106 protein-coding genes, 2 tRNA genes and 4 pseudogenes (2 of these 112 cut by a window edge) are annotated in these 111,578 nt (G+C 71.5%); 57 read left to right on the top strand and 55 right to left on the bottom strand.

Going from position 1 to position 111,578, the window contains the following annotated elements:
• A protein-coding gene (dacB, locus tag V2W30_RS21820; RefSeq protein ID WP_338698919.1) for a D-alanyl-D-alanine carboxypeptidase/D-alanyl-D-alanine endopeptidase crosses the window boundary here: on the bottom strand, positions 1-631 show its beginning. The gene continues 860 nt to the left of window position 1, outside the view; only the first 631 of its 1,491 coding nucleotides appear in the window; its start codon is at positions 629-631; its stop codon lies off the left edge, out of view.
• A gap of 86 nt (positions 632-717) precedes the next feature.
• Here dacB and V2W30_RS21815 point away from each other — a divergent pair, with 86 nt between their 5' ends.
• Positions 718-1,209: an inorganic diphosphatase gene (locus tag V2W30_RS21815; protein WP_164303342.1), complete on the top strand. Its 492-nt coding sequence runs from the start codon at positions 718-720 to the stop codon at positions 1,207-1,209.
• Positions 1,210-1,328: 119 nt separating this feature from the next.
• On the top strand, positions 1,329-3,002 hold the full coding sequence (locus V2W30_RS21810) for a threonine/serine ThrE exporter family protein (RefSeq protein ID WP_338698915.1): 1,674 nt from the start codon (positions 1,329-1,331) through the stop codon (positions 3,000-3,002).
• A 42-nt stretch (positions 3,003-3,044) separates the two neighbouring features.
• Here V2W30_RS21810 and V2W30_RS21805 read toward each other — a convergent pair.
• Positions 3,045-3,701, bottom strand: a pseudogene (locus V2W30_RS21805) (DedA family protein); the annotation flags it as partial.
• Positions 3,702-3,836: 135 nt separating this feature from the next.
• Between V2W30_RS21805 and V2W30_RS21800 the strand changes: the two are divergent.
• On the top strand, positions 3,837-4,211 hold the full coding sequence (locus tag V2W30_RS21800; protein ID WP_338698913.1) for a YbjQ family protein: 375 nt from the start codon (positions 3,837-3,839) through the stop codon (positions 4,209-4,211).
• Positions 4,212-4,223: 12 nt separating this feature from the next.
• On the opposite strand, the gene V2W30_RS21795 is transcribed toward V2W30_RS21800, so the two are convergent.
• Positions 4,224-4,988, bottom strand: a complete 765-nt coding sequence (locus V2W30_RS21795) for a MerR family transcriptional regulator (RefSeq protein ID WP_338698911.1) — start codon at positions 4,986-4,988, stop codon at positions 4,224-4,226.
• Positions 4,989-5,076: 88 nt separating this feature from the next.
• Here V2W30_RS21795 and V2W30_RS21790 point away from each other — a divergent pair, with 88 nt between their 5' ends.
• Positions 5,077-6,381 (top strand): ion channel protein, encoded by a 1,305-nt coding sequence (locus V2W30_RS21790; protein WP_338698910.1) that lies wholly within the window; start codon positions 5,077-5,079, stop codon positions 6,379-6,381.
• 40 nt (positions 6,382-6,421) lie between these two features.
• A complete protein-coding gene (locus V2W30_RS21785; protein ID WP_338698908.1) occupies positions 6,422-7,849 on the top strand; it encodes a glutamate decarboxylase in 1,428 nt (475 codons plus the stop codon).
• A gap of 7 nt (positions 7,850-7,856) precedes the next feature.
• Here the strand turns inward: V2W30_RS21785 and V2W30_RS21780 are convergent, their stop codons facing one another.
• The gene (locus V2W30_RS21780; RefSeq protein ID WP_338698907.1) at positions 7,857-8,468 is read right to left on the bottom strand and encodes a PadR family transcriptional regulator; all 612 of its coding nucleotides are present in this window, start codon (positions 8,466-8,468) and stop codon (positions 7,857-7,859) included.
• A 97-nt stretch (positions 8,469-8,565) separates the two neighbouring features.
• Between V2W30_RS21780 and V2W30_RS21775 the strand changes: the two genes are divergently transcribed.
• From V2W30_RS21775 to V2W30_RS21760, 4 genes are all read left to right on the top strand, one after another.
• A complete protein-coding gene (locus V2W30_RS21775; protein ID WP_338698906.1) occupies positions 8,566-8,943 on the top strand; it encodes a VOC family protein in 378 nt (125 codons plus the stop codon).
• A gap of 5 nt (positions 8,944-8,948) precedes the next feature.
• Entirely contained in the window at positions 8,949-9,314 is a 366-nt protein-coding gene (locus V2W30_RS21770; protein WP_338698905.1) for a metalloregulator ArsR/SmtB family transcription factor, read from the top strand.
• Positions 9,315-9,493: 179 nt separating this feature from the next.
• Positions 9,494-9,922: an SRPBCC domain-containing protein gene (locus V2W30_RS21765; protein WP_338703717.1), complete on the top strand. Its 429-nt coding sequence runs from the start codon at positions 9,494-9,496 to the stop codon at positions 9,920-9,922.
• Positions 9,923-10,069: 147 nt separating this feature from the next.
• A complete protein-coding gene (locus V2W30_RS21760; RefSeq protein WP_338698903.1) occupies positions 10,070-10,309 on the top strand; it encodes a DUF397 domain-containing protein in 240 nt (79 codons plus the stop codon).
• Between the two features lie 79 nt (positions 10,310-10,388).
• On the opposite strand, the gene V2W30_RS21755 is transcribed toward V2W30_RS21760, so the two are convergent.
• On the bottom strand, positions 10,389-10,871 hold the full coding sequence (locus V2W30_RS21755) for an ATP-binding protein (RefSeq protein WP_338698901.1): 483 nt from the start codon (positions 10,869-10,871) through the stop codon (positions 10,389-10,391).
• A 258-nt stretch (positions 10,872-11,129) separates the two neighbouring features.
• Between V2W30_RS21755 and V2W30_RS21750 the strand changes: the two genes are divergently transcribed.
• Both V2W30_RS21750 and V2W30_RS21745 read left to right on the top strand, forming a co-directional pair.
• Positions 11,130-11,996, top strand: coding sequence for a helix-turn-helix transcriptional regulator (locus V2W30_RS21750; protein WP_338698899.1), 867 nt, complete (start codon positions 11,130-11,132; stop codon positions 11,994-11,996).
• Between the two features lie 99 nt (positions 11,997-12,095).
• Positions 12,096-13,571, top strand: coding sequence for an aldehyde dehydrogenase family protein (locus V2W30_RS21745; RefSeq protein ID WP_338698897.1), 1,476 nt, complete (start codon positions 12,096-12,098; stop codon positions 13,569-13,571).
• Positions 13,572-13,593: 22 nt separating this feature from the next.
• Here V2W30_RS21745 and V2W30_RS21740 read toward each other — a convergent pair whose 3' ends face one another.
• From V2W30_RS21740 to rpmG, 3 genes are read right to left on the bottom strand one after another with little or no spacing between them, the layout of a single operon-like run.
• Positions 13,594-14,742, bottom strand: a complete 1,149-nt coding sequence (locus tag V2W30_RS21740) for a CobW family GTP-binding protein (RefSeq protein WP_338698895.1) — start codon at positions 14,740-14,742, stop codon at positions 13,594-13,596.
• Positions 14,739-14,993, bottom strand: a complete 255-nt coding sequence (locus tag V2W30_RS21735) for a type B 50S ribosomal protein L31 (protein WP_338698893.1) — start codon at positions 14,991-14,993, stop codon at positions 14,739-14,741. The genes V2W30_RS21740 and V2W30_RS21735 overlap by 4 nt, the downstream gene beginning before the upstream one ends.
• A gap of 5 nt (positions 14,994-14,998) precedes the next feature.
• Entirely contained in the window at positions 14,999-15,163 is a 165-nt protein-coding gene (gene rpmG, locus V2W30_RS21730) for a 50S ribosomal protein L33 (RefSeq protein ID WP_057612397.1), read from the bottom strand.
• A 74-nt stretch (positions 15,164-15,237) separates the two neighbouring features.
• On the opposite strand from rpmG, the gene rpmB reads away from it, so the two are divergent.
• The 3 genes from rpmB (at position 15,238) to V2W30_RS21715 (ending at position 16,387) form a co-directional block, all read left to right on the top strand.
• The gene (gene rpmB, locus V2W30_RS21725; RefSeq protein WP_338698887.1) at positions 15,238-15,474 is read left to right on the top strand and encodes a 50S ribosomal protein L28; all 237 of its coding nucleotides are present in this window, start codon (positions 15,238-15,240) and stop codon (positions 15,472-15,474) included.
• Complete coding sequence (rpsN, locus tag V2W30_RS21720; protein ID WP_338698885.1) at positions 15,474-15,779, top strand: 30S ribosomal protein S14; 306 nt, start codon at positions 15,474-15,476, stop codon at positions 15,777-15,779. The genes rpmB and rpsN overlap by 1 nt, the downstream gene beginning before the upstream one ends.
• A gap of 98 nt (positions 15,780-15,877) precedes the next feature.
• The gene (locus tag V2W30_RS21715; protein WP_338698883.1) at positions 15,878-16,387 is read left to right on the top strand and encodes a hypothetical protein; all 510 of its coding nucleotides are present in this window, start codon (positions 15,878-15,880) and stop codon (positions 16,385-16,387) included.
• Positions 16,388-16,596: 209 nt separating this feature from the next.
• Here V2W30_RS21715 and V2W30_RS21710 read toward each other — a convergent pair.
• Positions 16,597-18,933: pseudogene (locus tag V2W30_RS21710) on the bottom strand (FUSC family protein); the annotation flags it as partial.
• Between the two features lie 38 nt (positions 18,934-18,971).
• Complete coding sequence (locus V2W30_RS21705; protein ID WP_338698881.1) at positions 18,972-19,367, bottom strand: ArsR/SmtB family transcription factor; 396 nt, start codon at positions 19,365-19,367, stop codon at positions 18,972-18,974.
• A 331-nt stretch (positions 19,368-19,698) separates the two neighbouring features.
• Here V2W30_RS21705 and V2W30_RS21700 point away from each other — a divergent pair, with 331 nt between their 5' ends.
• On the top strand, positions 19,699-20,793 hold the full coding sequence (locus V2W30_RS21700; RefSeq protein WP_338698879.1) for a Gfo/Idh/MocA family oxidoreductase: 1,095 nt from the start codon (positions 19,699-19,701) through the stop codon (positions 20,791-20,793).
• A gap of 149 nt (positions 20,794-20,942) precedes the next feature.
• On the opposite strand, the gene V2W30_RS21695 is transcribed toward V2W30_RS21700, so the two are convergent.
• Positions 20,943-22,154, bottom strand: coding sequence for a DUF2786 domain-containing protein (locus tag V2W30_RS21695; RefSeq protein ID WP_338698877.1), 1,212 nt, complete (start codon positions 22,152-22,154; stop codon positions 20,943-20,945).
• Complete coding sequence (locus V2W30_RS21690; protein ID WP_338698876.1) at positions 22,151-22,642, bottom strand: helix-turn-helix domain-containing protein; 492 nt, start codon at positions 22,640-22,642, stop codon at positions 22,151-22,153. The genes V2W30_RS21695 and V2W30_RS21690 overlap by 4 nt, the downstream gene beginning before the upstream one ends.
• Before the next feature lie 82 nt (positions 22,643-22,724).
• Between V2W30_RS21690 and V2W30_RS21685 the strand changes: the two genes are divergently transcribed.
• Entirely contained in the window at positions 22,725-23,642 is a 918-nt protein-coding gene (locus V2W30_RS21685) for an NAD(P)H-binding protein (protein WP_338698874.1), read from the top strand.
• Here the strand turns inward: V2W30_RS21685 and V2W30_RS21680 are convergent.
• On the bottom strand, positions 23,618-23,983 hold the full coding sequence (locus V2W30_RS21680) for a hypothetical protein (RefSeq protein ID WP_338698872.1): 366 nt from the start codon (positions 23,981-23,983) through the stop codon (positions 23,618-23,620). The genes V2W30_RS21685 and V2W30_RS21680 overlap by 25 nt on opposite strands.
• Between V2W30_RS21680 and V2W30_RS21675 the strand changes: the two genes are divergently transcribed.
• Positions 23,982-24,203: an Lrp/AsnC ligand binding domain-containing protein gene (locus V2W30_RS21675; protein ID WP_338698870.1), complete on the top strand. Its 222-nt coding sequence runs from the start codon at positions 23,982-23,984 to the stop codon at positions 24,201-24,203. The genes V2W30_RS21680 and V2W30_RS21675 overlap by 2 nt on opposite strands.
• Here the strand turns inward: V2W30_RS21675 and bla are convergent.
• A complete protein-coding gene (gene bla / locus V2W30_RS21670; RefSeq protein ID WP_338698868.1) occupies positions 24,196-25,179 on the bottom strand; it encodes a class A beta-lactamase in 984 nt (327 codons plus the stop codon). The genes V2W30_RS21675 and bla overlap by 8 nt on opposite strands.
• Before the next feature lie 216 nt (positions 25,180-25,395).
• Between bla and V2W30_RS21665 the strand changes: the two genes are divergently transcribed.
• Positions 25,396-26,241, top strand: a complete 846-nt coding sequence (locus V2W30_RS21665) for a nitrilase-related carbon-nitrogen hydrolase (RefSeq protein ID WP_338698867.1) — start codon at positions 25,396-25,398, stop codon at positions 26,239-26,241.
• A gap of 406 nt (positions 26,242-26,647) precedes the next feature.
• On the top strand, positions 26,648-28,384 hold the full coding sequence (locus V2W30_RS21660; protein WP_338698865.1) for a bifunctional 3'-5' exonuclease/DNA polymerase: 1,737 nt from the start codon (positions 26,648-26,650) through the stop codon (positions 28,382-28,384).
• Between the two features lie 89 nt (positions 28,385-28,473).
• Here the strand turns inward: V2W30_RS21660 and V2W30_RS21655 are convergent, their stop codons facing one another.
• Both V2W30_RS21655 and V2W30_RS21650 read right to left on the bottom strand, forming a co-directional pair.
• Positions 28,474-29,769, bottom strand: coding sequence for a hypothetical protein (locus tag V2W30_RS21655; RefSeq protein ID WP_338698863.1), 1,296 nt, complete (start codon positions 29,767-29,769; stop codon positions 28,474-28,476).
• Between the two features lie 401 nt (positions 29,770-30,170).
• Complete coding sequence (locus V2W30_RS21650; RefSeq protein ID WP_338698862.1) at positions 30,171-30,683, bottom strand: SigE family RNA polymerase sigma factor; 513 nt, start codon at positions 30,681-30,683, stop codon at positions 30,171-30,173.
• Positions 30,684-30,938: 255 nt separating this feature from the next.
• Between V2W30_RS21650 and V2W30_RS21645 the strand changes: the two genes are divergently transcribed.
• The 3 genes from V2W30_RS21645 to V2W30_RS21635 all read left to right on the top strand — a co-directional run bounded on the left by V2W30_RS21645 (position 30,939) and on the right by V2W30_RS21635 (position 33,256).
• Positions 30,939-31,868 carry a phosphorothioated DNA-binding restriction endonuclease gene (locus tag V2W30_RS21645; RefSeq protein WP_338698860.1) on the top strand — a complete coding sequence of 310 codons (930 nt, stop codon included), beginning with the start codon at positions 30,939-30,941 and terminating at the stop codon, positions 31,866-31,868.
• Positions 31,869-32,697: 829 nt separating this feature from the next.
• Positions 32,698-33,018, top strand: coding sequence for a hypothetical protein (locus tag V2W30_RS21640; protein WP_338698859.1), 321 nt, complete (start codon positions 32,698-32,700; stop codon positions 33,016-33,018).
• A gap of 7 nt (positions 33,019-33,025) precedes the next feature.
• On the top strand, positions 33,026-33,256 hold the full coding sequence (locus tag V2W30_RS21635; RefSeq protein WP_338698857.1) for a hypothetical protein: 231 nt from the start codon (positions 33,026-33,028) through the stop codon (positions 33,254-33,256).
• A 363-nt stretch (positions 33,257-33,619) separates the two neighbouring features.
• Here the strand turns inward: V2W30_RS21635 and V2W30_RS21630 are convergent.
• The 3 genes from V2W30_RS21630 to V2W30_RS21620 form a co-directional block, all read right to left on the bottom strand.
• A tRNA-Thr gene (locus V2W30_RS21630) sits at positions 33,620-33,693 on the bottom strand.
• 104 nt (positions 33,694-33,797) lie between these two features.
• Positions 33,798-35,378, bottom strand: a complete 1,581-nt coding sequence (locus V2W30_RS21625; protein WP_338698855.1) for an alpha/beta hydrolase — start codon at positions 35,376-35,378, stop codon at positions 33,798-33,800.
• Positions 35,379-35,445: 67 nt separating this feature from the next.
• The gene (locus V2W30_RS21620) at positions 35,446-36,651 is read right to left on the bottom strand and encodes a DNA polymerase III subunit delta' (RefSeq protein ID WP_338698854.1); all 1,206 of its coding nucleotides are present in this window, start codon (positions 36,649-36,651) and stop codon (positions 35,446-35,448) included.
• A gap of 318 nt (positions 36,652-36,969) precedes the next feature.
• Here V2W30_RS21620 and V2W30_RS21615 point away from each other — a divergent pair, with 318 nt between their 5' ends.
• A complete protein-coding gene (locus V2W30_RS21615; protein WP_338698852.1) occupies positions 36,970-37,422 on the top strand; it encodes a GNAT family N-acetyltransferase in 453 nt (150 codons plus the stop codon).
• Between the two features lie 179 nt (positions 37,423-37,601).
• Here V2W30_RS21615 and tmk read toward each other — a convergent pair whose 3' ends face one another.
• A complete protein-coding gene (gene tmk / locus V2W30_RS21610) occupies positions 37,602-40,745 on the bottom strand; it encodes a dTMP kinase (RefSeq protein ID WP_338698850.1) in 3,144 nt (1,047 codons plus the stop codon).
• A gap of 109 nt (positions 40,746-40,854) precedes the next feature.
• Positions 40,855-43,698, bottom strand: a complete 2,844-nt coding sequence (gene topA / locus V2W30_RS21605; protein WP_338698848.1) for a type I DNA topoisomerase — start codon at positions 43,696-43,698, stop codon at positions 40,855-40,857.
• A gap of 447 nt (positions 43,699-44,145) precedes the next feature.
• Here topA and V2W30_RS21600 point away from each other — a divergent pair, with 447 nt between their 5' ends.
• From V2W30_RS21600 to V2W30_RS21590, 3 genes are all read left to right on the top strand, one after another.
• Positions 44,146-44,619: a TM2 domain-containing protein gene (locus V2W30_RS21600; RefSeq protein ID WP_338698847.1), complete on the top strand. Its 474-nt coding sequence runs from the start codon at positions 44,146-44,148 to the stop codon at positions 44,617-44,619.
• Between the two features lie 176 nt (positions 44,620-44,795).
• Positions 44,796-45,140, top strand: a complete 345-nt coding sequence (locus tag V2W30_RS21595; RefSeq protein ID WP_425244575.1) for a DUF2752 domain-containing protein — start codon at positions 44,796-44,798, stop codon at positions 45,138-45,140.
• A gap of 229 nt (positions 45,141-45,369) precedes the next feature.
• Positions 45,370-45,657 carry a TM2 domain-containing protein gene (locus V2W30_RS21590; RefSeq protein ID WP_338698843.1) on the top strand — a complete coding sequence of 96 codons (288 nt, stop codon included), beginning with the start codon at positions 45,370-45,372 and terminating at the stop codon, positions 45,655-45,657.
• A 270-nt stretch (positions 45,658-45,927) separates the two neighbouring features.
• Here V2W30_RS21590 and V2W30_RS21585 read toward each other — a convergent pair whose 3' ends face one another.
• From V2W30_RS21585 to bldG, 6 genes are all read right to left on the bottom strand, one after another.
• A complete protein-coding gene (locus V2W30_RS21585) occupies positions 45,928-46,125 on the bottom strand; it encodes a hypothetical protein (protein WP_338698841.1) in 198 nt (65 codons plus the stop codon).
• Between the two features lie 117 nt (positions 46,126-46,242).
• Positions 46,243-47,775, bottom strand: coding sequence for a DUF7059 domain-containing protein (locus V2W30_RS21580; protein ID WP_338698839.1), 1,533 nt, complete (start codon positions 47,773-47,775; stop codon positions 46,243-46,245).
• Positions 47,776-48,005: 230 nt separating this feature from the next.
• Positions 48,006-48,593, bottom strand: coding sequence for a small secreted protein (locus V2W30_RS21575; protein ID WP_338698837.1), 588 nt, complete (start codon positions 48,591-48,593; stop codon positions 48,006-48,008).
• Between the two features lie 230 nt (positions 48,594-48,823).
• Positions 48,824-51,238, bottom strand: a complete 2,415-nt coding sequence (locus V2W30_RS21570; protein ID WP_338698835.1) for a sodium-translocating pyrophosphatase — start codon at positions 51,236-51,238, stop codon at positions 48,824-48,826.
• Between the two features lie 450 nt (positions 51,239-51,688).
• Positions 51,689-52,132 carry an ATP-binding protein gene (locus V2W30_RS21565; protein WP_338698833.1) on the bottom strand — a complete coding sequence of 148 codons (444 nt, stop codon included), beginning with the start codon at positions 52,130-52,132 and terminating at the stop codon, positions 51,689-51,691.
• 88 nt (positions 52,133-52,220) lie between these two features.
• Positions 52,221-52,562 carry an anti-sigma factor antagonist BldG gene (bldG, locus tag V2W30_RS21560; protein WP_003975386.1) on the bottom strand — a complete coding sequence of 114 codons (342 nt, stop codon included), beginning with the start codon at positions 52,560-52,562 and terminating at the stop codon, positions 52,221-52,223.
• An 82-nt stretch (positions 52,563-52,644) separates the two neighbouring features.
• Between bldG and V2W30_RS21555 the strand changes: the two genes are divergently transcribed.
• Positions 52,645-55,167 carry a DEAD/DEAH box helicase gene (locus V2W30_RS21555; protein ID WP_338698831.1) on the top strand — a complete coding sequence of 841 codons (2,523 nt, stop codon included), beginning with the start codon at positions 52,645-52,647 and terminating at the stop codon, positions 55,165-55,167.
• Here V2W30_RS21555 and V2W30_RS21550 read toward each other — a convergent pair.
• The 7 genes and pseudogenes from V2W30_RS21550 to ssd all read right to left on the bottom strand — a co-directional run bounded on the left by V2W30_RS21550 (position 55,103) and on the right by ssd (position 60,391).
• Positions 55,103-55,428 (bottom strand): annotated as a pseudogene (locus tag V2W30_RS21550) (Rv3654c family TadE-like protein). The gene V2W30_RS21555 and the pseudogene V2W30_RS21550 overlap by 65 nt on opposite strands.
• Positions 55,429-55,688: 260 nt before the next feature.
• Complete coding sequence (locus V2W30_RS21545) at positions 55,689-56,075, bottom strand: TadE family type IV pilus minor pilin (RefSeq protein ID WP_338698829.1); 387 nt, start codon at positions 56,073-56,075, stop codon at positions 55,689-55,691.
• The gene (locus tag V2W30_RS21540; protein ID WP_338698827.1) at positions 56,062-56,295 is read right to left on the bottom strand and encodes a DUF4244 domain-containing protein; all 234 of its coding nucleotides are present in this window, start codon (positions 56,293-56,295) and stop codon (positions 56,062-56,064) included. The genes V2W30_RS21545 and V2W30_RS21540 overlap by 14 nt, the downstream gene beginning before the upstream one ends.
• Positions 56,296-56,371: 76 nt before the next feature.
• Positions 56,372-57,151 (bottom strand): type II secretion system F family protein, encoded by a 780-nt coding sequence (locus V2W30_RS21535; RefSeq protein WP_338698825.1) that lies wholly within the window; start codon positions 57,149-57,151, stop codon positions 56,372-56,374.
• Positions 57,152-57,227: 76 nt separating this feature from the next.
• Complete coding sequence (locus V2W30_RS21530) at positions 57,228-57,680, bottom strand: type II secretion system F family protein (RefSeq protein WP_425244574.1); 453 nt, start codon at positions 57,678-57,680, stop codon at positions 57,228-57,230.
• A 468-nt stretch (positions 57,681-58,148) separates the two neighbouring features.
• Positions 58,149-59,312 (bottom strand): TadA family conjugal transfer-associated ATPase, encoded by a 1,164-nt coding sequence (locus tag V2W30_RS21525; protein ID WP_338698823.1) that lies wholly within the window; start codon positions 59,310-59,312, stop codon positions 58,149-58,151.
• Positions 59,309-60,391 carry a septum site-determining protein Ssd gene (gene ssd / locus V2W30_RS21520; RefSeq protein ID WP_338703715.1) on the bottom strand — a complete coding sequence of 361 codons (1,083 nt, stop codon included), beginning with the start codon at positions 60,389-60,391 and terminating at the stop codon, positions 59,309-59,311. The genes V2W30_RS21525 and ssd overlap by 4 nt, the downstream gene beginning before the upstream one ends.
• Before the next feature lie 516 nt (positions 60,392-60,907).
• On the opposite strand from ssd, the gene V2W30_RS21515 reads away from it, so the two are divergent.
• Positions 60,908-61,759 carry an HAD-IB family hydrolase gene (locus V2W30_RS21515; RefSeq protein ID WP_338698821.1) on the top strand — a complete coding sequence of 284 codons (852 nt, stop codon included), beginning with the start codon at positions 60,908-60,910 and terminating at the stop codon, positions 61,757-61,759.
• Positions 61,760-62,097: 338 nt separating this feature from the next.
• Here the strand turns inward: V2W30_RS21515 and V2W30_RS21510 are convergent, their stop codons facing one another.
• Positions 62,098-62,922 carry an oxidoreductase gene (locus tag V2W30_RS21510; RefSeq protein ID WP_338698819.1) on the bottom strand — a complete coding sequence of 275 codons (825 nt, stop codon included), beginning with the start codon at positions 62,920-62,922 and terminating at the stop codon, positions 62,098-62,100.
• Positions 62,923-63,023: 101 nt separating this feature from the next.
• Between V2W30_RS21510 and V2W30_RS21505 the strand changes: the two genes are divergently transcribed.
• Entirely contained in the window at positions 63,024-64,004 is a 981-nt protein-coding gene (locus V2W30_RS21505) for an ATP-binding protein (protein WP_338698817.1), read from the top strand.
• 6 nt (positions 64,005-64,010) lie between these two features.
• Here the strand turns inward: V2W30_RS21505 and V2W30_RS21500 are convergent, their stop codons facing one another.
• The gene (locus tag V2W30_RS21500; protein ID WP_338698816.1) at positions 64,011-65,294 is read right to left on the bottom strand and encodes a hypothetical protein; all 1,284 of its coding nucleotides are present in this window, start codon (positions 65,292-65,294) and stop codon (positions 64,011-64,013) included.
• A gap of 339 nt (positions 65,295-65,633) precedes the next feature.
• On the opposite strand from V2W30_RS21500, the gene V2W30_RS21495 reads away from it, so the two are divergent.
• Positions 65,634-68,039, top strand: a complete 2,406-nt coding sequence (locus V2W30_RS21495; RefSeq protein WP_338698815.1) for a bifunctional SulP family inorganic anion transporter/carbonic anhydrase — start codon at positions 65,634-65,636, stop codon at positions 68,037-68,039.
• A 51-nt stretch (positions 68,040-68,090) separates the two neighbouring features.
• On the opposite strand, the gene V2W30_RS21490 is transcribed toward V2W30_RS21495, so the two are convergent.
• A complete protein-coding gene (locus tag V2W30_RS21490) occupies positions 68,091-68,588 on the bottom strand; it encodes a hypothetical protein (RefSeq protein WP_338698813.1) in 498 nt (165 codons plus the stop codon).
• 175 nt (positions 68,589-68,763) lie between these two features.
• Positions 68,764-69,372 (bottom strand): sigma-70 family RNA polymerase sigma factor, encoded by a 609-nt coding sequence (locus V2W30_RS21485; RefSeq protein ID WP_338698810.1) that lies wholly within the window; start codon positions 69,370-69,372, stop codon positions 68,764-68,766.
• A gap of 198 nt (positions 69,373-69,570) precedes the next feature.
• On the opposite strand from V2W30_RS21485, the gene acs reads away from it, so the two are divergent.
• The 5 genes from acs (at position 69,571) to V2W30_RS21460 (ending at position 75,055) form a co-directional block, all read left to right on the top strand.
• Positions 69,571-71,580: an acetate--CoA ligase gene (acs, locus tag V2W30_RS21480; RefSeq protein WP_338698808.1), complete on the top strand. Its 2,010-nt coding sequence runs from the start codon at positions 69,571-69,573 to the stop codon at positions 71,578-71,580.
• A gap of 224 nt (positions 71,581-71,804) precedes the next feature.
• Complete coding sequence (nhaA, locus tag V2W30_RS21475; RefSeq protein ID WP_338698807.1) at positions 71,805-73,205, top strand: Na+/H+ antiporter NhaA; 1,401 nt, start codon at positions 71,805-71,807, stop codon at positions 73,203-73,205.
• 40 nt (positions 73,206-73,245) lie between these two features.
• The gene (locus tag V2W30_RS21470; RefSeq protein WP_338698806.1) at positions 73,246-73,755 is read left to right on the top strand and encodes a phage holin family protein; all 510 of its coding nucleotides are present in this window, start codon (positions 73,246-73,248) and stop codon (positions 73,753-73,755) included.
• Positions 73,752-74,705 carry an alpha/beta hydrolase gene (locus V2W30_RS21465; RefSeq protein ID WP_338698805.1) on the top strand — a complete coding sequence of 318 codons (954 nt, stop codon included), beginning with the start codon at positions 73,752-73,754 and terminating at the stop codon, positions 74,703-74,705. Before V2W30_RS21470 ends, V2W30_RS21465 begins: the two co-directional genes overlap by 4 nt.
• Before the next feature lie 164 nt (positions 74,706-74,869).
• Positions 74,870-75,055, top strand: a complete 186-nt coding sequence (locus V2W30_RS21460) for a hypothetical protein (RefSeq protein WP_338698803.1) — start codon at positions 74,870-74,872, stop codon at positions 75,053-75,055.
• A 30-nt stretch (positions 75,056-75,085) separates the two neighbouring features.
• On the opposite strand, the gene V2W30_RS21455 is transcribed toward V2W30_RS21460, so the two are convergent.
• From V2W30_RS21455 to nth, 3 genes are all read right to left on the bottom strand, one after another.
• Positions 75,086-76,285, bottom strand: coding sequence for a MarP family serine protease (locus tag V2W30_RS21455; protein WP_338698801.1), 1,200 nt, complete (start codon positions 76,283-76,285; stop codon positions 75,086-75,088).
• A gap of 201 nt (positions 76,286-76,486) precedes the next feature.
• Positions 76,487-77,254, bottom strand: coding sequence for an NUDIX hydrolase (locus V2W30_RS21450; RefSeq protein WP_425244573.1), 768 nt, complete (start codon positions 77,252-77,254; stop codon positions 76,487-76,489).
• A 61-nt stretch (positions 77,255-77,315) separates the two neighbouring features.
• Positions 77,316-78,401 (bottom strand): endonuclease III, encoded by a 1,086-nt coding sequence (nth, locus tag V2W30_RS21445; RefSeq protein WP_338698799.1) that lies wholly within the window; start codon positions 78,399-78,401, stop codon positions 77,316-77,318.
• Positions 78,402-78,767: 366 nt separating this feature from the next.
• Between nth and V2W30_RS21440 the strand changes: the two genes are divergently transcribed.
• From V2W30_RS21440 to V2W30_RS21430, 3 genes are all read left to right on the top strand, one after another.
• The gene (locus tag V2W30_RS21440; RefSeq protein ID WP_016642758.1) at positions 78,768-79,442 is read left to right on the top strand and encodes a Crp/Fnr family transcriptional regulator; all 675 of its coding nucleotides are present in this window, start codon (positions 78,768-78,770) and stop codon (positions 79,440-79,442) included.
• Positions 79,443-79,671: 229 nt separating this feature from the next.
• A complete protein-coding gene (locus V2W30_RS21435; RefSeq protein WP_338698790.1) occupies positions 79,672-80,478 on the top strand; it encodes a nucleotidyltransferase domain-containing protein in 807 nt (268 codons plus the stop codon).
• Between the two features lie 85 nt (positions 80,479-80,563).
• Complete coding sequence (locus V2W30_RS21430) at positions 80,564-81,472, top strand: sigma-70 family RNA polymerase sigma factor (protein ID WP_338698789.1); 909 nt, start codon at positions 80,564-80,566, stop codon at positions 81,470-81,472.
• Here the strand turns inward: V2W30_RS21430 and V2W30_RS21425 are convergent.
• The 4 genes from V2W30_RS21425 to V2W30_RS21410 form a co-directional block, all read right to left on the bottom strand.
• Positions 81,469-82,299 carry an MBL fold metallo-hydrolase gene (locus tag V2W30_RS21425; RefSeq protein WP_338698787.1) on the bottom strand — a complete coding sequence of 277 codons (831 nt, stop codon included), beginning with the start codon at positions 82,297-82,299 and terminating at the stop codon, positions 81,469-81,471. The two genes, V2W30_RS21430 and V2W30_RS21425, sit on opposite strands and share 4 nt — an antisense overlap.
• Positions 82,296-83,168, bottom strand: a complete 873-nt coding sequence (locus V2W30_RS21420; RefSeq protein ID WP_338698785.1) for an NUDIX hydrolase — start codon at positions 83,166-83,168, stop codon at positions 82,296-82,298. Before V2W30_RS21420 ends, V2W30_RS21425 begins: the two co-directional genes overlap by 4 nt.
• A 62-nt stretch (positions 83,169-83,230) precedes the next feature.
• On the bottom strand, positions 83,231-83,698 hold the full coding sequence (locus tag V2W30_RS21415; protein ID WP_338698783.1) for a RidA family protein: 468 nt from the start codon (positions 83,696-83,698) through the stop codon (positions 83,231-83,233).
• A complete protein-coding gene (locus V2W30_RS21410) occupies positions 83,695-83,859 on the bottom strand; it encodes a DUF4177 domain-containing protein (protein WP_073494871.1) in 165 nt (54 codons plus the stop codon). The genes V2W30_RS21415 and V2W30_RS21410 overlap by 4 nt, the downstream gene beginning before the upstream one ends.
• Positions 83,860-83,944: 85 nt before the next feature.
• Here V2W30_RS21410 and V2W30_RS21405 point away from each other — a divergent pair, with 85 nt between their 5' ends.
• Together V2W30_RS21405 and V2W30_RS21400 are read left to right on the top strand one after the other, a co-directional pair.
• Entirely contained in the window at positions 83,945-84,919 is a 975-nt protein-coding gene (locus V2W30_RS21405) for an ArsA family ATPase (RefSeq protein ID WP_338698781.1), read from the top strand.
• A gap of 109 nt (positions 84,920-85,028) precedes the next feature.
• On the top strand, positions 85,029-86,336 hold the full coding sequence (locus V2W30_RS21400; RefSeq protein WP_338698779.1) for an ArsA family ATPase: 1,308 nt from the start codon (positions 85,029-85,031) through the stop codon (positions 86,334-86,336).
• 33 nt (positions 86,337-86,369) lie between these two features.
• Here the strand turns inward: V2W30_RS21400 and V2W30_RS21395 are convergent, their stop codons facing one another.
• On the bottom strand, positions 86,370-86,714 hold the full coding sequence (locus V2W30_RS21395; RefSeq protein ID WP_338698777.1) for a WhiB family transcriptional regulator: 345 nt from the start codon (positions 86,712-86,714) through the stop codon (positions 86,370-86,372).
• A 451-nt stretch (positions 86,715-87,165) separates the two neighbouring features.
• Between V2W30_RS21395 and V2W30_RS21390 the strand changes: the two genes are divergently transcribed.
• A complete protein-coding gene (locus V2W30_RS21390) occupies positions 87,166-89,421 on the top strand; it encodes a transglycosylase domain-containing protein (protein WP_338698775.1) in 2,256 nt (751 codons plus the stop codon).
• Between the two features lie 118 nt (positions 89,422-89,539).
• Here V2W30_RS21390 and V2W30_RS21385 read toward each other — a convergent pair whose 3' ends face one another.
• The gene (locus V2W30_RS21385) at positions 89,540-90,004 is read right to left on the bottom strand and encodes a GatB/YqeY domain-containing protein (RefSeq protein WP_338698774.1); all 465 of its coding nucleotides are present in this window, start codon (positions 90,002-90,004) and stop codon (positions 89,540-89,542) included.
• A 77-nt stretch (positions 90,005-90,081) separates the two neighbouring features.
• On the opposite strand from V2W30_RS21385, the gene V2W30_RS21380 reads away from it, so the two are divergent.
• From V2W30_RS21380 to V2W30_RS21355, 7 genes are all read left to right on the top strand, one after another.
• Positions 90,082-91,017 (top strand): metallophosphoesterase, encoded by a 936-nt coding sequence (locus V2W30_RS21380; RefSeq protein WP_338698773.1) that lies wholly within the window; start codon positions 90,082-90,084, stop codon positions 91,015-91,017.
• 26 nt (positions 91,018-91,043) lie between these two features.
• Positions 91,044-91,787 (top strand): Pr6Pr family membrane protein, encoded by a 744-nt coding sequence (locus V2W30_RS21375; RefSeq protein ID WP_338698772.1) that lies wholly within the window; start codon positions 91,044-91,046, stop codon positions 91,785-91,787.
• A 41-nt stretch (positions 91,788-91,828) separates the two neighbouring features.
• Positions 91,829-91,902, top strand: a tRNA-Pro gene (locus V2W30_RS21370).
• A 53-nt stretch (positions 91,903-91,955) separates the two neighbouring features.
• Positions 91,956-92,135: an Lsr2 family DNA-binding protein gene (locus tag V2W30_RS41630; protein ID WP_425244572.1), complete on the top strand. Its 180-nt coding sequence runs from the start codon at positions 91,956-91,958 to the stop codon at positions 92,133-92,135.
• A 187-nt stretch (positions 92,136-92,322) separates the two neighbouring features.
• Entirely contained in the window at positions 92,323-92,568 is a 246-nt protein-coding gene (locus V2W30_RS21365) for a type II toxin-antitoxin system prevent-host-death family antitoxin (protein WP_338698771.1), read from the top strand.
• Positions 92,565-93,011, top strand: a complete 447-nt coding sequence (locus tag V2W30_RS21360; protein WP_338698770.1) for a PIN domain-containing protein — start codon at positions 92,565-92,567, stop codon at positions 93,009-93,011. Before V2W30_RS21365 ends, V2W30_RS21360 begins: the two co-directional genes overlap by 4 nt.
• Before the next feature lie 178 nt (positions 93,012-93,189).
• A complete protein-coding gene (locus V2W30_RS21355) occupies positions 93,190-93,975 on the top strand; it encodes a DUF4239 domain-containing protein (protein ID WP_338698769.1) in 786 nt (261 codons plus the stop codon).
• 11 nt (positions 93,976-93,986) lie between these two features.
• Here V2W30_RS21355 and V2W30_RS21350 read toward each other — a convergent pair whose 3' ends face one another.
• Positions 93,987-95,441, bottom strand: a complete 1,455-nt coding sequence (locus V2W30_RS21350; RefSeq protein WP_338698768.1) for a GDSL-type esterase/lipase family protein — start codon at positions 95,439-95,441, stop codon at positions 93,987-93,989.
• A gap of 299 nt (positions 95,442-95,740) precedes the next feature.
• Here V2W30_RS21350 and V2W30_RS21345 point away from each other — a divergent pair, with 299 nt between their 5' ends.
• From V2W30_RS21345 to V2W30_RS21335, 3 genes are all read left to right on the top strand, one after another.
• Positions 95,741-96,232 (top strand): STAS domain-containing protein, encoded by a 492-nt coding sequence (locus tag V2W30_RS21345; protein ID WP_338698767.1) that lies wholly within the window; start codon positions 95,741-95,743, stop codon positions 96,230-96,232.
• Positions 96,233-96,296: 64 nt separating this feature from the next.
• Complete coding sequence (locus V2W30_RS21340; RefSeq protein WP_338698766.1) at positions 96,297-97,064, top strand: GAF and ANTAR domain-containing protein; 768 nt, start codon at positions 96,297-96,299, stop codon at positions 97,062-97,064.
• Complete coding sequence (locus V2W30_RS21335) at positions 97,061-97,810, top strand: GAF and ANTAR domain-containing protein (protein ID WP_338698765.1); 750 nt, start codon at positions 97,061-97,063, stop codon at positions 97,808-97,810. The genes V2W30_RS21340 and V2W30_RS21335 overlap by 4 nt, the downstream gene beginning before the upstream one ends.
• On the opposite strand, the gene V2W30_RS21330 is transcribed toward V2W30_RS21335, so the two are convergent.
• The 3 genes and pseudogenes from V2W30_RS21330 to V2W30_RS21320 all read right to left on the bottom strand — a co-directional run bounded on the left by V2W30_RS21330 (position 97,727) and on the right by V2W30_RS21320 (position 101,163).
• On the bottom strand, positions 97,727-98,905 hold the full coding sequence (locus tag V2W30_RS21330; RefSeq protein ID WP_338698764.1) for an acyl-CoA desaturase: 1,179 nt from the start codon (positions 98,903-98,905) through the stop codon (positions 97,727-97,729). The two genes, V2W30_RS21335 and V2W30_RS21330, sit on opposite strands and share 84 nt — an antisense overlap.
• 241 nt (positions 98,906-99,146) lie before the next feature.
• Positions 99,147-100,288: pseudogene (locus tag V2W30_RS21325) on the bottom strand (ferredoxin reductase).
• A 314-nt stretch (positions 100,289-100,602) separates the two neighbouring features.
• Entirely contained in the window at positions 100,603-101,163 is a 561-nt protein-coding gene (locus tag V2W30_RS21320; RefSeq protein ID WP_338698763.1) for a hypothetical protein, read from the bottom strand.
• A gap of 364 nt (positions 101,164-101,527) precedes the next feature.
• On the opposite strand from V2W30_RS21320, the gene V2W30_RS21315 reads away from it, so the two are divergent.
• On the top strand, positions 101,528-102,007 hold the full coding sequence (locus V2W30_RS21315; RefSeq protein ID WP_338698762.1) for a DUF5994 family protein: 480 nt from the start codon (positions 101,528-101,530) through the stop codon (positions 102,005-102,007).
• On the opposite strand, the gene V2W30_RS21310 is transcribed toward V2W30_RS21315, so the two are convergent.
• A complete protein-coding gene (locus tag V2W30_RS21310; protein WP_338698760.1) occupies positions 102,001-103,506 on the bottom strand; it encodes a SulP family inorganic anion transporter in 1,506 nt (501 codons plus the stop codon). The genes V2W30_RS21315 and V2W30_RS21310 overlap by 7 nt on opposite strands.
• Before the next feature lie 319 nt (positions 103,507-103,825).
• Positions 103,826-104,236 (bottom strand): hypothetical protein, encoded by a 411-nt coding sequence (locus V2W30_RS21305; protein WP_338698758.1) that lies wholly within the window; start codon positions 104,234-104,236, stop codon positions 103,826-103,828.
• A 324-nt stretch (positions 104,237-104,560) separates the two neighbouring features.
• On the opposite strand from V2W30_RS21305, the gene V2W30_RS21300 reads away from it, so the two are divergent.
• The 4 genes from V2W30_RS21300 to V2W30_RS21285 all read left to right on the top strand — a co-directional run bounded on the left by V2W30_RS21300 (position 104,561) and on the right by V2W30_RS21285 (position 108,326).
• Positions 104,561-105,145: a TMEM165/GDT1 family protein gene (locus V2W30_RS21300; RefSeq protein WP_338698756.1), complete on the top strand. Its 585-nt coding sequence runs from the start codon at positions 104,561-104,563 to the stop codon at positions 105,143-105,145.
• 117 nt (positions 105,146-105,262) lie between these two features.
• Positions 105,263-105,865 (top strand): TetR/AcrR family transcriptional regulator, encoded by a 603-nt coding sequence (locus V2W30_RS21295; RefSeq protein ID WP_338698754.1) that lies wholly within the window; start codon positions 105,263-105,265, stop codon positions 105,863-105,865.
• A complete protein-coding gene (locus tag V2W30_RS21290; RefSeq protein ID WP_338698752.1) occupies positions 105,862-107,535 on the top strand; it encodes an FAD-binding dehydrogenase in 1,674 nt (557 codons plus the stop codon). Before V2W30_RS21295 ends, V2W30_RS21290 begins: the two co-directional genes overlap by 4 nt.
• Positions 107,532-108,326: an SDR family oxidoreductase gene (locus tag V2W30_RS21285; RefSeq protein ID WP_338698751.1), complete on the top strand. Its 795-nt coding sequence runs from the start codon at positions 107,532-107,534 to the stop codon at positions 108,324-108,326. The genes V2W30_RS21290 and V2W30_RS21285 overlap by 4 nt, the downstream gene beginning before the upstream one ends.
• 98 nt (positions 108,327-108,424) lie before the next feature.
• On the opposite strand, the gene V2W30_RS21280 is transcribed toward V2W30_RS21285, so the two are convergent.
• Together V2W30_RS21280 and V2W30_RS21275 are read right to left on the bottom strand one after the other, a co-directional pair.
• Positions 108,425-110,548, bottom strand: coding sequence for an MMPL family transporter (locus tag V2W30_RS21280; RefSeq protein WP_338698750.1), 2,124 nt, complete (start codon positions 110,546-110,548; stop codon positions 108,425-108,427).
• A gap of 182 nt (positions 110,549-110,730) precedes the next feature.
• Complete coding sequence (locus V2W30_RS21275) at positions 110,731-110,892, bottom strand: hypothetical protein (protein ID WP_338698748.1); 162 nt, start codon at positions 110,890-110,892, stop codon at positions 110,731-110,733.
• A gap of 121 nt (positions 110,893-111,013) precedes the next feature.
• On the opposite strand from V2W30_RS21275, the gene V2W30_RS21270 reads away from it, so the two are divergent.
• A protein-coding gene (locus V2W30_RS21270; RefSeq protein ID WP_338698747.1) for a helix-turn-helix transcriptional regulator crosses the window boundary here: on the top strand, positions 111,014-111,578 show its start. Its footprint extends 797 nt past the window's final position; 565 of the gene's 1,362 nt are visible here — the first part of the coding sequence; it begins with the start codon at positions 111,014-111,016; the stop codon falls past the right edge of the window.

Here is a 111,578-nt window from a genome sequence, read left to right as displayed (position 1 = left end):
CGAGGGTGCGCAGGTCGGCGGCACCGTAAGGATTCTTCTCGCGGGCCGTCAGGGTGGGGTCGCCGCCGCCGATCAGGACGAGTTCCGCGGAGTCCTTCTCCAGGGCGGTGCGGGTGGCGATGCGGTGGTCGGGGCCGACCGCGGACAGCGCCGCGACCGCCGTCGCGATCTTCGTGGTGGACGCCGGGGTGAGGGCGTCGCCCGCGGACTTGCCGTAGAGGCGCTCACCGGTGACGGCGTCGACGACCGCGGCGGCGCGGCGCGTGCCGAGGTCCGGATTCCTCAGGAGCGGGTCGAGCACGTCGGCCAGGGCCCGCTTCGTCGGTCCCGGCACGGACGACCCCGGCGCCGCGAGCACGGCGGGGGCGCTGGGCGCGGCCGACGGGGCCCCGGGGGTCCTGCGGCCGTGATCTGCGCCACCCCCGCTCTCCTGGGAAGCCGCCCGGACCGCCTCGGCCTTACGCTGACCCGAAGAGTCCCAGGGGCCGGCCGTCGCCACCACGACAGCGGCGAGGGCCAGGCCCACGGCGGTGGCACCCACCGTGACGTGCTTGGTCGTGGACTTCGCAACAGACTGGGCAGCGGTCCTCGCCGCCCCTGTCAGAAGCTGCGAAGCCTTCAGCTCCGGCACCGCGGACCAGCCCCTTTCGCGATCACACACCTGCGTAGGGGACACTTAACCACCAGAAGTTTGTGTTGATCATGGAGGAGCCACCGGTGGAGTTCGACGTCACGATCGAGATTCCGAAGGGATCGCGGAACAAGTACGAGGTCGACCACGAGTCCGGTCGTATCCGTCTGGACCGTCGTCTGTTCACCTCGACCGCCTACCCGACGGACTACGGCTTCGTCGAGAACACGCTGGGCGAGGACGGCGACCCGCTGGACGCCCTGGTCATCCTGGACGAGCCGACGTTCCCCGGCTGCCTCATCAAGTGCCGCGCGATCGGCATGTTCCGGATGACGGACGAGGCCGGCGGCGACGACAAGCTGCTGTGCGTCCCGGCGACGGACCCGCGGATGGAGCACCTGCGCGACATCCACCACGTCTCCGAGTTCGACCGCCTGGAGATCCAGCACTTCTTCGAGGTCTACAAGGACCTGGAGCCCGGCAAGTCCGTCGAGGGCGCCGACTGGGTGGGCCGCACCGAGGCCGAGGCCGAGATCGAGCGTTCGTACAAGCGCGCTCAGGACCAGGGCGGTCACTGAACCACCTCCTCCTGACGGACGGGCCGTACGACATCTGTCGTGCGGCCCGTCCGCGTATTCGTGCGCATACTGAGGCGTACGGGAGGTAGACGCATACGCAGTCGTACGAAAGGCAAGAGGTGACCGAGCGGGATCCTGAGTCCGCCGAGGACCGCAAGCCGCAGTCCGACGAGGCGCGCAGTGCGTTCACCCAGCCCGTCGGGGTCGTGTCGACGCCTCCGGTGGCCGACGAGGAGTCGTCGACCACGTCGGAGTTCTCGCTCCCCCAGGGGTTGAGCGTGCAGGCGCACGACGCCGCCGAGTCGGAGGGCTCCGCGTTCACTCCGCCGAGGACGTACAGCGCCCGGCAGTCGCCGCCCGCCTTCACCCCGCCGCACGGCATCCCCGTGGTCCGGCTGACGAAGGAGGCGCCCTGGCAGGACCGGATGCGCACGATGCTGCGGATGCCGGTGGCCGAGCGGCCCGCGCCGGAGAAGGTCCACAAGGAGGACGACGCCGGGCCCGCCGTGCCGCGCGTGCTCGACCTGACGCTGCGTATCGGTGAGCTGCTGCTCGCCGGCGGCGAGGGGGCCGAGGACGTGGAGGCGGCGATGTTCGCCGTGTGCCGCTCGTACGGGCTCGACCGGTGCGAGCCGACGGTGACGTTCACCCTGCTGTCGATCACCTTCCAGCCGTCGCTGGTGGACGATCCGGTGACCGCGTCGCGCACGGTGCGGCGCCGGGGCACCGACTACAACCGGCTCGCGGCCGTGTTCCGGCTCGTCGACGACATCAGCGACGCGGACGACGAGGCCGCCGGGGTCACCCTGGAGGAGGCCTACCGGCGGCTCGCCGAGATCCGCCGTAACCGGCACCCGTATCCGGGGTGGGCGCTGACCGCCGCGAGCGGGCTGCTCGCCGGGTCCGCCTCGATCCTCGTCGGCGGTGACGTGCTCGTGTTCATCGCGGCGGCGCTCGGCGCGATGCTCGGCGACCGCCTCGCGTGGCTGTGCGCGGGGCGCGGGTTCCCGGAGTTCTACCAGTTCACGGTGGCCGCGATGCCGCCCGCGGCGATCGGGGTGCTGCTCACCCTGGCGGACGACTACGTCCATGTGGGCGCGTCCGCGGTGATCACCGGTGGGCTGTTCGCGCTGCTGCCGGGGCGGGCGCTCGTGGCGGGCGTGCAGGACGGTCTGACCGGCTTCTACATCACGGCGTCGGCCCGCCTCCTGGAAGTCATGTACTTCTTCGTGGGCATCGTCGTCGGCGTGCTGATCATGCTGTACGTGGGCGTGCAGCTGCATGCCCAGCTCAATCCCGAGGCGGCCCTGAAGGTCGTCGAGCGGCCCTACTGGCAGATCGCGGCGTCGATGGCGCTGTCGCTCGCGTTCGCCGTGCTGCTCCAGCAGGAGCGGTCGACGGTGCTCGCGGTGACGCTCAACGGCGGCGTGGCGTGGGTGGTCTACGGCGCCCTGCACTACGCGGGCGAGATCTCGCCGGTCGCGTCCACGGCCGCCGCCGCCGGGCTGGTCGGCCTGTTCGGCCAGCTCTTCTCGCGGTACCAGTTCGCGTCGGCGCTGCCGTACGTCACCGCGGCGATCGGCCCGCTGCTGCCGGGTTCGGCGACCTACTTCGGGCTGCTGGCCATCGCCCAGAACGACGTGGACGCGGGGCTCGTCTCCCTGTCCAAGGCGGCCGCGCTGGCGATGGCCATCGCGATCGGGGTGAACCTGGGGGGCGAGATCTCCCGCCTGTTCATCCGCTCCCCCGGAGCCTCGGGCCGCCGCGCGGCCAAGCGGACCAGGGGTTTCTAGGCCCTACCGCTTGGCGTGGCGGCCGCGCTGGGACGGGGACGGCGGGGGGACCGTGCCCGGGTCGGCCGGGGCCGCCTTCTTGGACTTGCTGCGGGCCCGCAGGAACTCGATCGCGATCGGCACCACCGAGACGAGCACGATCAGGATCAGGATCGCCTCGATGTTCTCGTGCACGAAGTCGATGTTGCCCAGCCAGGAGCCGAGCAGCGTCACGCCCGCGCCCCACAGGATGCCGCCGATCACGTTGAACGTGAGGAACGAGCGGTACTTCATGCCGGAGACGCCCGCGATGATCGGCGTGAACGTGCGGACGATCGGCACGAAGCGGGCCAGGACCAGCGACTTGGGGCCGTACTTCTCGAAGAAGTCGTGCGCCTTCTCCACGTTCTCCTGCTTGAACAGCTTGGAGTCCGGGCGGCGGAAGAGCGAGGGGCCGACCTTCTTGCCGAACATGTAGCCCGCCTGGTCGCCGAGGATCGCGGCCAGACAGATCAGGACGATCGCGGCCCACAGCGGGAAGTCCAGCGTGCCCGCCGTGATCAGCAGGCCGCAGGTGAACAGCAGGGAGTCACCCGGCAGGAAGAAGCCGATCAGCAGGCCCGACTCGGCAAAGACGATCAGCAGCAGGCCCCAGATGCCGAACGTGTTCAGCAGGTGGTCCGGGTCCAGCCAGCTTGGTCCGAGAGCAAGCGTCATCACGGGTCCGGGCTCCTGAGGGGTGGTGGGGCAGGCAAGAGTAAGGGCGGTGCAAAGCTATCAACGCCGCTTCTCCGTGCCAGGTTCCAGTGGCCCTCTCAGGATGCACTGTGCGTCAACTGTGGCAAACCTGTCCGTATGGGTATCGAAGAGTTCGGCAGCGGCCAGAACCCGCAGTCCGATGTGCTCGTCGTCACGACGAACGACGTGCCGGGCTACCGGGTGCAGCAGGTCATCGGTGAGGTGTTCGGCCTGACCGTACGGTCGCGGCACCTCGGCAGCCAGATCGGCGCGGGCCTGAAGTCGATGATCGGCGGCGAGCTCAAGGGGCTCACCAAGACGCTGGTCGAGACGCGGAACCAGGCCATGGACCGGCTGATCGAGCAGGCGCGGGCGCGGGGCGCCAACGCCGTGCTCATGTTCCGCTTCGACGTCACCGAGGCGATGGACGGGGCCGCGGAGGTGTGCGCGTACGGCACCGCCGTCGTCATCGCCCAGGAGCCCATGGTGTAGCCGGGGAGTGCGTCACGCCTCCTGGTGGCGGGCCGCGTTCGCGTGGATCGCGTCACGCAGGTGCTCCGCGACGCCCTCCCCCATGGAGTCGTAGTACGCCTTGAAGCGCTCGTCGGCCACATACATGTCGCCGAAACAGACGTGCATCTCATAGGGGACGTCGAAGAACCAGCGCGTCACATGGAGACGGTGCTCCTCCGCCATGTCCATGGCCGCCTCCCCGGTGGGCGCCTCGCCCGCGAGGACGAGGGCCGCGTACCGGGTGCCCCAGTCGTCGACCTCCTCCTTCATGCGCGCCCAGTCGGCCTTGCTGTAGGACGCGGCCCGCCGCTGCGACTCGGTGTACGCCTCGGTGCCGCCCCAGCGCTGCTCGGCCTCCTCCGCATACTGCTCGGGGTCCTTGTCCCCGAAGACATCGAACCGTTCCTCGGGCGTGAGCTGGATGCCCATCTTCTGTGCCTCCATGGCGTGTTCGACGGCGTCGGCCATCTTCTGAAGTCGTTCGATACGGGCGACCAGCACCTCGTGCCGGCGCCTGAGGTGGGCGCGCAGGTCCGTCGCCGGGTCGTCGAGGAGGGTCTGGACCTCGTCCAGCGGGAAGCCGAGCGCCCGGTAGAAGAGGACCTGCTGGAGCCGGTCCAGGTCCTGCTCGCTGTAGCGGCGGTGGCCCGCCGTGCTGCGCTCGCTCGGGACGAGCAGCCCGATCTCGTCGTAGTGGTGCAGGGTGCGCACCGTGACACCGGCGAATCCGGCCACCTGGCCCACGGAGTAACTCATGACCCCAGCCTGCGTCCTCACGTCACGTGAGGTGCAAGCCCACACCCCTCCAGGTGTTATGTGTCTTATGTCCGCTTAGGGTGTCGCCGTGAGTACTCCCGTCGACGCCGCGACGCCACCGGCCCCGCCCACACCGCCGCCCGTGTCCGCACGCACGCTGCTGCCGCTCGTCGTGCCCGCGGTCGTGGTCGGCGTGGTGTGCAGTCTGCTGTTCCTCGGCCTGAGCTGGATCGCCGAGCGGCTCCAGGACGTGCTGTGGGAAGACCTGCCCGACGCGCTCGGCGTCGGCGGCTACTCGTCGCTGTGGATCATCGTCATGCTCACTCTGACGGGCGTCGCGGTCGGCCTCGTCATCTGGAAGGCCCCCGGACACGCGGGCCCCGACCCGGCGACCATGGGCCTGGGCGGCGAGGAGCCCCTGCCCCCGTACGTGCTGCCGGGCCTGGCGGTCGCCGCCGCCCTGATGCTGGCGGGCGGGCCGAGCCTCGGCCCCGAGAACCCGATCATCGCCGTGAACGTGGGCCTGATGTTCTGGCTCGGCCGCAAGCTGCTGCCGAAGGCGCCCGGCGCCCTGTGGCCGAACCTGGCCTCGGCGGCGACCATCGGCGCCCTGTTCGGCACCCCGATCGCCGCCGCGCTGCTGGTCTCCGAGGCGCTGGCGGGACGGCCGATGCCGCTCAAGGGCTCGCTGTGGGACAACCTCTTCGGGCCGCTGCTCGCCGCCGCCGCGGGCGCCCTGACCACCACACTCGTCGCCTCTCCCTCGTTCGACCTGGGACTGGCCCCGTTCGGCGACCCGGGCTGGCGCGATCTGCTCGCGTCGATCGTCGTCGCGTGCGCGGCGGCCGCCCTCACGATGGTCGCCGTGTACGCGTTCCCGTACGTGCACGGCGCCTTCCGCCGGCTCGGCCACCCGATGCTGATGCTGCCCGTCGGCGGGCTCGTGCTCGGCCTGCTCGGCGTGCTGGGCGGCGAACTGACGCTCTTCAAGGGCCTGGAGGAGGTCAAGGAGATCGCCGCGCACCCGGACGGGCGGTCGGCCGGGTCCTTCGCGCTGCTGGCCGTGGTGAAGCTGGCGGCGCTGCTGATCGCCGCCTCCTGCGGGTTCCGGGGCGGCCGGATCTTCCCGGCGGTGTTCGTGGGCGCCGCCTTCGGCCTGTTCGCGCACGCGCTCGTGCCGGACGTGAACGCGTCGGTCGGGGTCGCGGCCGGCGTGCTCGGCGTGCTGCTGGCCGTCACCCGCTCCGGCTGGGTGAGCCTCTTCACGGCCGCCGTCCTCGTCGCGTCGCCCGCGATCATCGCCCTCATGTGCATCGCATCTCTGCCCGCCTGGCTCCTGGTGACGGGACGCCCGCAGATGCAACTGTCGGAGGACGGTACGGCGTTGCGCTGACGCCACCGCCCCCAGTCTCGTACGCAAAGGAGTCTCGGCCATGTCACCGCTGCACCAGAGCCCCGCGGACCGGTACGGCAAGCCGGACGAACGGCCCGTCGCCGTCAATCCCTTCTACGGCGAGGCGAACCCCGCGGCCGGGATGACGGACGCGCCGCCCAAGCACCGCCTGCCCGACGGCCCGCTCGCGCCCACGACCGCGTACCAGCTGGTCCGCGACGAGCTGATGCTGGACGGCAACGCGCGCCTGAACCTGGCCACCTTCGTCACCACCTGGATGGAACCGCAGGCCGGTGTCCTGATGGGTGAGTGCCGGGACAAGAACATGATCGACAAGGACGAGTACCCGCGGACGGCCGAGCTGGAGCGCCGGTGCGTGGCGATGCTCGCCGACCTGTGGAACGCGCCCGATCCGACGACCGCCGTGGGCTGTTCGACGACCGGGTCGAGCGAGGCGTGCATGCTCGCGGGCATGGCGCTCAAGCGGCGCTGGGCGCGGAAGAACGCCGACCGCTACCCCTCGCGCGACGCCCGGCCCAACCTCGTCATGGGCGTGAACGTGCAGGTCTGCTGGGAGAAGTTCTGCAACTTCTGGGAGGTGGAGGCGCGCCAGGTGCCGATGGAGGGCGACCGCTTCCATCTGGACCCGGCCGCGGCCGCCGAGCTGTGCGACGAGAACACGATCGGCGTCGTCGGCATCCTCGGCTCCACCTTCGACGGGTCGTACGAGCCGATCGCCGACCTGTGCGCGGCGCTCGACACCCTCCAGGAGCAGACCGGGCTCGACATCCCGGTGCACGTGGACGGGGCGTCGGGCGCGATGGTCGCGCCGTTCCTCGACCCGGACCTCGTCTGGGACTTCCGGCTGCCGCGGGTCGCCTCCATCAACACGTCGGGCCACAAGTACGGCCTCGTCTACCCGGGCGTGGGCTGGGCGCTGTGGCGCGACACGGACGCGCTCCCCGAGGAACTGGTCTTCCGCGTCAACTACTTGGGCGGCGACATGCCGACCTTCGCCCTCAACTTCTCGCGCCCCGGGGCCCAGGTCGTCGCGCAGTACTACACGTTCCTGCGGCTGGGCCGCGAGGGCTACCGCGCCGTGCAGCAGGCCACGCGGGACGTGGCGCGCGGCCTCGCCGAGCGGATCGAGGCGCTCGGCGACTTCCGGCTCCTCACCCGGGGCGACGAGCTGCCGGTCTTCGCGTTCACGACCGCGCCGGACGTGAGCGCGTACGACGTCTTCGACGTGTCACGGCGGCTGCGGGAGCGCGGCTGGCTGGTGCCCGCGTACACGTTCCCCGCGCACCGGGAGGATCTGTCGGTGCTGCGCGTGGTGTGCCGCAACGGCTTCTCGTCCGACCTCGCGCACCTGCTGATCGACGACCTGTCCCAGCTGCTGCCCGAACTGCGGCGCCAGCCGCACCCGTTCACCCACGACCGGGACGCGGCGACCGGCTTCCACCACTAGGGCGCCGCTACGCGTACGGGTTCTTCTCGCCCTCCGCGAGGACGCCCACGAGCGGCTCGCCCTCCCCGGCGAAGGTGTACGCGCCGGCCTTGACGCGGGCGATCAGGGAGCAGGTCCACTCCGCGCCGCTGTCGGCCGAGTGGACCCAGTAGTTCATGATCTCGCCGATGTGGCCCAGCTGTTCGGGGCCCTCCGCCGGCGTGTAGTACTCGGTGACCGAGCGCCGCCACTCCTCGACGCGGCGCACCCGCTCCTCCAGCAGGGCCACGACCTCCTCGCGCGGCAGGTCGACCATGCAGCCGAGGGCCGCCGCGAGGTTGTCGGGCCGCTGGTCGTACGAGGTCAGCGCCGCGCGGACCAGGTCCAGGTACTCCTGCCTGCCCTGCTCCGTGAGCTCGTACTCGGTGCGCGGCGGGCCGCCGGCCGGGGAGGGCGCCGTCTCGTGGGCGCGCAGCAGTCCTTGCTTCGCCATCGCCTTGAGCGCGTGGTACACCGACCCGGGCTTCGCGTTCGACCACTGGTGCGCGCCCCAGTACTCCAGGTCGGCGCGCACCTGGTAGCCGTGGGCGCGGCCGTGCTGGCGTACGGCACCGAGCACCAGGAGCCGGATCGTTGACATGCGTCCCAGACTATGGCCTGCCTGATCACCGGAACAGCACGCGTAGGCAATCCCCTACGTTTGACGCGTAGGGAAAACCCTACCTATCGTGGAGCGCATGACCACCATCACGCACGCCTCCTTCGTCACCCTCCCCGTCACGGACCAGGACCGCGCGCTGCGCTTCTACACGGACGTGCTCGGCTTCGAGGTCCGGGTCGACCGGGAGATGCCGCCGGGCCGCTGGCTCCAGGTCGCTCCGGCCGGGGCGCAGACCGTCTTCACGCTCTCCGGGCCCGGGATGGGCACTTTCGTGCCCGGTACGGCGCAGGGGATCATGTTGGTGACGACCGATGTCGACGCCGACTGCGCGCGACTGGCCGCGGCCGGGGTCGAGGTCACCGGACCCGACGAGCTGCCCTGGGGCCGGATGGCCGGCTTCCGCGACCCGGACGGCAACGGTCTGATGCTGATCACGGAGAAGGAAGGGCGCTGACCGCCATGCCACTCGCGCGCGCGAGCACACCCGAGTCCGCCGCCGGGCAGGACCGCGTCTTCGCCGCGCTCGCGAACGGCACCCGTCGCGAGGTCCTGCGCCTGCTGCGCGAGACGGGGCCGCAGCCGGTGCAGGCCATCGCCGACCGGTTCGACATGGCGCGCCCGAGCCTCTCGGAGCATCTCAAGGTGTTGCGGGAGGCCGGTCTGGTGAGCGAGGAGCGGGCCGGCCGGCAGCGCATCTACCGCCTGGAGGCCGCGCCGCTCGCCGACGTGCAGGACTGGCTGCACCCCTATGAGCGGTTCTGGCGGCAGAAGCTGAGGAGCCTCGGCGACGTGCTCGACGCCATGCCCGACGATGGCGCCTCATGAGCCCCGAGAACCCCAGCAGTCCCAGCGACCCCATTGATCCGGGCAGCTCCAGTGAGCCCGGCGGCCCCATTGATCCGGGCAGCTCCAATGAGTCCGGCGGCCCCATTGATCCGGGCAGCTCCAATGAGTCCGGCGGCCCCAGCGATCCCGACGACCTCGATGGGCACGACCTCACCACCATCACCGTCGACCACTTCTTCCCGCACCCGCCCGCCAAGGTGTGGCGCGCGCTGACGGAACCCGAGCTGATCGCCCGCTGGATGATGCCGGGCGGCGAGGACTTCCGGCTGCGCGTCGGACACCGGTACGCGATGACGTCCGTACCGCGGCCGAACACGAACTTCTCCGGAACCGTCGACGTCGAGGTCCTCTCCTACGAGGAGGAACGGATGCTCAGCGTCCGGTGGTCCGACCGCTCCCCCGCCAACTCGGCGGACTGGACGATCACTTGGAATCTGGAGCCGGAAGGGCGTGGGACGCGTCTCATCCTTGTGCACGAGGGATTCGACCCGGACGATCCCGCACAGCTGATCGCCCGGAAGATCATGGACGGTGGTTGGCGTTCGCATGTACTGCGGGCATGGGGGCAGGTGCTGGCGGAGCTGTAACCACGGGAACACCCGGCGTGCACGTGCATCTGCCCATGCAGCCGCATATGAACGCGGCTATGATCCTGGACAGTTGGGGCAGATGATCCCTGCTTTCACATCTGCCACAGGGTCAGTTCACCGTTACAGCACCACCGGGAGCGAACCGTGCATCACGTGTACAACGGCATGGCGGCCACGGAGCTGCACGGAGTGACCTGGCAGAAGAGCAGGCACAGCAACTCCCAGGGATCCTGCGTGGAGTTCGCGAAACTGCCCGGCGGCAGGGTGGCCATGCGCAACTCGAACTTCCCCGACGGACCCGCGCTCGTCTACACGCCGGCCGAGATAGAGGCCATGCTCCTGGGCGTGAAGGACGGGGAGTTCGACCACCTGACAGCCACGTGAGCCGGCGCACGGCCGCGCGATGAGCGCGCGGCGGACGACCCCTGGGGGTGGACGCGCGTAGAAAGCGCACCCGACTTCTTCAGAGCATGAAGAGCGCCCAGACCACCTTGCCGCTGAGGGTGCCGGCCAGCGGGTGCCAGCCCCAGCTGTCGCTGAACGAGTCGACGAGGAAGAGGCCGCGCCCCGACTCCGCCGAGAAGTCCTGGGTGCCCTCGCCGGCCTCCGGACTGTCGTTGCTGGGGTCGCGCACCGCGCACACCACACGTGAGGCCCAGCGCATCAGGTGCAGCCGCACCGGCGGGTCCTGGTCGTACGGGGTGTCGGCGGGGAGCGCGTGCCGCAGGGCGTTCGTCACCAGCTCGGAGACGACCAGGCAGATGTCGTCGAAGCGCTCGGGGACGTCCCAGTCGGAGAGCGTGCGGCGGGTGAACTCCCGTGCGCTGCGCACCGCTTCGTATCTCGCGGCCAGCGCGCACGAGGCGGCGCTGGAAACGGCCGAGGGATCGAGTGGGGGAAGGCCCTGCCTTAACGGCTCGAGCATGGTCGATCCATTCGTCCCCATGCGAGGCACTCCCCAGTTTCGCGTACGTAGCGAGCGGTGGTGGCGACCATCGTTCCGAATGCGTACAGGGGATGCAAGGGCAGATGCACGTGCACGCGCCCGACTTAGGCGTTCCAGTACCACTTCTTGACCATTTCTTCCTACGACTTCTTGCGCAGGGCTTTCGCGATCTCTCCCTTTCTGTAACCGAACGAGTACGGGCTGCGGCGTTTTAATGGCAGACTGCGGCCCTTGAACCGATGGGGAGGATGAAGAGACGTGACCGCTGGGGAGTCGAGCGGCTCGGTGGTGCGGCGCATTCTGCTGGGCTCGCAACTGAGGCGCCTGAGGGAATCGCGCGGCATCACACGAGAGGCCGCCGGCTACTCGATCCGCGCCTCCGAATCGAAGATCAGCCGCTTGGAGTTGGGACGGGTGAGCTTCAAGGCGAGGGACGTCGAGGATCTGCTGACGCTGTACGGGGTGAGCGACGACGCCGAACGCGAGGCGCTGCTCTCCCTCGTGAAAGAGGCCAACGTCGCGGGCTGGTGGCACAGTTACTCCGATGTGCTGCCCGGCTGGTTCCAGACGTACGTCGGCCTCGAAGGCGCCGCATCACTGATCCGGGGATACGAGGCGCAGTTCGTGCACGGCCTGTTGCAGACCGAGGCGTACGCGCACGCCGTCGTCGCGCAGGGCATGCGCGGGGCGGCCGTCGAGGACATCGACCGGCGGGTGACCCTGCGCCTCGCGCGGCAGAAGCTGCTCGTCTCCGAGCGGGCCCCCGACGTCCATATCATCCTGGACGAGGCCGCGTTGCGCCGGGTGCAGGGCGGGCCCGACGTGATGCGCGGACAGCTGGAGCACCTGATCGACGCGGCCGCGCTGCCGCACGTGACGCTCCAGATCATGCCGTTCAGCCACGGCTGGCACGCGGGCGAGTCGGGCACGTTCACCATTCTGACGTTCCCCGAGTCCGACCTCTCGGACGTCGTCTTCCTCGAACAGCTCACCAGCGCCCTCTACTTGGACAAACGCGAAGACGTCGCGCAGTACGAGAAGGCGATGGAGGACCTGCGGGAGCAATGCCCGTCCCCGGAGGACAGCCTGACACTGCTGCATCGCCTGCTGTCCGAATTCGCTTGAGTCACACGCCAGTTGATCGATCCCTTGCCGCAACTGACAGGTCACGGACGTACGATGACGTCTCATCAGGTGACCGGCGCTTCAGCAAGGGATTACCCCATGACCTCACAGTCCGCACACGCGTACTTCACGGAACTGGACCGGCAGTTCATCGACGGCTCATGGCGCCAGGGGCGCGGGTCGTGGGACATCATCGACTTCAACCCGTACAGCGGTGACAAGCTCGCCTCCATCACCATCGCCTCGGTCGACGAGGTCGACGAGGCGTACCGGGCCGCCGAGCGGGCGCAGAAGGACTGGGCGAAGACCAACGCGTACGCGCGCCGCGTCGTCTTCGAGAAGGCGCTGAGCCTGATCGAGGAGCGCGAGGAGGCGATAGCCGAGGCGATCGTCGACGAGCTCGGCGGCACCCGGGTCAAGGCCGGGTTCGAGCTGCACCTCGCCAAGGAGTTCCTGCGCGAGGCGGTCCAGCTGACACTGCGGCCGCAGGGGCGGATCATCCCCTCGCCCGTGGACGGCAAGGAGAACCGGGTCTACCGGGTGCCGGTGGGCGTGGTCGGCGTGATCTCGCCGTTCAACTTCCCGTTCCTGCTGTCGATCAAGTCCGTGGCCCCGGCGCTCGCGCTGGGCAACGCGGTCGTCCTCAAGCCGCACCAGAACACCCCGATCACCGGTGGCTCGCTGGTCGCGAAGATCTTCGAGGACGCGGGGCTGCCGGCCGGACTCCTCAACGTCGTCATCACGGACATCGCCGAGATCGGCGACGCCCTGCTCACGCACCCCGTGCCGAAGGTCATCTCGTTCACCGGCTCCGACAAGATCGGCCAGCACGTCGCCACGGTCTGCGCCTCGCAGTTCAAGCACGCGGTGCTCGAACTCGGCGGCAACAGCGCCCTGACCGTGCTCGACGACGCCGACATCGACTACGCGGTCGACGCGGCGGTCTTCAGCCGGTACGTGCACCAGGGCCAGGTCTGCATGGCCGCGAACCGGATCCTGGTGGACCGCAAGGTCGAGAAGGAGTTCACGGAGAAGTTCGTCGCGAAGGTCAGGACGCTGCGCGCCGGTGACCCGCGCGACCCGTCGACCGTCATCGGTCCCGTCATCAACTCGGCGCAGGCGGAGGCGATCACGGGCGTCGTCGAGCAGGCCGTCGCGGAGGGCGCGACCGCTCTGGTCCGGGGCGCGGTGGACGGGAACCTGGTGGAGCCGGTCGTCCTGACCGGGATCCCGGCCGACTCGTCCGTGCTGCGCCAGGAGATCTTCGGCCCGGTCGCGATCCTCATCCCGTTCGACGGGGACGACGAGGCCGTACGGATCGCGAACGACACCCCGTACGGGCTCAGCGGGGCCGTGCACACGGGCGACGTGGAGCGGGGTGTGGCGTTCGCCCATCAGATCGACACGGGCATGATCCACGTGAACGACGGGACCGTGCACGACGAGCCGCTCGTCGCGTTCGGCGGCGAGAAGCGCTCGGGTCTCGGGCGCCTGAACGGCGAGGCCACGGTGGAGGCCTTCACCACGCAGAAGTGGATCTCGGTGCAGCACGGGCGCTCGCGGTTCCCGTTCTGACCACGAAACCGCTCGTCGACGGTCACGCCTCCAGGAAGGCGTCGAAGGCGGGCGTCGTCTTGAGCCGCTGCCAGGCGTCGCGGCCCGAGGCGTACTCGGCGTCCGTCAACAGGCAGGAGTTCAGGACCAGTTCGAGGCCGTCGCGGTCCAGTCCCGGTGAGGTGAACACCAGATGCTGGCAGCAGTCGCCGTGCTCGGGGTGCCAGTCGAGCGCGGCGGCGGCGCGGCGCATCGGCGGGACCGACTCCCACGCGGCGTCGGGCAGGGCGCGGAGCCACGGGCCCGCGCTCTCCACGCACAGGGCGCCCCCGGCCGCGTCCCAGTGCAGGAGCGTGTCCGGGCGGTCGGCGAGCCAGAAGCGGCCGCGACTGCGGGCGGCGGCGCAGGTGAGGTCCTCCAGGGCGGCGTAGAGCCGCTCGGGGTGGAACGGGCGGCGCGCGTGCCAGACCATCGTGGAGACTCCGGCCTCGTCCGCGTCGATGGGCAGCAGGGCGCAGGCCGGGTGCTGGGCGGCGGCCGCCGCCTCCACGTCGAAGCCGCCGGTCAGCGCGGCCGCCGCCAGCGCGCCGCTGCCCAGGGTCACCTGATGGGCGGTCGGGTGCAGCTGGGCGAGCAGCGCGCGGTCCTCGTCGTCGGCCCGGTCCGAGTCCGCGACGGCGAGCACCGGCGCGTACTCCAGCTGGCGCGCCCAGGTGTCGGCGACGGTGCGCCGGTCGGAGGCGGCCGCGGCGAGGCCGACGTCCCTGAGGTCGTCGCCGTTGCCGAGGCAGGGCAGGAGCAGCGCCGGGTCGACCGCGGTGATCACGGTGGAGAGCGGCAGGTGCGCGCCGCCGTGGCCGGTCACGACCTCCGCCATCGCCTTGGGCTCGACGGAGTCCCAGAGCTCCACGACGGCGAGCCGGGTGAGGCCCGCGTCGGCGAGGCGCTCCAGCTCCGGGACGAGATCCTCGCGCAGGGCGCAGCAGGCGCAGTCGTTGATCAGTGGCGCCTCGCCGGTGGCGAGGATCCCGGTGGCGTCGCGCACGGTCCGTACGACGGTGCCCCGCACGGCGGTGGAGAGGTCGTGGTGGAGCGCGACGCTGCCGGGGACGGACGTGAGCAGCTCGTCGACGGCGGCCCGCCGCGCATCCGCGTGCAGGCCGCCGACGATCACGACGGGCAGTCGGTTCACCGCCCGGACCGCTTGCCGAACCGGCGCTCGAAGCGCTCGACGCGGCCCGCGGTGTCCAGAACCCGCTGGTTGCCGGTGTAGAAGGGGTGGCTGACGTCGGAGATCTCGACGTCGACGACGGGGTACGTGTGCCCGTCCGCCCACTCGACCGTCTTCTCGCTCGTCATCGTCGAGCGGGTCAGGAAGGCGTGGTTCGCGGCGCGGTCCCGGAAGACCACCGGGCCGTACGTGGGGTGGATGCCGTTCTTCATGAAGGTCAGCGCTCCTCTCGGAAGTCGACGTGGCGGCCCGCTACGGGGTCGTACTTGCGCAGGGTCATGCGGTCGGGGTCACTGCGGCGGTTCTTGCGCGTCACGTACGTGAAGCCGGTCCCCGCGGTGGACCTGAGTTTGATCACCGGTCGGAGTTCGTTGCGTGCCATGTGGCTAGTATATGAAAATGGCTGTCGTTTTCAATAGGGATCCGGCCGCCACTGATGAGAGGTGCATCACCACCATGTCCGCGCACTGCATGCTGACCGGGGCCTCCCCCGGCTTCGGAAACTCCATCTCCCACTCGCACCGGCGCACCGCGCGCCGCTTCGACCCGAACGTCCAGCGCAAGCGGTACTGGCTGCCGAGCGAGGGCCGGTACGTACGGCTGCGGCTGAGCGCGAAGGGGATCAGGACGGTCGACGCCATCGGCGTCGAGGCGGCCGTCGCCCGGATCCGGGCACGCGGGGTGCGGATCTGATGGCGAAGCAGAGCAAGATCGCGAAGAACGAGCGGCGCCGCGCGACCGTCGCCCGGTACGCCGCACGGCGGGCCGAGCTGAAGGAGATCATCCGGCGGTCCGACAGCTCGGCAAACGAACGCGCCGCGGCCCAGCGCGAGGTGGCGCGGCAGCCGCGCGACGCGAGCGCGACCCGCGTACGGAACAGGGACGGTGTGGACGGGCGGCCGCGCGGATATCTGCGGACGTTCGGACTGTCGAGGGTCAGGGTGCGTGAGCAAGCGCACGCCGGATTCCTGCCGGGGGTACGCAAGTCGTCCTGGTGACTGCTGGTAACTTGCGGGGCGTTTTCCGGCACCGCTGCCGGGGCCGTGCCCGTTCGGCAGGCCGCAGGGTCGTAACCGCAGTGACGTAGGGGGAAGTTGTGCGCATCAGGAACGTACGGGTCGTCGCGGGAGTCGCCGCTCTCGTGGCCGCGCTGGCGGTCAGCGGCTGTAGCGGTGACGACGGTGGCGGTGACGGGGACAGTGGCGGCGGCGGTCAGGACACGGCCTCGGCGAGTGCGTCCTCGGCCGCGCCCGACGGCGGGTCCGCCGGGTCCGCCGGGTCCGCGAAGGACGCCGAGGGGATCTGGAGCGCCACCACCGACGGGCAGGCCGTCGTCCTCGTCATCGGCGGCAAGCAGGCGTCGCTGAGCACGGGCGACGGACATCTGTGCACCGGCGGCGTCGCCGACACGGGCAAGCTGACGCTCAACCTGAAGTGCGCGGACGGGGACACCGACCGCGGCACGGGCACGATCGAGTCCAACGACGGGACGAAGATGACGGTGTCCTGGGACGCCGGGGCGAAGGACACGTTCACGAAGTCGAAGGACGGAAAGCTCCCGACCGACCTGCCGACGGGCCTGCCGAGCGGACTCCCGACCGGCTGACCCGCGCCCGGTCCCTAGGGGGCGGGCGGCTGTGGGCCGGGGGGTGTCTCCGGGGCGCGCGGCGCTTTCGGCTCGGGTGGTGGCTGCGGCTCGGGCGGTGGCTCGGGCGACGGCTGCGGCTGCGGATCCGGTTCGCGTCGCGGCTCCGGTTCGGGCTCGGGCTCGGGCTCGGGCTCGGGCGGCTTGACCGTCATCGGCGGTACGTCGTGGTCGAGGGCGTCGGAGAGGTCTTCGAGGGCGTCGAGGAGCAGTCCGGCGCCGCGGCGCACGACCCGGTCGGGCACGCCCTCGCCGTCCCAGGCATCCAGGGCCTCGCGGACCGGCTTCCAGCGCGGGACGCGGCGTTCGCGCAGGGCGCGGGCGCCGTCCGCCGTCGCGGTGCGCAGAGCCTCGGCGAGCGCCGCGGCCGCCGGGACGGGCGTGGCGCCGCGCTCGGGCAGGTGCGCCTCCATCAGCATCGCGACCCGGCCCAGGTGGTGCAGGGCGTCGGCGGCGTCATCGGCCGCGGTGCGGGACAGGCCACGATGGCGTACGGGTTCGGTCTTGGCCCGCGCCACGGCCTCCAACCAGGCGATATGGGTGTTGCGGGCCTTCAGCAGAGCCTCACGGACGTCCGGGCACGCCTTGCCGTCGGGGTGGGCGTAGTGGCCGACGACCGCGGCCGCGTACTCGCCGAGCGCGGCCAGCCAGTCGGCGAGGCGGGTGCGCAGGCGCGGGGTCTCCCACGCCGGGTACAGCGCGTACGAGAGCGTCGCGAGCAGCCCGCCGACGAGAGTGAGGACGACGCGCTCGGGAACCGTCTGACCCCACTCCTCGCCGCCCATGCCGAGCAGGAACACGACGTACATGGCGACACAGGCCTGCGCCGCGAGCTGGCCCGTGCGCATGAGCAGGTACATCAGGCCCGCGCAGCAGACGGCGAGGACGGCCGACAACTGCGTTCCCGGATCGGCGAGTTGGACGACCGCCGTGGCCAGCGTGACACCGACGAGGGTGCCGCCGAAACGGGCCACCGCCCGGGAGTACGTCTGCGAGAAGTCGGGGCGCATGACCATCACGGCGGACATCGGCGCCCAGTAGCCGTGGCCCAGCGGCAGGGCGTTGCCGATGAGGTAGCCCGCCACGGCGACGGTGCTGACGCGGGTGGCGTGGCGCAGGATCGGCGAACCGGGGGTGGCCTCTTTGCGGATCGCTCGCGCGGCGGCCGGGAGGAGCTGGACGAGGGTGGGGCGGCGCAGGGGCTTCGCCTGGGGGTGGGCGGTGGGGTCTGTTGGTCGGGCGGTGGGGTCTGTTGGTCGAGGGGTGGGACCGCTTGATCGAGGGGTGGGGTCGGTTGGCCGAGGGGTGGGGCTGTGGTCGGCGTGGGTTCGTCCAGGGGCGGGGCCGAGGTCGGGGCCGGGGTCGAGGCCGAGTTCAGGTTCGGGGCCTGTGTGGGGCCGTCCGGGTTCGGGGTCGGGGCCTGGCCGTCCGTGGTCCGGGCCGGGGTCGGTGCGGCGCCGTCCGGAGGTGTCGTGTGCCTGCGGCGGAAGGGGTGGGTCCACGGGGCGGTCGGCGTCGTCGTCTGGTCGCCGCCCGCCGTCTCCACCACGTCCCGAAGCAGCGAGCCGAGGCGTTTCGCCGCCCGCGCCGGCGGGCCCGCGAGGATCGCCCCCGTGTCCGGGGTGCGGAACGCGGCGATCGCGCCCGACGGGATCACGACCGGCGTGCCGTGCCGGATCGCGCGGGCCGCCGCGTCGAGGATCGAGCCCGCCGCGGCGAGGAGTTCACGGACCCGGTCGCGTTCCGGGCCGTCGGCGGGGCGCCCACCGCCGGGTCGGCGAGGAGGCGAGGACCGGCCGGATGCGCTCGGCGAGACCGCGGGCGCCGTGCAGCTGGGCGGGGCGGGTGCGGGCCTGGCGCGGGGTGAGCGCGGCGGCGCTGCGGGCCAGCATCAGCGGCTGCGGGTCGAACGGGGCGACCGGGTCGTGCCGCAGCCGCCGCGCGTAGTCGGCCTCGGCGGCGAGCGCGTCGGCGAGGGCGTCGCGGTGCGCTCCCCATCGCCGTACGGGGAAGAGGATCACCAGCGCCGCCTGGACCAGGCCGCCGAACGCCATCATCGCCGCGTGTCCCGCCGCCTGCGCGACCGACGTCGGCAGGGTGATGGTCACCAGCATCATCGCGACGTTCGACGAGGCGATGATGCCGATCGTCGGGCCCGCAGCCCAGGCCAGGCCCGCCATGAACGTCCAGACCGCGAGCAGCGGCAGGAAGAGGAAGAGGTGCGAGCCGGTGAGGTAGCCCAGGAACGTGGAGACACCGAGGCTCGCGCCGGACGCGAGGGCCAGTTCGGGGCGGGGCCGCCAGCTGCGCTGGAACGTGGCGATCGCCGCCTGGTACGCGCCGAACGCCGAACCCGCCGCCACAGCCGGGCCGAACAGCGTCAGGCTGACCGTGATCACGATCGCGAGCCCGGCGGCGCCGCGCAGGGCGATCAAGGGTTCCAGACGTTTGCGCTCGACCGTCAGGCCCGAGCGCGTGGTGTCCTTCAGCGCCCGGAACCAGCTCACCCCGCCAGAATACGGTCATAAACCAACAAACAGGACGCTCAGCCCTCGTCGCGGAGCACCAGATCGAGCAGGCCCGGGAAGCGTTCGCCGAACTCCTCCTCACGCAGCCGGTTGAAGCGGCGCGCCCCCGCGTCCTTCTGCTCCAGGAGGCCGGCCTCGCGCAGTACCGCGAAGTGCCGGCTCAGCGTGGCCTTGGTGACGGGCACGTCGAAGGTGCCACAGGTCCGCTGCCAGGGGCCGGACGCGGCGAGTTCCCGTACGAGAGTGCGGCGGACGGGGTCCGCGAGGGCGAGCAGGGCGGCTTCCAGGGACACCTCACGGGGGTGGACGTGGACCGGGGCCGCGCGGTGGCCCGCGGATGCGGGGGCGGCGGACGCGGGGGCGGCGGACACGGGGGCGGCGGACACGGGGGCGGCGGTCTCTTTGGCCGTCATCCGGGGCTTCCCTTCGGGGTGTCGTGCGGGGTGGATCTCGCAGAGCGGAGCGGATCGGAGCGAATCAGATCGGATCGGATCGGGGGCCTTGCGGGGCGGATCGAGGGATCCTGCGGGGCGGATCGGGTGGATCTTGCGGGGTGTTCGATGCCGTGCGTACACTCCGGCAGTAGGTGTTCGTCACGCGTCGAACACCTCCATCTTACCGCCTGCCGTCTTGCCGCTTGCCGTCCTTGCCGGCTTGCCGTCCCGCCGCTTTCCGCTTTCCGCTTTCCGCTTGCCGCCTGTCGCCTGCCGCCTGCCGTCTCACCGTCCTACGGAGGAGCCCGCCATGCCGTCGTCCCCGCAGTCACCCGTCCGCGTCGGCATCGTCGGCCTCTCCGCCCGGCGCGGCTGGGCCTCCCTGGGGCACCTGCCCGCGCTGCGACAACTGGACGGCTTCGAGGTGCGCGCGCTCTCCGCGAGCAGCGCCGAGTCCGCGCGGCGGGCCGCCGAGACGTACGGCGTCCCGCACTCCTTCGGCACGGCCGCCGAACTGGCCGCGTCCGACGAGGTCGACCTCGTCGTCGTCACCGTCAAGGTGCCCGACCACCGGGAGATCATCGAGGCCGCCCTGGCCGAGGGGAAGGCCGTGTTCTCCGAGTGGCCGCTGGGCACCGGGCTCGCCGAGGCCGAGGAGCTGACCGCGCTCGCCGCCGGGCGCGGGCTGCGCACCTTCACCGGGCTCCAGGCGCGCTCCGCACCCGTCGTGCGGTACCTGCGCGATCTGGTCGCCGACGGGTATGTCGGCGAGGTCCTCTCCACGAGCCTGGTGGCGTCCGGGCGGGGCTGGGGCGCGGACTTCCCGGAAGGCGCCGCCTACCTCCTCGACCGGGCGACGGGCGCCAACATGCTCACCATTCCGTTCGGGCACACCCTGGACGGCCTGACGTCGGTCCTCGGGGACGTCGAGACCGTCAGCGCGGTCACCGCCACCCGGCGCCGCGAACTCAAGGACCGCACCGGCACCGTCCACCGACCGGACGTCGCCGACCAGATCGTGCTCGGCGGGGTGCTCACCTCCGGCGCGGTCGCCTCCGTGCACTACCGGGGCGGCATGTCGCGCGGCACGAACTTCCAGTGGGAGATCAACGGCACCGACGGCGACCTGATCGTCACCGGCGACCACGGCCACCTCCAGATGGGCGAGTACACGATCGCCGGGGCGAACGCCTCCTCCGGCGCCGAGCTCACTCAACTCCCCGTCCCTGATCGGTACTTCGACCCGGCGCTGGAGGCCGTGCGCGGCACCCAGGCGTACAACGTGGGTGCCGCCTACGCCCAGATCCGCCGCGATCTGGCGGACGGCACCTCCGTGGTGCCGGACTTCGCGCACGCCACCCGGCACCACCGCCTGCTCGACCGCATCGAGCGCGCGACAGTCTGAGCACCCCGCACCCTTCCGGACTCCGCCCAGCGAGGGATCAGGGGACCACGGGCTCGCGGACTCACGCACTCACCGGATCACGCACTCACGCACTCACGGGCTCACGGGCTCACGGGCTCACGGGCTCACGGGCTCACGGGCTCAGGAGATCAGGAGCTTCTCAGCCGTGCCTGCCCCTCGGTCGAGGTTCCCGCCCCTCGGCCGAGGCGGGCCCGCTGCGCCGCAGCGGTGCCCTCGTCCCAGCCCGCCCCGTCCGTGACGCCCCTCATCCGCGTCGTCACCGTCTCGGGAAACATCTCCTCGGCCCGGTCCGTCACCGCGACATCGCGAGCCACGAGGACCGGCAGCAACTCCCCTGCCGCGCCCGTCACTTCACCGGACACCTCGGCGAGCCGGGCGCCGACCCGATGGGCGTACGCGGCGAGGAACGACTGCCGGAACGTCTTCGTACGCTTCCTGCCGCCCGCCCGCTGCTCCGCCTCGGCCCGCGTCATCGCGGCGTCGCCCTGCACGAGAAGTGACGTATAGAGCAGTTCCACGACCTCCAGGTCGGACGCGAAGCCGACGACGGTCGAGAAGCCGAACGCGCTGTTCCACACGGCACGGCAACGGTTCGCCGTGGCGACGGCGTCGAGCAGCACCGCCTTCGCCGTCTCGTACGGGGCGTCGACGCCGATCCGGCACGCGGCCGGGGCGTCCTTCGCCTGCGCACGGGAGGCGAGCAGCGCCTCGTCGACCGCGTGCCGGGCCATCAGCTCCTGCGCCTTGGCGGTCAGCGCCTCGGCCTCCGGCGGATACCCCGTCGCCTCCGCCTTGGCGAGCAGCGCGCGGATCCGGGCGAGGGCGCGCGAATCGCCCGCCACGGGGGCGGTCACCGACTCGCCCGGCACCGGCCCGACCGGCTCGATCGGCGGCAGCCGCAGCAGCAGCCGGTACAGCTCCAGGGCGCGCGTCGCGGCGGAGAACCGGTCCGTGGGCGCGGGCGCCTCGTCCGGTACGTCGGCGAGCTGGGCGGCCCAGCGCGGCGGAAGGGTGTCGTAGCGGCCGGTCTCGGCGCGGATGAGCCGGGCGGCCAGGCGTACGTGCTCCGCGTCGAGCCCTTCCTCCCGTACGACCATGCGGATCACGTCGGCGGGCTGCCAGCCGCGCTCCCAGGCCCGGCGCACGAACTCCCGCCCCCGGGCGTCGAGTTCGGCGTCGGCGGACGGGTCGGCGGCGAGCAGGGAGGCGCCGGTGTCCACGCCCTGGGCGGCGGCTCTGACCGCCTTGGCCGCTTTGGCCCTCCCGGCCGCCTTCGCGGCTCCGGGGTCGCTGTCCGTGTACAGCGCGGCGGCAAAGGCGCGCTCGACCGTGCTCGTCATGTGCGGTCGGCCTCGTCCCAGGCCGCGCGGGACGCGGCGATGGCCGGCTTGTGCTCACGGGACCAGTCGGCGAGGCCCTTGATGAGGTGCGTGAGGCTGTGGCCCAGCTCCGTGAGCTCGTACTCGACCTGCGGCGGGACGGTCGCGTACACGGTCCGCTTCACCAGTCCGTCGCGCTCCAGACGGCGCACGGTCAGCGTCAGCATGCGCTGCGAGATGCCGGTCACGGCGCGCTGCAACTCCCTGAACCGGCGCACACCGGCGGCGAGTTCGACCACGACGAGCACCGACCACTTGTCGCCGAGCCGGTCGAGGACGTCCCGGATCCCGCAGTCGTCGTGATCCTCACAGGTGACGACGGGGTCCACCGCGTCCACGGGATGCACGGGATCCACGGGATCCACGGGGTCCACGGGGTCCACGGGGTCCACGGGGTCGACCTGGTCCGAGACGGCCGACGTGGTTACCCCGGTGTGCCCTACTGACATGAAAATGCCTCCTTACGCGGCCGCTCCCGCGCCCCCACGATGGTCTCAGCAAACGCAACACATTCCACGAGGGGGACCTTCCATGCTGCTGGTCACAGGCGCTTCCGGCGAACTGGGCACCTTGATCGCGGGGCGGCTCGCGGGCCGCGACGACGTGCTGCTCGGCACCCGCGCGCCGGGGGACGGCGGCGGGCGGCGGCGGATCGACTTCGACGACCCGCGATCACTGACGGAGGGCTTCGAGGGGGTGGACACCCTGCTGCTGATCTCGGCCGGTTACGGGGAGGACGACGTCGTCATCGCCCGGCACGACGCCGCGATCACCGCGGCCGAGAAGGCGGGCGTGCGGCACGTCGTCTACACGAGCCTGTCCGGCGACGGCGACCACCTGCCGTACGCGCTCGCCCACCGCTGGACCGAACGCCGCCTGCGCGAGTCCCCCACCCTGACCTGGACGGTGCTGCGCAACGGCCTCTACGCCGAACTGCTCGCCTTCCTCGCCGCACCCGACGCGGACGGCGTGATCAGCGCGCCGCTCGGCACGGGCCGGCTCGCGGCGGTGGCCCGCGCCGACCTCGCGGAGGTCGCGGCCCGGGTCGCCCTGGATCCGTCGGCACACGCGGGGCGCACATACGAGTTGGTCGGCGAAGTGCCTCTGGGCGGAGCGGAGTTGGCGGCGGCGACCAGATCTACGTACGCGCCCTCGGGGCTAACCGAGCCGGAGCCCTCCGACCTCCCTCGGCCCGCCGGTGCTGCCGCCCCCGACGGCCGTCCTCGGTCTGCCGCTGCCGCCGGTCTCGCCGAGGCCCGTGCCCGGCTCGCCGCATCCGGCGCCCTGCCGTTCCAGGTGCCGATGCTGGTGGGCACGTACTCGGCGATCGCGGCGGGCTTCATGGACGGTTCGGGGATCGCGGCGGCCGAGCGGTCGGCGCTGCGCGAGCTGCTCGCCCGGGAGCCCCGCCCGGCGATCGCCGCCTACACGGAGGCCCTCGCCCGCTGACACACAACTCCCTTTCCACAGGCGGCGGTTCGGGCCCGTACGCGATCCGATGCCGGCGCGAGCAGCGCGGGCACCAGGAGGTACGGGCCACAGAACAACAGCACCCGCACGAACGCCGCGGCCCCACCGCTGTCCGGCCGCCGCGCGCCCAGCGCCGCGAACACCAGAGCCACCGGCAGGCTCACCGCAACGAGCACCTCCCAGGCGAGGACGGACGCGGGCCCGGCCACGTCCGCCGCCGTCGACGCGAGGGTCAGCGCGACGGTCGACCTCGCCGCGCTCGACCGCCGCGTCCAGGCGCTGATCTTCCTCCAGATCCGCCCGCTGAGCCGCGAAGTCATGGAGAGCACCAAGAGTTACGTGGCCGGGCTCCCGGAAGTGCTCACGGTGTACGTCGTCGCGGGCGGCGACGACCTCGTGGCGCACGTGGCCGTGCGGGACGTGGAACAGCTCCACGCCCTCCTCATGGACCGGTTCAGTCCACGCCGCGAAGTCGTCACGTTCCGCAGTTCGATCATCTACCAGCACGTGAGCGCGCCGGTGGTGACACCTCTCAGCTGAGAGCACCGGCCATCAACTTCGCCGCTTCAGCGACGAGTTGACTGTCCGCCGCCGCGCCCTCGCCCGGCTTGGTGGTGAGCACGGACAGCACGACGGGGTCGGTACGGTCACCGCGGCCGGAGGAGCGATGACCGTACGGGGGCGCGCCGGGCTTCCAGGCGATACCGACGTCGTTCGCCGTGCCGTACGAACCCGTGCCGGTCTTGTCGCCGAGGACCCAGTCGTCGGGCAGCCCGGCACGGAACCGTTCGCCGCTCGTGGTGTTCCCGAGCAGCCAACCGGTCAGCCGCGCACGGTCCTCGGGCTCCAGCACCCGGCCGAGCACGAGACGCGCGTACGTCGTGCCGATGGCGCGCGGGGTGGTGGTGTCGGTGACCCGGTCCGGCTCGGCGGAGTTCAGCTCGGGCTCCCAGCGGTCGAGCCGGGTCACGCGGTCACCGGTCGAACGGGCGAAGCGGGTGACGGCGGTGGGTCCGCCGAGCGCGCGCAGGAGCAGGTTCGCTGCGGTGTTGTCGCTGTAGGAGACGGCGGCGGCACACAGCTCGGCGACCGTCATGCCGTGCTTGAGGTTCTCCTTCTCACCGGTGACGGGCGCGCCGCCCGACCGGTCGATGTCGGCCTGCGTGTACCGGACGCGCCGCGCGAGGAACTCCCCGCGCCGGTCCAGGTCCCGCAACACGGCCGCGACGGCCAGCGTCTTGAAGGTGGAACACAGGGGGAACCGCTCGTCGGCCCGGTACCGAACGGCCACCCCGGTCCGCACGTCGTACCCGAACACCCCGAGCCGGGCACCGTGCCGCCGCTCCAGGGCGGCGAAACGGTCGGCAACGTCGATGGAGAAGGCGTCGGAGACGGCGTCGGACGCCCCCGCTGAAGTGGAAGGAGAAGCCGCGCGGGCGGAGGCCCCGGATCCGACGACCAGGGTCCCGGTGAGGGCGGCGGCCCCGCTGAGTAAGCGACGACGATGCAGGTGCACGACAGACCTCTCGTTCCGTACGGGCGCCAGGAACGACGCGATCACCCACGATGCACGGCCGTCCACCCCCGCACAACGATCTCCGACAGCGGCGAGGCGAACCGAGACCGCCCCGACGGCCCCGCGCTGCTCTGCTCTGTGCTGTTCTGCTCCGTGCTGTTCTGCTCCGCTCTGTTCCAGATGCCGCCGCAGGCCAACCCTGCAAGGCTCGTCCCCATGAGAGTGGCTCTGGCACAGACCGACTGCGCGCTGGGTGACGTCGACGCGAACCTCGCCACGGCCCGCGACCAGCTCGACCAGGCCGCGGCCCAGAACGCAGACCTGGTCGTCTTCCCCGAGCTGAGCCTGCACGGCTACCACCTCGGCGCGCTGAACACGGACACGTCGATCGCCGCCGACGACCCCCGCCTGCTCGCCCTGACGACGCCGGACTCCGGCCCCGACGTCCTGGTCGGCTTCCACGAGCACACCAGCCTGCGCGCCTACAACACCTCGGCCTACTACGCGGGCGGCGCCCTCCTCCACTCCCACCGCAAGCTGTACCTCCCGAACTACCTGGCCTGGGAGGAACGCAAGCACGTCAGCCCCGGCCAGCACCTGCGCGCCTACGACCTGCCCGGCGGACGGGGCCGCGCCGCGACCCTCGTCTGCAACGACGCCTGGCAACCGGTCCTGCCCTGGCTGGCGGTGCAGGACGGAGCCGAGGTCGTCGTCGTCCCCGCGAACAGCGCGGCCACGCTCGACCCGGAGGCCATGGACACGGGCCTGTACTGGGACACGCTGCTCGCGTACACGGCGAAGATGCTCCAGTGCTGGGTCGTCTTCGTGAACCGGGTCGGCAACGAGAACGGCGCCTCCTTCTGGGGCGGCTCCCGCGTCGTCGACCCGCGTGGCACGGTCGTCGCCCAGGCCCCCCAGTGGGAGCCGGGCCTGGTCACGGTCGACATCGACGTCCACGAGGCCCGCCGACAGCGCCGAGCGGTCCCCCTGGTGGCAGAGGCCCGACTCGGCCTGATCGACCGAGAGGTCCGCCGCCTGATCGACGAGGGCGGCGACAGCTGAAACGCCCCCGGCCCCAGGATCAGCCCCGACGCCGGCCTCGACGCCAGGCGAGGCGCCGGGACCGGTCGAGGTGCCGGGACCGGTCGAGGCGCCGGGGCCGGTCCGGGTGCCAGGCCCGGTTGGAGTGCCGGACCCGGTCCGGGTGCCAGGCCCGGTTGGGGTGCCGGGCTGGATGCCGGTCTTGATGTGACGGCCGGTGCCAGCCTCCACGCCAGTGCCGACGTGCGGGCCGATGCGTGCCGCGACCTCAGTGCCGACGTGCGGGCCGATGCGTGCCGCAATCTCAGGGCCGGTATCCGTACCGACACCGACACCGACACCGACCTCGACCCCAGCCCTAGCCCCAGCCCCAGCCCCAGCCCCAGCCTCAAAGCCAATGTCAGTGCCGAATGTGACACTCGGCCATGTGAACGAACGCTGGGCCCTGGCCCCCACCGAGCACGGCGGCGCCGACCTCGTGCCGCTGGGCCCGGACGGCCTGCCCACCGGCCCCGTCGTCCGCGAGAACGACCTGGCCGAAGCCGTCCGCACCCGCCCCGACACCACCCGCTGGGTGTGGCGCGAGACGCACGCCGTCTACCCCCGGCTGCTTGCCGCCGGGATCACCGTCCCGCGCTGCTACGACATCGAAGCCGCCGAGAACCTCCTCATCGCCCACGAAGGCCGGCACGGCGAACCCCGCTCCGCCGCGGCCGCCCTGGCCCGACTCCGCGGTGGCCCCGTCCCTCCGGACCCCCCGCCCCGCGTCGCCGCCCCCGGCTCCCAGTCCTCCCTCTTCGAACCGCGCCCACCCGTCGACGTACCGCTGACCGACCTCGTCGAGGTCTACGTCGACCAACAGCGCCGCCACGACGCGACCGGCCTGCCCGACCGCCTTCGACTGCTCACCGCGTCCGAGTCGGCGGGCATGCTCGTGGCCGCCGAGATGAACGCCGCGGGCCTCCCGTGGCGCGCCGACGTCCACCGTGCCCTCCTCCAGGAACTGCTCGGCGACCGGTACGCGGGCGGCGGCGAACCCCGACGCCTCGCCGAACTGGCGGACGAGGTCTCCACCGCCTTCGGCCGCCGGGTCCGGCCCGATCTCCCGGCGGACGTCGTGAAGGCGTTCGGCCAGGCCGGCATCAAGATCACATCGACTCGGCGATGGGCCCTGGAGTCCCTCGACCACCCGGCCGTCGCGCCCCTGATCGAGTACAAGAAGCTGTACCGGATCTACACGGCGCACGGCTGGTCCTGGCTCCAGGACTGGGTCAGGGACGGACGCTTCCGCCCCGAGTACCTCCCGGGCGGCAGCGTCTCGGGACGCTGGACGACGAACGGCGGGGGCGCACTTCAGATCCCCAAGGTCATCCGCCGCGCCGTGGTCGCCGACCCCGGCTGGCGCCTGGTCGTGGCCGACGCCGACCAGATGGAGCCGCGAGTCCTCGCCGCGATCTCCCGCGACCCGGCCTTCATGGAGGTCGCCGGCCAGGCCACCGACCTGTACCAGGCGATCTCCGACCGCGCCTTCTCCGGCGACCGCGACCAGGCCAAACTCGCCGTCCTCGGCGCCATATACGGGCAGACCTCCGGTGACGGCCTGAAGAACCTGGCCCTGCTCCGCCGCCGCTTCCCCCGAGCCGTCGCCTACGTCGACGAGGCGGCCCGCGCCGGTGAGGAGGGCCGGCTCGTACGCACCTGGCTCGGCCGCACCTGCCCGCCCGCCGTCAGCGCCGCCGACCAGGACTTCGGCGAGGCCGGCCTCCCTCAGGACGAGGCCGAACCCCAGTCCCCCGACGGCTCCGGCAGCTCCGGCCCCGGCGGCTCAGGCACCGCCGGCGGCGAATCCCCGTACGGCTACGCCTCCTCGAACTCCCGCGCCCGCGGCCGCTTCACCCGGAACTTCGTCGTGCAGGGAAGCGCCGCCGACTGGGCCCTGCTGATGCTCGCCGCGCTGCGCCGCTCGCTCACGGACCTCTCGGCCGAGCTGGTGTTCTTCCAGCACGACGAGGTGATCGTGCACTGCCCGGAGGAGGAGGCGTCCCAGGTGGCCGAGGCGATCCGCGAGGCCGCGGACCTCGCGGGACGCCTGACCTTCGGCGAGACGCCGACGCGGTTCCCGTTCACCGTGGCAGTCGTGGAGTGCTACGCCGATGCCAAGTGAACGAGGTCCAGCACCACGCCCGGCACCCGGCGCTCCCCCTCACACGACCGCTCCCCCTCCCGCTCCCTCTCACCCTCCCCTATGCGGGCCTACTTCCCCCGCCAGGATTCCGAGAGCGCTATCTTCCTCAACTCGGCCATCGTCAGGGCAGGTTCGGCCCGCGTCGCGTCCTTCACCTGCGAGCCGGAGTTGAACGCCGATATGACCACCCGGAACCCGTCCTCGGTCATGGTGTCGACGGTCCACTGCACCATGTTGGCGCCCCCCTTGTCGTCGCCGTTCCCCTTGCGTTTGCGCACCTTCGTGCCGTCGGGCAGGGTCTCGGTGTCCGCGTCGAAGAGCTCCCCGCCCTCATCGCTCATGCCGGGCTGCACATTGAGCTGGACGAGGCTCTTGCCCTTGCCGTCGTCGACGACGACATACACGTATTCGGACTCCTGCCCGCCCTCGCCGACCACCTTCGCGCGGTGCGGCAGCAGTGACTTGAGCGACTTCAGCAGTGTCGACTTCTCCGTGCCCTTGATGCTCGGCGGTGCGGCCGCCTCGGCGGGCGCCTCGCCGAGAGCGTCCATCACCGGCTGCCACTTGGCCGACGTGACCACACTCTTCAACTGAGCCGTGCTCAAGGGCGGTTGGGGCCGCGAGATGGCGGAATCCTTCTCCGTCGGCGCGTTCCACTCACTGACGCTGACGGTGTAGCCCTTCGGCGTCATGAGGTAGGCGTGCCACAGCTTGGTCTTCACGTGCAGGTCCGGGTACTCGTAACCGCGGTACAGCATCAGCCGCGATCCGTCGGCCAGCGTCTCGGCCGTGCACGAGTCGAAGTTCGTCATCGCCTTGTCGGGACAGGCCAGTTGCTCATCGGCCGTGACCCCGTCCGGATCCACGGACCCGACGCTCGCCGAGATCGCGGCGGCGCCCGGCCCGTCGTCGAACACGACCGTCGCCAGAGGCCCCAGCGGATCGGACGTCCCCCGCCCGTCCTGCCCGCTGACCTTGCCGGCCGGCAGCAGCCCTTCGAGGATCTTGATGACGTCGGCCTTGGAGACCGCAGGGCCGTCCCCGTGCGCGGCCTTCCCCTTTCCGTCGGGCTTCTCGCTCGCAGCGGGGGTCGGCTTCCCCGCGGCACCGCTCTGCCGGTCGGCGCCGCCGTCACCACCGATGGCGCCGGTGGCGTACGACGTACCGAATCCGACGAGTGCCAGCGCGGCCACACTGCCGGTCACCGCGCCCGCCCTCCTGCGCAGCAGCCGACGCCGACCGCGCAGGACACCCCCATCGACCATCGACCGCCCCTCGGCGGTGAACCCCTCTCCGGTGCGCCGCAGCGCCTCTTCGAGCCCGTCCTCGAACGCGTCCCGGCTGTCACCGTCCGCAGCGGACATCCCGACCACCCTTCTTCTCCAGCTGTATGTACGGCCAATAAGTACGGTCAACGGGCCGGAACCCGAACCGTCAGTGAGCCTCAAGAGGCCCATCCATGCGCCTTCAAGAGACCCGTCAGCAGGTCACCCGATGGCGCCCTCATCTGTGGGCCCCGAGAGACCCGTCAACGAACCCGTCCCACCCAACCGACAACCGACGACCGACGACGGACGACGGACGACGGGCGACGGGCGACGGGCGACGGGCGACGGGCGACGGTTCGACCAGGCCACCGCCCGATCAGCGACACCCTCGTCAGCGGCTTGGAGGCTGGCCCCGCCAACGCCAGGTCGCCACCCGTTCCGCTGGCTGGGCCTCCACCCCTGCCCCGTCTCTGTCCACGCGACAGTCACCGCCCCCCTCAATGTGCGGCGAACTCGCTGATCGAACCGCCCAGTTGCTCACGCAGCCGGGCGAGCGCGCGGGTGCTGCGCGTGCGCACCGCGGCCGAGCTGAGGTGCAGCACGTCCGCGGTCTCCTCGATCGACCGGTCCTCCCAGTAGCGCAGCACCACCACCGCTCTGTCTTTGGGCGGCAGTTGGCGCAGCGCGTCGAGCAGGGTCAACCGCAGGGTCGCGTCACCGGGGCCCGCGGCCGTCGCCTCCGGAAGCTCGTCGGAGGGCCGCTCGCCCGCGGACCGGCGGCGCTGATGCGCGAGGAAGGAACGTATGAGCACGGTCTGCGCGTACGCCGCGGGGTTGCTGAGCCGCGTCGTCCGCCGCCCCCACACGACGTACATCCGGCCCAAGGTCTCCTGGACCAGGTCCTCGGCCAGGTGCGTGTCACCACTGGTCAGCAGACACGCGGACCGGAACAACTGCCCGGCCCTGGCCTCGGCGAACTCACGAAACGCCCCCTCAAGCGACCGCCTCATCCGCGGCACCCTCCCCCTCGTTTCACCTACACCTGATAGATGCGGCGACCCCCGGGAAATGTTTCACGCCCCGCGGCCCGAAGGGACGACACGAGCCGGATCGAGGACGGGGTCAGCCCATGAAGAAGTCACGCGCCCCCGGCGAACTCCCCCGCAAGCAACACACCTTGACCACGCAACACCCCGACGCTGAAGTCCCACGCGGTCTCGCCCACCCCGAGTCCCGCGAAGCTCCCCAATGGCATGGTGAGCCCCATGAAATCGCACGACGAACTCTTGGGTGCCCTGTCCGGAATGCGGCGGGCGCGCATAGGCGGCCGCCGCGCCCCGCACAAGCCGCTGCTGGTGCTCTGGCTCCTGGGCCGGTTCGTCGCGACCGGCAGCACGGCGGTCACGTACGCGGAGGCCGAGGAGCCGGTAAGCCGGCTGATCAACGACTTCGGCCCCGCCGTCACGAGCCGGTCACGTGCGCGGGAGCGCGCGGCGATGCCGTTCGTCCACTTGGAGCGGAGCCTCTGGGACCTCCGGGATCGAGACGGAAGCGCGATCGGGCCGGATGCCCCGGAACGCGGCAACTGGCTGCGGACCAGAGCAGCCCATGGCCGGTTGCGCGGCGAAGTGGAGCAGTTGCTGTCGGCACCCGGAGCCCTGGCCGCCACGGCCCGCCTGCTGCTGGAACAGCACTTCACACCGGCGCTGGAACCGATCATCTGCAATGCCGTCGGCCTGGACCTCGCCGAACTCGACGACGACGCCTTCTGCCTCCCGGCCCAGGGGAAACGTCGCGCGCGGCGCGCCGGGTTCGCGGAGGAGGTGCTGCGCGCGTACGCGTACGCCTGCGCCGTCTGCGGTTACGACGGGGCGCTGGGGCGGAACCCCGCAGGACTCGAAGCCGCGCACGTCCAATGGCACACCCACGCGGGCCCCGACGAAGTGCGCAACGGACTGGCCCTGTGCTCCCTGCACCACACCCTCCTCGACCTGGGAGTACTCGGCCTCCTGCCCGACCTCCGCATCCAGGTGTCCCCTCTGTACGTGGCACGGAGCGCCGCCGGCCAGGCCATCGACGCCCTCCACGACCAGCCGCTGGCAAAGCCGCGACCCGGCCAGCCCGCCCTTGATGTGCGGTTCGTCGTCTGGCACGGGCGACAGGTCTTCAAGCGCCCTGGCGCGCAGGCCGCGTGAGGGGAAGTCCGCCCCACCGACTGTCGCGCGCTGCGATCACCCATTCCGTCGAGGATCAGGTCTCCGCCCTGCATCAGCCTCACACGGCCGGATGGTCGACCCCGTGGGGTGGTCGGGCAGGCCCGGTGCCAGTTCGTCAGCGGCGTAGATCTCCACGCCTGCCTTCGGGAAGCGGACATGCACCTGATCGAGGCCGTCAATCGCGACCACTTCGCCGATCAGATCCTCAGGATGCTCGCTCGCTCCTGCCGGAGTCACCCGATCGCCTACGACCCAGCGGTTCACGCGGCGACCCACAAACTGAGCCTCATCTGCCAGGGGAACAACCGGAGTGCGGGGCTCTCGTGCACAGGGTGCGGTGGGAAGGGTTCAGCCAGGCCGCGAGAGAAGTGGTGGAGCCAGGCGACCGTGGTCTGGTCGGGAGTGAACATCTGCGGTTGAGCCTCACATCAGGGCCAGTGGCCGGCGGACCGCCGGACCGCGCTCGGGACCGACGCCCCCTCCAGCGTGTGACGGTGAGCGCACTCACGCACGGACTCGGCACAGGAAAAGACGACCACGGCCGGTCAGCCCAACAATCTGCTGATCACTCATCGTGGTGGTCCGCTCTTCGACGGAGAACCTCGGACCAGCGCCTGGAGTTCCCGATCTCGGCACACACACTCCGCCGAAAAGGGAACCGCTCATGGCCATGCGTTCCACAGTCCGAACGATCGCAACTCTTGCTGCGACCGCGGCACTCGCCGTCTTACCTCCATCAGCAGCACATGCCAGCGCCATCGGGTCCACTCCCGTCGCCACCTTCGACTATCAAGTCGGAGGTGTCACCATGAAGATCCCGACCGGCTGCGTGTTCACCCACATCATCCGCGGCGGCGGAAAGAGCATCACGTACCAGAACGCCGGCGTCGACTGCGGCTTCGTCGGGGCCCTGAACAGCGGCTTCTGCAACTGGCGTATCGACTTCACGTACTCGGACACCAGCAACAGGACGTATCGCGCCTCCAGGGGCAGAACCCACACCGAGTGCAAGATCGACCCGATGCGGAACAACGCTCCGCAGAAACTCCCCCACTACGGCAAGGCGTGCGCTCACCTCGTCGTCAACGGCGTGCGGCGAGTCAGCCAGTGCCACCACATCACCAAGTGAGCCGCACATGACCCCCGAGACCACGTCCCAGGATCCCGCCCAAGAAGCGAAGCACCGCCGCATCGGCATCATCGCCTTTGCTGTGGGCGCCGCCGCCTCGCTCGCGTTCTTCGCCTTCTTCCCCGGCCTCCCCCACGTCATCGACTGGGGTGCCATCCTCATCTCCATCGCCGTCGGCGCTCTCACCCGCTGGGCCTGGCTCACCCGTACCCGAAGGAAGCGCACCGGCGTGGGGTAGATCGTCGTGGGCGCTCCCACCATCGATGCGGTTCCGCGCGCGGGCGCTCACCGAGCCAATGCGCACCGAGCCAACACTCATCGAGCCGGGCCCGGCGTTCAGACCGCAGCTGCACCGCCACAGGGTGGCCGTGCAGCTGCGCGGAGCGCGGATAACGGTGAAGGCTCGGGATCACGTCACCAGACAACAACCAATGCACCGATGCGGTCGAAAAGAAGGCCAAGCGAAGGATGCCCGAGGGAGCGGGCCGCCGAGTCGCTCCGCTCGCGCAAGCATTCTCACGGCATCCCCGTCGTGCGGCCCGGCACGCCGCAGGCATGAAAAAACCCCAGGTCACGGCGAGTGAGTCCTGGGGTTAATCCGAGCCGCCTTCGGGATTCGAACCCGAGACCTACGCATTACGAGTGCGTTGCTCTGGCCATCTGAGCTAAGGCGGCGCCGCCGCGCGCACCGGAGTGCGTCAGCAACGTCGCCAATCCTACACGCTCATCAGGGGTGGTCCGCACAGCCTTTATGACCAGCGGCGAACGGCGGTCACCCGTCACGAGCAGCGCTTTCCGTCCTTCGGCGGGGTGCCGTCGAGGAGGTAGGTGTCGATCGCCGAGTCGATGCAGTCACTGCCGCGGCCGTACGCCGTGTGGCCGTCGCCCTCGTACGTGAGCAGGTGGCCGGAGGAGAGCTGGTCGGCGAGGGACTCGGCCCACGGGTAGGGGGTCGCCGGGTCGCGGGTGGTGCCGACCACGACGATGGGGGCGGCGCCGTCGGCGGTGATGCGGTGGGCCTCGCCGGTCGGCTTCACCGGCCAGTGCGCGCAGTTCAGGGCGGACCAGGCGAGGCCGGCGCCGAAGACGGGGGACGCCTTCTCGAAGGAGGGCAGCGCGGCTTCGACCTCCTGCGGGGTGGTGAAGGACGGCGGCTGGTCGAGGCAGTTCACGGCGGCGTTCGCGAACATCAGGTTGGTGTACGTGCCGTCGGGGTCGCGCTCGTAGTAGCTGTCGGAGAGGGCGAGGAGCCCCGCGCCGTCCTTTTCCTTGATCGCGGCGGTGAGCGCCTCGCGCAGTTGCGGCCAGGCCCCTTCGTCGTACATCGCGGCGATCACGCCCGTGGTGGCGAGCGCCTCGCCGAGCTTGCGGCCGTCGGGGTCCCCGGCGGCCAGCGGCGTCTTGTCGAGCGCGGTGAAGAGCGCCTTGAGGCGTTCCCCCGCCTGGTCCGGGGTGCCGGTGCCGAGCGGGCAGTCGGAGCGGCCCACACAGTCCTTCGCGAACGACTGGAACGCCGTCTCGAACCCGGCCGTCTGCTGCCGGTTCAGCTCGCGCGCGTCGAGGGACGGGTCCATGGCACCGTCGAGCACGAGGCGTCCGACCCGATCCGGGTAGAGGCCGGCGTACGTCGCGCCGAGGAACGTGCCGTACGAGGCGCCCACGTAGTTCAGCTTCTCGTCGCCGATCGCCGCGCGGACGAGGTCCATGTCGCGGGCCGCCTCGATGGTGGAGACGTGCGGTAGGACCCGCTTGGACGTGGCGTCGCTCGTCTCGCAGCCGGTCGCGAACTTCTCGAAGGCCGCGCCGAGGGCCTTCTGCTCGCGGGTGTCGTCGGGGGTGACGTCGGTCTGCGTGTACGCGTCCATCTGCTTGCCGTCGAGGCAGGTGACGGGCGCGCTGCGGGCCACGCCGCGCGGGTCGACGGCGACCATGTCGTAGCGGGCGCGGACCTGCTCGGGGTAGCCGATGCCCGCGTACGACTGGAGGTAGCCGATCGCGGAACCGCCGGGGCCGCCCGGGTTGACGAGGAGCGAGCCGAGGCGCTTGCCGGGGCCCGTGGCCTTCTTGCGGGAGATGGCGAGGTCGATGTCGCCGCCCGACGGGCGGTCGTAGTCGAGCGGCGCCTTGAGGGTGGCGCACTCGAAGCCGGGCACGCCGCACTCGCGCCACTTCGGGGTCTGCCCGTAGTACGAGGTCAGCTCGGCCGGTGTCGCGTGGGGCAGCGCGGCGAGCGAGGCGTCGGCGGTGTTCGAACTCGCCGGAGCGCAGCCGGACATGCCGGTCAGCAGCAGCCCGGCGGCAGCGGCGAGCAGGGCGGGGCGAGGGTGGCGGAGAGGGAGGGAGTGGCGCCAGAAGTACATCGGGCGAGCGTAACGCTCCGCGAATGGGCCGTCACATTGAGTCGCGTCCCGCGTGGAGGCCCGCCCCCTACCCCGCCCGCAGTGCCACTGTCATCGCCTCGACCGCGAGCAGCGGCGTGACATTGCGGTCCAGGGCCACCCGGCACGCTCCGATCGCCTCGATCCGGCGCAGCGTCGACTCCGGCGACGAGGCGCGGGCGAGTCGCTCCAACGTGTCCTGTATATCCGTGTTCGCCAGCGCCACCCGCGATCCGAGCTGGAGCGCGAGGACGTCCCGGTACACGCCCGTGAGGTCGGTGAGGGCCAGGTCGAGGCTGTCGCGCTGCGAGCGTGTGCGGCGGCGCTTCTGTTTGTCCTCCAGGTCCTTCATCACGCCCGCCGTGCCGCGCGGCATCCGCCCTCCGGCGGTCGCGCCGAGCGCCGCCTTCAGCTCGTCGGTCTCCTTGGTGTCGTGCTCCTCGGCGATCTGCTTGGAGTCCTCGGCCGCCGCGTCCACCAGTTCCTGGGCCGCTTTGAGGCAGCCGCCGATGTCCTCGACGCGCAGCGGCACCTTCAGGACGGCCGCTCTGCGCTCCCGGGCGCGCGGGTCCGTGGCCAGCCGGCGGGCCCGGTCGATGTGGCCCTGCGTGGCGCGGGCGACCTGCGCGGCGACCTGCGGCTCGATGCCGTCACGCCGTACGAGCATGTCGGCGACGGCGTCGACGGCAGGGGTGGACAGGGTGAGCAGACGGCAGCGGGAGCGGATGGTCGGCAGCACGTCCTCCACGGAGGGCGCGCAGAGCAGCCAGACGGTGCGGGGGGCGGGTTCCTCGACGGCCTTGAGGACCGCGTTCGCCGATTTCTCGTTCAGCCGCTCCGCGTCCTCGACCAGGATCACCTGCCAGCGGCCGACCGCCGGTGCCGTGTACGACTTGCGGACGGTGTCACGCATGTCGGCCACGAGGATCTGCGCGCCGTCGGCGGCGATCGCCGAGACGTCCGCGTGCGTGCCGAGCAGCGCCGTGTGGCAGCCGTCGCAGAATCCGCAGCCGGGGGCTCCGCCGAGGGCTCTGTCCGGGGACACGCATTGCAGTGCGGCGGCGAAGGCGCGGGCCGCCGCGACCCGGCCCGCGCCCGGCGGTCCGGTGAACAGCCAGGCGTGCGTCATCGCTGATGCCGGGGGCGGCGGCGTGTCGGCGGCGGCCGCCGTCACCAGGGCGTCCGCGTCCCGCGCCGCCGCGTCCAGCGTCGCGACCACGCGCTCCTGACCGACCAGGTCGTCCCATACGGCCATGCGGCACCGCCCTTCCTCAAAGCTGTAGCCATTGTGCCGGGCTCCACTGACAACCCCGACGACCTGTGGACAACCCCGCCGCCCCGACCTGTCGGCAAGCCCTCCGGCAGACTCCCCTGCCAGGCCCCATCGAAAGCCCTCGCCGGACCCCCCGCCGGCCGGGCAACTCCCCGGCGACCCCCGCGACAGCCCCCGGGTGATCCCGCCGCGAACCTCCCGCAGGCCCCGGCGATCCCGCCCCCGAACTCCCGCCGGACCCCCGACGAACCTCCGACAAATCCCGCTGACAACCGCCGCCGACCGAGGTTGGATACGGCGATGACCGATCTCCGTATCGAAACCCTGACCGGCGACTCCGACGCCACGCTCCTCGCCGCCTGGCAGCTTCTGCACAACACGATCGTGCCGGTCGACTCCGCGTACCTCTCCCTCGAAGACGTACGCGAACGCGCGGGCCGCAACATCCTGGAGCTCGCCCATCTCGGCGACGAGCCGATCGGCTGCACCACGGTGCGGCCGCCCCGCGAGGGCACGGCCACGGTGATCTCCCGTGTGCTGCCCGCCCACCGCGGCCGGGGTCACGGCACCGCCCTGTACGAGCGCGCCCTGGCCAAGGCCCGCGCCCTGGGCGCAACGGCCGTCGAGACGGTCGTGCTTACCTCGAACACGGCCGGTCTGCGCTTCGCCGAGCGGGCGGGGTTCACGGTGGAGGTCGACCGCTACCGCCTCGACGGCGACACGGTGGACTGGGTGGAGCTGCGACTGGCCTGAGGGCCGACCGCGAGCGGCCTGAGCCGCCCGCCCCCGCCGACGGCCGCCGGTCACCAGTCACGGATCACCGGTCACCAGTCACCAGTCACCAGTCACGGATCACCGGTCACCGGTCACCGGTCACCAACCACCAACCACCAACCACCAACCGCTACCGCTACCGCTACCGCTACCGCGGCCTAACGCCGCCTGCCCCGCCGGTCGTCATCGTCGTCCACACCGCCGAGCAGCTCGTCCGCCAACGACGGCAGGTCGTCCAGCGGTGTCTCCTCCGCCCAGTCGGAGCGGGGGCGGCGCCGCGGCCGGCCCTCCTCGTCGACCTGCGGCAGCTCCGCCGTACGGTCGTTGGCCCCGTCCGGGCGCACCCGCGCGGGCCGCTCGTCGCGGAAGAAGCCCGGCGGCACCTTGTCCGCCGACTCGTCCGGAACCTGCGGCAGCACGGCGGTCTCGTCGGCAGCACCGGTGGGCGGCTTCGGCAGCACCGCGGTCTCCTCGGCGTCCCGCACGGGCGGCAGCACGGCCGTCTCCTCCGCCGCGGACGCCTCGGGAGCCGCCGGCGTACCGGAGGCGTGCGGCGGCTGCGGCCGCACGATCGGCGTGGGCACGGTGGTCTCGTTGTCCGGCACCGGCCTGTCCGCCGGGGCGTCGGACCGCGATTCGTCGCGCACCGGAGCGTCCGACACCGGCGGCTTCTGAAGATCCGCCTTACGGAACTGCCTCGTCGCGGTGTCCTGCGCCGCCGCGCTCGCCTGGGCGGCCAGCCGCCGCGCCTCCTCCGCGCGGAGCAACGCCTCCTCGGCCTTGCGCTGCTTCTCCAGGCGCCGCTCCTCGGCCTCGGCCCGGAGCCGCGCCTCCTCCTCGGCCTGCTTGCGGCGGCGCTCCTCCTCCGCCGCGCGCTGCTTCTCCTCGGCGAGCAGGCGGGCCCGCTCCTCCTCGGCCTTCTTGCGCGCCTCCTCGGCGCGCTGCCGGGCCTCTTCCGCCTGGCGCTCGGCCTCGATGCGCTGCGCCTCCTCCAGCTCGCGGCGCTGGCGCTCCTCCTCCTCGGCGCGGAGCTTGGCGAGCTGCTCCTGGCGCTCGCGCTCGATCCGCTCCTCCTCGGCCTTGCGGGCGGCCTCTTCCTCGGCCTTCCTGCGGGCCTCTTCCTCGGCGGCCTTCCTGGCTTCTTCCTGTGCCTTGATCTCGGCTTCGGAGAGCGGGAGCAGGATGTCGAGCCGGTGCCGGATCACAGTGGTGACGGCTTCCGGCTCCTGGCCCGCGTCCACGACGAGGTAGCGCCCGGGGTCGCCGGCGGCCAGCGTGAGGAAACCGGAGCGCACGCGCGTGTGGAACTCCAGCGGCTCCGACTCCAGCCGGTCCGGCGCCTCCGTGAAGCGCTCGCGGGCGGCTTCCGGATCGACGTCGAGCAGCACGGTCAGGTGCGGTACGAGACCGCTGGTCGCCCAGCGGTTGATGCGGGCGACCTCGACCGGGGAGAGGTCGCGGCCCGCGCCCTGGTAGGCGACGGACGAGTCGATGTAGCGGTCGGAGATGACGACGGCGCCCCGCTCCAGAGCGGGCCGTACGACGGTGTCGACGTGCTCGGCGCGGTCGGCCGCGTACAACAGCGCCTCCGCGCGGTGCGACAGACCGGCGCTCGACACGTCGAGCAGGATCGACCGCAGCCGCTTGCCGACCGGCGTCGCTCCCGGCTCGCGCGTGACGACGACCTCGTGGCCCTTGGCGCGGATCCACTCCGCGAGCGCCTGGGCCTGGGTCGACTTGCCGGCGCCGTCGCCGCCTTCGAGGGCGATGAAGAATCCGGTGGTGGCGGGGGCCTGCGCCGGGTCGTTCCCGCCGAGCAGCGCGTCCTTCAGGTCCTGGCGCAGCGGTACGCCGCTGCGGTCGTCGGCCTTGGCGAGGACGAGCGCGGCGACGGGCAGCAGCAGCGCGCCGACCAGCATCAGCGTGAACGCGGCGCCGCCGTGCGCGAAGACGAACTTGCCGTTCTCCAGGCGGTGCGGCCCGATCAGCGCGGCGAGGAGCGGCGCCAGCAGGGCGCCGAGCGCGACACAGACCCGTACGACGGCCTGGAGGTGCTCGGTGGTGCGGGCCCGCCGGTACTCCTCGGTCTCCTGGTCGAGCAGGGTGTGCCCGGTGTTGGCGGCGATGCCCGCGGCGACTCCGGAGAGCGCGACGACGAGGACGACGCTCGTCACGTCGGGCACCAGGCCCGCGGCGAGCAGTCCGATGCCGGTGAACGCGATGGCCAGCGCCAGGAGGCGGCGCCGGGACAGGGCCGGCAGCACGGTGGGCGCGGTGCGGATGCCGACGACGGTGCCGCCGGTCAGGCCGAGCACGAGCAGCCCGAAGGTCACCGGGCCGCCGCTGAGGTCCTTGGCGTGCAGTACGGAGACGGCGACGGCGGCGGAGATCGCCGCGGCGACGGCGCCGCAGGCGAGGACGAGCAGCGGGATCGCGCCCGTACGGCCCTTGTCGACACCGGTGCCGGTCTTCGGGCGGCGCAGCCCTTCGAGCGGCGACCGCGCGCGCGGCGTCTGCGTGCCGGGAAGTTCGAGGAAGAAGACGACGGACAGCGAGGCGGCGAAGAGCCCGGCGCCGACGTACGACGACAGCGCCACCTGGTGCTGCGCGAACCAGTCGACGCCCGCGCCGATCAGGTTCTGGACGAGCGTCACGACCACCAGGGCGGCCGCGGCCAGCGGGATCGCGACGAAGGAGGTCCGCAGCGAGAGCCTGCGCAGCGCGTCCATGTGGTCCGGCAGCGGCCGCACGGCCGCGCCCTCCAGGGGTGGCGCGGGCAGCAGCGCGGGCGCCGCGCTCTCCTTGGCGACCGTCCAGAACCGCTCGGCGACCCCGGCGACGAACGCCGTCACGAGGATCAGCGCCAGTGCGTTGTCCGGCGTCCAGTCGATCCACAGGGGCGCGACGATGAGCAGCGCGGCCCGCAGCCCGTCGGCGCCGACCATGGTCCAGCGCCGGTCGAGCGGTCCGCCGGGCGTGGTCAGGGACGTGAGCGGGCCCAGCAGCACGGCTCCGAAGAGCAGCGTCGACAGGATGCGCGCGCCGAACACGGCGGCGACGGCGCAGGCCACGCCCCGGTAGCCACTGCCGAAGGAGCCTTCGGAGATGGCCGCCTGGAGCGCGAGCACCACGAGCACAAGCAGCCCGAGTACGTCACCGACCCCGCCGACGAGCTGCGCGGACCACAGCCTCTTCAACTGCGGTACACGCAGGAGTGCGCGCACGGCGCGCTCTCGGGAGTCCGCTACCAGGGCGTCGTCGGTGGCCGTGTGGGGGGCCGTTGGCTGCTCGGCACGGGTCATTCGTCCAGCCTATCGGGCCCTACCGACACGGAAAGGCCCCGCCCGAACAAACGGACGCCCCCGGGGTATCGATCCCGGGGGCGTCCGCGCGCACGCGTGGTGCGTGTCGTCACTGCTCGGCCGGAGCCACCTTCTTGGCGGGCGCCTTCTTGGCAGCGGTCTTGGCCGTCGTCTTCTTGGCGGCCGTCGTCTTCTTCGCGGCGGTCGTCTTCTTGGCGGCGGTCTTCTTCGCGGCCGTCTTCTTGGCAGGTGCCTTCTTGGCGGGCGCCTTCTTGGCGGTCTTCTTCGCGGGGCCCTTGGCCCGCTTCTCCGCGAGGAGCTCGTACCCGCGCTCCGGTGTGATGTCTTCCACGGAGTCCGACGCCCGCAGCGTGGCGTTCGTCTCGCCGTCCGTGACGTACGCGCCGAAGCGGCCGTCCTTCACGACGACGGGCTTCTCGCTGACCGGGTCGGTGCCGAGCTCCTTCAGCGGCGGCTTGGCGGCCGCGCGCCCACGCTGCTTGGGCTGGGCGTAGATCGCCAGCGCCTCTTCGAGCGTGATGGTGAAGAGCTGCTCCTCGGCCGTCAGCGACCGCGAGTCCGTGCCCTTCTTCAGGTACGGGCCGTACCGGCCGTTCTGCGCGGTGATCTCGACGCCCTCGGCGTCGGCGCCCACCACGCGCGGCAGCGACATCAGCTTCAGGGCGTCGTCCAGCGTCACGGTGTCGAGCGACATGGACTTGAAGAGGGAGGCGGTACGCGGCTTGACCGCGTTCTTGCCGGTCTTCGGGGTGCCCTCGGGGAGCACCTCGGTGACGTACGGGCCGTAGCGGCCGTCCCTCGCGATGATCTGGTGGCCGGAGACCGGGTCGGTGCCGAGCTCGAAGTCACCGCTCGGCTTGGCGAGCAGTTCCTCGGCGTACTCGACCGACAGCTCGTCGGGAGCGAGGTCCTCGGGCACGTCGGCGCGCTGGTGGTTCTCGGAGTCGCGCTCGCCGCGCTCGACGTAGGGGCCGTAGCGCCCGACGCGCAGCACGATGTCGTTGCCGACGGGGAAGGACGAGACCTCGCGGGCGTCGATCGCGCCCAGGTCGGTCACGAGCTCCTTCAGACCGCCGAGGTGATCGCCGTCACCGTTGCCCGCGTCGGCCGCGCCGCCGGCGCCGCCGCCCTGGCCGAAGTAGAAACGCTTCAGCCACGGCACGGACTGGGCCTCGCCCCGCGCGATGCGGTCGAGGTCGTCCTCCATGGACGCGGTGAAGCTGTAGTCGACGAGCCGCCCGAAGTGCTTCTCCAGGAGGTTGACGACGGCGAACGACAAGAAGGAGGGCACGAGGGCCGTCCCCTTCTTGAAGACGTAGCCGCGGTCGAGGATCGTGCCGATGATCGACGCGTACGTCGACGGGCGGCCGATCTCGCGCTCTTCGAGCTCCTTGACCAGGGAGGCCTCGGTGTAGCGGGCCGGCGGCTTCGTCGCGTGGCCGTCGACCGAGATCTCCTCGGCGGACAGCGCGTCGCCCTCGGCGACCTGCGGGAGCCGGCGCTCGCGGTCGTCCAGCTCCGCGTTCGGGTCGTCGGCGCCTTCGACGTACGCCTTCATGAAGCCGTGGAACGTGATCGTCTTGCCGGACGCGCTGAACTCGGCGTCGCGGCCGTCGCTGGAACGGCCACCGATCTTCACGGTCACCGAGTTACCGACGGCGTCCTTCATCTGGGAGGCGACGGTCCGCTTCCAGATGAGCTCGTACAGACGGAACTGGTCGCCGGTCAGGCCGGTCTCGGCGGGCGTGCGGAAGCGGTCGCCCGACGGACGGATCGCCTCGTGCGCCTCCTGCGCGTTCTTGACCTTGCCGGCGTACGTGCGCGGCTTGTCCGGCAGGTAGTCGGCCCCGTACAGCTGCGTGACCTGGGCACGGGCGGCGCTGACCGCCGTGTCCGACAGGGTCGTGGAGTCCGTACGCATGTAGGTGATGAAGCCGTTCTCGTACAGCTTCTGTGCCACCTGCATGGTCGCCTTCGCACCGAAGCCGAGCTTGCGCGAGGCCTCCTGCTGCAAGGTCGTCGTACGGAAGGGGGCGTACGGCGAGCGGCGGTACGGCTTGGACTCGACCGAGCGGACGGCGAAGTCCGTCTGCTCCAGGGCGGCGGCCAGCGCGCGGGCGTTGGCCTCGTCCAGGTGGAGGGTGTTCGCCGAGTTGCCGCCCTTGATCTGGCCCAGCGAGTCGAAGTCGCGGCCCTGCGCGATGCGCTTGCCGTCGACCGCGCTCAGCCGGGCGACCAGGGAGGACGGGTCGGACGGGTCACCGGCGCGGCCCGTCGCGAAGGTGCCGGTCAGGTCCCAGTACTCGGCGGAGCGGAAGGCGATGCGCTCGCGCTCCCGCTCGACGACGAGCCGGGTGGCGACCGACTGGACGCGGCCCGCCGACAGGCGCGGCATGACCTTCTTCCACAGGACCGGCGAGACCTCGTAGCCGTAGAGGCGGTCGAGGATGCGGCGGGTCTCCTGGGCGTCGACCATGCGCTTGTTGAGCTCGCGCGGGTTGGCGACGGCGGAGCGGATCGCGTCCTTGGTGATCTCGTGGAAGACCATCCGGTGGACGGGAACCTTGGGCTTCAGGACCTCGAGGAGGTGCCACGCGATGGCTTCGCCCTCGCGGTCCTCATCGGTGGCCAGGAAGAGTTCGTCGGAGTCCTTCAGCAGGTCCTTGAGCTTCTTGACCTGGGCTTTCTTGTCCGCGTTGACCACGTAGATGGGCTGGAAGTCGTGCTCGACGTCCACCCCGAGGCGGCGGACCTCACCCGTGTACTTCTCGGGGACCTCGGCCGCGCCGCTGGGGAGGTCGCGGATGTGCCCGACGCTCGCTTCGACGACGTACCCAGGGCCGAGGTAGCCCTTGATCGTCTTCGCCTTGGCGGGCGACTCGACGATGACGAGTCGGCGGCCGCCCTGTGCGGTCTCGCTGGTCGGGGACAACTTCGCTCTTCTCTCCGGTCGGCGGATGGAGCCGTTCTGAATCCATGGTTCTGGTCCGTGGTCACGGCACTGCTGCGGAGTGTGACGGTACCTCCCGCCGGTGTGTCAAACGGGAAAAGCACGCAGCAGCCACTCGGAACGGTAACCCGACTCCTCGTGATCCTGCCCCCGGACCGGAGAGCGGACGCCTCTGCTCCGGCTGTCCACGACGTGTCCATGGCATGACCGCCACGTCCGTCCGAGGTCACCTCCGGCGCCACCGCGACATCGTTGCGGAGATCACTGGCCATGCCACGTTTCTGTCACAAGCGTCCCCATTACGCTGCCGTCGGACGCCCAGCGCCCTCATCCTTATCCGCTCCTGACAAGATGGCGGATGGCTGGGGGAGCCCGACGGGGAGCCTCCGGCTCGTCCCCGACCGGCATCCCGACCGCAGGAGCATCCCGATGTCCGACAGCAACCCGTACGGCCAGCCCCCGCAGGACCAGCCCGGCGCCAACCCGTACGGCTACCCGCAGCAGCCCGGCCAGCCGCAGGGCGGTCAGCCCGGCTACGGCTATCCGCAGCAGGGTTCGCAGCCCGGCTACGGCTACCCGGGCGCGGCCCCAGGCGGCGCCTACCCGCCCCAGCCGGGCGTCGGCATGCCGGCCGCGTACGACCCGAACGCGCCGTACGGCTACGACCCGTACGGCCGCCCGTACTCCGACAAGCAGAAGCTGACGGCCGGCCTGCTCGGCATCTTCCTCGGCACCTTCGGCGTCGGCCGCTTCTACACCGGGCACACCGGTCTGGCCGTCGGCCAGCTCCTCGTCGGCGTGCTGACCTGCGGTATCGGCGGCATGTGGGGCTTCATCGACGGCATCGTCATGCTCGCCGGCAGCAACACGACCGACGCGCAGGGCCGCATCCTGCGCTCATAGTCGTGTCCTCGTCCCCGCGACCCCCGCGACCCCCGCGGTCGCCTCGGCCCCCTCGGACCTCACGGCCCCCTTGGGCCTCGATGTCCTCACGGTCACCCCGGGCCTCTCGGGCCTCTCGGTCCTCTCGGTCCTCCTGGCTCACGGCCCTGCGTGCCCCGGCCACAGCACCCCTCGCGGTGCTCGTCGCCGGGGCCGCCGCGAGTTCCTACCTCTACGGCACCGACCCGCACGAGCCGGGCCACTGGCTCCCGGGCTGCCCGTTCCGCGCGCTCACCGGCCTGCTCTGTCCGGGCTGCGGCGGCACCCGGATGGCGTACGACCTGATGCACGGTCAGTTCGTCGCGGCCTGGCACGACAACGCGCTACTGCTCCTCGCCCTGCCGTTCGCGCTGTTCGCTCTGGGACGCTGGACGTACGCGGGACTGCGCGGACGGCGTCTGTCCCCGTCCGTCAGCAGTCGCACCCAACTCGGTCTGCTCGGACTGGCGTTCCTCTGGGCGGTCGCGCGCAACGCCTTCTGACAGAGAGGCGCCGGCCACGGTGCGCGCCTCTGCGCGCCTCCCCGACGCCTCGTGCCAGATCACAAACCCGCCACGATCTACCCGTGAGTTCAACCCGGGCACCCAAGTCCCTCTAGCCTCAAGGGTTCCGAGGCCGCGCCATGTCCCCGCCGGTGCGCAGCGCCCGGAAGCATCCGCTCAGGAGCCCGGCTTCGCCGTGCCCGCATCAGTTCCCTAGGAGCAACTCCCCATGTCCCAGCCCTACCCCGGCGCCACGCCCGAGGCCCCGTTCGGCCACGACCCGCAGGGTCGCCCGTACTCCGACAAGCAGAAGCTGGTCGCCGGCCTGCTCGGCATCTTCCTCGGCTCGTTCGGCGTCGGCCGCTTCTACGTCGGCGACACCAAGACCGGTGTCTGGCAGCTCGTCGTCTCCGTCCTCACCTGCGGCATCGGCGGCATCTGGGGCTTCATCGACGGCATCCTGTTCCTCACCAGCAACGACCGCACGGACGCGCAGGGTCGTCCGCTGCGCAGCTGACGCCCGGCAGCCGACACGACGGAGCCCGTCCCCACACCGGTGGGGACGGGCTCCGTCGTTCGCCCTGTCTGTCGCGTTCCGTCGCGTAGGCGGTTCTCTTCCGCCTCGTACGCCTCGTACGCCTCGTACGCCTCGTACGCCTCGTGCGCCTCGTACGCCTCGCACGTCTCGCACATCTCGCACATCTCGCACGTCTCGTCCGTCTCGTCCGTCTCGTCCGTCGCGTACGTCTCGCTCGGGGCTACCGCCCGCCAGAGCCGACGCGACGGGCTACAACTGGCCGAAACACCACGCCGCCAGCGCCAGCGAACCCGCGCCGAACGCGCCGGCGAGCAGCGCCGACGCCACGGGACGCACACCGTCCGCGACCGGCTGCCGGTGCACCGTACGCGCGCCCGTCCACAGCACGAGCCCCGCGCCGAACAGCGCGAACACCGTGCCCGCGAAGACCGCCGGAGTACTCTCCATCGCCTTGCGCCTCCCCCTAGAGACCTCTCGCGCCCGTGACGGGTGCCCAGCCCGGTGAGGCTGACACGGGCGGGGGAACCGGAGGTGAACTCCCGTGCAGCGCAAGGCGAAGAGCGGCTATCCGACCGGCGCGGCGGGCCCGGCCGGTTCGATGAAGCCCTGCTCGACCAGCGTGCGGATCTGCGCGGGCGTGCGGTCGCGCAGCAACACCGACTCCTCGCCGACGAGTTGGGCGATGGCGTCCAGGATCCGCCCGGCGCTCAGCGTGCCGTCGCAGACGCCCGCGAACCCGGCGCCGACCGTGTCCACCTTCGTCGCCCGGCGCATCCCGCGGCCCTGACGCAGCACCACGTGCTCGGGGTCCTCGGCGCCCGGCAGGCCGACCTGCTCCTGCACGACCTCGACGGCGAGCTTGAACGAGGACTCCAGAAGCGCCGCGTCGTCGTGCGCGCGCAGCCAGTCGATCCGCTCGAAGTGCGCCCGGATGGTGTCGCCGAGCGGCTGCTCGACGGGGTGCGGCCACTCCTCGACGACGATCGACGGCTCGGCCGCGTCCGTCTTGCGCAGCGTGATCCACCCGAAGCCGACGGACTTCACCCCGCGCGCCTCGAACTCGTCGAGCCAGGCGTCGTACCGGGCCGCGTACGTGGCCGGTTCGGTGCGGTGGTCACCGGCGTCGCGCAGCCACAACTCGGCGTACTGCGTGATGTCCTGCACCTCGCGCTGCACGATCCAGGCGTCGCAGCCGCGCGGCACCCACGAGCGCAGCCGCTCGGTCCACTCCTCCCCCTCCACGTGCTGCCAGTTGGCGAGGAACTGCGCGTATCCCCCGTCGTTCAGATGCGCCCCCGCCTCCTGAACGATCGACCGGCACAGATCGTCCCCGCCCATCCCGCCGTCGCGGTACGTGAGCCGGGCGCCCGGGGAGATCACGAAGGGCGGGTTCGACACGATCAGGTCGTACGTCGCGTCGCCGACGGGCTCGTACAGCGACCCCTCGCGCAGGTCGGCGGCGGGCGCCCCGGACAGGGCCAGCGTCAGCCCGGTGATGTGCAGGGCGCGGGGGTTGAGGTCGGTCGCGGTGACCTGCGTGGCGTGCCGGGCGGCGTGCAGCGCCTGGATCCCGGAACCGGTGCCGACGTCGAGCGCCGAGGCGACGGGCGTCCGTACGGTGATCCCGGCGAGCGTGGTGGATGCCCCGCCGACACCGAGCACGACACCTTCCTGGGTACTGCCGATGCCGCCGGCGCCGCCGACCGCGCAGCCGAGGTCGGAGACGATGAACCAGTCCTCGCCGTCGGGCCCGCCGTACGGCCGTACGTCCACGGTCGCGGCGACGTCGTCGCCGTCCGCCCGCAGCCATCCGCCGTCCACGCAGGCGTCGAGCGGCAGCACGTCCGCGACCCGGGTCCGGGCCACGGGCTGCTGGAGCAGGAACAGCCGGACGAGCGTCTCCAGCGGCCGGTCACCCCGGGTGGCGCGCAGCGCGGGCACGGTCTCGCTGCGGGCGAGCGCGGCGTAGGCGGGCGCCCCGAGCAGTTCGAGCAGACCGTCGGCGGTGAACTCGGCTTTCAGGAGGGCGTCGCGCAGGGCGGCGGCGACGTCCGAACGGTCGGGCGCGGGCAGGGGGGCGGCAGCGATATCACTCACACCCCCATTGTGACCCGGGCATGGCCGGGGGACCGCACGGCGGAAGGGCCGAGCCCGGCCCTCAGCACGGCCTGCGCCAAAGGGCGGACCCGGCCCTCGACACGGCCCTGTACCCAGGGGCGGACCCAGCCCTCGGCACAGTCCTGTGAGCAGGCCGTCGGCAGACAGGACGGCGCCCCCGGCGCCGCGCACGATGCGCGGCCCCGAGGGCGCCGGAAGAGAACCCCGGGCTACGAACCCGACGGCGAGGAGGACGCGGACGCGCTCTTGCAGCTCTCCTGCTTGGCCATCGCCTCGCCCACCTCCCCCTCTTCCAGGTTCTTGAGGGCGTCGCTGCCGCTCTGGCTGAGCTTTTCCAGCTCGCCCGCGATCCCCTTGAGCCCCTCGGCGAACTTCGCCTGGTCGTCGGTGTCGAGCTTGTCGACCTGCTTCTTCAGGTCGGCGTACGAGGACGAGATCGTGTCGAGTTCCTTGACCGCGTCCTGCTGCTTCTTCTCACCGTCGTCGACCGGCGGGGCGCCCGCCTCGTCGACCGCGTCACCGATCGCCTTGTACGCGTCGGACATGTCCTGGAACGCCTTCGAGTCCGTCTTCTGGACGTCCGCGGGTTCGCTGTTGTCCGAGGTCTCCTTCTGGATCGCGGTGTTGGCGGCTTCGATCTTCTTCGCCTGCGGCTGAACCGCGTCACAGACCGTCTTGGCCCAGGAGTCCAGCTTCTCGTTGCTGTCGTCGCTGCAACCCGACAACGCCAGTACCAGTACCGCACCGCCGGACAGTGCGGCTGCAAGCTTCTTGTTCACCGGATCGGTCCCTTCCATGGCTCTCGGCCCCGGAACTTACACGCCGAGCACACGACAATCGCACCTCAGGTGTCCCCTTCGACCGCTTTGTTGACCTTTAGCAGCCATTTGCACCAAGGGAGAGAAGGCTCACGGAAGACGTACCGGGAAGTTCCGCATACACGGGTGGGCGGGCGGCGACTCCAAGAGCCGCCGCCCGCCCACCTGTTGAGGCAGCGCGGAGCGGGAGTCCGCTTCGCGGTACGCCGTTACGAGCGCGACGGCACCGCGGTCGGGTCCGCCTGCTTCGGCACCCGCCCCTGCTCGTCCCCGTCCCCGTCCTCGTCGCTGACGGCGATGCCGCGCCGCTTGGAGACGTACACCGCGCCGATGATGACGGCCAGTGAGACGACGGCGGCCACGACGCGCACGGTGACGCTCGCGTCGTCCCCGTAACTGAACTTGACGACCGCGGGCGCGATGAGCAGCGCGACGAGGTTCATCACCTTCAGGAGCGGGTTGATGGCCGGGCCCGCGGTGTCCTTGAACGGGTCGCCGACCGTGTCACCGATGACGGTCGCGGCGTGTGCCTCGCTGCCCTTGCCGCCGTGGTGCCCGTCCTCGACGAGCTTCTTCGCGTTGTCCCACGCGCCACCGGAGTTGGCGAGGAAGACGGCCATCAGCGTTCCGGTGCCGATGGCCCCCGCGAGGTACGCGCCGAGCGCGCCCACGCCGAGCGTGAAACCGATCGCGATCGGTGCCATGACGGCGAGCAGGCCGGGCGTGGCGAGCTCCCGCAGCGCGTCCTTCGTACAGATGTCGACGACGCGTCCGTACTCCGGCTTCTCCGTGTAGTCCATGATCCCGGGGTGCTCGCGGAACTGCCGCCGCACCTCGTAGACCACCGAACCGGCCGACCGGGACACGGCGTTGATGGCGAGCCCGGAGAAGAGGAAGACCACCGCGGCGCCGGCGATCAGCCCCACCAGGTTGTTGGGCTGGGAGATGTCCATCATCAGGCTCATCGGCCCGCCCTCGCCGACCTTCTCGCCGACCTCGTCCGCGGCCGTGAAGATCGCGTCCCGGTACGAGCCGAACAGCGCCGCCGCCGCGAGGACCGCGGTGGCGATGGCGATCCCCTTGGTGATGGCCTTCGTCGTGTTGCCGACGGCGTCCAGGTCGGTGAGCACCTGCGCGCCCGCCCCCTGTACGTCGCCGGACATCTCGGCGATGCCCTGCGCGTTGTCGGAGACCGGACCGAAGGTGTCCATGGCGACGATGACGCCGACCGTGGTGAGCAGCCCGGTACCGGCCAGCGCGACGGCGAACAGGGCGAGCATGATCGACGTACCGCCGAGCAGGAACGCCCCGTAGACGCCGAGGCCGATCAACACCGCCGTGTAGACGGCCGATTCGAGCCCGATGGCGATACCGGCGAGCACGACGGTGGCGGGTCCGGTCAGCGACGACTTGCCGATGTCCCTGACGGGTCGCCGGGTCGTCTCGGTGAAGTAGCCGGTGAGCTGCTGGATCAGCGCGGCGAGCACGATGCCGATGGCCACGGCGACGACGGCGAGGATCCGTGGATCGCCGTCCTTGCCGCTGACCACCGTGTCGGTGACGCCGTCCAGATCGGCGTACTTCGCCGGGAGGTACGTGTAGACGGCCACGGCCACGAGGACGACCGAGATCACCGCCGAGATGAAGAACCCGCGGTTGATGGCGCTCATACCGGAGCGGTCGGACCGGCGTGGCGCGACGGCGAAGATGCCGATCATCGCCGTGAGGACGCCGATCGCGGGCACCATCAGCGGGAACGCGAGCCCGGCGTCGCCGAAGGCCGCCTTGCCGAGGATCAGCGCGGCGACCAGCGTGACGGCGTACGACTCGAAGAGGTCGGCGGCCATTCCGGCGCAGTCCCCGACGTTGTCGCCCACGTTGTCGGCGATGGTCGCGGCGTTGCGCGGGTCGTCCTCCGGGATGCCCTTCTCGACCTTGCCGACCAGGTCGGCGCCGACGTCGGCGGCCTTGGTGAAGATGCCACCGCCGACCCTCATGAACATCGCGATCAGCGCCGCACCGAGCCCGAATCCCTCAAGGACCTTGGGCGCGTCGGCCGCGTAGACGAGGACGACACAGGAGGCGCCGAGCAGACCGAGCCCCACCGTGAACATGCCGACGACGCCACCGGTGCGGAAAGCGATCTTCATTGCTTTGTGCGAGACGGCGGTGAGATCCTTTTCGGGCTCACCTTCCGCGGGTGTCGCTTCCCGGGCCGCGGCGGCGACGCGCACATTACTGCGCACCGCGAGCCACATTCCGATATAGCCGGTGCCCGCGGAGAACGCCGCGCCGATCAAGAAGAAGATCGAACGCCCGGCGCGTTGATTCCAGTCGTCGGCGGGAAGCAGCATGAGCAGGAAGAACACCACGACGGCGAATACGCCGAGCGTGCGCAGCTGACGACCCAGATAGGCGTTCGCGCCTTCCTGGACCGCGGCCGCGATCTTCTTCATGGAATCCGTGCCCTCGCCGGCGGCGAGCACCTGGCGCACCAGGACTCCGGCGACGGCGAGCGCCGCCAGCGCGACGACGGCGATGACGATCACGATCAGCCGGTTGTCGTCCGTCAGAACCGCGGCTGCGAACGTAGAGGGGGTACTCGAAGTGGACAGCTCCGCCATTCGTCCTCCTTGACGCTTGGACTGAGCTCAAGACGTGGACGGATTGTAGGGAGCGGAACCTGATCAAAACAGTGCGCGGCAAACGGAATTGTTTACTACCCCGCAAATGATCGACGAACCCCTCTCCGGCCGGGCCGGAGAGAGAATGAATAACGCCTTGAAGCCATTATCAAAATCAACGATCTCCGACCAATGATCAGTCACCGATTACGGAAGATCGGGGACGGAAGATCGGGGACGGGAGACCAGAGACGGAAGACCGGTGGCCGAAGATCTTTGACCGAAGTCCCTTGACCGAAGGTCCTTGACCGAAGGTCCTTGGCCGAAGGTCCTTGGCCGAAGATCAATGATCCGAGATCGACGATCAACGGGAGAAAAGAAAAAGGCTCTGTTCGCGGTGAGGCGAACAAAGCCTGGTTCCATGAGCGCGATCCCTGGCGCGGGCCGCGCCTACGTCAGCGTCGCCGGCGCGGTCGGCCAGCTCATCCGCAGAAGACCGCCGTGCTCGTCCGCGGTGACCTCGACGTCGTCCACGAGACCGCTGATGACGGCGAGTCCCATCTCGTCCTCGCCCTCCGCCTCCAGATCGTCGCCGGGGCCGCGGGCGCCGGGCACCTCACTGTGTGCGGCCACGGTCGTCGCGCGTGGCGCCACGTCGCCCACCTCGATGGAGAACTGCTTCTCCTCCTCGATCAGGGCCACCCGCACCGGATCCGTGATGCCACTGCTCTGGTGCAGGCCCACGGCCCGGGTGCACGCCTCGCCGACGGCGAGCCGGACCTCGTCGAGCACGGCCTCGTCCACACCCGCCCTGCGCGCCACCGCGGCCGCCACGAGACGGGCCGTGCGGACGTGCTCGGGCAGAGGGCTGAAGCGGAGTTCGACGGTGGCCATGCATCCCCCTCAGGACGTACGGACGTGCTCTCAGGGACCGGGCCGGCCACGGCCCGATCCCTGTCATGCATCTACCGGATCGATCAGGTCAGTCGGTCGCCGCGACGGCTTCCTCGACCGAGGTGTGAATCGGGAACACCTTGGTCAGACCGGTGATTCGGAAGATCTTGAGAATGCGCTCCTGGTTGCAGACCAGGCGCAGCGAGCCCTCGTGGGCACGCACCCGCTTGAGGCCGCCGACCAGCACGCCGAGTCCGGTGGAGTCGAGGAAGTCCACGCCCTCCATGTCGACGACAAGGTGGAAACTGCCGTCGTTCACCAGCTCGACCAGCTGCTCCCGCAGCTTGGGCGCGGTATATACATCGATTTCGCCACCGACCTCGACGACCGTACGATCGCCGACGGTACGGGTCGACAGGGACAGGTCCACGGATCCTCCAGCACCTTGCTATCGAGCGGTCGCCCCTTGGGGATACCTCGGCTTGACCCCCCGGGACGGTTCGCCAGCCGCGATGGCATTCAATCACTTACCGGCAGGCGTGCACGACGCCTTGGAAGCATTGTCCGTCACGCCAGTGACACACTCGGTGCCGATGGCCAAGAATCACCGATCCGATCGACCCTCGGCGCCCACAGGCTCCCGCCCCTCTCCGGGGGCGGTCCTGGAGCGGCTCGCCTCGGGTCCGAGCAGGGCTGCACGCGTCACTCATACGGAGCACTTGCCCCCTCGTCCGGGCCGTCATGCCGTCTGGCCGGACCGGATCCGATCCGAGGTCATCGCGGCCGTCCAGGAAGCGGGGATCGAGCACCCCTGGGCCCACCAGGCACGCGCAGCCGAACATGCGCTCGACGGCGATTCGGTCGTCGTCGCCACGGGCACGGCCTCCGGCAAGTCCCTGGCGTATCTCGCCCCGGTCCTCTCGACGCTCCTCGACGGCTCCGAGGCGCCGAACGGCCGCGGGGCGACCACGCTCTACCTCGCCCCCACGAAGGCGCTCGCCACGGACCAGTGCCGATCGGTGAAGGAACTTTCACAACCTCTCGGTACGGCGATCCGCCCCGCGGTGTACGACGGCGACACCCCCTTCGAGGAACGGGAGTGGGTGCGCCAGTACGCCAATTACGTGCTGACCAACCCCGACATGCTGCACCGCGGCATATTGCCGTCCCATCCCCGCTGGTCCTCCTTCCTCAAGGCGCTCAAGTACGTCGTGATCGACGAGTGCCACACGTATCGCGGGGTCTTCGGCTCGCACGTCGCCCAGATCCTGCGCCGCCTGCGCCGCCTGTGCGCGCGCTACGGCTCCTCTCCGGTCTTCCTCCTCGCGTCCGCCACGGCGGCCGAGCCCGCCGTCGCCGCCGGTCGTCTGACAGGGCTGCCCGTCGTCGAGGTCGCCGACGACGCCTCCCCGCGCGGCGAACTCGTCTTCGCCCTCTGGGAGCCCCCGCTCACCGAGATGCGCGGCGAGAAGGGCGCCCCGGTGCGGCGCACGGCGACCGCCGAGACGGCCGACCTGCTCACCGACCTCACCGTTCAGGGCGTCCGCACGGTCGCCTTCGTACGGTCCCGGCGCGGCGCCGAGCTGATCTCGGTGATCGCCCAGGAGCGCCTCGCCGAGGTCGACCGCTCGCTGGCCCGCCGGGTCGCCGCCTACCGCGGCGGCTATCTCGCGGAGGAACGCCGCGCCCTCGAAGCCGCCCTGCACTCCGGCGAACTCCTCGGCCTCGCCGCCACCACCGCCCTCGAACTCGGCATCGACGTCTCGGGGTTGGACGCCGTGCTGATCTGCGGCTACCCCGGCACGCGGGCATCCTTGTGGCAACAGGCGGGCCGCGCGGGACGCTCGGGCCAGGGCGCCCTCGCCGTCCTCGTCGCCCGCGACGACCCGCTGGACACCTACCTGGTGCACCACCCCGAGGCCCTCTTCGACCAGCCGGTCGAGTCGACGGTCCTCGACCCCGACAACCCCTATGTCCTCGCCCCCCACCTGTGCGCGGCGGCGGCCGAACTCCCGCTCACCGACACGGACTTCGCGCTCTTCGGTCCGACGACGGCCGAGCTGCTCCCCCAGCTGGAGGCGGCGAAGCTGCTGCGCCGGCGCGGCACCCGGGCGTGGCACTGGACGCGCCGCGAGTCCGCCGCCGACCTGGCCGACCTGCGCGGCGAGGGCGGCAACCCGGTCCAGATCGTCGAGGCGGCCACGGGACGACTGCTCGGCACGGTCGACGCGGGGTCCGCGCACACCACCGTCCACGACGGCGCGGTCCACCTCCACCAGGGCCGCACGTACGTCGTCAAGCACCTGGACCTGGACGACAACGTCGCCCTGGTCGAGCCCGCCAACCCCACGTACTCGACGACCGCCCGCGACACGACCGCCATCTCCATCCTGGAGACGGACGTCGAAGTCCCTTGGGGCGAGGGCCGGTTGTGCTACGGCTCGGTCGAGGTGACGAACCAGGTCGTCGCCTATCTCCGCCGCCGCCTCATCACCGGCGAGGTCCTCGGCGAGACGAAGCTCGACCTCCCTCCGCGCACGCTGCGCACCCGCGCGGTGTGGTGGACGGTGACGGAGGACCAGTTGGACGCCGCCCGCATCAACCCCGAGATCCTCGGTGGCGCCCTGCACGCCGCCGAACACGCCTCCATCGGCATGCTCCCCCTCTTCGCCACGTGCGACCGCTGGGACATCGGCGGCGTCTCGGTCCCGCTGCACCCCGACACGCTGCTCCCCACGGTCTTCGTCTACGACGGCCACCCCGGCGGGGCGGGCTTCGCCGAGCGCGCCTTCCACAAGGCCCAGGAGTGGCTGACGGCCACCCGCGAGGCCATCGCCTCCTGCGAGTGCGAGGCCGGCTGCCCTTCCTGCATCCAGTCGCCCAAGTGCGGCAACGGCAACGACCCGCTGCACAAGCGCGGCGCCGTACGCCTCCTCTCGGTCCTCCTCAAGGACGCGGCCCAGACCGCCCCTACCGCCCCGGTTCCGCAGCCGGGCCCCGCGGAACCGGCCCAGCAGGCCCCGCCCGCGCCCTGACCTGCGCCGCGAACACCCCGGTCCCCGCGGCCGCGGTCACGTCCGACACACCCCGCGCACGGAGCACCGCACGACGCTCGCGCCCTGTGCCCGCGCCACCCGACCGGCCAGCGCACAGGCGTCCGCGCCGCTCTCCGTCCCGTGCTCGGCGGCGGCCAGCGCCGCGAGATCGGCCGCGCCGCCCGCACGGTGCCGCGCCTGCACGGCGTGGCCCAGCGCCAACACGCCGCCGAAGACGACGCCCATCGCGGCCATGGCCACGACGACCCAGACGGTCGCGGACCCGCGATCGGAGCGTGCCCGGACCGCCGACGACCAGCGCCGGAACCCGAGCCGGAGCCGGACTCGGAACCGGGCCCCCGCGCCGCTCCCTCTGGTCACTGTGATCACTCGGATCGCTTGAGCTACTTGAGCCACTTGAGTTACTTGGACCACCTCGGCTCCTCGGGTCGCTCGGGTTGCTCCGATCGCTCGGGTCGCTCGGGTCGCTAGGGTCGCTAGGGTTTCTCCGGTCGCTCCGATCACGACTCCCCCGCCGTCTCCTCGGCGGCCGCGACCGCCTGCGCGCTCAGGTCCACGCCGAGCGGACCCGGGCCCACCGACCGCGCGCGCACCGTCACTCGAACCAGATCGCCCTCCCGGCCGATCTCGACCCGCGCTCCGGGCGGCGCGGCGTCCTGGGCGGCGTCGATCGCGGCGCCCCGCGGCTCCTGCCGGGCGACCGCCCTGGCGCCGGCCCGCGCGGCGTCCACGCACCTGATCTGCGCGGACGCCGCGAGAACCGCCCAGACCAGCACCATCGTGAACGCCACCAGGACGGGCAGCACCACGGCCGCCTCCGCCGTCACGAACCCCCGGTCGCGGCCCGGGGAGCAGCCGCCCCGCGCGCCGCCCTCAGAACGAGCCATGGAGCGCCTTCGCCACCATGGACTGCATCGTCGACTGCACGGCATCGCTCGTCATCACCTGGTAGAGCACCCCGGCGAACCCCACCGCCGCGATCAGCCCCACCGCGTACTCGGCACTGACCATTCCGGCGTCCCGCCGGGCCGACCGCACCTCCCGCAGCCACCGCAGCGCCCTCCCTCGCAGCAGCCCGTACGCCTTCGCCGCACGCGTTCCGTTCATCGCAACCCCCTGATTTCGATGGGCACATGGCCCTTGCCATCAACGTGTTCTTCGTCGTCGCCGGTGTTCGTCGCGGTCACCGGCCGCCACCCAGCACGCCGCCCGCGAGTCCGATCACCACGGGAAGCACGCCGATGACGAGGAAGGCGGGCAGGAAGCACAGCCCCACGGGCGCCGTGATGATCACCGCGGCCCGCCGCGCCACCGCTGTCGCCCTGCGGCCCCGCTCGGCCCTGCACTCCGCCGCGAACCGGGCCACGGGCACCGCCGCCGGCGCCCCCGACTCGCCCGCGCGCTCCATCAGCCGTACCAGCTCGGCGGCTCCCGGTATCGCCGCCAACTCCCGCCAAGCGGACCCCGCTTCACCGCCGAGACGCACCTGTGCCGCACCCCGCGCGAGCGCCCGCCCTACCGTTCCGCCCAACGACTCCCCGACCGCCCGCGCCGCGCCCACCGGAGTCGCCCCGGCCGCGATGCAGGCGGCCAACAGATCGGCCGCCAGCGGCAGTTGACGTACCGACTCCGCGTCGACCCGGCCGTCCGCGACCGGTGACGCCGCCCTCCCGCGCCACCACCGCCACACGGCCGCCCCGCCGACCACCCCGACGCAGAGCCCGGCCACGCCTCCGACCAGTACGTATCCGGCGGCAACCGCCCCGATCACCGGCGCCCATCGCCGCAGCGCGGGCGGTACTCCCACGGTCCGCCGCACCGGCTCCGCCACGGCCTCCGCCAGCACGGCCCGCACCCGGCGCCGCACTCGCCGCTCCCGCCGTCGTGCCTCGGCCTCCGACAGCAGCCACGCCACCGTCATCGCGACGCACAGCACTACCCCCAGCCTGTGGACAACATCCATGACCCCTCACTCCCCGACGACCTCGACCCGGACCAAACCCGCACGAACCGCGCCCCATGCCGCGCCGCGGCCCGCCTCACTCCTCCGCCCCTCTCACGATCCGCACCGCCCACCCCCATCCCGCCGCCTCCAGCACCCCACCCACCACCAGGCACCCGATCCCCGGCCCCGTGTGCAGCAGCACCCACAGCGGTCTCGCCCCGAGCACCGAGCCGAGCAGCAGCCCGAGCACCGGCAACCCGGCGAGCATCACCGCCGTCGACCACGGCCCAGCCAACTGGGCTCGCAGATCGGCCCGTTGATCCCGCTCGGCCCGCAGCGCCGCCGCCAACCGCTCCAGTCCGGCCGCGAGCCCCGCTCCCCGGTCGACCGCCACCCGCCAGCACGCCGCGAGCCCGTGCAACCCCTCGCCGCCCGGCTCCCGCGCCGCCTCCCGCAGCGCCCCGGGCACATCCCCGCCGAACCGCGCCGCGGCCACCACGGCCGCACTCCCCGCACCGGACAGCGCCCCCGATTCCCGTACCGCCACCGCCAACGCCTCCCCGGGCTGCCGCCCGGCCCGCACCTCCCCGCCACGACCCCGCACAGCCGGATCACCGCGTCCCCGCGCCGCTCCCGCGCCAGGCGCGCCTCCCGAGCCCTGCGTGCCCGCGCCGCGACCGGCACGGCACACGCCCCGGCGACGATCGGCAGTACAGACGCCCCGATCACCGCGACGGCCGATCCCGCGACCGCGCACCCCCATTCGGGCCGCGCCCGCGCCCATCCCCACCAGCGCTCGGCAGCGCGCCACCCTCCGCCGACGCCCGCTCCCGCGCCACGACCCCCAACACCGTCCGGAGCCGCCGCGCCTCCACGTCCCGGGCCCCCACGGCCCACATCACGACCACCACACCCAGCAGCCCCACACCGACAGCCCCCGGAACCCCCACACCCGCGACCCACATCCCCGTTCACCCTCTCCACGGCACACGACAACGGACTCCCGACGAACCCATCACCCCAACCGCACCCCCACCAGCCCCTCAAGCCGCTCCCGCCCCTCCCTCGGCACGAACCCCCGCTCGCCCCACTCCAGCGCCGGAACCGACCGCACCCACCCCGCCGCGTCCCGCTCCAGCACCTGGACCTGCGCCACCCGTCGCCGGCCGCCCCGGTCCCGTACGAGATGCAGCACCACGGACACCGCCGCCGCCAACTGGCTGTGGAGCGCCGCCCGGTCGAGGCCCGCCGCCGTCCCCAGCGCTTCCAGACGCACCGGCACATCGCTCGCCGCGTTGGCGTGGAGCGTGCCGCAGCCTCCTTGGTGTCCCGTGTTCAGCGCGGCCAGGAGCGAGACGACCTCGGGCCCGCGCACCTCGCCGACGACAAGGCGGTCCGGGCGCATACGCAGGGCCTGCCGCACCAGGTCGTCCAGGCCGACCGCGCCCGCCCCCTCCTGGTTCGCCGGGCGGGCCTCAAGGCGCACCACGTGCGGGTGGTCGGGGCGCAACTCGGCCGAGTCCTCCGCGAGCACGATCCGCTCGTCCCGCCCGACGAGCCCGAGCAACGCGCTCAGGAGTGTCGTCTTGCCGCTGCCCGTACCGCCGCTGATCAGGTACGACAGCCTCGCGTCGAGCAGGGCGCGCAGCACCCGGTCGCCGCCGGGCGGCACCGTCCCCGCCGCGACCAGTTCGTCGAGGGTGAAGGCGCGGGGCCGTACGACCCGCAGCGACAGGCAGGTGCAGCCCACCGCGATCGGCGGCAGCACCGCGTGCAGCCGTGTTCCGTCGGGCAGCCGGGCGTCCACCCAGGGCCGGGCGTCGTCGAGGCGCCGCCCCACCACGGCCGCGAGTCGCTGCGCCAACCGCCTCACTGCGGAGACACTTTCGAAGGTGACCCCGGTCAACTCCAGTCCCCGACCCCGGTCGACCCACACCTGATCGGGTGCCGACACGAGTACGTCCGTCACGGAGGCGTCGGCGAGCAGCGGTTCGAGCGGCCCCGCCCCCACCAGTTCGGACCGCAGCTGTCCTGCCGCGCCGAGGACCTCGGCGTCGCCGAGGACCCGCCCCTGGGCCCTCAGCGCCTCGGCCACCCGCGCGGGCGTCGCCTCCGCCCCGTTCTCCGCGAGCCACTGGCGTACGCCGTCCAGCATCCGGGCCCCGACCACCGCGCTCATGAGCCGACGCCTTTCTCCACCGGCAGCCGCTCCCAGAAGGCGGCGCAGAACCGCCCCAGCGGGCCGGCGCTCTGCCCCGCGCCCACCGGGCGCCCCGCGAGCACGCTCCGGTCCACGGGCAGCTCACCCGCGAGCGGCAGTCCGAGCAGCCCCGCCACCTCGTCCGTGCCGAGCCCTCCCGCGGCGGAGCCGGACACGGGAGCCGTCACCACCCGCAGATCCCGCAGCACCATCCCCACCGCCGCGGCCACCCGCCGGGCCGCGGCGACCGCCCGCAGTTCGGGCGGGACCACGAGCAGTCCCACGTCGAGCTGGGCGAGGGCCTCCACCGAGCCGGCGTCGATCCGGCGCGGCAGGTCCACCACCACCGCCCCGCCCCTGCGCCGCGCGGCGGCGAGCACGGCCCGTACGGCCTCCGGGGGTACCGCTGTCAGGTCGCCGCGGTCCCAGCTGAGCACCCGCAGGTCGTGCAGCTTCGGCAGCGACTCCTCCAGGGCGGCGCCGCCGACCCGGCCCCGCGACCGGGCGAAGGCCGGCCAGCGCAGTCCGTCGACGGCCTCGGCACCGAGCAGCACGTCCAGGCCGCCGCCCAGCGGGTCCGCGTCGACCAGCAGGGTGCGCCGGCCCGTCTTCGCGGATGCGACGGCCAGCGCGCAGGACAGCGTCGACGCCCCCGCGCCGCCGCGGCCGCCGATGACGCCGACGGTGAGGGCGGGACGCCCCACGTCCTCCACCACGTCGGCGATCCGGTCCATGAGCCACTGCTCGCCGTCCGGCAGCATCAGCACGTGGTCGGCGCCGATCTCCACGGCCCGCCGCCACACCCCCGAGTCGTCCTGGTCCCGCCCGACGAGGACGACCCCCTGCCGCCGGGCCACGCCGCGCAGCCGCCCCGCGGCATCGTCTCCGACCAGCACGAGCGGGGCCGCCTCCCAGCCCCCTCTGCCCTCCGGCACGCCGTGTCCGACCTCGGGCCGTACGCCGGCGGCGGCACACAGCCGCAGCAGGTCGTCGAGGAGCTCCACGTCCTCCGTCACGATCAGCGGCGCGCGTCGCGCGCCCCGTGTCCCGCACTCCATGGTTCTCGCCACGATCCGATCCCCCGTCTCCGCGCACCGGCCCGCACCCGCGGGCCGACGAATTCCGAAGCGCTCGGAACTTCGCGTGCGGAATCACCGTGCAGCGATCCGGGAAATCGTGTGGATCTTGGTCGATAACTGTGGACGCGAGAACGCTTGTGAATATCTCCGTCACCCGACAGGGGTGGATCCGACGAGGACCCGCGGTACACCCGAACGGCCCCCGCGCGACCCCGAAATGTCACGCAGCGTGACGGATCCACAACAGGCCGCCAAAGGCCCACAACCCAGCTCCCCCTAGGAAAAGGGCATGAAAAAAGGACCCGAAAACGGGTCCGGACATGCGACGACCCCCGCCGGGGGGGAGAGCGGGGGTCGTCCCCACGGTCCGACTCGGGGGGGGAGGAGCCAGACCGGGTTAGCACGGTCGCGAACGATCCGTGACTTCCATGGTGTACCCGAGAGGCTTCTCAGGCAAACCCACGCGCCACAGCTTACGCCGAATGGTGGGCGCCTATGCTCGGGCTCGTGGAAAACCACTCCTTGCCGCACTCGGCTCCCCGCACAGCCGCGTTCTTCGATCTCGACAAGACCGTCATCGCCAAGTCGAGCACGCTCACCTTCAGCAAGTCGTTCTACCAAGGCGGGCTGATCAATCGACGGGCCGTGCTGCGCACCGCGTACACGCAGTTCGTCTTCCTGGTCGGTGGCGCGGACCACGACCAGATGGAGCGGATGCGCACGTACCTCTCGGACCTGTGCCGGGGCTGGAACGTGCAGCAGGTGAAGGAGCTCGTCGCCGAGACGCTGCACGATCTGATCGACCCGATCATCTACGACGAGGCGGCCTCGCTCATCGAGGAGCACCACACCGCCGGCCGCGACGTCGTCATCGTCTCCACCTCGGGTGCCGAGGTCGTGGAGCCGATCGGTGAACTGCTCGGCGCGGACCGGGTGGTGGCCACCCGCATGGTCGTCGGGGACGACGGCTGCTTCACCGGAGAGGTGGAGTACTACGCGTACGGGCCCACGAAGGCGGAGGCCGTGAAGGAGCTGGCGCGGACCGAGGGGTACGACCTCGCGCGCTGCTACGCGTACAGCGACTCGGCCACGGACCTGCCGATGCTGAGCGCCGTCGGGAACCCGTACGCGGTCAATCCCGACCGGGCGCTGCGCCGCGAGGCGCTCGCGCGCGAGTGGCCGATTCTCGACTTCCACAGGCCGGTCCGGCTCAAGCAGCGGCTGCCGAACCTGGGCGCGCCCTCGCGTCCGGCGCTGGTCGCGGCGGCCGCGGTCGGCGCGGCGGCGGCCACGGCGGGACTGGTCTGGTACGCCAGCAGGCGCCGGGCCCTGGCGAGCGCCCGATAGGGCCTCGACGGGGCCTCGCACCAGGGTCCCGTTCGCCCTGTTTGAACCTAAAAGTAAAGAAGTGGAGCCAGGACTTTCGCATCCCTCAGGGGAGGAGTACAAAGGAGTCAACGGCCCGCGAGACCAAGGACATCCGAGAGGATCACCTTCACACGCAATCAAGGCCCCACGGACCGAGCATGAACACAGGGCACCCACGCGACGTCGACCCGTCGATTACGGGCCAGCCGCACCAGGTGACGGGCACAAGTTCCCGACCTGATGGGCAACATATCGAGGACGCTTGGTAACCCGGTGGACATGCCAGCGGCGGTACGTGAACTCGTACCGCCGCATCTTCACGCCGCGCCCCGCTGAAGCGCCTCGCACACCGCGGTCGACTCCCTGACGCCCAGCTCGACGGCCTTGCCGCAGTGGGCGATCCAGGCCGCCATCCCCTCCGGCGTACCGGAGACATAGCCGTCGAGCGCGGCCGCGTACGCCGCGCGTCCCAGCTCGGCGTGGCCCACCTCCGCGGGGCAGATCGACTTCGGGTCGAGGCCGCTGCCCACCAGGACGATGCGCTCGGCCGCGCGCGCGACCAGGCCGTTGTGCGAGCCGAAGGGGCGCACGGCGAGCAGTTCGCCGTGCACGACGGCGGCGCTCACCAGGGCGGGCGCCGAACTCCCCGCGATGATCAGCCGGGAGAGGCCTTCGAGGCGGCCCGCCACCTCGTCCGCGTCCGGCACCGGGAGTTCGACGAGCGGCTCGTCGACCGTCTCGCCCGCCGTGCGCGGCCGGCCGACCGCGTCGCCGTTGTCGGCGGCCGCGACGAGGTGGAGGCGCGCGAGGACCCGCAGGGGCGACTGCCGCCAGATGGACAGGAGTTGACCCGCTTCGGCGGTCAGTCGCAGTGCGGCGCCGACGACGGGCGACTCCTTGTCGCCGTCCGCGCCGCTGAAGTCGGAGCGCCTGCGCACCTCTTCGAGGGCCCAGTCCGCGCCGGACAGCGCCGCGCTGCCGCGCGCACCGCGCAGCGCCGCCTCGGAGGTGATCTCGTTGCTGCGGCGGCGCATGACCCGGTGGCCGTAGACCCGGTCCACGGCCTTGCGCACGGACTCCACGGACTCGGCGACGCCCGGCAGGGTGCCGAGAGCGGCGAGGGGGTCGGCTGTCGTACTCATGAGTACGACCCTACGGGCCCCAGGGCCCCGCCCCACGAAGGAGTGGTCTTCTTCACGCCGACCCGCCACGGATGGCCACCGTCGCACTACGCTACGTGAACATGAAGATCGCTTTCGTCGGGAAGGGCGGCAGCGGCAAGACCACGCTGTCCTCGCTCTTCGTCCGCCACCTCGCCACCACCGGCTCCCCGGTCATCGCCGTCGACGCCGACATCAACCAGCACCTCGCGGCCGCGCTCGGCGTCGACGACGACGACGCCGCCGAACTGCCCGCCATGGGCGCCCGGCTGCCGCTCATCAAGGACTATCTGCGCGGCTCGAACCCGCGGATCGCCTCGGCCGACACGATGATCAAGACGACACCGCCGGGCGACGGCTCGCGGCTGCTGCGCGTCCGCGAGAACAACCCGGTGTACGACGCCTGCGCGCGGCCCGTGGAACTCGACGGCGGCACGGTGCGCCTGATGGTCACCGGCCCCTTCACCGAGGCCGACCTCGGCGTCTCCTGCTACCACTCCAAGACCGGAGCGGTGGAGCTGTGCCTGAACCACCTCGTCGACGGCCAGGGCGAGTACGTGGTGGTCGACATGACCGCGGGCTCCGACTCCTTCGCCTCCGGCATGTTCACCCGCTTCGACATGACGTTCCTGGTCGCCGAGCCGACCCGCAAGGGGATCTCGGTCTACCGCCAGTACAAGGAGTACGCGCGGGACTTCGGGGTCGCCCTGAAGGTCGTGGGCAACAAGGTGCAGGGGGAGGACGACCTCGACTTCCTGCGCTCCGAGGTCGGCGACGACCTGCTCGTCACCGTGGGGCACTCGGACTGGGTGCGCGCCATGGAGAAGGGGCGGCCGCCGCGCTTCGAGCTCCTGGAGGAGGCCAACAGGGCTTCCCTGCAAGCACTTCAGGCCGCGGCCGACGCCACGTACACGTCCCGCGACTGGGAGCGTTACTCGCGCCAGATGGTCCACTTCCACCTGAAGAACGCCCAGAGCTGGGGCAACGAGAAGACGGGCGCCGACCTGGCTTCCCAGGTCGACCCCGCCTTCGTGCTCCGCGAGAGTGTCGTCGCGACCGCCTGATCCGGGCTACGGCTTGGCGGCCGGGGCGCCCGGTACCCCCTTGGGGGCCGGGGCGGGCTTGTCGGCCAGGAACGACGCCCAGCCCTGCTGCGGCGCCTGGCCGACGCCGAGCGTGGTGAGCTTGTGCACCGTCTGCGGGTCCTGCGCGTCGAGCCAGTCGGCGAGCTGCCGGAAGGAGACGCAGCGGACGTCGCGCTTGGTGCAGACCGCCTCGACCGTCTCCTCGACGGCGCGCATGTAGTGGCCGCCGTTCCAGGACTCGAAGTGGTTGCCGATGATCAGCGGGGCGCGGTTGCCCCGGTAGGCGCGGTCGAAGCCGGCGAGCAGGCTGTCGCGCATCTCGTCGCCCCAGAACTCCTGCTTGGCGGGGTCGCCCTGGGTCGCCGTACCCGACTGGTTGACCATGAAGTTGTAGTCCATGGTGAGCTGCTCGTAGCGGTGCCCCTTGAACGGCACGAGCTGCATGGACAGGTCCCACAGGCCGTTCTTCTTCTTGGGCCACAGCTGGTCGTTGACGCCGCTGGTGTCGTAGCGGAAGCCCATCTCGTGGGCCGCGCGCGTGAAGTTCTTCTGGCCCTCCAGGCAGGGGGTGCGGGCGCCGACGAGTTCCTTGTCGTAGTCGAAGGGCAGCGGCGCCGCCTTCTTCAGGCCCGTATTGGTCTTCCACGCCTTCACGAAGGACTTGGCCTGCTGGATCTCGCTCTTCCACTCGGCCACCGACCACTGGCCGACGCCACCGCCGCTGCCGCAGAAGTGGCCGTTGAAGTGGGTGCCGATCTCATTGCCCTCGAGCCAGGCGCCGCGCAGCTGCTCGACGGTGTCGGCGATCCCCTTGGTGTCGTTGAAGCCGATGTCCGAGCGGCCCGGCGAGTGCTGCGGCGGGTGGTACTGGCTCGCCCGGTTCTCCGGGAGCATGTACACGCCGCTGAGGAAGTACGTCATGGTCGCGTTGTTCTTCTTGGCGACCTTGCGGAAGTGCGAGAAGAGCCGCTGGCTGTCCTCGCCCGCGCCGTCCCAGGAGAAGACCACGAACTGCGGGGGCTTCTGGCCCGGTCTCAGGCGCTCGGCTCTCGGCAGGTGCGGCTGCTGACCGGTGTACGCGGTCGAGCCGTCGCCGATCAGGCGGACCACGCTGCCGGGCGCGGCGGGGGCGGCGGGGGCGGCCTTCTTGGGGCCGGGGGCGCCCTGCCGGGACCCGGCGCCGGTGTCGCTGTTCGCGCAACCGGCGAGGGCTGCGGCGCACGCCGCCGCGGCGGTGATGCCCGCGACGATCCTCTGGGTGGCGGCCATCTTCCGCCCACCTTCTTCCTTGGACTCGGCTTGCACGACGGTGAATGCGAGGAATGCCCGCTCTGCGCGGGCGGCGGCGCCAACGTCGCACGAGTCCGGCGCGGCATTTGTCCGACAAGCCGACCAAGAATCTTATTCACTCTCCAGAGTGAAGGATTACCCCATTTGCCCGGTTAATCCGTCCACAACCTTTACTCTGGATTACTGTTCATTTACCGAGCGTTGTTTTTTCATCCCGCCGCTGCACGCCGTGAACCACGGCCGCGATCGACCCCACCCACCGCTCAGGGGTCCCCCCACATTCCGCGACCGCGCTGCACCCCGGAGGAGACGGGAACCATGTCTGCCTGCGTACCTACTCGTGCCAGTGACTCCGACCGGACGGACGAGCCCACAGCCGCCGCCCGCAAGGCGCACAGTCCGCCACCGGCGCCCCGCCGCCGCTTCCACCTCGCGGGCGCCGATCTGTCCGCGTCCGTCGCGGTCTTCCTGATCGCCCTGCCCCTGTCCCTCGGCATCGCCCTGGCGACCGGCGCGCCCCTGGAGTCCGGGCTCGTCGCCGCCGCCGTCGGCGGACTCGTCGCCGGCGCCCTGGGCGGCGCCCCGCTCCAGGTCAGCGGCCCCGCCGCCGGCCTCACCGTGGTCACCGCCGAGCTGATCCAGCGCTACGGCTGGCGGACCACCTGCGCGATCACCGTGATGGCCGGGGTCGCCCAGCTCGGGCTCGGCTGCCTGCGGGTGGCCCGCACCGCCCTCGCCGTCAGCCCGGCCGTCGTGCACGGCATGCTCGCCGGGATCGGCATCACCATCGCCGTGGCCCAGCTGCACATCGTCCTCGGCGGCACCCCCGAGAGCGCCGTGATCGACAACGTGCGGGCGCTGCCCGCCCAGTTGGCCGACGTGCAACCGGCCGCCCTCGCCATGAGCACCCTCACCCTCGTCGTCCTCTTCGCCTGGCCCCGCGTGCCGGGCCGGATCGGGCGGGCCACGCGCAAGGTACCGGCGGCGCTCGTCGCCGTGACGGCCGCGAGCGCGGCGACCGCCCTGTTCGGCCTGACGCTGCCCGAGGTGGACCTGCCGTCCTGGAGCAGTCACGCCCTCGCCGGGCTGCCGGACGGGCCGGTGCTCGGGATCGCCGCCGCCGTCCTGACGACCACCCTGGTGTGCAGCGTGCAGTCGCTGCTCGGGGCCGTCGCCGTGGACAAGATGGCCGCGGCACGGACCGACCTGCCGCCCGAGATGCGCCGCTCGAACCTGGACCGGGAGCTGCTCTCCCAGGGCGCGTCGAACATCGTCTCCGGTTCGCTCGGCGGACTGCCCGTCGCCGGCGTCGCGGTGCGCAGCACGGCGAACATCAACGCGGGTGCGGTGAGCGGGAACTCCTCGATGCTGCACGGCGTCTGGGTGGTGGCGGCCACGCTGTTCCTGATCCCCGTCCTGGAGCTGATCCCGCTCGCCTCGCTCGCCGCCCTGGTGATGGCGGTCGGCATCCAGATGGTGTCCCTGAACCACATCCGCACGGTCACCCGCCACCGTGAGGTCCTGGTGTACGTCGTGACCACCCTCGGCGTCGTCCTCTTCGGCGTCCTCGAAGGCGTCGGACTCGGTGTCGCGGTCGCCGTCGGGGTCGCGCTGCACCGCCTCACGCGCACCCGCATCACGCACGACGTGGACACGAGCGGCGTCCACCATGTGCGCGTCCGCGGGCAGTTGACGTTCCTCGCCGTGCCCCGGCTGAGCCGCTCCCTGCACCAGGTGCCCCATGGGGCCGACTGCGTCGTGGAGTTGGACGGGTCGTTCATGGACCACGCCGCGTACGAGGCCTTGCAGGACTGGCAGAAGTCGCACGTCGCGCAGGGCGGCAAGGTCGCGACGGGCGGGCGCGGCGGAGCCCGGATCGCCGAGCCGGCCAGGGCGGCGCACTCGTGCTGCCGTCCCTGGACGCCGTGGCGCAACCACCACTGCGACCGGCCGAACGACCACACCCCCGCGGCCTCGCCGTCGCCCTCGCCCGAAACCGCGTCGGCATCGGCATCGGCGTCCGCTCCCGCGCCCACGCGGCGTGGCGGGCATCAACTGGCCAGTGGGATCAGCGCGTTCCAGCGCAACACGGCGCCGCTCGTCCGCAGCGAGCTGGCGCGGCTCGCGCGGGAGGGGCAGAAGCCCACCCAGCTCTTCCTCACCTGCGCCGATTCGCGGCTGGTCACCTCGATGATCACGTCCAGCGGTCCCGGCGACCTCTTCGTCGTACGGAACGTGGGCAATCTCGTCCCGCTGCCCGGCGCCGAGGCCGGTGACGACTCGGTGGCGGCGGCGATCGAGTACGCCGTCGACGTGCTGAAGGTGCAGTCGATCACCGTGTGCGGGCACTCCGGGTGCGGGGCCATGCAGGCGCTGCTCACCAGCCCGCCCACCGGGAGCGGCGCGCAGACGCCGCTCAAGCGGTGGCTGCGGCACGGGATGCCGAGCCTGGAGCGGATGACAGACAAGGCTCTGCCGTGGGCGCGGCTCGCGGGCCGCGCGCCCGCCGACGCGATCGAGCAGCTCTGCCTGACCAACGTGGTCCAGCAGCTGGAGCATCTGCGGGCGCACGAGTCGGTCGCACGGGCCCTGGAGCAGGGCGCGCTCGAACTGCACGGGATGTACTTCCACGTCGGTGAGGCGCAGGCGTATCTGCTCACCGAGGGCGATCCGGTCTTCGGCCACGTGGACGGCGCGGAGGAAGGCCAGCCCAGCCCGGCGTGAACAGCCGGACGGGGGTGCGGCCGGGTCCCCTTCCCGGCCGCACCCCCGTTCTCACTTCGCCGTGCGGATGTCCGGCGATCCCGTCGGCTCCGTGGCGGGCTGCTCGACCGGTACCGGTACGCACGGGGCGAGTTCGCCGCGCACGGCGTAGAACATCCCCGTCCGGCCCTTGCCCTTGACCGGCTCCTGGTTCTCGAAGGCCAGCGAGTCACCCCTGCGGAGCGTGACCTTCCAGGTCCCGGCCACGGCGGCGCTCCGCACCAGGTCCCGCTCCACCGCCCGGGTGCCGGTCTTGCCGTCCCGGGGCGAGGAACCGTGGTCGGGCGTGAACGAGCCGGGCAGGCTCGTGCCGCGCGGACTCCTGCACCGGTAGCCCTCCTTCAGGGTGTCGCTGCTGACGGTGATGCCCTCCGCCTTCAGCCGTCCGGCGAGGTCGGCCTGCCCCTCGGAGTCGAGGGCCAGGTCCTCGATGGTCAGCGTGACGCTGCCGTCGTCGTGCCGCTCCAGCGCGTAGGCCGGGGTGTCGGTGGGGGAACCCGGTGCCAGCACCGTGGCGAGTCCCGCCGCCGCGCAGACCCCTGCGGCGAGCGCGAGCCGGGGCGGGTGACCACACGGCGGACCCGTACGGGCGGCGCCGTCGCGGTGGCCGGCGCGGCGGCCGCGCGCCGGGTGATCTCCTGCTGCAACTCGCTCAGCAGCCGGTCCTCGAACGTCGTCCTCGTGCTCATGCTTCTCCCCCGGTCGCATACGTGGGTGTGGTGGGTGTGGTGGGTGCGGAGACGGTCCGTGCGTCGTCGGTGGCGTACGCGCGCAGCGCCTTGCGGGCGCGGTGCAGTCGGACGCGGGCGGTGACCTGGCGGATGCCGAGGGCGGCGGCGGCCTCCGTGACGGTCAGTTCGTCGACCGCGATCAGCTCCAGGACGGCCCGCTCGCCGTCCGGCAGCGACTCCATGGCGACGGCCGCGCGCCGCCCCCGCCGCTCCGCGTCGACGCGCTCCTCGATGCGCGTGATGTCGTCGGCCTCCAACAGGCGCCGCCCGCTGACGCGTTGATCGCGCCGGGTGTCGCGGGCGACCCTGCGGCGCTCGGCGGAGACGACGTTGCGGGCGATGCCGTACAGCCAGCCGGTCTCACTGCCGAGGCCCGGCCGGTAGGTGTGCGCGGAGTCGAGGACCGCGAGGAATATCTCCGCCGTCAGATCCGCGACGGTGTGCGGGTCGTCGACGCGCCGGGCGACGAAGCGCATCACCGCGTCCAGGTGTCTCCGGTAGAACTCCGCGAAGAGTTCGGGATCGCGCGCCGCGGCGGCGGGCCCACCCCTTGTCCGTTCCACTCGGTGTCTCCTTCGTCCGACTCGGACTGCTCACTGGCTCTTCACCGGTACTTGGGGCGGGCGGGCGGAAGCGTTACCGAGTGAACCGCTTGGGCGTTCCGGTCGTGAGACCAAGTGCCGCACCGAAAGCCGCCGCACCACCGACAACAGGTCTAAACCATTTCGACGGCGGCCCTTGTCAGCAGGGGTCACCGTCTGATGAGCTGTGGCCTGGGACACAACGGACACCCTGGGAATGGGAGAAGCGTCGTGAGCAACGAAAGCCTGGCCAACCTCTTGAAGGAGGAGCGTCGCTTCGCGCCGCCGGCTGACCTGGCCGCGAGCGCCAACGTCACGGCGGCGGCGTACGAGCAGGCCAAGGCTGACCGGCTCGGTTTCTGGGCCGAGCAGGCCCGCCGCCTGACCTGGGCCACGGAGCCGACCGAGACCCTCGACTGGTCGAACCCGCCGTTCGCCAAGTGGTTCAAGGACGGCAAGCTGAACGTCGCGTACAACTGCGTCGACCGGCACGTCGAGGCCGGCAACGGCGACCGGGTCGCGATCCACTTCGAGGGCGAGCCCGGCGACAGCCGCGCGATCACCTACGCCGAGCTCAAGGACGAGGTCAGCCGGGCCGCGAACGCGCTGACCGAGCTGGGCGTCCAGGCCGGTGACCGCGTCGCCGTCTACCTGCCGATGATCCCCGAGGCCGTCGTCTCGATGCTGGCCTGCGCCCGCATCGGCGCCGCGCACTCGGTCGTCTTCGGCGGCTTCTCGGCCGACGCCATCGCCAAGCGCATCGAGGACGCCGACGCCAAGGTCGTCATCACGGCCGACGGCGGCTACCGCCGCGGCAAGCCGTCCGCGCTGAAGCCCGCGGTCGACGACGCCCTCACCCGTGTGGAGGGCGTGGCCAAGGTCCTCGTCGTGCGGCGCACCGAGCAGGACGTGGCGTGGACCGAGGGCCGCGACGTGTGGTGGCACGACGTCGTCGGCAAGCAGTCGGCGGAGCACACCCCGCAGGCGTTCGACGCCGAGCAGCCGCTCTTCATCCTGTACACGTCGGGCACGACGGGGAAGCCGAAGGGCATCCTGCACACCTCGGGCGGCTACCTGACGCAGGCCAGCTACACGCACCACGCCGTCTTCGACCTCAAGCCGGAGACGGACGTCTACTGGTGCACGGCCGACATCGGCTGGGTCACCGGGCACTCGTACATCACGTACGGGCCGCTCTCGAACGGTGCGACGCAGGTCATCTACGAGGGCACCCCGGACACCCCGCACCAGGGCCGGTTCTGGGAGATCGTGCAGAAGTACGGCGTCTCGATCCTCTACACGGCGCCCACGGCCATTCGTACGTTCATGAAGTGGGGCGACGACATCCCCGCGAAGTTCGACCTCAGCAGCCTGCGGGTGCTCGGCTCGGTCGGTGAGCCGATCAACCCCGAGGCCTGGATGTGGTACCGGAAGAACATCGGCGCCGACAAGTGCCCCGTCGTGGACACCTGGTGGCAGACCGAGACCGGCGCGATCATGATCTCGCCGCTGCCGGGCGTCACCGAGGCCAAGCCGGGCTCCGCCCAGCGCGCGCTGCCCGGTATCTCCGCGACCGTCCTGGACGACGAGGCGAACGAGGTGCCGAACGGCGGCGGTGGCTATCTCGCCCTCACCGAGCCGTGGCCGTCGATGCTGCGCACCATCTGGGGCGACGACCAGCGGTTCATCGACACGTACTGGTCCCGCTTCGAGGGCAAGTACTTCGCCGGTGACGGCGCCAAGAAGGACGAGGACGGCGACATCTGGCTCCTCGGCCGCGTGGACGACGTCATGCTCGTCTCCGGTCACAACATCTCCACCACCGAGGTCGAGTCGGCGCTGGTCTCGCACCCGGCCGTCGCCGAGGCCGCCGTCGTCGGCGCCGCGGACGAGACGACCGGTCAGGCGATCGTCGCCTTCGTGATCCTGCGCGGCAGCGCGAACGCGGACGACGAGAACCTGGTGGCCGACCTGCGCAACCACGTGGGCGCCGTGCTCGGCCCGATCGCCAAGCCCAAGCGGGTCCTGCCGGTCGCCGAGCTGCCCAAGACGCGGTCCGGCAAGATCATGCGGCGCCTGCTCCGCGACGTCGCGGAGAACCGGGAGCTGGGTGACGTCACCACGCTCACCGACTCCTCCGTCATGGACCTGATCCAGACGAAGCTGCCGGCGGCGTCCAGCGAGGACTGACCCCCGCGAGCACTGAGGGAACGGGCATCCGGCGAGCGCGCCGGGTGCCCGTTTCGTGCGTATCGTGATGATCGCCACGTGACGTCCCGCACGCACCCTGTAGGGTCGAGGTCAAAGTCAAGGTCACGTCAAGGACGTGACAGGGATCCGTCAGGGATCCACAGGGTGCGCCGGGAAGTCTGGTCGGCAAAGCAGTCAGCCGTACCCGACCGGAGGTCCCCCGCGTGAGCGCGCCCCGCAAGAACGACCACAAAGCATTCGGCCGGCTCTCCCTGCCCGAGCGTAATTTCGTGGCCGACGCCCTCCGCACCGAGACCGTCGGCGGTGTGCTCCTCCTCGTCTCCGCCATCTGCGCCCTGATCTGGGCCAACGTCCCGGCCCTCAGCCACAGCTACGAGACCTTCAGCGACTTCCACATAGGCCCCGGCGCCATCGGCCTGAACCTCACCACCGAGCACTGGGCCGCCGACGGATTCCTCGCCCTGTTCTTCTTCGTCGCCGGCATCGAGCTCAAGCGGGAACTCGTCGCCGGTGACCTGCGCGACCCCAAGGCCGCCGCGCTCCCGGTCGTCGCCGCGCTGTGCGGCATGGCCGTCCCGGCCCTCGTGTACGTGGTCGTGAACACCATCGGCGGCGGCTCCCTGGACGGCTGGGCCGTGCCCACGGCCACCGACATCGCCTTCGCCCTCGCGGTCCTCGCCGTCATCGGTACGTCCCTGCCGAGCGCCCTGCGCGCGTTCCTGCTGACCCTCGCCGTCGTCGACGACCTCTTCGCGATCCTGATCATCGCGGTCTTCTTCACCAGCGACATCGACTTCGCCGCGCTCGGCGGCGCCGCCGTCGGCCTCGCCGTCTTCTGGCTGCTGCTCAGGAAGCGCGTCCACGGCTGGTACATCTACGTGCCGCTCGCCCTCGTCATCTGGGCGCTCATGTACAACAGCGGCGTCCACGCCACCATCGCCGGTGTCGCGATGGGCCTGATGCTGCGCTGCACCAGGGAAGAAAGCGAGGAGCACTCGCCCGGCGAGCACATCGAGCACCTCGTGCGCCCGGTGTCGGCCGGGCTCGCGGTGCCGTTGTTCGCCCTGCTCAGCGCCGGGGTCGCGGTGTCCGGCGGCGCCCTGGGCGATGTGTTCACCAAGCCCGAGACGCTCGGCGTGGTGTTCGGACTCGTCGTCGGCAAGGCCCTCGGCATCTTCGGCGGTACGTGGCTGACGGCACGGTTCACCAAGGCCTCGCTGTCGGACGAGCTGGCCTGGCCGGACGTCTTCGCGGTCGCCTCGCTCGCCGGCATCGGCTTCACGGTCTCGCTGCTCATCGGCGAACTCGCCTTCGCCGGGGACGAACTGCTGACCGATGAGATCAAGGCGTCCGTCCTGATGGGCTCCCTGATCGCGGCCGTCCTCAGCAGCATCCTGCTGAAGATCCGGAACGCCAAGTACCGCGCGCTGTGGGAGGAGGAGGAGCGCGACGAGGACGCCGACGGCATCCCCGACGTCTACGAGAAGGACAAGCCGGAGTACCACCTGCGGATGGCCGCGATCTACGAGAAGAAGGCCGCGGAGCACCGCAGGCTTGCCGAAGTGGCGGGCGGGGCAGGCGACGGGGGCGAGCGTCCGGCATGATCTGACACCCAGACACGTACAGCAGAAGAGGGAGTACGCGATGAGCGCACCCGACGGCAGCCCGGTCGGCGCCGAACGCAGCATCGGCCAGCTGTTCGCCTCGGCGACGACCGAGATGTCCGCACTGGTGCACGACGAGATCGCCCTGGCGAAGGCCCAGCTGAAGCAGGACGTGAAGCGCGGGGCGACCAGCGGCGGCCTGTTCTCGGTCGGTGCCGCCGTGCTGGTCTTCTCGCTGCCGATGCTGAGCTTCGCCCTGGCCTACGGCATCCAGGCCTGGACCGGCGGGCACAACGGCGAGGGCGGCTGGAACCTCGGCTGGTGCTTCCTGCTCTCCTTCGCGGCGAACGTGCTGCTCGCGCTCGTCCTGTTCGCCATCGGCACCGTCTTCGCCAAGAAGGCCAAGAAGGGCAAGGGACCGCAGAAGGTCGCCGCCTCGTTCAAGGAGTCGGCGGGCGTACTCCAGAACGCCAAGCCGCACCCGCGAGAGGTCACCAAGGGCGACCGTGTCCCCGAGGCCATCGAGGCTGTGGCACGCTCGTCCTCATGACGGACCCCGCCACCCCATCGGCCCAACCGCCCGCCTCTCTCGTACGACTCGACATCCCCGGCGGGACCGAGGTGCTCCACCGGGACGTCGCGGCCAACGGCGCGCGCTTCCACATCGCCGAACTGGGTGACGGGCCGCTGGTCCTGCTCCTGCACGGGTTCCCGCAGTTCTGGTGGTCGTGGCGGCACCAGCTCGTCGCGCTCGCCGACGCGGGGTTCCGGGCGGTCGCCATGGACCTGCGGGGAGTGGGCGGCAGCGACCGTACGCCGCGCGGTTACGACCCGGCGAACCTCGCGCTCGACGTCACCGGCGTGATCCGCTCGCTCGGCGAGCCCGACGCGGCGCTCGTCGGGCACGACCTCGGCGGGTACCTCGCCTGGACCGCGGCCGTGATGCGGCCGAAGCTGGTGCGGCGGCTCGCCGTGTCCTCGATGCCGCACCCGCGGCGCTGGCGCTCGGCGATGGTGGCGGACTACCGGCAGTCGCGTTCGGGCTCGTTCGTCTGGGGTCTGCAACGACCCTGGCTGCCCGAGCGTCAACTGGTCGCCGACGACGGGGCGTTGGTGGGCAAGCTGATCCGCTCGTGGTCGGGGCCGCGGCAGCCCGACGACACGTCCGTGGAGGCGTACCAGCGCGCCATGTGCATCCCGTCGACCGCGCACTGCTCGGTCGAGCCGTACCGGTGGATGGTGCGCTCGCTCGCCCGCCCCGACGGGATCCAGTTCAACCGGCGGATGAAGCGGCCGGTGCGGGTGCCGACGCTGCATCTGCACGGCGCGCTCGACCCCGTGATGCGTACGCGCAGCGCGGCCGGCTCCGGCGAGTACGTCGAGGCGCCGTACCGCTGGCGGCTGTTCGAGGGTCTCGGGCACTTCCCGCACGAGGAGGACCCCGTGGCGTTCTCCACCGAGCTCGTCAACTGGCTGAAGGACCCCGAACCCGATCGGTGACGTGTTCGGCGACCCCGCCGACGGCCGTTTCCGTGACGGTTCGTGAGCGCCCGGTATGCGGGCGGGAACGTCTGTCCTACGAACAGCCAAATGCCTGGCGCATAGGCCAATTTGAGGGCTGTGAGGGTGATTACCGACCTTGGGGCACGGGCAGACGTCGGTGTATGGGCTGGACGCACGACTACAGTGACGCAGCACGCAACCGCCGCCCAGCGATGACGCTGGGCACTCCCCAGAGGGGAGCGCCGCAGGACCCTGTGGCGCACGATCCCCGGCTGGGTATTCCGCGCATTCTGCGGCGTCGGGCCCGGTGGGTCACGGCGCGGATCCGGCACACCGGCCGCGAGTGACCGCGACCCGGCACCTCACCTCACCTCACCTCACAGCGCGCAGGCGTCGCTGTCGACCTGCTGGACCGCTGAGCGGCCCTGCGTGATGTCGGTGCGGATCTCGTCCTCGGACAGCGCGTAGCCCGTCTCCGCGCTGTCGAGGGACTTGGCGAAGACGACGCCGTACACCTTGCCTTCGGGCGTCAGGAGCGGTCCTCCCGAGTTGCCCTGACGGACCGTCGCGTACAGCGAGTACACGTCGCGCTCGACCGTGCCGCGGTGGTAGATGTCCGGGCCCTTGGCCGTGATGCGGCCCCGGACCCGCGCGGGACGCACGTCGTACGCGCCGTTCTCCGGGAAGCCCGCGACGATCGCGCCGCCGCCGCGCTGCGCGTCCGTCGACGTGAACTGGAGCGGGGGTGCCTTCAGCGACGGCACGTCCAGGACCGCGATGTCGCGCTTCCAGTCGTAGAGGACGACCTTCGCGTCGTACCGGACGCCCTCGCCGCCGATCTGGACGGTGGGTTCGTCGACGCCGCCGACCACGTGCGCGTTCGTCATGACCCGGCGGTCCGCGAAGACGAAGCCGGTGCCTTCGAGGACCTTGCCGCAACTGGGCGCCTGGCCCACGACCTTGACGATGGAACGCTTCGCCTCAAGGGCCACCCGGCTGTTCGCCAGGGCCGGGTCGGGCGGCTTGACCTCGGTGATCGGCTCGTTCGCGAACGGGCTGAAGACCTGCGGGAAGCCGTTCTGCGCGAGCGTGGAGGAGAAGTCGGCGAACCAGGTGTCCGCCTGCGTGGGCAGCGCCCGTGAGACGCCGAGCAGCACCTTGGAGCTGCGGACCTCTTTGCCGACCGTGGGGAGCGTGGTGCCGGCGAGCGCGGAACCTATCAGCCACGCGACCAGGAGCATCGCCGCGACGTTGACCAGCGCACCGCCCGTCGCGTCGAGCGCGCGGGCCGGGGACCAGGTGATGTATCTGCGCAGCTTGTTGCCGAGGTGGGTGGTGAAGGCCTGGCCCACCGAGGCGCAGACGATCACGACGACCACGGCGACGACCGCGGCTGTCGTGGTGACCTCCGCGTCGTCGCTGACGGCGCCCCAGACGACCGGCAGCGTGTAGACGGCGACGAGGCCGCCGCCGAGGAAGCCGATCACCGACAGGATGCCGACGACGAACCCCTGGCGGTAGCCGACGATCGCGAACCACACGGCGGCCGCGAGCAGCAGGATGTCCAGCACGTTCACCGATTCATGCCTCGCCTTGTATCTCGCTGCCTTGTATCTCGCCGCGTAGCGTCGTGCCGCTGTGCGCCGTACTGCCTTGTGTGGTGCCGGTCGGGGTCGTGCCGCGTCGCGTCGGTCTGCTCCGCGTCCTGCTGGTCTCGCTCGTGCCGCCGCGGGTCGCGCCGCGGTACGTGGTGTTGCCCTGTGTCTTGCTGCACCCTGTCATGAGCGCCAGTCGAGTGGGACCGTCTTCGCTCGGTCCCAGGGCCTCTCCCAGCCCGCGAAATGCAGCAGCCGGTCGATCACTCCGGCCGTGAACCCCCACACCAGCGCCGATTCCACCAGGAACGCGGGGCCTTTGTGGCCGCTCGGATGGATCGTCGTCGCCCGGTTCGCCGGGTCCGTGAGATCCGCCACGGGGACCGTGAAGACGCGGGCCGTCTCCGCCGGGTCCACCGCCGCGACGGGTGTCGGCACCCGCCACCATCCCAGTACGGGCGACACGACAAATCCGCTCACCGGGATGTACAGCTTGGGCAGCGCCCCGAAGAGCTGGACGCCGCTCGGGTCGAGGCCCGTCTCCTCCCAGGCCTCCCGCAGCGCGGCCCGCAGCGGGCCCTCCGTGCGCGGGTCGCCGTCCTCCGGGTCGAGGGCGCCGCCGGGGAACGAGGGCTGGCCCGCGTGCGATCTCAGCGATCCCGCGCGCTCCATGAGCAGCAGCTCGGGGCCGCGCTCGCCCTCGCCGAAGAGGATCAGGACCGCGGACTGGCGGCCCGCGCCGTCCTCGGGCGGCAGGAAGCGGCTGAGCTGCTCGCCGCGGATCGTGGTGGCGGCGTGGGCGACGGGGTCGAGCCAGCCGGGCAGGCCGTCCGTGCTCAGGGTGATGTCCGAGATCCCGGGGGCTCCCGCACCGCCGTGGGCGTCGCCCTGGTCACCGGTACCGCCGTCGAACCCGCTGATATCGCTGCCGATCTCGCTCACGTGCTTCATCGTCGTCCCGTCCCCTGTCGTGATGGGCCCAACGCCCGACCGTCCCCCGTTCGTTCCCCCGTCACCCGATCGTGCCGCCCAGGGGCGGGGCCGGGACACCGCCCGCGTCCAGGTACGACTGCGGGGGGTTGAGGCGCTGGCCGGGGAAGCCGCCCTTCTCGTACTTGAGGAGCTTCTTCGCCTTCTCGGGGTCCGTCTCCCCCTCGCCGTACGCCGGGCAGAGCGGGGCGATGGGGCAGGCGCCGCAGGCCGGTTTGCGGGCGTGGCAGATGCGGCGGCCGTGGAAGATCACGTGGTGGCTGAGCTGGGTCCACTCGCTCTTCGGGAACAGCTCGCCGATCGCCTTCTCGACCTTGTCCGGGTCCGTCTCGTCCGTCCACTTCCAGCGGCGCACGAGGCGGCCGAAGTGGGTGTCGACGGTGATGCCGGGCCGTCCGAACGCGTTCCCGAGCACGACGAACGCGGTCTTGCGGCCCACGCCCGGCAGCTTGACCAGGTCTTCGAGGCGGCCGGGGACCTCGCCGCCGAACTCCTCCGTCAGGGCCTTGGCCAGGCCCATGATCGACCGCGTCTTGGCGCGGAAGAACCCGGTGGGCCTGATCAGCTCCTCGACCTCCTCCGGGTTCGCTGCGGCGAGGTCCTCGGGGGTCGGGTACTTGGCGAACAGGCCCGGCGTCGTCTGATTGACCCTGAGGTCGGTCGTCTGGGCGGACATCACCGTGGCGACGAGGAGCTGGAAGGGATTCTCGAAATCCAGCTCCGGGTGCGCGTACGGGTACGCCTCCGCGAGCTCCCGGTTGATCTTCCGCGCCCGGCGGACGAGGGCGGTACGGGACTCGGGCTTGGCGGCGACGCGCTGGGCGGCGGGGGCCTTCGCCGTCTTGGCGACAGACGCCTTCGCGGCAGGCGCCTTCGCGGCAGGCGCCTTCGCGGCTGACGTCTTGGTGGCCGGTGTCTTGGTGGCCGGTGTCTTGGTGGCCGGCGTCTTCGTCGTCCTGGTCGCCTTGGTCGTCCTGGTCGCCTCGGTCGTCTTCGCGGCCGGTGTCTTGGTCGCCGGTGTCTTCGTCGCCGGTGTCTTGGTCGCCGGTGTCGTCGTCTTCGCGGCTGAGGTCTTCACGACGGCTGGCGTCTTCTTCTTCGCGGGCATCGACTACGCGGCCTTCCCCTGTACGGACCCCGGAACGGCGCACAGCCGGGGCACCCACGTGCCCTGTTCGCCCACAGCGGAATCATGGTCGGCTGACATCGTCTCGGCCTCCTCCGCCTGCGCTCTCACCGGCTTTTTGAACACCCGGCCAGCCTAGAGCCCGGCACCGACATCCGCCCCGGAGCAGTCGGATCGGCCCCCGATTGGCCCCCTCCCCCTCGGCTTGTGACGCGGGTGCGGCAGACTTGTGTCCGAGTGACTGATCACACTGTTTGGACCGTCCGGCAAAATGGGGAACGGGAAATACCTTTCCGAGGCGTTTCCCGGCAGTCCCCCCACAGTGCAGGCGACATAGGAGAGAAACTCGTGGACGACGTTCTGCGGCGCGCCCCGCTCTTCGCGGCGCTCGATGACGAGCAGGCCGCGGAGCTCCGCGCCTCCATGAGTGAGGTGACCCTCGCGCGCGGTGACGCCCTGTTCCACGAGGGCGACCCGGGAGACCGCTTGTACGTGGTCACCGAGGGCAAGGTGAAGCTCCACCGCACCTCCCCCGACGGCCGGGAGAACATGCTGGCCGTGCTCGGCCCCGGAGAGCTGATCGGCGAGCTGTCGCTGTTCGACCCGGGCCCGCGTACCGCCACCGCCTCCGCGCTGACCGAGGTGAAGCTGCTCGGCCTCGGCCACGGCGACCTCCAGCCCTGGCTGAACGCACGCCCGGAGGTGGCCGCCGCCCTGCTGCGCGCCGTCGCCCGGCGACTGCGCAAGACGAACGACCAGATGTCCGACCTGGTCTTCTCCGACGTGCCGGGCCGTGTCGCCCGCGCGCTGCTCGACCTGTCGCGCCGCTTCGGCGTGCAGTCCGAGGAGGGCATCCACGTCGTGCACGACCTCACGCAGGAAGAGCTGGCCCAGCTGGTCGGCGCCTCCCGCGAGACCGTGAACAAGGCCCTCGCCGACTTCGCGGGCCGCGGCTGGCTGCGCCTGGAGGCCCGCGCCGTGATCCTCCTGGACGTGGAGCGCCTCGCGAAGCGTTCGCGCTGACCCGGTAGCGGGCCCGTGGCGACCACGAGAGCCACCCGGCGGCACAGCGCCGTACACGGCTCGACACGGCTCGACACGGCTCGACACGGCTCGACGAGCAGGGGTCCCACCGCATCGCGCGGCGGGGCCCCTTCTCGTACTCCCCCGTCTTCCCGCGCATCCCGCCGTGCCGGGTCCGGGCAGGCGGAAATGACGTGCCGTCCCCGCCGCTTCCCTGCACAGTTGGCTCATGGCCGACCTGACCCGCGGACTCGACGCCCAGGGGTACCTCGCGCGCGAGGGCTCCCTGGCCCGTGTCGAGGACCCGTTCCGCCCCGTCGTGGCCGCCGCGCGTGACCGGCTGCTCGACGTGTTCGGGGCCCGGATGACGAGCGCGTACCTGTACGGGTCCGTGCCGCGCGGCACCGCCCGCCCCGGCCGCTCCGACCTCGACCTGCTGCTCGCCCTGCGCCACGAGCCCACCGACGCCGACCGGGCGGAAGCGCGCGTGCTCGACGAGTCCCTGGACAAGGAGTTCACGCAGATCGACGGCGCGGGCACGCTGCTCTTCAGCCGGGCGCGGCTCCTGAGCGACCTGGAGACGTACGACCTGGGCTGGTTCGTGGCCTGCCTGTGCACCCCGCTGCTCGGCGAGGACCTCGCCGAGTACCTGCCCCGCTACCGGCCCACCTCGCTGCTCGCCCGCGAGACCAACGGCGACCTGGCCCTGCTCCTGCCGCGCTGGCGCGAGCGGATCGCCGAGGCCGCTCCCGCCGATCTGCGGGGCCTCCAGCGCGGCATGGCGCGCCATCTCGTCCGTACGGGCTTCACGCTGGTCATGCCCCGCTGGAACGGCTGGACGAGCGACCTGGGCGAGATGGCGGAGGTCTTCGGCGGGTACCACCCGCGGTGGGCGGGGGCGATGCGGGACGCGGCCGACGCCGCGCGCGAGCCGACGGGGGACCTCGCGGCCCTGCGCACGTACACCGAGGAGATCGGGCCGTGGCTCGCCGACGCGTACGCGCGCGAGCACGGCGTCAAGGCCCCACGGCCCTGATCACCGGCCGCACGAAGCGACGTGGGCACCGAAGACGACGCAGGCACCGTAGGCAACGTGGAACCGACACAGGGGGAAATCACTCATGGTGCAGTCCGACACCGATCTGGCGGCGCGCTTCGAGACGGAGCGCGGCCGGCTGCGGGCCGTGGCGTACCGGATGCTGGGATCGTTCAGCGAGGCCGAGGACGCGGTCCAGGAGAGCTGGCTGCGGTTGCAGCGGGACGGCGCCGACGACGTGCGGAACCTGAGCGGCTGGCTGACGACCGTCGTCGGGCGGATCTGCCTGGACATGCTGCGGACGCGCGCGTCGCGCCGTGAGGACCCCCTGGAGGCAGGTGAGGCGGGCTCCGCGGAGACGCGCGTGCCCGACCCGGTGGTCAGGACCGCCGACCCCGTCCACGAGGCCGAACTGGCGGACTCGGTCGGGCTCGCGCTGCTCGTCGTCCTGGACACCCTCGCCCCGGCCGAGCGGCTCGCGTTCGTGCTGCACGACATGTTCGCCGTGCCGTTCGAGGAGCTCGCGCCGATCGTGGAGCGCACCCCTGCGGCGACCCGGCAGCTGGCGAGCAGGGCGCGGCGCCGGGTCTCCGGGGCCGCCGTGCCGCCCGACACCGACATCGCCCGGCAGCGCGTGGTCGTCGAGGCCTGGCTGGCCGCCACCCGCGCCGGTGACTTCGAGGCGCTGCTCGAACTCCTCGACCCGGACGTGCTGCTGCGCGTCGACGCGGGTCCGGGCACGGCGTCGAAGCTGGTCCGCGGCGCCCTGGAGGTGGCCGGTCAGGCCGCGCTGTACGGGCGTACGGCCCCGGTGTCGCACCCGGCGTTCGTCGGCGACGGCATGGGCATCGTGGCGGCGCCGGGCGGCGAGGTCTACTCGGTCCTCGCCTTCACGTTCCGCGGGGGCAGGGTCGTCGAGGTCGACATCATCGCCGACCCCGCCCGCCTGGCCACCCTCGGCATCGAGTGGCCGCGGGACCCCGACGAGGTCTAGATCAGGCCGTGTTCGCGCAGGTAGTCGAGCTGGGCCAGGACGGACAGCTCGGCCGCCGGCCACAGCGTCCGGTCCACGTCCGCGTACACGTGGGCGACGACGTCGGCCGCCCGCGCGTACCCGTTCTCGACCGCCGTCTCGACCTGGGCGAGGCGGTGGGCGCGGTGGGCGAGGTAGAACTCGACGGCGCCCTGGGCGTCGTCGAGCACGGGGCCGTGGCCGGGCAGCACCGTGTGCACGCCGTCGTCGACGGTCAGCGAGCGCAGCCGGCGCAGCGTGTCCAGGTAGTCGCCGAGCCGGCCGTCGGGGTGCGCGACGACCGTCGTGCCCCGGCCGAGGATCGTGTCGCCGGTCAGTACCGCTCGGTCGGCGGGGAGATGGAAGCAGAGCGAGTCGGCGGTGTGGCCGGGGGTCGGGACGACGCGCAGCTCCAGGCCGCCCGTCGTGACGACGTCACCGGCCGCGAGCCCCTCGTCGCCCAGGCGCAGCGCCGGGTCGAGCCCGCGCACCTTCGTGCCGGTCAGCTCGGCGAACCGGCCCGCGCCTTCGGCGTGGTCGGGGTGGCCGTGCGTGAGCAGGGTGAGCGCGACGCGGCGGCCGGCCTTCGCGGCGACGTCGATCACGTTCTTCAGGTGGGCGTCGTCCAGCGGCCCCGGGTCGATGACGACGGCGAGGTCGCTGTCGGGCTCGGCGACGATCCAGGTGTTGGTGCCGTCGAGGGTCATCGCGGACGCGTTGGGCGCGAGGACGTTGACGGCGCGGGCGGTGGCGGGGCCGGAGAGCACCCCGCCGCGCGGCTGTCCGGGCAGGGCGGCGGCTTCGGTCATCGCTGGGTTCCCCCCGTGGGAATGTGCTTGGTGAACTCGTCGTGCCCCGGCCAGGACAGCACCAACTCGCCGTCCTCCAGGCGCGCCTGTGCCAGTACGGGGGTGAGGTCGCGCTCCGTCGAACCGGCGAGCGCCCCGCTCACGTCCTCGTACGCCGCCAGGGTGCGCAGCGTCGCGATGGTGGGCGGCATCATCGTCAACTCGCCCCGGTCGTACGCCGACGCGGCGCTTCGGGGGCCGATCCACACGGTGCGGTCGGCCTCGGAGGAGTCGTCGCTGGTGCGCTGCCCGGCCGGGAGCGCGGCGGCGAAGAACCAGGTGTCGTAGCGGCGCGGCTCGAACTCCGGGGTGATCCAGCGGGCCCAGGCGCCCAGCAGGTCCGAGCGCAGCACGAGCCCGCGGCGCTCCAGGAACTCGGCGAAGGACAGGTCGCGGCCGATCAGCGCCTGCCGGTCGGCGGCCCAGTCGTCGCCGGTGGTGTCCTCGACGACGGTGTCCGGGGTGGGCCCGGCGAGCAGCACGCCCGCCTCCTCGAACGTCTCGCGGACGGCGGCGCAGACGATCGCCTGGGCCTCCTTCTCCGGGACGCCGAGCCGCTCGCCCCACCGCGCGCGCGACGGTCCGGCCCAGCGGACCTGCCGGTCGTCGTCACGGGGGTCCACGCCGCCGCCGGGATACGCGTACGCACCGGCCGCGAACGCCATCGACGTACGTCTGCGGAGCATGTGCACCTCGATGCCGCCCGGGAGGACGTCCCTGAGCAGCATCACGGTCGCGGCGCGCCTCGGCGTCGCGGGCGTGAGCGTGCCGTCGGCGAGGGCCCGGATGCGTTCCGGCCACTCGGGTGGGTACCACTGCCCGTTTGCCATGGCCGGAGGCTAACCGGTGACGGGCGGATGTTCGAGACCCACCCGTCACCCGGGTCAGCGGCTCACGCCTCGACGAGCTCCACCTGGAACTCGACCTCGACCGGCGCGTCGAGCGGCAGCACCGCGACGCCGACGGCGCTGCGGGCGTGCACGCCCTTCTCGCCGAGGACCTCGCCGAGCAGTTCGCTCGCGCCGTTGATCACGCCGGGCTGCCCGGTGAAGTCGGGCGCGGACGCGACGAAGCCGACGACCTTCACGACGCGCGCGATGCGGTCCAGGTCACCGGCGACCGACTTGATCGCGGCCAGTCCGTTCAGGGCGCACGTACGGGCCAGGTCCTTGGCCTCCTCGGCGGTGACCTCGGCGCCGACCTTGCCGGTCACCGGCAGCGTGCCGTCGACCATGGGCAGCTGCCCGGCCGTGAAGACGTACGCTCCCGACCGCACGGCCGGCTGGTACGCGGCGACCGGCGGCACGACGGGCGGCAGCGCCAGGCCCATCGCGGCCAGCTTCTCCTCTACAGCGCTCATGCCTGCTTCTCACGCTTCAGGTACGCCACCAGCTGCTCCGGGTTGTTCGGTCCCGGTACGACCTGTACGAGCTCCCAGCCGTCCTCGCCCCAGGTGTCCAGGATCTGCTTCGTCGCGTGCACGAGGAGCGGCACGGTCGCGTATTCCCACTTCTTAGCCATGGGGCCGACTGTAGCCGCCGAACTGAGGGGCGGCGTTCCGGAGGCTCCTGCGTGATCGGGCGGCCGACTGGTTAGGCTCGAATACGTGAGCAGGCTCCAGGTCGTCAGCGGCAAGGGCGGTACCGGAAAGACCACGGTCGCCGCCGCACTCGCGCTCGCCCTCGCGACGGAGGGCAAGCGCACGCTCCTAGTGGAGGTGGAGGGCAGACAGGGCATCGCACAGCTCTTTGAGACCGAGGCACTTCCCTACGAAGAACGGAAGATCGCCGTCGCGCCCGGCGGCGGGGAGGTGTACGCCCTCGCCATCGACCCCGAACTGGCGCTGCTGGACTACCTCCAGATGTTCTACAAGCTCGGCGGCGCGGGCCGCGCCCTGAAGAAACTGGGCGCCATCGACTTCGCGACCACCATCGCGCCGGGCCTGCGGGACGTACTTCTGACGGGCAAGGCGTGCGAGGCGGTACGCCGCAAGGACAAGCGGGGCGTCTACGCGTACGACCACGTCGTGATGGACGCGCCGCCGACCGGGCGCATCACGCGCTTCCTGAACGTGAACGACGAGGTGGCCGGGCTCGCGAAGATCGGGCCGATACACAACCAGGCCCAGGCCGTGATGCGCGTCCTCAAGTCCCGTGAGACCGCGGTGCACTTGGTGACGCTCCTGGAGGAGATGCCGGTGCAGGAGACCCTCGACGGGGTCGCCGAACTGCGCGCCGCGAAGCTCCCGGTGGGACGGATCATGGTGAACATGGTGCGGCCCGCGCTCCTCGGGGAACCCGCCCTGGCACTGAGCGCGGACCGTTCCGTGCGGCCCGCGGTCACCGAGGCACTGACCGCCGCCGGGCTCGGCAGCGCGAAGCGGCTCGTAGGACCGCTGCTCACCCAGGCCGGGGAGTACGCGGAGCGGTACGCGCTGGAGCGGGCGCAGCGTGAACTGCTCACCGAGGCGGGCCTGCCGCTGCACGAACTGCCGTTGCTCACCGAGGGGTTGGACCTCGCGGGCCTCTACACGCTCGCCGAGGAACTGCGACAGCAAGGGATCCAGGGGTCACAACCATGACGGAACGCCTGCCGGATCGCATGACGGATCTCATGGCCGAGCGCACGACCAAGCGCACGACCAAGCGCATGACCGAGCGCACGACTGAGCGCATGACAGGACGCCATCGATGACGCTGAACCCTTCCGACACGCTCGACATCGACCCGCTGCTCGACGACCCGGCCACCCGCATCGTGGTGTGCTGCGGCGCGGGCGGCGTCGGCAAGACCACCACCGCCGCGGCGCTCGGGCTGCGGGCCGCCGAGCGCGGCCGCAAGGTCGTCGTCCTGACCATCGACCCGGCCCGCAGGCTCGCGCAGTCGATGGGCATCGACTCGCTGGACAACACCCCGCGCCGGGTGAAGGGCATCGACGACGCGGCCGGTGGTGAGCTGCACGCGATGATGCTCGACATGAAGCGCACCTTCGACGAGGTCGTCGAGGCGCACGCGGACGAGGAGCGCGCGCGGACCATCCTCGCCAACCCCTTCTACCAGTCGCTCTCGGCGGGCTTCGCGGGCACGCAGGAGTACATGGCGATGGAGAAGCTGGGGCAGCTGCGCGCCCGCGACGAGTGGGACCTGATCGTCGTCGACACCCCGCCGTCGCGCTCCGCGCTCGACTTCCTCGACGCGCCGCAGCGGCTCGGCTCCTTCCTCGACGGGAAGCTGATCCGGCTGCTGATGGCCCCGGCGAAGATCGGCGGGCGCGCGGGCATGAAGTTCCTGAACGTCGGGATGTCGATGATGACCGGCACGCTCGGCAAGCTGCTCGGCGGTCAACTCCTGCGCGACGTGCAGACGTTCGTGGCCGCGATGGACACGACGTTCGGCGGCTTCCGTACCCGCGCCGACGCCACGTACAAGCTGCTTCAGGCGCCCGGCACGTCGTTCCTCGTGGTCGCCGCGCCCGAGCGGGACGCGCTGCGCGAGGCCGCGTACTTCGTGGAGCGGCTGGCCGCGGAGCGGATGCCGCTGGCCGGTCTCGTGCTGAACCGGGTGCACGGCAGCGGCGCGGGACGCCTGTCGGCCGAGCGCGCCCTGGCCGCCGCAGAAAATCTTGACGAGCGTCGCATTGTGGATCAGGCGACCGGGAAGGAAGAGGTTCGTACCTCTCCCGAGGCCGATCCCCGGACCGCTCCCGCTTCAGGCTCCCCCGCCCCAGCGGAGGTCCCGTCCGATTCCGCCGAACCCGCGGATTCCGCGCAGGCGGATCCCAGCATCGAACAACTGACGGCAGGCCTGTTGCGCCTGCACGCCGAGCGCATGCAGGTGGTCGCGCGCGAACAGCGCACGCGTGACCGCTTCACCGCGCTGCACCCCGAAGTGGCCGTGACCGAGATCGCGGCCCTGCCCGGCGACGTGCACGACCTGGCAGGCCTCAGGGACATCGGAGAGCGGCTCGCGGCCGGTGGCACTCCGGCCGGAGCAAAGTGAGCCGTACGTACGTCGGCGAGTGACGCGGTCCGTCTACCCGACGGCCGCGTACCTCTCGTACGTCTCGTCGTTCTCCAGCTCCGCGGGCAACAGGCCCGCGCCGCGCTCGTACTCCGTACGTGCCGTCTCAAGGAGGCTGCGCCACGAGGTGACGGTGGGACGCCTGCGCAGCAACGCGCGGCGCTCCCGCTCCGTCATGCCACCCCACACGCCGAACTCGACGCGATTGTCCAGCGCGTCGGCGAGGCACTCGGTCCGCACGGGGCATCCCGTGCACACCGCCTTCGCGCGGTTCTGCGCCGCTCCTTGAACGAACAGTTCATCCGGATCGGTAGTGCGGCAGGCGGCCTGCGCACTCCAGTCGACTACCCAGCCCATACCGGCGCCGTCCTCTCCCGAATCGAGGCTCCCCCACGGCGGCAGCGGCATATTCACCGCCGCCAGTTGAGGACGTTACGGAAGGTGGGCACAGCGCAACACCCCCTTCGGGCCCAATCTTGAATGGCCCGAACGGACTATGCGTAAGCGGCAGATCACCCGACGGAGTGACCGAGGGACATGCGTAATAACCCCGGCAAAGCAGGACAGTTCACTTGCGCCACAACGGTCATCGGATGACACACGAGGCGGATTCGGACACCCCGTGAGCCCTGCGCGGGAGGCCCGCGGGAGGGGACGGGAATGACTACAAGAGGCACGGAAAAAATGCCGGGAACGTTTCGGGTCCGTCCCACGTCTTGATACGAGACCGCACTGCTGTGACAGTTGAGTGCAGCTTAGGCCAAGGCATATACGCCTGTCCGGAGAATCAGAACGTAGGCTGCCCTGCATGGGAAAGAAGCGCTCGGCCGGTAGCGGCGGCGGGATGTCGCCGGCCCAACAGGCCGCCAAGTTCCTCGGTGTCAGCGTGCTCTCAGGAGCCGTGCTCGCCGGAATCGCGCTGCCCGCTGCGGGCGCGCTCGGCCTCGCGGCCAAGGGATCCGTCGAGGGCTTCGACGAGATCCCCGCCAACCTGAAGACACCTCCGCTCAGCCAGCGGACCACCATCCTGGACAGCCAGGGCGGCACGATCGCGACGGTCTACTCGCGCGACCGCACCGTGGTGAAGCTCGACCAGATCTCCCCGTACATGCAGAAGGCGATCGTCGCGATCGAGGACTCGCGCTTCTTCGAGCACGGGGCCGTCGACGCGAAGGGCATCCTGCGCGCCATCAACGCCAACGCGCGCGGTGGCGGCGTCGCCCAGGGCGCCTCGACGCTGACGCAGCAGTACGTGAAGAACGTCTTCATGGAAGAGGCGGGCGACGACCCGACCAAGCTGGCGCAGGCGACACAGCAGACGATCGGCCGCAAGGTCCGCGAGCTGAAGTACGCGATCCAGGTCGAGGACGAGCTCGGCAAGAAGAAGATCCTCGCCAACTACTTGAACATCACGTACTTCGGACAGCAGGCGTACGGCGTCGAGGCCGCGTCCCAGCGCTACTTCTCCAAGTCGGCCAAGGACCTGGACGTGGCGGAGTCGGCGATGCTCGCCGGCATCGTGCAGTCGCCGAGCCGCTACGACCCCGTCAACGACGAGGCCGAGGCGAAGAAGCGGCGCAACGTCGTGCTCCAGCGAATGGCCGAGGTGCACGACATCTCGCAGGCCGAGGCGGACCGGGCCAAGGCGACCGACCTCGGCCTCAAGGTCAGCAGGCCGCAGAACGGCTGCATCACAGCGACCAGGGGCGCCGCCTTCTTCTGCAAGTACGTCGAGAAGGTCTTCCTGACCGACCCGACGTTCGGCAAGACGAAGGAGGAGCGCGCCAAGGTCTGGAACCGCGGCGGCCTGACGGTGAAGACGACGCTCGACCCGCAGACCCAGGACTCGGTCCAGGCCTCCATCAAGAGCAACGTCTACAAGTCGGACAAGGTCGCCACCGCCGCCACGCTCGTCGAGCCCGGCAGCGGCAAGATCCTCGGCATGGGCCAGTCGAAGCCGTACGGCTACGGCAAGAACGAGACCGAGATCAACTACTCGGTCAACTCGGCCTACGGCGGCTCCAACTACGGCTTCCCGACGGGTTCGACGTTCAAGCCGTTCCTCGCGGCGGCCGCCCTGGAGAAGGGCAAGCCGGTGACGCAGGAGTATCCGGCGCCGTACGAGATGCCGTACCCGAGCTCGGTGCAGACGTGCAGCGGCAAGCCCTGGCGCAACGACGGCAACTACCAGGTGGAGAACGAGAACGAGGCCGAGGTCGGCCCCTATCGCCTCAAGGAGGCGATGGCGAAGTCCATCAACACGTACTTCGTGCAGATGATCGCCGACACCGGCATGTGCCCGGTCGTCGAGATGACCGACAAGCTCGGCGTGGTGCAGGGCAACGGCGACAAGGTGCCCGAGGTGCCCTCGTCGATGACGCTCGGTTCGACGGGTCTGTCGCCGCTGACGATGGCGTCCGCGTACGCCGCGTTCGCCAACGAGGGCACGTACTGCACGCCGGTCGCCATCGAGTCGATCACCGGCCCGAACGGCAAGGGCCTGGCCGTGCCGAAGACGCAGTGCTCGCGCGCCATGTCGACGGAGACCGCGGACAAGGTCAACACGCTGCTGAGCGGCGTGGTCGACTCCGGTACGGGCCAGCAGGCCGGCCTCCAGGACCGGGCCAACGCCGGTAAGACGGGTACGACCGACGCCCGTAAGAACGCGTGGTTCGTCGGCTACACGCCGAACCTGTCCGGCGCGGTCTGGGTCGGCAGCGCGTCGCAGAGCGAGCCGATGACCGACATCACCATCGGCGGCCGCTACCACAGCGAGGTCTACGGCGCCGACACGCCGGGGCCGATCTGGCGGGCGGCGATGACCGGCGCCCTGTCGGGCAAGCCCGCGCCGAGCTTCAACCTCGTCAACATCCCGGACCCGGAGAAGAACAAGGACCGGGACAAGGACAAGGACAAGGGCGGCCACGACGACGGCGGCAACGGGGACGACGGTGACAACGGGGACGGCGGCGGCGACAACCCGCTGCCCGGCGTCTCCTTCCCGTCGGACGTCCTCGGCGGGAACGGCAACGGGGGGAACGGGAACGGCGGTTGGGACCGCTAGGGCCGGTCTCCCAGATCCCTGACCCGCCTCGGCTCCGGCCCGGCGTACGAGAAGGGGCGCCCCCCGTCTGTGGACGGGGGCGCCCTTCTCGTACGCGTACGTGGCGGTCGTGACGGGGTCAGCCCGCCAGCAGGCGCTTCACCGTCGCGGCGACCCGGCCGCCCTCGGCGCGACCCGCGATCTTCGGGTTGGCGATCTTCATGACCTGGCCCATGGCACGGGGGCCCTCGGCGCCGGACGCCTTCGCCTCCTCGACGGCCTGCGCCACGATCTGCTCCAGCTCGGCGTCGCTGAGCGGCTGCGGCAGGTACACGGCGAGCAGCTCGCCCTCCGCCAGCTCGCGGGCGGCGGACTCGGCACGCCCGCCCTTCTCGAAGGCCTCGGCCGCCTCGCGGCGCTTCTTCGCCTCCTTGGCGATCACCTTCTGCACCTCGTCGTCGGAGAGCTCGCGCTTCTCCTTGCCCGCGACCTCCTGGTTCGTGATCGCGGAGAGGGTCAGCCGGAGCGTCGAGGAGCGCAGCTCATCGCGCTCCCGGATGGCGGCGTTGAGGTCTTCGTGCAGCTTCGACTTGAGCGTGGTCATGCCTTGATTGTCGCAGGTACGGGGGCGGCGGCGCCCGCCGATTTCCGGGGCGGTGCCGGTCTGACACGATGGGAGACATGCACGCGCGATACGGGATTCCCCTGAAGGTCTCAGCAGGCATCGTGGCGGCGGGCGCCGCCGGCATCGCCTACGCCGGATTCGAGGCCCGCTCCTTCCGGCTGAGGCGGGTGACGGTCCCGGTCCTGCCGGCCGGCATGCGCCCCCTGCGCATCCTCCAGGTCTCCGACATCCACATGGTCGGCGGACAGCGCAAGAAGCAGCGCTGGCTGCGTTCGCTGGCGGGCCTGCGCCCCGACTTCGTCATCAACACGGGCGACAACCTGTCCGACCCGGAGGGCGTCCCCGAGGTCCTCGACGCGCTCGGCCCGCTGATGGAGTTCCCGGGCGCGTACGTCTTCGGCTCCAACGACTACTACGGGCCCCGATTCAGCAACCCCGCCCGGTACTTGGCGCAGAAGATGTCCGGCAAGCACGGCCTGAACGGCAACGCGCCGGCCGTCGGTGTCGTCCACAACCCGTGGGAGGGCCTGCGCGACGGCTTCGACGAGGCGGGCTGGCTGAACCTCACGAACACGCGGGGTGCGCTGAAGGTCGCGGGCATGGAGATCGGCCTCACCGGTCTGGACGACCCGCACATCAAGCGCGACCGCTACGAAGAGGTCGCGGGCGGCCCCGTCGAGGGCCCCGACTTCTCGATGGGCGTCGTCCACGCCCCGTACCTGCGGGCCCTCGACGCCTTCACGGCCGACGGCTACCCGCTGATCCTCGCCGGGCACACCCACGGCGGCCAGATCTGCGTCCCCTTCTACGGCGCGCTGGTCACCAACTGCGACCTGGACACGGACCGCGTGAAGGGTCTGTCCACGCACCAGTCCGGGGGCAACACGTCGTACCTGCACGTCTCGGCCGGCTGCGGCGCGAACCGCTACACCCCGGTCCGCTTCGCGTGCCCGCCGGAGGTCTCGCTCCTGACCCTCACCCCGGGCAGCTGATCCCGGTCCGTTCTACGGTGGGGTACATGATCACGCCCCACCGCATCTCCACCGTGCCCGCGGCGGCGGTCGTGCCTCCACGTCGCCGCCCCCTGGCCGCCGCGTTCCGCGCCCTGGTCGCCATCGCCGCGGTGACCGGGATCGTCATCGACCTGTCGATCAGCGACAGCGCGCTGCGCGTCCTGAGCTACTTCACGATCCAGTCCAACATCCTGGTCGCGGTCGTCCTCGCGCTGTCCGCGTGGCGCGCCTGGACGGCCCGGCCGCCGCTGCCACCCCTGGTCACCGGCGGTGTGCTCCTCTTCATCTCCATCACGGGCCTCGTCTACCACTTCGTCCTGGCCAACGACTCCAGCGGCTTCTCCATGACGGACGACCCGCAGGTGGCGCTCACCGGGGCCCGCCAGGTCTCCAACCAGCTCCTGCACACGGTCACACCCATCGGCGCCGCCCTGAACTGGCTCCTGCTGACCCGTCCCGGCGCCCTCCGACCGCGCCACGCGGCCCTGTGGCTGCTCTACCCGCTCGCCTACTTCGGGTTCGCCCTGATCCGCGGCGCGATCATGACCCCGGGCACACCGGCCCGCTACCCGTACCCGTTCCTGGACGTCGACCTCCACGGCTACGCGGGCGTCCTCACCAACGCCGTGGTCTTCGGCCTGGCCTTCTACGCCCTGGCGCTGGCCCTCGTCGGCCTGGACCGGATCAGGCCGGAGATCCGCGGCCCCGAAAACCGGATTTCGTCTCAGGCCGCAGGTCCGCTAAAGTAATCGATGTCGCCGCGCCCCACCGGGGAGCGGAGCAACGACATCGGGGTGTAGCGCAGCTTGGCAGCGCGCTTCGTTCGGGACGAAGAGGTCGTGGGTTCAAATCCCGCCACCCCGACAGCCAAAACAGCACATCAGGGCCGGTACTGAGAAATCAGTACCGGCCCTGATGTGCGTTGGGGGGCCACTTGGGGAGCCAACTCGCTCGCCAGCCCTCACGAGACCACGCCAGACGTCACACCATCTCTTGTCCGTGCATGGGCCAAGGGCCAGGGACACGCCGTCAACGAACGGGGCGGACTGCCACAGGACCCGATCAAGAAGTACAAGCAGGTCCACGGCCATGGATGAATGACCGAGCAGGGTCGGCTGTGTCTGCGCAGGAACCTGAGGGGCTTACGCTCCGCCGCCGGCAGGCCGCTCAGTTGCCGGCCGGAAGCTGTCCCGCCGTGACCGAGGCCGACCGATGATCGGCACCGACCGAGCCCCCTGCGCCGGCAACGGATGAACGCCGCCACGAAGTAGTAACATGTAGTACATGGAAGCCACTGCTCGTGATTTCAACCAGCGGTCCTCGCAGATACTCGCCGCCGCTGAGCGAGGCGAGACCATCACGGTGACCAAGAACGGCCGCCCCGTCGCCCGTGTCGTGCCGATCGACGCCGCCGAGGTTCCGCCCTACTCGACCGAGCCCATGGGGGATATGGAGATTCCGGACATCGGGACGGGGCCCGATCTCACCAATGAGGACATCGAAGAAGCCCTGAAGGGGATGGGCTCTTGAGCTCCGTCGTCATCGCTGACACCAATGCCCTCTATCGGCTCCTCGTCTCCTCGACGAACGACAGCGCCATCCACCGCAAAGCCTTCTCCACCGTTGGACACATGGTGATCTCACCCATGGTCCTGGCTGAACTCGACTACTTGGTGACCACGAAGATCAGTGCGCAGGCCGCGTACAGCGCGCTCGACTTCCTCGCCAAGGGCACTGAGCGGCGGAAGTTCTCCATCCCCGACATCACCCCCCATGTGCGTACGGCGATGACAGTGCTCGAGGGCTACCGGGACGCAGACGGAGGGAAGGGCATCGGCTTGACGGATGCCATGAACGTCGCTCTGGCCGCCGCCTACCGGACCGAGGTCATGTTCACCTCGGACCGGCACTTCCGCATGGTTCGGCCGCTGACGGGACACGGAGCATTCCGGCTGCTGCCCGATGACTTGTAGGCCCACCGACCGGACGCTTCCGTAGGAGGATCACGCTGACGGCGAGGCCGACTACCAGCAGGTCGGGAGCCGTTGGGGAGCCACTCCGCGGGTCGGTTCCTGGAGCGGCGGGTTCCATTCGGGTGGACCTGGTTGCGTCGGTGAGGGGCCCGGTGGGGTGGGGCGCCAAGGTGGGCGGATGGATATCTGGCTGCTCAATCACCTCAGTACGTTCGCGTTGTGCCTGCTCATCTGCGGCGGTGCCGTGTTCGTCGCCGTGGCGGGGTGTGTGATGGCCAGGCGGTGGATGCCGAAGATCGCGGACGGTGCGTACAACGAGATGATCGGGCTCGTGCTCGGGATGTATGCCGCGATCTACGGCATCATCCTGGCGTTCGTCGTCGTGGCCGAGTGGGAAGCGCTCGGGGCGGCCGAGGAGAACGTCGCCGCCGAGGCGAGTCAGACCGCGGAAGTCCTGCGGGAGGCCGCCGCGTTCCCGCCGGAGCAGCGGGACCGGGTGACCGCGGCCATGGGCGCGTACGTGCACGCCGTCGTCGACAAGCAGTGGACCCCGATGCGCGAGGGCCGGCCCGATCCGGAGCTGACCAACGCCGAGATCACCGAGCTGTACACCGTGTACCAGACGTACGAACCGAAGACCGCGGCCGAGCAGGCGTACTACGAGCAGTCGGTCGCGACGCTCGCCGATCTCGCCGCCGCGCGCCGCACCCGTCTCGCCAACGCCGAGCAGGAGCTGCCGATGCTGCTCACCGTCCTCGTGTACGGCGGCGCGGTCGTCATGCTCCCGCTGACCTTCCTCTACGGCATCGAGAGCCGGCGGGCCCAGCTGATGTTCGTCACCTGCGTCGCCGGGCTCATCGGGGTGAGCCTGGTGCTCGTGCTGACGCTGAACCGGCCGTTCTCGGGTGAGCTGTCCGTGTCCCCCGCGCCGTTCAAGGAGGGAGTGCTCGCACAGTTCTGGTGACCCCGGTCGCGTCAGTCGGGGATGTCGACGGGGGCCTTCGCTTCGGGGGCGACCGCGTCGAGGACCGGGTAGGGGCGGGGGTACGGGGCGCCCAGGCCGTACGTCTCGGCGAGGCGGTCGGCGAAGGCGGCCGCGATGCGCAGCTCCCCGTTGGGGTTGGGGTGCGTGCCGTCCCAGGTGTGCTCGGGGGCGCTGAACTCGGCCGCCGTCTCGGCGACGGCCACCCCCGACTCGGCGGCGACGGCGCGCAGTTGCTCGTTGGTCGCCGCCACCAGCTTCGCGAACTCGGGGTCGTCGAGCGCCTTCTGCGTCTCCAGTACGGTGCCGATGACGATCCGTACGTCGGGTGCCGGGCGCCGCGCGTTCGCCAGGAACTCCCGCAGGTTGGCGGCGAACCGGTCGGGCGTCACCCCGTACCAGAACAGGTCGTTGATGCCGAGCAGCACCAGCAGGTACTCCGGTTCGTACTCGGCGACCTTGGCCTCGATGACGTCCTTCTCCTGGACGTACGGGCGGCCCCACTGGGCGTCGTGGTCGCGGTCGAACTCCGGGTCCGCGTACGTCGCGTCGTCGTCGCCGACCTCTTCCGTACGGATGTTGTCGAGGGTGTCCTTCGGGCCGACGAGGTCGATGCTCAGGCCCTCGTTCTTCAGGTGCTTCCAGAAGAAGTAGCGCCAGGTCCAGTCGCCGCTGCTGCCGTGACTGATCGAGTCGCCGACGATCATGATGGGGATGTCGCCCTCGGGTGCCTTCTTCATGGTGTCCTCCTGGTGGCGTCGTGGTTCGTCGGTGGTCCGCTGCCAGCCCCTGCCCGGTACGTAACGGCGCACGATCCGCGCCGGGACGCCCGCGATCACGCACCGGTCCGGGAACGTGCCGCGGACGACGGCGCCCGCCGCGACCGTGACGTTGCGGCCGAGGCGGGTGCCGGGCAGCACGGTCACGCCCGTGCCGAGCCAGCAGCCGTCGCCGATGACGACGGGCTCGTTCACGGGCGGCTGTCCGCCGATGGGCCGGTCCGGGTCGGTGTAGCCGTGGTTCTGGTCGGTGAGGTACGCGTACGGGGCGATGAAGACGTCGTCGCCGATGTCGATGCGGTGGTGGCCCACGATGTGGGTACCCCGGGCGATCATGCACCGGGCACCGATCCGCACCACGAGTCCGGGGAGCCCGGGGCCGGGCTCCGTCGCGCACGGGAACCCCGCCGAGAGGCTCACCTGCGCCCCGACCAGGGTGCCGTCGCCGATCGCGATGGCCCGTTCACCGAAGACGGCGCCCGGCGGGAACGCGAGGCACACCCCGTCGCCGAGCCGCGCGAACCGGTAGCGCCCCGGCCGCTCGGCCGTCACCCGCCCGTACTGCTCGGCCAGCGCCCACACCCGGTGCACCAGGGCGCCGGCGAGCCGCGGCAGGAGTGCTCCCGGTGTCGGTGGCCCGAGGCGGGCGCGTCGCAGGTGGACTGGCATACGGCGAGCATCCGAGGCGCGGGGCTCCGGCGCCGCGCCGGACAGGTCCATCCGGCCCAACGGCCGCCCGGCCACCGCCGGTCCGTACGACCGGGCGTTCACTCACGACGCGCACGCCCCCGGTGCGCTCCCGCGCCCCACTCCCCGAGGCCGATTCCCCGTGATCGGCACCTTCCGACCCGGTGCCGAGTACCGTCGAGACACGGTCGCCCCAGCCCCGGCCCTCTCCGTGCAGTGTGTTCCGCGCAACAGAGGCCCTGCGCAGCTGACGTGCCACCCTCTCTGAGGAGGCGGGGCAGATGAGTTCTCCCTCCGACCTGCCCGACCCCACCGACCTGCCCGACCCCACCGACCTGCCCGACCTGCCCGACCTCATCGGCCACCTGCCGCGTCCCGACCCCACCGGCCACCTGCCGCGCTCCGGCCCGGCCGACGCCTGCCGCACCGTCCGGGGCCACGGCGAGCTGGACCTCACGACCATGGCTCCCCTGGCGGACGCCCTGCACCGGGCCCGCGCCGGGTCAGGGCGGCTCCGTATCGTCGTCGACCTCAGCGCGGTGACGTTCGCGGACGGGAGCCTTCTCGGGCCGCTGTGCGAGGCGTGGGAGGACTGCCGGGCGCGCCACGGCTGGGCCCGCGTCGTCTACACCGCGTCGGCGACCGCCCTGGTCCTGCGGGCCGGCGGCCTGGCCGCCCGGTTCCCGCGGTACGCGTGCGCCCGGGACGCGTGGCGGGGGACCGTCTCCGGGCCCGCGCCCCTCTCCCGCCCCGAACCGCGCGGAGCCGCGTAATGTACGCCGGGAACCGGTCGGCACCCCGTGCGGGTGAATCCCGGACCCGGCGGAACGGAGACCGGTGACGACCAGCGACGGCATGGCCGAGGTACTGCGGTCCCTGCGCCCGGGAAGCGGCGTCGATCCCGCGCGGGCCGGCACCCGCGCGCTGGACGTGGTCGGCGTGGCCGTCTCCGTGTTCGCCCGGACACCCGTGGGCCCGCACGCCACCCCGGCACCGGAGCCCCTGTGGTGCCACCCCGAGCTGAGCCTGCGGTTCGACGAGTTGCAGTTCACCCTCGGCGAGGGGCCCGGCCCCGACGCGGTCCGGTTCGGCGTCCCCGTACTGGAGCCGGATCTCGAACGCGTCAGGCCCGAGCGGTGGCCCGCGCTGCTGCCCGCCGCCCAGCGCCTCGGCGTGCACGGCGTGTGCTGCTTCCCGCTCGCCCTGGGCGGGGCCCGGATCGGCACGCTGACCCTGTTGTGCGACGGGAAGCGCGCCCTCAGCGACCGTCAGCTCGCCGACGCGAACACGCTGGCCGCCGCCCTGACCGCGACCCTGCTCAACCGGCGGGGCCCGGCCGGGCCGAACGGCACGGGCTCGGACGGACCGCTGTGGCCCACCACAGGGCTGCACCGGGCCGTCGTGCACCAGGCGACGGGCATGATCAGCGTCCAGCTCGGCGCCACGTTGGAAGAGGCCCTGGTGCGACTGCGCGCTCACGCCTACAGCAGTGACCGCCCCCTCGGGGACGTGGCGGAGGACGTCGTGGCCCGACGGCTGCGCTTCGACGCCGTAATGGACGACGATGGATACGGGCCTCATTCGCCCGCCGGTGGAGAGGGATGATCAGCATGGCCCGGGAACAGCGGCTCGCCGAAGTCTTCGTCGAGATCGCGGACTCACTCATCGACGACTTCGACGTCCTCGATCTGCTGCAGCGGCTCTCCACGCGCTGCGTGGAACTCCTGGACGTCTCGGCGGCCGGCATCCTGCTCGCGGACGCACACGGCGAACTCCAGGTCATCGCCGCCTCCGACGAACACACCCGGCTGCTCGAACTCTTCGCGCTCCAGCACGACCAGGGCCCGTGCGTGGACTGCTTCCACAGCGGCGCGGCCCGGACGAACATAGACCTCCGGGAGCAGCGGGCGGCGGCGTCCTGGCCGCGCTTCACGCCGCGGGCCCGGGGGACGGGGGTCATCGTCACGCACGCCATCCCGCTGCGCCTCCGTGACCGGGTGGTGGGGGCGCTGAACATGTTCCAGACCGACGACCACCGCCTGGACGACGACGACATCGCCCTCGCCCAGGCGCTGGCCGACGTCGCCACCATCACGATCCTTCAGCAGCGCACGCTGGAGCGGTCACATGTGGAGAACGCCCAGCTGGACTCGGCGCTCACCAGCCGGATCCTGCTGGAGCAGGTCAAGGGGGTGCTGGCCGAACGCTGGGACACCTCGGTCGACGAGGCGTTCCAGGCGTTCCGCCGCTACGCCCGCTCCCACCACCTACGCCTCACGGACCTGGCCCGGGGCATCATCGACGGCACGTTCGACACGTCCGTGATCCCCGCCCCCGGGGCGGCCGTGTGACGGCAGGGCGTGGCGCAGCACCCGGCTCCACATCGACGTGTACTGCCGCCACAGCGGCCCGCTGACGTACGGGAGGCCGTGGCGGGCGCAGATCTCCCTGACCCGTGGGGCGAGCTGCGCGTAGCGGTTGCTGGGCAGGTCGGGGAAGAGGTGGTGTTCGATCTGGTGGCTGAGGTTGCCGGTGAGGACGTGCAGGAGCGGGCCGCCCTCGATGTTCGCCGAGCCCTGGATCTGCCGCCGGTACCAGTCGCCCCGGCTCTCGCCCTCGATCTGCTCCTCCGTGTACGTGAAGGTGTGCACGTCGGTGGGGAAGTGGCCGCAGAAGATCACCGTGTGCGCCCAGACGTTGCGGGCGCTGTTCGCGGTCAGGTTGCCGAGGAGGCAGGGCAGGGCGCTGGGTCCGGAGAGCAGCGGGAAGAGCAGGTAGTCCTTCAATGCCTGGCGAACCGCCTTGCCCGCCATGGCGGTCGCGTCGGCGAGGAAGGCGCGCGGGCTCTTGCGTCCCACTGCCATCTCGTCGGCCTCCAGGTCGTACAGGGCGATGCCCCACTCGAAGACGGGGGCGAGCAGCGCCGTGTACAGGGGCTGGAGGAGATGGACCGGGTGCCAGGGCTGGTCGGGGCTCATCCGCAGGACGGTGTAGCCGAGGTCGCGGTCGCGGCCGACGACGTTGGTGTACGTGTGGTGCAGGTGGTTGTGGGTGCGTTTCCAGGCGTCGGCGGGCGTGACGAAGTCCCACTCCCAGGTGGTCGAGTGGATCGCCGGATCGCCGAGCCAGTCCCACTGGCCGTGCAGGATGTTGTGGCCGAGCTCCATGTTCTCCAGGATCTTGGCGACGGAGAGCAGGCCGGTGCCCGCGAGCCAGGCGGGCGGGAAGAGGGAGACGGAGAGCGCGAGACGGCCGCCCGCCTCGCAGCCGCGCTGCACGGCGATCACAGTATGGATGTAGCGGGCGTCGTCGGCGCCGCGCGCGGTGATGAACTCGGCGCGCAGCGCGTCCAGTTCACGGCCGAGCGCGTCGGCGGCGTCGCTGCCGGACACCTCCGGCGACGGGTCACGGGATGCGGTGACGGTGGTCGTGCCGGTGACGGTCATGGAAGTCTCCTCGGGAACACGGGATCTTGGGAACGCGGGACGCGGGGTCGCGAGAACACGGGGTCGGGAGAACGCGGATCGTGAAGACACGGGGTCGCGCCGGCACGGGGTCGTGAGAACGCGGAGCCGTGAGAACACGGGGTCGTGGGAGCGCCCGCGGGATCGCAGGTCGCGGGGTCGGAGGTCGGGTGCCCCGGGGTGCGGGGGCGGATGCCACCGGCCGGGTACCCCGGGTCCGGGCTCACACGTCGAGGACGAGCGGGCCCGCGGCGCCGTTGACGCAGGTCTGGATCAACTCGCCCGGTTCCCCGCGCAGTTCACCGGTGCGCAGATCGCGCACCCGGCCGTCGACGAGCGGTACGAGGCAGCCGAGGCAGAGGCCGCGCCGGCACCCGTACGGCATCGGCAGCCCCGCCGACTCCCCCACCGCGAGCAGCGGCGTACCGGCAGCCGCGTCCACCCACGGGCCCTCGCGCGTGAAGCGCACCCGCCCGCCGACGGCATCGGTGGCGACCGGCAGCACCGGCGCCAGGTGGAACCGTTCGAGGCGCAGCCGGTCGCGCACCCCCGCGGCCTCCCACCGGCGCTCCGCCGCGTCCAGGAGACCGCTCGGGCCGCACACGTAGGCGTCCCGGCGCTGCCAGTCCGGGCAGAGGGCGGCGATCCGGTCCGGGGTGAGCCGTCCGTCCGTACGCGTATGGATCAGCCGGACGCGCAGCCAGGGCAATCGGTCCCGCATCTCGGCCAGTTCGGTACGGAAGAGGCACTCGTCCGGGGACGGCGCACTGTGCAGGAGCAGGCTGTCGGGGGCGGTGGCGCCGTTTCCGGCCAGGGTGCGCAGCATCCCCATGACGGGCGTGATCCCGCTGCCCGCCGTCACGAACAGCAGCGCGTCCGGCAGGGGGCGCGGCAGGGTGAACTCGCCCTGCGGCGGCCCGAGTCGGAGCACGGTGCCGGGTGGGGTCCGGTGCACCAGGTGCGGGGAGACCCGGCCGTCGGGACGGGCCTTCACGGTGACGGTGACCTCGTCGGCGGGCCCGGCGGAAGCCGGCGAGGTGATCGAGTACGTACGCCAGTGCCATGCGCCGTCGATCTCGACGCCGAGCGGCAGATACTGGCCTGCCAGGTGGCCGTGCGCGCCGCGGCCGGGGCGGATGGCGAGGGTGGCCGCCCCGGGCCCTCCGGGCGCACCGCGGTGACCCGGCCCGCGGGGTGCCGCGCCGACCACAGGGGATCGAACAGGCCGAGATAGTCGTCCGGGGAGAGCGGACTGGTCAGCCAGGACACGGCCGAGAGGGCGGTGCGCAGGCCCGGCCACCCGCCCGTGCGGCCGGTGCGGGCCGAGGGCCACGCCTCGGGTGAGTGCTGTGGGTGTGCGGCCATGCCGCGGTCCCCCATCCTGAACGCCTGATGTGTCGGCCCTCGGCTCGCCGGGCCCCGAGCGGGCCCGTACGCCCACGCCCCGCCGCCGTCGCCGGACCGCCGAACGGTCCCACGGAAAGGCGCCGCACTTCCCCGAGACCGCTCTGGCCCGAGCGAAGCACACCGGACGGCGGGTCACACCGGCGCACAGCGCGCTTTGCGCCATCCGTCACGCGGCTCCCGTCAGGCCGGACGCGCCGCTGTGCAGCGTGCGGCGCCGGGGGCGCTCCCGAGGTTGGCCCGATGACGCCGTCGCCGGGGCGGCCGGGAGACGCTCAGAGGGCGAGCAGCAGCACGTGCCGGGGATCGGGCAGCCGCGCGCCGTGAGGGCTCGCCGGAGTGTCCTTCCACCCCCAGGACCGCAGTGCCGCGAGGGTCCGCAGCTCCGTGCGGTCCACCAGGGTGAGGCCGGTGGCGTGGCCCTCGTCGACGAGCAGCCGCCGTTGCAGCCGGCGGGCCAGGTTCCAGTCGCGGCTCGTCGACTGCTCCCGTACCCGCCGGGGCACGACGATCGCCCGGACCTCGAACAGCCCGTCGCGCAGCGGGAATCCGTAGGCGCAGGCCGTCAGCGAGCCGTTCTCGGCGACGACCAGGGAGAAGCCGGGGCGCCGGGTGTCGGCCACCAGACGGCGCACGAAGGTCCGGGTCCGCCACTCCTCCTCGCACGCCGCGCTGCCGCTGTGCGCCGCGTACAGTGCGCCCAACTCCTCGATGCGGTCGGCCACTTGGCTGCGGGACAGCCGGCGGAGCCGGTCCGCCTCCCAGGGCGAGGGGCACTGGTTGCCCGTGTCGGGCCGCAGCCGCGCGGGAATCTGCCGGGGCACACGCTCTCTCATCGGGCGAACCCTGTCCCTGGGCGCCGGCACAGCGCACCCGGTGTCGTCGATCGCCGAGAACGGCACGAGCGCCGGTAGCAGATGCACGGGGAACCCTCGGTCCCTTCACGGTACTCCGGCGCCCAAAGAACAGGCCCCGCCGGAAAGGACCATCGCCGTACGTGATCGACGCGGGGACCTACCCGCCCCGTACGTGCTCCGCGTACGTGAACTCCCCTTCCACGCAAGGAATCCGGGCCCTCCGCCGGGCACGGTCCGAGTCGTAGGCTGGGACGACCGGGCGCTCCACGAACGCCGACTCCGCGCGGCGTCGCTTCCGGCGCACCATGACACGGGCCCGCCCCTGGGCGGCCCGAGGAGAGGCGTGCGTCATGAACGCACCGAACATCCGCCACGGTCCGGCCGCCCCCGGACGCCCGGCCGTCCACCCGCCCGCGCGGCTCGCGCTGCGCCCGCCGACGTTCCCGCCGGGGCCGTCTGCGGGGCCTGGTGGCCCCGCAGCGACGCGCTGGCCGTCGAACTGGCCGCCCTGACCGACGTGTTCGACGCCTCGCGCGGTCGCGTGACCCGGGTCGCCTCGCAGCACGGCAGCTGGCCCGAGGAGCCGCGGACCCTCCTCGTGACGGGGCACACGGTCGCCGTCACCTGGTACTCGTCCGGGCTCGACGCGCACACGATCAGGCTGTTCTCCTACGGTGCCGGACGCTGGGACCTGCTCGTCGTCCCGCCGCACAGCCGGGCGGACACCGCGGCCCGCCTCATGAAGGCGGCGGCCGATCCCGCCCTGCGCCTGACCGGGGCCGCGCTGATGGCGGCCGAGGGACCGCAGGGCCGGGGTCAGTGACCGCCGGTGAGTTCGCCGCTCAGCTTCTCGTGAAGGCGGGCGCTGGGGTGGTTCAGGCCGGTGATCGTGACCTGCTTGCCGCGCTGGGCGTACTTGGCCTCGACGGCGTCCAGGGCCGCGACGGACGAGGCGTCCCAGACGTGGGTGGCGGACAGGTCGATGACGACCCGGTCGGGGTCATCGGCGTAGTCGAACCGGGTGACGAGGTCGCCCGAGGACGCGAAGAAGAGTTCGCCGCTGACGGAGTAGACGACCTGTCCGCCGTCGGGGTCGGTGACCGCCGTGACGTCCGCGAGACGGGCGACCCGCCCGGCGAAGACGACCATCGCCGTGATCGTGCCGACGACGACACCGATGGCGAGGTTGTGGGTGGCGACGACGACCACGACGGTGAGGACCATGACGGTGATCTCACCGGCGGGCATCCGCTTCAGGGTCTTCGGCGCGATCGAGTGCCAGTCGAACGTCGCGCACGAGACCATCACCATCACCGCGACGAGCGCGGCCATCGGGATGTCCGAGACGACCGGGCCGAAGACGACGCAGAGCACCATCAGGAACGCGCCCGCGAGGAACGTGGAGAGGCGGGTACGGGCGCCCGACACCCGTACGTTGATCATGGTCTGGCCGATCATGGCGCAGCCGCCCATGCCGCCGAAGAAGCCGGTGACGATGTTGGCGATGCCCTGACCGACGGACTCGCGGGTCTTGTTCGAGCGGGTGTCGGTGAGGTCGTCGACCAGCTTCGCCGTCATCAGCGACTCCATCAGGCCGACCAGCGCCATGGCGAGCGCGTACGGCGCGACGGTCGTCAGGGTGTCCAGGGTGAACGGCACGTCCGGCAGGCCCGGCGTGGGCAGTGACGACGGCAGCGCGCCCTGGTCGCCGACGGTCGGCACCGCGATCCCCGCGCCGACCGTGACGACGGTGAGGATCACGATCGACACCAGCGGCGCCGGGACGACCCGGGTGAGCTTCGGGAAGAACACCATCAGGGCCAGCCCCGCGGCGAGCAGCGGGTAGACCGGCCAGGGCACGTGGGTCAGCTGCGGCAGCTGCGCCGTGAAGATCAGGATGGCCAGCGCGTTCACGAAGCCGACCATCACGCTGCGCGGCACGAACCGCATCAGCTTCGCCACGCCCACCGCGCCGAGCACGATCTGGAAGACGCCGGCCAGGATCACCGTGGCCACGAGGTAGCCGAAGCCGTGCTCGCGGTTGACGGGGGCGATCACCAGGGCGACCGCGCCGGTGGCGGCGGAGATCATCGCGCGTCGGCCGCCGACGACCGAGATGGTCACGGCCATCGTGAACGAGGCGAACAGGCCGATCGCCGGGTCCACCCCCGCGATGATCGAGAACGAGATCGCTTCCGGGATCAGGGCGAGCGCGACGACGAGTCCGGCGAGGACCTCCGTGCGCCACACCGTGGGGTCGCGGATCCAGTCGGGCACGAGGCCGCGCGGCCAGGGGGCGGTGGAGGGCGCAGAAGCAGACAAGGGGGCGATTCCTGTACCGGTCGGGTCGGGCACGCCCTGGTGAGTGGTGGGGGACGTGATGCGAGATACGTGTATGACCTCACAACTTTACGGCACCGCGCCCCGACGCCCCCAATATCCTTGTGGCCGGGCCGAGTTGACCCCGCATAGAGCGCGGGAATCCGGGTAGGCGCGACCCACGGGGAGGACCCTGACGCCGACATCGGGGTCGACCCGTCCACTCCCAGGGCGCACGCCGACCCCGCCGAGGGGCGCCCGTGGTCGAGGCGGTGGGCCGTGCCCTCGAGGGGTAGCGAAGGGCACGACCCCGATGCCGCCGTCACGCGGCGACGCGCCGCCCGCCGCCGCGCCCCAGCGCCTCGATCACCGAGGCCCCGATCGCCGTCACCGCCGCGCTGCCCAGCATCACCATGATCACGCCGACCATGTAGAGGCCGCTGGCGTCGTCCGACCAGTCGTAGAAGGCGGCGCCCGTCAGGCCCGCGGTCGTGCCGAGGACGGCCGCCTGGACGCCGTGGCGGGACGCGGCCCAGTACAGCGCCGGCAGCAGCGTCAGGACGAGGCCGACCACCTGCCACGCCTCGTACGGTCCGGTGGTGGAGCCGTCGGGGTGCACGTCACGGTGCTGGTCCCAGCCGAGCCAGCCGGCCCAGGAGGCCGCCGCGAGCACGGCGAGCACGACGGTCGGGAGGAGGCGGTCACGGAGCGAGATCCGGGGGTCTGTGTTCATGGCTCCAGCTTTCCGCGCCGCCGTCGGCCGCGGCAGCGCGCTCGTACTCAGATCCACCCGAGTACCTGCGCCAGGTGCTGTCGGCGGTCCGGCGTGTACCCTTGACGGAGCAAGCGAAGGGGAGTAGCCCCGCGAACCGGTCGTCGACACACTGGAACCCCCGGGTTCCCGGTGGCCGGGCTCGGGCCGGATGTCGGCTCGGGCGGGCGAGACCTTCGATCAGGCAGCCGTACGCGTACTCATGCGCCGCTGCCGGGTCGAGTGGTCCCCCGCAGCGGGTGGGTTCACGGGCCCGGTCCGGCCCGGACAAGAGAGACTCCCGCGATGCACCTCGATCCCGTGGCGATCATCACCGCCTTCGGACTGATCTTCCTCGCCGAACTCCCGGACAAGACCATGTTCGCCTCCCTGGCCATGGGGACGCGGATGAAGCCGCTGTACGTCTGGTTCGGCACCTCCGCGGCGTTCGCCGTGCACGTCGCCATCGCGGTCGGCGCCGGATCCCTGCTCGGCCTGCTTCCGGGCTGGATCGTCAAGCTCGTCTCCGGTCTGATGTTCCTCTTCGGCGCCTTCATGCTGCTGCGCGGCGGGGACGACGACGAGGACGGCGACGAGGCGGGCCCCAAGACCGTCACCGGTTTCTGGCCGGTGTTCGGCACCGCCTTCATGGCCGTCTTCATCGGTGAGTGGGGCGACCTCACGCAGATCACCACCGCCAACCTGGCCGCCACCAACGGCACCTGGTCGACCGCCATCGGGTCGTTCGCCGCGCTGATCTCCGTGTCCGGGCTCGCGCTGATCGCCGGCCGCTTCATCGCCAAGCGGGTCCCGCTCAAGACGGTCCAGCGCGTCGGCGGCGTCTGCATGCTCGGTCTCGCCGTGTGGTCGTTCGTGGAGATCTTCGCCTGACCGGGGAGCACTGCCACAAGGGTCGGGGCGCCGCTGAGCAGCGGCGCCCCGACCCTTGTGGATACAGGAATGTATCGAATACGTTCCTGTATCCGACCGGCGGCGACGGAGGCGACGATGCCCATCACCCTGCGGCGTGCCCGCACCCGGCAGCGGCTGCTCGACGCCGCGCTGCACGTGTTCGCCGAGGCGGGCTTCGGCCGCTCCACCGTCGAGCAGGTCTGTGAGCGCGCCGGGTTCACCCGCGGCGCTTTCTACTCGAATTTCTCCTCCCTCGATGAGCTCTTTCTGGCCTTGTGGGAGGAGCGCTCCGCGCGGATGCTCGGTGATGTGCGGGCAGCCCTCGCCGACATCGACCCGGCCGATCCCGAGGTCGCGGTGCGGGCCGCCATCGACGCGAACCCGGTGGACGACGCGTGGTTCCGGATCACCGCCGAGTTCACCGCGCACGCGCTGCGCACCCCCGGCCTGCGCCGGGTGATGGCCGCGCGCGAGGAGGCCATCAGGGACGCGATCCTGCCGGTGTTCGTCGCCGCCCTCGACCGGCTCGGGCGGCGGGTGCCGGACGAGCGGGCGCTGGGCGACGCGCTGGTCGCCGTGCACGACGGGACGGCCGTGCAGGTTCTCATGCAGCCCGACGACGACGCCGTACGCGCCCGTCGCCAGGCCCTGTTCATGAACGTACTGAACGCCTACAGCACACCGAAGGAGACCCGATGAGCGACACCGGTGCCGAGACGGCAGACGTCATCGTCGTGGGAGCCGGGCTCGCCGGGCTCGTCGCCACGTACGAACTGACCCGTGCGGGCAAGCGCGTGCTGCTCGTCGACCAGGAGAACGCGGCGAACCTGGGCGGCCAGGCGTTCTGGTCGCTCGGCGGGCTCTTCCTGGTCGACAGCCCCGAGCAGCGGCGGATGGGCATCAAGGACAGCTACGAACTGGCCCTCGCCGACTGGCTGGGGTCCGCCGGGTTCGACCGCGAGGACGAGGACCACTGGCCGCGCAAGTGGGCCGAGGCGTACGTGAAGTTCGCCGCCGGTGAGAAGCGCGACTACCTGTACGGGCTCGGGCTGAAGGTCACCCCGAACGTCGGATGGGCCGAGCGCGGCGCGGGCACCGCCACCGGGCACGGCAACTCGGTGCCGCGCTTCCACCTCACCTGGGGCACGGGCCCCGAGGTGGTGCGCGTCTTCCGCGAGCCGGTGCTCGACGCCGCCGCGCGCGGCCTGGTCACCTTCAAGTACCGCCACCAGGTGGACGAGTTGATCGTCGAGGACGGCGCGGCCGTCGGTGTGCGCGGCTCGCTCCTCGCCCCCTCCGACACGGCGCGCGGCGTCGCCTCGTCGCGGGAGACCGTCGGCGGCTTCGAACTGCGCGCGCGGGCCGTCGTCGTCACCTCCGGCGGCATCGGCGGCAACCACGAACTGGTCAGGAAGAACTGGCCCGTGGACCGCGTCGGCTCGCCGCCCGAGACGATGGTGACCGGTGTCCCCGCGTACGTCGACGGGCGGATGATCGGGATCACCGAGGGCGCGGGCGCCTCGGTCGTCAACCGCGACCGCATGTGGCACTACACCGAGGGCCTCAAGAACTGGGACCCGATCTGGCCCGGCCACGGCATCCGGATCATCCCGGGCCCCTCGTCGCTGTGGCTCGACGCCGAGGGCAAGCGGCTGCCCGCGCCGCTGTTCCCCGGGCACGACACGCTCGCCACGCTCAAGCACATCACCGCGACCGGCCACGACCACACCTGGTTCATCCTGACCCGGGCCATCGTGGAGAAGGAGTTCGCGCTCTCGGGCAGCGAGCAGAACCCCGACCTCACCGGCAAGGACCTGAAGCTGGTGCTCCAGCGGGTGAAGAAGGGGGCGCCGGGTCCGGTCCAGGCGTTCCTCGACCGGGGCGAGGACTTCGTCGTGCGCCGGAACCTGAAGGACCTGGTGGAGGGGATGAACCGGCTCACGCCGTCGACGCCCCTCGACTACGCGCAGGTCGAGCGGGAGATCGTCGCCCGCGACCGGGAGATCGACAACGGGTACTCCAAGGACCTCCAGCTCATGGCCGTCAAGAACGCCCGCTCGTACTTCTTCGACCGCGTCACCCGCGTCGCCAAGCCGCACCGGCTGCTCGACCCGGCGCAGGGTCCGCTGATCGCCGTACGGCTGCACGTGCTGACCCGCAAGACGCTGGGCGGCCTGGAGACGACCCTCGACTCGCAGGTCGTACGGCCCGACGGGTCGGTCTTCGACGGTCTGTACGCGGCCGGGGAGGTCGCCGGGTTCGGCGGCGGCGGTGTGCACGGCTACAACGCGCTCGAAGGGACCTTCCTCGGCGGCTGCATCTTCTCCGGCCGGGCCGCGGGCCGCGCGCTGGCGCGGAGCCTGGCGTGACGGGCACCGCGCTCGTGACGGGCGCGTCCTCGGGGATCGGCGCGGCCGTCGCGGCCGCGCTGGTGCGGCGCGGATACACGGTGTACGGCACGAGCCGTCACCCGGAGAAGCTCGACTCGCCGGTGCCCGGCGTCACCTACCTGCCGCTCGACCTCGCCGACGACGCGAGCATCGAGGCGTGCGCGGCCGCCGCCGGCGCGGTGGACGTGCTCGTGAACAACGCGGGCGAGTCGCAGAGCGGGCCCTTCGAGGAGCTGCCGATGGACGCGGTGAAGCGGCTGTTCCAGCTGAACGTCTTCGGGGCCGTGCGGCTCAGCCAGCTGCTGCTGCCCGGGATGCGGGAGCGGCGGCGCGGACGGGTGGTCATGGTCGGCTCGATGCTGGCCAGCTTCCCGCTCGCCTACCGGTCCTCGTACGTCGCGTCGAAGGCGGCGATCAAGGGGTTCGCGAGTGCGGCGCGGCGGGAGTACTCCCCGTACGGCGTCGGCATCACGACCGTCGAGCCGGGGTCGATCGCCACCGGGATCAGTGAGCGGCGGACCCAGTACGTCGGGGAGCGCTCACCGTTCCGCGGCGCGTACGACACGATGCTCGCCGCCCTCAACTCCCATGAGGCGAAGGGGATTTCGGCCGAGAAGGTCGCGGCGAAGGTGGTCGCGGTGATCGAGGCGGGCCGGGTGCGGCCGCTGTACGCGGTGGGAAGCAACGCGCCGGTGGTGTTCGCGCTGCGGCGGATCGTCTCGCGGGGCGTGTCCGAGCGGATGGTGGCGCGGCGGCATGGGCTGAGGTAGCGCCTCGCCGGGGGCGGTGCGGTTCTGTTCGCGGCTGCGGGTGAGTGGGGCTGATCGCGGCCACGACGGAGCCGCAGCCGCGAGACGGACCGCACCCGCTACGGCGGGGGCGCGTCGTCGGCGTCCGCCGCGCGGTCCCCGTGGCCCGGCCACCACGCCGCATGCCCGATCAGCGCGGTGAGCGCCGGCGTGAAGATCATCGCCATCACGAACGCCGCGATCACAATGCCGAACGACAGCGCGAACCCCATCTGCGACAGCGTCGAGTTGCCCGCCAGCATCAGCGTCGCGAACGTGCCCGCGAGGATCACGCCCGCCGACGCGATGGTCGGCCCGGAGTGGCGGACGGCCGTGCCCGCCGCCTCGTGCGGGCTCCTGCCCGCGCGGGCCTCCTCGCGCAGCCGGGACACCATCAGGATGTTGTAGTCCGTGCCGAGCGCGACCACGAACAAGTACATGATCACCGGCAGCATGAACATCAGCCCCGGCTGGCTGCCGATCTGCGTGAACAGGAACGACGTCGCGCCGAGCGTCGCGCCGAAGCCGAGCGCCACCGACAGCATCAGGTACCAGGGCGCCACCAGGCTGCGCAGCAGCAGGCCGAGGATGACCATGATGCAGAGCGCGGCGACGGGGAAGACCACCGAGTAGTCGCGGTCCACCGCCTTGTTGATGTCGACGTAGACCGCCGTGATCCCGCCGACCGCCGCACTCGTCCCCTCCGGCGCGTCCGCGTGGGCGGCCGGGCGCAGGTCGTCGCGGACCGTGTTCATCGCGGCGTCGGAGGCCGGTGGATCGTCGAGGACGACGCTGTACGCCGCCGCCCCGCCGTCCGCGCTGAGCGTGGCCGTGCTGACCGTGCCGACCCCGTCGACCTCGGTCAGCGCCTTGCGGAACGCGGCGGTCTGCGCGACCGTGAGCCGCCCGCCCCCGTCCGACGTCAGATACACGCTCGTCGGGTCCGTCGAGCCCGCGGGGAACCCCTTCTCCAGGTCGTTCAGCGCGACCATGGACTCCTTGTCCTTGGGCAGCGCGGACGTCGCCAGGTCGAAGTTGGCCCGGTATCCGAGGGCTCCGAGGGCCAGTACGCCCATGAAGAGCGCCGACACCAGCGCCCACACGGCCGGCCGGCGCGCGATCGCCGAGCCCAGCTTCGCGAACCCCGTGCCCTGCGGCTCGCGCTGCCACGACTTCGACGGCCAGAACACCTTCGTGCCGAGCAGCGAGACGACGGCCGGGACCAGCGTGAGGCCCGCGCACAGCGTCACGAACACCGCGATGGCGAGCGCCGGGCCCATCGACTTGAGCATGCCGAGCGAGGACAGCGCGAGCGCCGCGAACGCGACGATGACCGCGCCGGCCGCCGAGGTGATCGCCTCGCCGACCCGTTCCACGGCGTGCACCATGCCCTGTTTCGGATTCTCCCCCGCCCGGAGCGCCTCCCGGTAGCGGAAGAGGAGGAACAGGATGTAGTCCGTGCCGACGCCGAACAGGACGACCGTGAGGAGTTCCTGGATCGACGAGTCCGCCTTCATGTCGAAGGCCTTGTTCGCCGACGCGATCAGCCCGGTCGCCAGGGGCGAGATGAGGCCGATCAGGACGACCGGCAGCAGCGCGATGATCGGGCTGCGGAAGATGACCAGGAGCAGCACGATGATGATGACGATCGTGCCGACGCCGACCAGGATCCCGGCCCGCTCGGACGCGTCGGCCTCGTCGAGCGCGGTCGCCGCCGAGCCGGTGATGCCGGCCTTCAGGCCGGTGCCCCTGATCTCGTCCTGGAGGTCCGTGCGCAGCGTCTTCACGGCGTCCTGCTGCGAGGTGTCGGACGGGTCGGTGAGCTTGGGCATCGCGACCATCGACGTCTGCACGAGCCCGTTCGGCGACGGCTTCCCGGGCACGACCGCCTCGACCTCGGGGATCTTCTGGTCCGCCAACTCCCTGGATACACGCACCACTTCGGCCGAGTCGGTGGCCTTGAGGCGCTCGCCGTCGGAGCGCTGGAAGACGATGACCGCGCCGATGTTCTGCTGCCGCGGGAACTGCGACTCCTGGATCTCGGAGGCCTCGATCGACTCGTAGCTGTCGGGCAGGAAGCTCGCCTCGTCCGAGCTGGACGTCAGCTTCGGGGCGAACGAGATCACGGCCGCGGCCACGACGACCCAGCCGAGGATGACCCACCAGGGCCGGCGGACCACGAACCGACCGAGTGCTGCGAACATGCCTCGACACCTCTCGTCACCGCCCCCGGGTCACCCCGCCAGCCTCACCCGGCACCGCACGCCCTGCCACTCGGGACCGCTCGACGTGCGGGTTCCGTACGGGCGTCGGATGCTGGAAGGTGCGGTGCGGTGCGGTGCGCGTGGTGGGGTGCGGTGCGGGCGGTGCGGCCGGTGTCGTCGGGTCAGCGCGGCGTGGTGCTGTCGTCGACGACCGTCACGGTGGCCGTCGGGGCGCCCTCGCGCTCGTTGCCGGCGGCGTGCGTCACCGAGCCGGCCGCGCCGAGCACCGCCACGGCGAGTGCGCCCGCGAGGAGCGCGGAGAACAAGGGGCTGCGGACGCGCACGAGGACCTCGCAAGTTGTCGAGCAACCGGTAAGTTGTCGATTAAGCAGAATTAACTTCCCTTAACTGGACGCACAACCTAGGGGGTTGGCGGGACACGGGGCAAGAGGCGACACTCACCGCATGCCCGAAGAACCAGCTCAGCAGCAGGACACGGAGCACGTGGGCCGCCGCGTCCTGCGCCTGCGCACCGAGCGCGGACTCACCCAGCGCCAGGTCGCCGAACCCGCGTACACCCCCGCCTACATCTCCACCCTGGAGGCGGGACGCGTCCGCCCCTCGGACGCGGCGCTGCGGCACATCGCCGAGCGTCTCGGTGTCACGTACGAGGAACTGGCCACGGGCCGGCCCGCGCATCTGGCGACGGACCTGAGGCTGCGGCTCACCGAGGCGCAGCGCGCCCTCGCCACGGGCGCCGCGAGCGAAGCCGCCCTGTGCTACCAGGAGTTGAGCGCGGAGGCCGAGCGGCACGGGCTCGACGCGGAGCGCGCGGCGGCCGAACTCGGACTCGGCGAATGTGCGCTGGAGAGCGGCGAACTGACCCTGGCGCGCGCCCACTTCGACACCGCCGACGCCCTGCTCACCGAGGCGGGGGCGCCGCTGCCGCAGCGGGCGCCGGTGATCCGGGCGCGGGCCGTGGCCCACTACCTGTCCGGGTCCCTGCGCTACGCCTGCTACCTCCTGGAGA

This window comes from Streptomyces sp. Q6, assembly GCF_036967205.1.
GTDB lineage: Bacteria > Actinomycetota > Actinomycetes > Streptomycetales > Streptomycetaceae > Streptomyces > Streptomyces citrinus.
Note: the sequence above shows the minus strand (reverse complement) of the source record. Positions and strands in the feature narration are given on the sequence as shown.

What these genes read in the sequence shown, in the direction of transcription:
- V2W30_RS21465 (WP_338698805.1), top strand. Translation starts at nt 73,752, where the DNA reads ATGACGGACCCCGCCACCCCATCGGCCCAACCGCCCGCCTCTCTCGTA.
- V2W30_RS21510 (WP_338698819.1), bottom strand. Translation starts at nt 62,922, where the DNA reads ATGAGTACGACAGCCGACCCCCTCGCCGCTCTCGGCACCCTGCCGGGC.
- V2W30_RS21655 (WP_338698863.1), bottom strand. Translation starts at nt 29,769, where the DNA reads ATGTCCGCTGCGGACGGTGACAGCCGGGACGCGTTCGAGGACGGGCTC.
- rpsN (WP_338698885.1), top strand. Translation starts at nt 15,474, where the DNA reads ATGGCGAAGCAGAGCAAGATCGCGAAGAACGAGCGGCGCCGCGCGACC.
- V2W30_RS21695 (WP_338698877.1), bottom strand. Translation starts at nt 22,154, where the DNA reads ATGACGAGCACGGTCGAGCGCGCCTTTGCCGCCGCGCTGTACACGGAC.
- V2W30_RS21685 (WP_338698874.1), top strand. Translation starts at nt 22,725, where the DNA reads ATGCTGCTGGTCACAGGCGCTTCCGGCGAACTGGGCACCTTGATCGCG.
- ssd (WP_338703715.1), bottom strand. Translation starts at nt 60,391, where the DNA reads ATGGAGTGCGGGACACGGGGCGCGCGACGCGCGCCGCTGATCGTGACG.
- V2W30_RS21650 (WP_338698862.1), bottom strand. Translation starts at nt 30,683, where the DNA reads ATGAGGCGGTCGCTTGAGGGGGCGTTTCGTGAGTTCGCCGAGGCCAGG.
- V2W30_RS21330 (WP_338698764.1), bottom strand. Translation starts at nt 98,905, where the DNA reads ATGACCGTCACCGGCACGACCACCGTCACCGCATCCCGTGACCCGTCG.
- V2W30_RS21380 (WP_338698773.1), top strand. Translation starts at nt 90,082, where the DNA reads ATGCACGCGCGATACGGGATTCCCCTGAAGGTCTCAGCAGGCATCGTG.
- V2W30_RS21555 (WP_338698831.1), top strand. Translation starts at nt 52,645, where the DNA reads ATGGCATTCAATCACTTACCGGCAGGCGTGCACGACGCCTTGGAAGCA.
- V2W30_RS21700 (WP_338698879.1), top strand. Translation starts at nt 19,699, where the DNA reads ATGCCGTCGTCCCCGCAGTCACCCGTCCGCGTCGGCATCGTCGGCCTC.
- V2W30_RS21680 (WP_338698872.1), bottom strand. Translation starts at nt 23,983, where the DNA reads ATGACTTCGCGGCTCAGCGGGCGGATCTGGAGGAAGATCAGCGCCTGG.
- V2W30_RS21615 (WP_338698852.1), top strand. Translation starts at nt 36,970, where the DNA reads ATGACCGATCTCCGTATCGAAACCCTGACCGGCGACTCCGACGCCACG.
- V2W30_RS21665 (WP_338698867.1), top strand. Translation starts at nt 25,396, where the DNA reads ATGAGAGTGGCTCTGGCACAGACCGACTGCGCGCTGGGTGACGTCGAC.
- V2W30_RS21575 (WP_338698837.1), bottom strand. Translation starts at nt 48,593, where the DNA reads ATGGAAGGGACCGATCCGGTGAACAAGAAGCTTGCAGCCGCACTGTCC.
- V2W30_RS21735 (WP_338698893.1), bottom strand. Translation starts at nt 14,993, where the DNA reads ATGAAGAACGGCATCCACCCCACGTACGGCCCGGTGGTCTTCCGGGAC.
- V2W30_RS21335 (WP_338698765.1), top strand. Translation starts at nt 97,061, where the DNA reads ATGATCAGCATGGCCCGGGAACAGCGGCTCGCCGAAGTCTTCGTCGAG.
- V2W30_RS21780 (WP_338698907.1), bottom strand. Translation starts at nt 8,468, where the DNA reads ATGTCAACGATCCGGCTCCTGGTGCTCGGTGCCGTACGCCAGCACGGC.
- V2W30_RS21590 (WP_338698843.1), top strand. Translation starts at nt 45,370, where the DNA reads ATGTCCCAGCCCTACCCCGGCGCCACGCCCGAGGCCCCGTTCGGCCAC.
- V2W30_RS21295 (WP_338698754.1), top strand. Translation starts at nt 105,263, where the DNA reads ATGCCCATCACCCTGCGGCGTGCCCGCACCCGGCAGCGGCTGCTCGAC.
- rpmG (WP_057612397.1), bottom strand. Translation starts at nt 15,163, where the DNA reads ATGGCACGCAACGAACTCCGACCGGTGATCAAACTCAGGTCCACCGCG.
- V2W30_RS21350 (WP_338698768.1), bottom strand. Translation starts at nt 95,441, where the DNA reads ATGCCAGTCCACCTGCGACGCGCCCGCCTCGGGCCACCGACACCGGGA.
- V2W30_RS21305 (WP_338698758.1), bottom strand. Translation starts at nt 104,236, where the DNA reads ATGAACACAGACCCCCGGATCTCGCTCCGTGACCGCCTCCTCCCGACC.
- V2W30_RS21755 (WP_338698901.1), bottom strand. Translation starts at nt 10,871, where the DNA reads ATGGGGACGAATGGATCGACCATGCTCGAGCCGTTAAGGCAGGGCCTT.
- tmk (WP_338698850.1), bottom strand. Translation starts at nt 40,745, where the DNA reads ATGACCCGTGCCGAGCAGCCAACGGCCCCCCACACGGCCACCGACGAC.
- V2W30_RS21420 (WP_338698785.1), bottom strand. Translation starts at nt 83,168, where the DNA reads ATGGCAAACGGGCAGTGGTACCCACCCGAGTGGCCGGAACGCATCCGG.
- V2W30_RS21425 (WP_338698787.1), bottom strand. Translation starts at nt 82,299, where the DNA reads ATGACCGAAGCCGCCGCCCTGCCCGGACAGCCGCGCGGCGGGGTGCTC.
- V2W30_RS21635 (WP_338698857.1), top strand. Translation starts at nt 33,026, where the DNA reads ATGACCCCCGAGACCACGTCCCAGGATCCCGCCCAAGAAGCGAAGCAC.
- V2W30_RS21355 (WP_338698769.1), top strand. Translation starts at nt 93,190, where the DNA reads ATGGATATCTGGCTGCTCAATCACCTCAGTACGTTCGCGTTGTGCCTG.
- V2W30_RS21600 (WP_338698847.1), top strand. Translation starts at nt 44,146, where the DNA reads ATGTCCGACAGCAACCCGTACGGCCAGCCCCCGCAGGACCAGCCCGGC.
- V2W30_RS21390 (WP_338698775.1), top strand. Translation starts at nt 87,166, where the DNA reads ATGGGAAAGAAGCGCTCGGCCGGTAGCGGCGGCGGGATGTCGCCGGCC.
- V2W30_RS21785 (WP_338698908.1), top strand. Translation starts at nt 6,422, where the DNA reads ATGTCACCGCTGCACCAGAGCCCCGCGGACCGGTACGGCAAGCCGGAC.
- V2W30_RS21770 (WP_338698905.1), top strand. Translation starts at nt 8,949, where the DNA reads ATGCCACTCGCGCGCGCGAGCACACCCGAGTCCGCCGCCGGGCAGGAC.
- V2W30_RS21385 (WP_338698774.1), bottom strand. Translation starts at nt 90,004, where the DNA reads ATGACCACGCTCAAGTCGAAGCTGCACGAAGACCTCAACGCCGCCATC.
- V2W30_RS21505 (WP_338698817.1), top strand. Translation starts at nt 63,024, where the DNA reads ATGAAGATCGCTTTCGTCGGGAAGGGCGGCAGCGGCAAGACCACGCTG.
- nth (WP_338698799.1), bottom strand. Translation starts at nt 78,401, where the DNA reads ATGCCCGCGAAGAAGAAGACGCCAGCCGTCGTGAAGACCTCAGCCGCG.
- V2W30_RS21320 (WP_338698763.1), bottom strand. Translation starts at nt 101,163, where the DNA reads ATGAGAGAGCGTGTGCCCCGGCAGATTCCCGCGCGGCTGCGGCCCGAC.
- V2W30_RS21645 (WP_338698860.1), top strand. Translation starts at nt 30,939, where the DNA reads ATGAAATCGCACGACGAACTCTTGGGTGCCCTGTCCGGAATGCGGCGG.
- V2W30_RS21410 (WP_073494871.1), bottom strand. Translation starts at nt 83,859, where the DNA reads ATGGCTAAGAAGTGGGAATACGCGACCGTGCCGCTCCTCGTGCACGCG.
- V2W30_RS21745 (WP_338698897.1), top strand. Translation starts at nt 12,096, where the DNA reads ATGACCTCACAGTCCGCACACGCGTACTTCACGGAACTGGACCGGCAG.
- V2W30_RS21450 (WP_425244573.1), bottom strand. Translation starts at nt 77,254, where the DNA reads ATGAAGCACGTGAGCGAGATCGGCAGCGATATCAGCGGGTTCGACGGC.
- V2W30_RS21705 (WP_338698881.1), bottom strand. Translation starts at nt 19,367, where the DNA reads ATGACGGCCAAAGAGACCGCCGCCCCCGTGTCCGCCGCCCCCGTGTCC.
- V2W30_RS21620 (WP_338698854.1), bottom strand. Translation starts at nt 36,651, where the DNA reads ATGGCCGTATGGGACGACCTGGTCGGTCAGGAGCGCGTGGTCGCGACG.
- V2W30_RS21540 (WP_338698827.1), bottom strand. Translation starts at nt 56,295, where the DNA reads ATGAACGGAACGCGTGCGGCGAAGGCGTACGGGCTGCTGCGAGGGAGG.
- V2W30_RS21280 (WP_338698750.1), bottom strand. Translation starts at nt 110,548, where the DNA reads ATGTTCGCAGCACTCGGTCGGTTCGTGGTCCGCCGGCCCTGGTGGGTC.
- V2W30_RS21625 (WP_338698855.1), bottom strand. Translation starts at nt 35,378, where the DNA reads ATGTACTTCTGGCGCCACTCCCTCCCTCTCCGCCACCCTCGCCCCGCC.
- V2W30_RS21800 (WP_338698913.1), top strand. Translation starts at nt 3,837, where the DNA reads ATGGGTATCGAAGAGTTCGGCAGCGGCCAGAACCCGCAGTCCGATGTG.
- V2W30_RS21515 (WP_338698821.1), top strand. Translation starts at nt 60,908, where the DNA reads ATGCTCGGGCTCGTGGAAAACCACTCCTTGCCGCACTCGGCTCCCCGC.
- V2W30_RS21565 (WP_338698833.1), bottom strand. Translation starts at nt 52,132, where the DNA reads ATGGCCACCGTCGAACTCCGCTTCAGCCCTCTGCCCGAGCACGTCCGC.
- V2W30_RS21585 (WP_338698841.1), bottom strand. Translation starts at nt 46,125, where the DNA reads ATGGAGAGTACTCCGGCGGTCTTCGCGGGCACGGTGTTCGCGCTGTTC.
- V2W30_RS21300 (WP_338698756.1), top strand. Translation starts at nt 104,561, where the DNA reads ATGCACCTCGATCCCGTGGCGATCATCACCGCCTTCGGACTGATCTTC.
- V2W30_RS21365 (WP_338698771.1), top strand. Translation starts at nt 92,323, where the DNA reads ATGGAAGCCACTGCTCGTGATTTCAACCAGCGGTCCTCGCAGATACTC.
- V2W30_RS21470 (WP_338698806.1), top strand. Translation starts at nt 73,246, where the DNA reads ATGAGCGCACCCGACGGCAGCCCGGTCGGCGCCGAACGCAGCATCGGC.
- V2W30_RS21290 (WP_338698752.1), top strand. Translation starts at nt 105,862, where the DNA reads ATGAGCGACACCGGTGCCGAGACGGCAGACGTCATCGTCGTGGGAGCC.
- V2W30_RS21495 (WP_338698815.1), top strand. Translation starts at nt 65,634, where the DNA reads ATGTCTGCCTGCGTACCTACTCGTGCCAGTGACTCCGACCGGACGGAC.
- V2W30_RS21690 (WP_338698876.1), bottom strand. Translation starts at nt 22,642, where the DNA reads ATGTCAGTAGGGCACACCGGGGTAACCACGTCGGCCGTCTCGGACCAG.
- V2W30_RS21375 (WP_338698772.1), top strand. Translation starts at nt 91,044, where the DNA reads ATGATCACGCCCCACCGCATCTCCACCGTGCCCGCGGCGGCGGTCGTG.
- V2W30_RS21345 (WP_338698767.1), top strand. Translation starts at nt 95,741, where the DNA reads ATGAGTTCTCCCTCCGACCTGCCCGACCCCACCGACCTGCCCGACCCC.
- V2W30_RS21640 (WP_338698859.1), top strand. Translation starts at nt 32,698, where the DNA reads ATGAAGATCCCGACCGGCTGCGTGTTCACCCACATCATCCGCGGCGGC.
- V2W30_RS21570 (WP_338698835.1), bottom strand. Translation starts at nt 51,238, where the DNA reads ATGGCGGAGCTGTCCACTTCGAGTACCCCCTCTACGTTCGCAGCCGCG.
- rpmB (WP_338698887.1), top strand. Translation starts at nt 15,238, where the DNA reads ATGTCCGCGCACTGCATGCTGACCGGGGCCTCCCCCGGCTTCGGAAAC.
- V2W30_RS21795 (WP_338698911.1), bottom strand. Translation starts at nt 4,988, where the DNA reads ATGAGTTACTCCGTGGGCCAGGTGGCCGGATTCGCCGGTGTCACGGTG.
- acs (WP_338698808.1), top strand. Translation starts at nt 69,571, where the DNA reads ATGAGCTGTGGCCTGGGACACAACGGACACCCTGGGAATGGGAGAAGC.
- V2W30_RS21435 (WP_338698790.1), top strand. Translation starts at nt 79,672, where the DNA reads ATGGCCGACCTGACCCGCGGACTCGACGCCCAGGGGTACCTCGCGCGC.
- V2W30_RS21415 (WP_338698783.1), bottom strand. Translation starts at nt 83,698, where the DNA reads ATGAGCGCTGTAGAGGAGAAGCTGGCCGCGATGGGCCTGGCGCTGCCG.
- V2W30_RS21460 (WP_338698803.1), top strand. Translation starts at nt 74,870, where the DNA reads ATGGGCTGGACGCACGACTACAGTGACGCAGCACGCAACCGCCGCCCA.
- V2W30_RS21500 (WP_338698816.1), bottom strand. Translation starts at nt 65,294, where the DNA reads ATGGCCGCCACCCAGAGGATCGTCGCGGGCATCACCGCCGCGGCGGCG.
- V2W30_RS21400 (WP_338698779.1), top strand. Translation starts at nt 85,029, where the DNA reads ATGACGCTGAACCCTTCCGACACGCTCGACATCGACCCGCTGCTCGAC.
- V2W30_RS21430 (WP_338698789.1), top strand. Translation starts at nt 80,564, where the DNA reads ATGGTGCAGTCCGACACCGATCTGGCGGCGCGCTTCGAGACGGAGCGC.
- V2W30_RS21395 (WP_338698777.1), bottom strand. Translation starts at nt 86,714, where the DNA reads ATGGGCTGGGTAGTCGACTGGAGTGCGCAGGCCGCCTGCCGCACTACC.
- V2W30_RS21535 (WP_338698825.1), bottom strand. Translation starts at nt 57,151, where the DNA reads ATGGATGTTGTCCACAGGCTGGGGGTAGTGCTGTGCGTCGCGATGACG.
- V2W30_RS21525 (WP_338698823.1), bottom strand. Translation starts at nt 59,312, where the DNA reads ATGAGCGCGGTGGTCGGGGCCCGGATGCTGGACGGCGTACGCCAGTGG.
- V2W30_RS21675 (WP_338698870.1), top strand. Translation starts at nt 23,982, where the DNA reads ATGGAGAGCACCAAGAGTTACGTGGCCGGGCTCCCGGAAGTGCTCACG.
- V2W30_RS21545 (WP_338698829.1), bottom strand. Translation starts at nt 56,075, where the DNA reads ATGGCTCGTTCTGAGGGCGGCGCGCGGGGCGGCTGCTCCCCGGGCCGC.
- V2W30_RS21775 (WP_338698906.1), top strand. Translation starts at nt 8,566, where the DNA reads ATGACCACCATCACGCACGCCTCCTTCGTCACCCTCCCCGTCACGGAC.